Origin of the sequence: Streptomyces sp. NPDC020983 (assembly GCF_044333485.1) — a bacterium.
Lineage (GTDB): Bacteria > Actinomycetota > Actinomycetes > Streptomycetales > Streptomycetaceae > Actinacidiphila.
The window spans coordinates 1-114318 of the sequence record NZ_JBIRRA010000008.1; the positions used below are offsets into that span (position 1 = coordinate 1).

The window sequence follows — 114318 nt, forward strand, 5'->3', positions numbered from 1 at the left end:
TCGGCAACCTCGCCGCCAAGGTCAAATCCGTCTTCCACGCCGTCGCCAAACCCGTCAACCGCGTCATCGACAAGATCGTCGGCTTCATCATCAAGGCGGGCAAGAAGATCTGGGCGAAGCTCAAGTCGACGTTCGGCGGGAAGAACAAGCCCGGAAGTAAGAAGGATGCGGAAGATGATAAGAAAGATAATCCGAAGAGTAGGGATGTAAAGCGCAAGGCCCATGAGTTGCTTGTCGGCCGCACCTCATCTCCGGTAGCCTCCGTCGAGGCGCTCGAGTCGACCGTGCACCAGGTGTTCACGCAATTGCGGCCCGAGGGCCTGAAGTCCCTGCGGCTGAAGCCCGTCGAGGGGGGTGGGCGACGGTATTCCGTACTGGCCACGGCCAGCCCCGAGGAATCGGTTCTGGAAACGTCCGTGGTGTATTCCGGGGAGGATTACCGGGACATCATGAGGTCGGCGATCCCCCGAGGCGGCATCATATCCTTCCTCCACGGCGTGGCGAGCGGCGAACCCAAGACCGTCAAGTTCAAGGGCGCCGAGGTCAAGGTCGACTTCGCCTTCTTCGAAGAGGCGTGGAATGCGACCCAACTGGTCGTCGACCTGGTCAAGGACCGCTTCCGTGCGGCCATGAACGCCCATCACGAGTGGATCCCCAGCAACTTCATCCTTGAGGTGATGAAGCGCGCCCGGCAGGCCGCCGCCGACGGCGAGGCCTGGATCGACCTCCAGCACGAGCTGCGTAACGAGACGTTCCGGGTCGTGTTCGCGCCGGGGAAGTCGCGCAAGGTGGAAAAGGACTCGGTCAACGGTTCCCCGGAGAAGGACTACACGGTACTCCAAGGACACTCGGGGGCGGTCTACTGGAAGAAGGAGGAGCAGACCGTCGGCCAGGCGGATTTCCACAACGCCCTGCGGGACGCATTCACCGCTTCGACCACTCCCTCCGGTGCGGTCGCCGGGGCGCTGAAGGTGGCGAAGGAATGGGTCTGGGACGGCGGGGGCATGACTCCTGGGATGCACCCCGACCTCTTCAACAAGAAGAACGGCGGGACGCGGATAACGGCGGAGTACCAAAGAGGCAATCTTGCCAAGATCATGGAGCGCTTCGAGTCCCTCGCAAGGAGAGTGAGTTGAGCAACTTCGCGGCGGAGGCCACAGGTAGTTCCGGAGAGGCGGAGGGCTGGGTCCGCGATTCCCCTCTCGACGGCGCCGAAAAGGAACTGCTTCTCGCGTTCGTCCGGCGGTTTCCCGGACTCGGTTTCACCAGGGACGCCGGTGCGCGCGCGGGGAGGGCGGCCGAGCAGAAGGAGGGCGTGCGCCTGCCGCCCTGGCTCCACGGGATCCGGCAGGTCCTGTGTTCCGCTGCCCCGGACGTGCAGGTCCGCTTCGACGACTTCGACTCGTACACGCCGAGGGCGGACTACCTGGAGGAGATCTGGTACTCGATCGGGCTGGTCTCGATGGGCGAGGAGCAGCGGCATCTCTTCGTCGAGGAGGCAGGCGTCTTCCCCGTCGGGGAGTGGGAGGAGTCGAACCGCTCGTTCCTGGCCGTGAATCTCAGGGATGTCGGCGACACCCAGGTGCTCGAGTTCTCCGCTCCCGATCTGATGGACAACATCTCCGAGGGCAAGCCCGCGAACGTGTCGGTCCATCCCGCTTTCCGCTCGTACGCCTCCATGCTGTCGCACGTGACCGCCTGCCGGACCGCGGACGGGGCAGTCGTCGAGGCGCAGTAGGCAGGCCGCTCCGCTACGCCGTGAGCAGGTGGGCGTATTCGCCGAATTCGGAGGGCAGGGTCAGGCGGCCGAGCTTCTGGTATTCGCGCTGCACCGCGTGGATGAGCATCGGCATCGTCAGCTCCGTGCCGGCCTCCGCCGCGAGGTAGGCCGCGGTCACGGCGATGGAGCGGATGTTGCCGCCGGCCAGTTCGAAGGACTCCGCGCAGAAGTCGAGGTCGAGGGTGGACGGGGCGGGGAGGACGGGGCGGAGGGCGCGGCGCCAGAGGAGGCGGCGCTGCTCCGGGTCGGGGAGCGGGAAGTCGACGACGAGGTCGAGGCGGCGGGTGAAGGCGTCGTCGAGGTTGGCGCGGAGGTTGGTGGCGAGGACGGCCAGGCCGTCGAAGGTCTCCATGCGCTGGAGCAGATACGCGCTCTCGACGTTGGCGTAGCGGTCGTGCGCGTCCTTGACCTCCGAGCGCTTGCCGAAGATCGCGTCGGCCTCGTCGAAGAGCAGGACGCCGTTGACGCCGGCGGCCTCGCTGAAGATGCGTTCGAGGTTCTTCTCGGTCTCGCCGATGTACTTGTCGATGACGGTGGCCAGGTCGACCGTGTAGAGGTCGAGCCCGAGGTCCTTCGCGACGACCTCGGCGGACATCGTCTTGCCCGTGCCGGAGTCGCCCGCGAAGAGGGCGGTCACGCCGCGGCCGCGCCCGCCGCCCGGGCGCATGCCCCATGTGCCGAGGACGAGGTCGCGGTGCCGGGCGCGGGCGGCGAGCTCGTGGAGCTGGGCGAGCGGGTCGGCGGGGAGCACGAGGTCGTCCCAGCCCACCGCGGGCTCGACGCGCCGGGCCAGCCGGTCCAGGCCCGCGGCGTTCTGGGCGCGCGCACCGGCCCGTACGTGGTCGGCGTCCAGCGGGGCGTCCGAGAGCAGCGCGGCCTGCGCGGTGCTGCGGGCGGCCCGGGTGATCTGGTCCGGCGTGAGGAGGAAGGGCGCGAGGGTGCGCCGCACGTCGAGGCCGTCCGGCACCGGCGCCTCGTACGTGCGGGCCCACAGCGCCGCGCGGGTCGCCGGGTCGACCCGCGGGGCGTGCAGCAGCAGCGGGGGGCGGGCGGACCAGGCGGCGTCCCAGGGTGTGCGCCCGACGAGGACGGTGAGCGGCGCGGTGTCGGCCAGCAGCCGCAGGGCCTCCGTGCGTTCGGGGGTGAGGGCTTCGAGGGGCGCGCACACCAGGCCCGCGCCGGTGAGCCGCGCCTCGCGGGCCAGGACGCGTACGGCCTCCGCGGGGTGCGGGTCCTGGGCCAGGCGCAGCAGGTCGACGCCGAGGACGCGGTGGCCCGAGCGCAGCAGTGCCGCCGCGGCCAGGGCGGTGCCCGCGCCGCCCTGCTCCTCGCGGAGGTGGGCGAGGCGGACGCCGTGGGACAGGGCGGCGGCGAGGACGTCCGGATCGCCGACACCGGGGACGTCGTGCCAGGACGTGAGCAGGTCGGCGAGCCGCGGGTCGGGGGTGTCGTCGCCCAGCAGGTGGCCGGTGACGCGGTCGGGCACGCGCAACGACCTGCTGAGGAAGGGGCGTTCGGCTTCCTCGACCACGAGCAGCCCGCCGGCCCGCAGCGGTGCCTGCGGTGCGAGCCGGGCCCGTGCGTGCGGATCGGCGGCGGCCCGCCCGCACAGACCGAGCGCGAGTCCGGTGGTCGGGCGGCAGCGCGCGACATGGTCGTTGAGGTAGCCGTAGAACTGCTCGAAGCGGTCGTCGAGGTCGGGCACGAGGGCGATGAGCAGGATCTCGACGTCGAGCGGGGTGAGCCCGAAGGTGCGGGCGAGGTGCCGCAGCCGCGAGGCGCCGCGGGCGGGGGCGGTGCTGCCGCCGGGCAGGGGCCCGGGGGAGGGTCCTGTGCCGGGCGCACCCACCGGGCCTGCGGGGTAAGGGGGGCCGTCCGGAGCGCCGCCGGCCGCGGTGCGCTCCGCGGCGTCCGCCAGCGCCTCGGCCGCGGCGAAGCGTTCGGCGTCGGTCTGGTCGGGACCGGCGAGGGAGCGGCCCTCGTCCAGGAGCCGCCGAACCGTCTCGTCGCTGAGGTAGAGCCCGCGGAAGGCGTCGTCCGGCTGCGGGTCGACCGCCTGCCGCGCGTCCACCGCCCGCCGGACGCGCTCCTCGACGAGCGCGGCCCGTGCGAGCAGGTGCCGCAGGCTCAGGTCGGCGGAGCCGGTACCGGTGCCGTACGGCCCCTCCGCGGCCGCGTACGGTTCCCCGGGCCCCGCGCTCACCGGTCCTCCGCCACGCGGGACGAGATGCCCGACCGGCGGGGTTCGTGCGGCTCGCGCGGCGGCGGTGCGGGTACGTCCGGCCTGAGGCCGTAGACGGGGAGTTCGGCCCCGGACGGCGTCCGGGAGGGCGCGCGCTCCGGCGGGGCGCCGGGCGGCGGCACGCCCTCGGAGAAGCCGAGCTGCAGCCCGTCCTCGCCCACCGGCGGACCGGCGGCGTACACCGGCGACTCCGTCACGGGCACGCTGATCACCAGGTCCAGCGACGGCTTCAACTCCCCGCCGAGCGCGCTCCACACGTCGGCGAACGACCGGTCCTCCGGCGGCGGCAGGGCGACGCTCATCGGCACGGAGAGGCCGAGTCCGGCCAGCGTGCCGCTGAACAGCTCGGGCGACAGCGCTTCGTAGCGCAGCAGGCACAGCAACAGCGAGGACAGCAGGCGGTGTTCGTCCTCCGGCCGGCGCGTCCAGGCGGTGATGAGGTACGAGAGCTTGAAGTAGCGCGGGGGGCGGCGGCGGCCCGTGACGGTGCCGTGCTCGTCGTACTCGTTGAGCAGCCCGCGCTCGCGGCGCCGCATGTCCTCGCGGATGTCGTAGAGGTAGAGGTTCACGGTGGGGGCGTTGACCTTGGCCGCCCAGTCGCGGGTGGGGGCGTCGAAGACGACGGCGACCTGCCCGCCCGCGAGCGGTTCGGCCCGGAGGAGGGCGCGCAGGGCCTCGTCGACCTCGTGGATCATGTGTGCCTGCCTCCTTCCGGCCGGTGCGGGCTCAGTACGGGCTCAGTCGGGGCTCAGCTGCGTGCCGCGAAGTCCGGCGGCTGCACGGTCTGCTGCACGACCAGCACCGGTACCGCCGCCGGGGGGTCGTATCCGGCGGGCGCGGCCCGCAGTTCGCGCACCCCCAGCAGGTCGCGGGCCAGGACGACGACCTGCGCCGTGAAGGTGCCGTCCGGTGCCACGAGCGCGGCGTCGGTCCGCGCGGTGAGCCCGCGGCTCCACGACAGCGGGACGGCGGAGCCGGGCGGGAAGTCCGTACCGCGCACCACGACCACGTCGCCGGGCCGGACCACCGCCGGGCTGAGCGCCAGCTTCGGCTGGAGGACGCGGAGGGGGGCGGTCGCGGTGTTGTCGGACGTCCGCGGGTCGGTGGGCGAGCCGTGCACGCCGACGCGCACGGTGCCGGTCAGCGGCACGTGGTAGACGGCCTGCTGGAGCACGGTGACCCGGCCGCCGGGCGGGATCGTGCACGGCTCCGCGCTCGTGCACGCCGTCAGCGCGCCCACGCTGCTCGTGCCCGCGGCCGTCGCGGGCCACGCCGACGACACGACCACGCCGGTCGCGGCACGCGGGCCCGCGTTGGTGATCGTGACCTGCGCGAGCGTAGAGGCGCCGGTGTACGTCGGGGCGGGCCCCACACCGATGTGGACGGCGAGATCGGCCTGGTTCGGGATCGGCTTCGGGAGCACCGTGAACGTCGCCTCCGCGGTGCCGGTGTTGCCCGCGCTGTCCGTCGCCGTGCAGGTGACGGTGGTGGCGCCGAGCGGGAAGAGCGAGCCGGACACGGGCGTGCAGGCGACGGGGAGCGGGCCGTCGACGCCGTCCACGGCGGTCGCGGTGTAGCTGATGTGCGCGCCTTTCGAGCCCTGTGCCTCGACGGACCGGCTGTCGACGGTCACCACGGGCGCGGTGACGTCGCGGACGGCGATGCCGATGATCTCCTGGTAGTCGTTCGCGGGCTGCGGCAGCGGGGCACGGGTACCGCCGGTGGTGCCGGTGGTGGTGCCGGTCGTCGTTCCGGCGGTGGTGCCCGTGGCCGTTCCGGTGGTGGTGCCCGTGCTGCTCCCGGCCGCGGTGCCCGTCGACGTACCCGTGGATGTGCCGGCCTGCGTACCGGCGTCCGTGGCCGTGCCGCCCGTCACGGCCGCGCAGCCCGCAACGCCGCCGGGCAGGCCCGCCACCGTGTCCGCGAGGAGGCCGTCCGGGCCGGTGAGCAGGCCGCCGGGGTCCGGACCGTCCGGACCGCACGGGGTGTTCCCGGCGCCGGCACCCGCCACGGAGCCCGCCCCGGCAGTGGCGTCGCCCTGGCCGCCCGTCCCCGCCACGGGCGCGGGCGTGCCCGTCACCCCGTCCGTGCCGGGCGAGGCGGCTCCTGGAGGAGGGGCGGTACGCGCGGGGCCCGTCCGGAATCCGCTGCGGACGGGATGCGCGGTCACGACGTCGGGGCCGGAGGTGCCCGGCACCCTGCCGTCGAGCAGGAACTGCACCGCGCAGGTCAGTTCGGTGCCCTGGGGTGCGTCGGGGGAGACCGCGACCGTCTCGTCGAAGGACGCGGTCTCGCCGCTGGTGACCGTCCGGCTGGCCGGAGCGAGGCTCACGGTGAGGGCGGGGTCGCAGCCGAGGGTCTCGTACGTCACGGTGGTGGGCAGGTTGACCAGGCCGTCGCCGATGGCCTGGGCGACGGCGTTCTCGTTGACACCCTTCATCAGTTTGCCGCCGGTGGCCGTGACGACCTTGGTCGCCTCGTCGGGGTCGTGGGTGCCCTCGTGGTTGTTCGGGGTGTCGCCGTTGCCGTCGAGGCCGTCGCCCAGGTCCGTGTCGATGTCGACGGCGAGCACGCGGACTCCCGCGGTCCTGAGCGCGTCGATGGTGTCGTCGAGCGGGTGGCCGAGGCTGGGGTCGTGGCTGGAGGCGTCACCGATCAGGACCACGATCGGGCTCGCCTCGGGCCGGAAGGAGATGCGTCCGCCCGCTCCGCCGGCGATCTGCCAGAGCCCGTTGATCCAGTCCTCGGCGGGGCCGGGGCTGCCGTAGCCGCGTTCGGCCGTGAGGTCGTCGAACCAGCCGCCCATGTCGGAGACGTCCGAGGTGAGCTGGTGCTCCACGGTGAAGGCCTTGGCGCCGTCCGAGACGTCGCCGTACGCGGTGAGGGCGAAGCGCGCGCCGGGCTGCTGCTGCAGGACGCTCGTCGCCACGGTCTTCATGGACGAGGCGACGTTGGCGATGCTGTCCTTCATGCTGCCGGTGTCGTCGATCAGCAGCACCACGTCCGGCCGCGGGGGGATCGTGGGCGTGGCGACCGTCTTCGCCACGTGCGTGGACTCGCCGGGCGCCAGCGCCTGGTCCACCACCTGCGGGTTCACCGGCGGGCCTGCGACGGAAGGGGGACGTCCCGCCGCCATGCCGGGTGCGGCACCGGCGACGAGGAGCAGGCCGGCGACCAGGGCGCCGAGCCGCAGCGCGCGGCGCGCGGACCGGCCGGGCCGCGCCCCCGGGGCACCGGCCGCGGCACCGGCTCTCCCGCCGCCGCTACCGCCGACATGCTGACGCTCGCGCACCGAACCCCCCCAGCCCAGCTTCCAAAAACCGCACCAGCCGACACCGTCGCGTGCGGGGGCCGGAACGGGCAGCGCGGAGCGGGTCAAACCATCGGGTACGAAGGGGCTGCCTCTTCGGACACCGGGCCCCGGCACCCGGGCCGCCGCCCGGTAGCCGGCGCGCTGCCCAACTGGGCGCACCCTCTGGAGCGGACCGGCTCGGCAGCGGACCCCCACCATGCCCTCCCTCCCGGAAGTGCGCGCGGCCGCCGGCGCCGCGTGCGTGGCCGGAACCGCAGGGCTGCTCACCGCGCCCGCGGCCGCCGCGGTGACATCCGGGCCGATCACCGGGCTCGGCGGCAGGTGCGTGGACGTCGCCGGCCTCGGGGACCATCGGTACGGCGGCGAAGAAGGGGGCCGCGCGGTGTCTCCAGGGATGCCGCCCGGCCCCGCGAGGTCGCCGGGTACGCTTTGCGTGGGTCAGGGCTCGATGCGCAGGTCCTCGATGAGGCCGTCGCCGAGGCTGAAGCGGAAGTGCAGGTCGACCACGCCGCCCGGGAAGTCGCCCTCCAGGTGGTGGGTGGCGACGTAGTGGTCCGCATCGGCCTTCTGCGCGCCGATGAGTTCGATCGTGTACGTGTACTCGCCGGCAGCACGGGTCATCCAGGCTTCGATCGCCGGGGCTCCCTGATGGGTCCTGCCCTCGTCGGTCACGGTGGCGTCCGGGTGGAGGAAGCTGAGTGCCGTGGCGGCGTCGTGGGCGCGGTGGGCCTTCAGGAAGCCGGTGACGGCCTCGGGCAGAGCCTCGGGAGCGATGGTCTGGGGCTGGTCGGTGGACATGAGGACTCCTGGGGGTTCGGGGATCAGACGGTGGGGACGGTGCCGCCGTCGATGACGTGCTCGGCGCCGACGATGGCGGAGGCGCGGTCGGACACGAGGAAGGCAACGAGCTCGGCAACTTCCTCGGGGCGGGCGGGGCGGCCCAGCGGGATTCCGCCGAGGGAGTCCATGAGCTGCTTCAGTGCCGCTTCGTGGGTGGTGCCGGCGTTCTCCGCGATGCGGGCGACGAGCCCGTCGGCGGCGGTGGTCCGGACGAAACCGGGACTGACGGAGTTGACCCGGATGCCGAGCGGAGCGACCTCGTTGGCCAGGCCCTTGCTGTACGTGGTCAGCGCGGCCTTGGCGGCGGCGTAGGCGAGGGTGCCGTCCCACAGCGGCATGCGGCGCTGGATCGAGGAGACGTGCACGATGGCGCCACGCCCGGCTTCGGTCATGGCGGGCAGCAGGCCGCGGTCCAGGCGGACGGCGGCGAGGAGGCTGACGCTGAGCTCGTTGGAGCGGCCAGGTCCGCGGTGACGATGTCCGGGGCGGCTGTGCCGTCCGGGCGGCTGCGCGCGGTGACCAGCACGGTGGCGCCGGCCTGGGACTGGCGCCGGGCGACCGCCGCACCGACGCCTTTCGTGCCGCCGGTGACCAGGGCGCGTCGACCCTTCAGGGAGTCGCCGGTTTCGCCGAGGGGGGTGGCCATGATGTGTTCCGTTCCCAAGTGCGGACCGAAGAGGGGGCGCACCCGTCGTTACTGCTAAAATAGAAGCCAGTAGCTTCGACTTTAGCAGTAACTCTGCGGAGGTGGTCAACTTGGCAAGCCGGATCAGGGCGGAGGACTTCGAATGCCCGCTGTCCACGACCGTGCAGCACGTCGGCGAATGGTGGACGCTGCTGCTCCTCCATGACGCCTTCGACGGGTACACCCGCTTCGACCAGTTCCAGGAGAACCTCAGCATCTCCACCAGCATGCTCACCGCGCGCCTCAAGACGCTGGTCGCGGACGGCCTGCTGGAGCGCCGTCCCTACCAGACCAATCCCGTCCGCAACGAGTACGTCCTGACCGACCTGGGACGCTCCCTGCGCCCCGTGATCATCACCTTGGCGGCGTGGGGCAACTCCCGCCTCACCCCCGAGCAGCGCAGCATGATCCTGATCGACACCACAAGCGGCGAAGAGGTCGAACCCGTGGTCGTCGACGCCACAACGGGCCGCCGCCTCGACGACAGCCATGCCTACGTCTTCGCCGCCGGCCCCGCCGCCAGCCCCGCCATGCGGGCCCGCTATCCCCGCAGCGGCGGGACCACCGCTGACGAACCCGCCCGCACCAGCTGACGCAACGCCACCCCCGGCGGGTCGAGCTGCACCCGCTCGCCCCGCCCTTCCCCGGAGGATCCGTGCCCACCGCCGACGAACTGATCAGCCCCGACAGCATCCGCGGCCTGACGGCCGTCCTGCGCAGCACGTCCCCCACCGCCTCCCGCTGGCGCACCGTGGCCGGCAGCGCGGCCACCCTCGGCCCGCTCTCCCTCAGCCGGCGGGCCCGTGCGGTCGGCGAGGCCCTCCTGGCCGACACCGGTCACCACTACGCCCAGCTCGCCCACGCGACGCGCGCGGCCCTCACCAGCGACGACCTCACCGGCTGGATGGTCTGGCCGCTCACCGAGGCCGTCGCCTCCGCGGCCACCGCATCCTCCTCCGATGCAGACTTCGACGACGGACTCGACCTCCTCGCCCAGCTCACGCCCCGTCTCACCGCCGAGTTCGCGCTGCGGGCCTTCCTCAACGCCGACCTGCCCAGAACGCTGGCCGCCGCAGCAGCCTGGACCGCCTCCCCCGACCCCGCGGTGCGTCGGCTGGCCAGCGAGGGCACCCGCCCCAAACTGCCCTGGGCCCGCCAGGTCCCCGAGCTGACCCGCAACCCCGCCGCCACCCTCCCCCTGCTGGACCGGCTGCACACCGACACCTCCGCCACCGTGCGCCGCTCGGTCGCCAACCACCTCAACGACATCTCCCGCCTCGACCCCGATCTCGCCACCGCCCAGGCCACCCGCTGGGCGAACGGCGCCGCACCGACCAGCCCCGCGCTGATCCGCCACGCCATGCGCACCCTCGTCAAACAGGGCAACCCCACCGCGCTGGAACTCGTCGGCTTCCACGGCGACCGCACCGACCTCACGGTGGAAGGCCCCCTCCTGAAGCGAACCGGCATCCCCCTGGGCGGCACACTCGACTTCACCGCCCGCATCACCAACAACTCGGACAAGCCGGTCACCCTGGCCGTCGACTACGTCGTCCACCATCGAAAGGCCAACGGCAAACAGGCCCCCAAGGTCTTCACACTCGCCAAACGCGCCCTGTCCCCCGGCGAGACGACCGAACTGGGGCGCAGCCACTCCTTCCGTCCCCTCAGCACACGCCGCTACTACCCCGGCGCCCACGCCATCCAGCTCCAGGTCAACGGACACCCCTACGACAAGGTGTCCTTCACACTCGTCTCCGCCGGATAGCCCCCGCGTCCGTCAGGGGGCCGGAGCTGCCGACCCGCGGCCTGCCCGAATCGGACCGGGAACGCCGTCCTGTCCGCAGCTCCGCGGATCCGTCGTGCTCGGCGGAGTGGCCGGCCGCCAGCGGCACGGCCGTGCGGCTCCACGACCGCAACGGCCCGCAGCTGACGGGAGCGGCACACCGGCGGGCCGGGACCGCGCAACGGCCCCGGCCCGCCGGGCGGTTCAGGAGGCGTTCGCCGCGGGCGCGGCGCTGCCGAAGACGTCCACCGCGTGGTAGTACGTCCACGCCGTGGAGTCGCACGCGGATTTGGTCACCCCGGAGTAGGCGGCGCAGACCCGCTTGAGGTCGGCGTAGAGCATGCTGTCCAGCCGGGCCTTGTTGGCGGCGAAGGTGCCCGCCTTCTTGTAGTTGCGGTAGCCGAAGTCGTGGCGCGCGCAGGAGAGTTTGAAGGGGAAGCCGAGCGGGTTGTCGGGGGAGTCGGAGCAGTAGTCCGTCGACCAGTCGAAGCCGTACGCCGACCAGGCGGCCTGGTTGTTGCGGGCGGCGAGCCAGGCGTTGTAGCTGGCGGCGCTGGTCTGCGTCCAGCTGCTGAGCACCTGCGGCTTGTCGGCGGGGGCAGCCGCGGCGGGGGTGGCCGCGGTGAGGACGGCGGGCAGGGCGAGGGCGGCGGCGGCCAGCGGAAGGGCCGGACTGCGGAAGCGGCGCATGTGAACCTCCGGGCGGTGGTGGGGCACTGACGGGACGTCCGGTTCTTCGCGCGGGACCGCGGGTCGGGGCGTGCGGGGGGCGACGCCGGGGTCTACGCGCGAAGAGCCGCGCCGAGATGGTTCCCGCCATCCGTGCACCGGTAACCGCCGGGAGGGGTGAACCCGCGGTGAATTGACGTGACGTCAGGAGCGCGTGCACCGTCGTGCACGCGCCGGCCCGGCGTGGTGTGCGCCGGGTCCTCCGGAGGCGAAGGGCGCCTACTGCTCCCGGTGGACCTTGTAGTTGGACGCCTGCGCGCGCGGGCGCAGCACCAGCAGGTCCACGTTGACGTGGGAGGGACGGGTGACGGCCCAGCAGATGGTGTCGGCGACGTCGTCGGCGGTCAGCGGCTCCGCGACGCCCGCGTAGACGGCCTCGGCGCGGGCGGTGTCGCCGCGGAAGCGGGTGAGGGCGAACTCCTCGGTCCTGACCATGCCGGGCGCGATCTCGATGACGCGGACCGGGCGGCCGTTCAGTTCCAGCCGCAGCGTCTCGGCGATCACGTGCGCGCCGTGCTTGGCGGCCACGTAGCCGCCGCCGCCCTCGTACGTCGCCAGGCCCGCGGTCGAGGAGAGCACCACGACCGTGCCGTCGCCGGAGGCGTCGAGGGCGGGCAGGAGGGCCTGCGTGACGTTCAGCACGCCCAGGACGTTGACCTCGTACATCGCGCGCCAGTCGGCGGGGTCGGCGGTCGCGACGGGATCCGTGCCGAGCGCGCCGCCCGCGTTGTTGACCAGGACGTGCACGGGCGGCAGCTCCGCCAGATCCGCCGCGAAGGCGTCGACGGCGGCCCGGTCCGTCACGTCCAGGGCGTGCACGGAGGCGCTGTGGCCCGCGGCCTCCAGCTCCTTGGCGAGCGCGCCGAGGCGGTCGGTGCGGCGTGCGGTGAGCACCACGTGGAAGCCGGCCTCCGCCAGCCTGCGGGCCGTCGCGGCACCGATCCCGCTGCTCGCGCCGGTGACCACTGCGGTACGGGTGCTCATGCTGCCGCCTTTTCCGTAAGGGGACGAGTGTGGGTTCGTACGGGTGGTGCGTGCGTCCCCCGGGGAGTTTATGCGGCGCTCCCGGCTGGCCGGGGTGCGGCCCCGGCGATCACCGGCCGGCAGCCGCGGCCTGCTCGGCGCACAGGGCCCGCAGCATCACGCGCTGGTCGAAGGCCAGGAGCCCCACCGTGGCGGCGCACATCCCCGCGGCGAAGGCCAGGTGCGCCCAGCCGGAGGTGGCCTGCATCCCGATCGCGCCTAGCACGGCGTGCACGCCGAGCCGCAGCGCGATCAGCCCCGCCGCGATCTTGCGGGTGCGCCTGCCCTTGAGCATGGCCTTGGCCATCTTCAGCCGGCCGCGCAGCACGGTGGCGGCCAGCACCAGGTTCACGGCGGCGCACCCGGCGAGGACCATCCACCCGTCCGGGTGCGCCTTGAGGACGTCGAAGGCCCCGCCCATGAGGCCTTCGAAGGCGAAGAACCACACGGGGACCGGCCGGAAGTCCGCGGGGGCGCGGTACTGCCCGGCGGCCGGCGCGGCGGCGGTGGCGGCCGGCAGGACGTCAGGAGCGGTGTGCGCCGCGGGAAGTGCCTCGGTGATCGTCATGGCACGAGCATCGCCGCCGGCGGGGGGCCGGCGGCAGAGCCGTCCGTCCGGGCCCGGCCATGACAGATGTCACGGCCGGGCGGTGACCTGCTGCGCCGTCTGCGCGGCCAGTGCGGTGTGCCGCAGCAGCAGCGCGGTGGTGACCGGGCCGACCCCTCCGGGCACGGGGGAGAGCGCCGCGGCGACGCCCCGCACGGACTGCGCGTCCACGTCGCCCGTCAGGCCGCCGTCCTCGGTCGGGTTGGTGCCGACGTCGACCACGACCGCGCCCGGCGCCAGGTGCTCGGCGGTGATGAGCCCGGCGCGTCCGGCCGCGGCCACCACGATGTCCGCGCCGCGCGTCACGGCGGCCAGGTCGGCGGTCCTGGAGTGGCAGACGGTCACGGTCGCGTCGCGGTCCAGCAGCAGGTGCGCGAGCGGCTTGCCGACGACGGTGGAGCGGCCGACGACCGCGACCGTGCGCCCCGCCAGCGCGAGCCCGTGCGCGTCCAGCAGCCGTACGACGGCCTCGGCGGTGGCCGGCGCGAAGGCGGGCAGCCCCGCGGCGAGGCGGCCCAGACTCAGCGGGTTGGCGCCGTCCACGTCCTTGGCCGGCGCGATGGCCCCGGCCAGGTCCGCGGCGGACGCGCCGGGCGGCAGCGGCGTCTGGAGGATGATCCCGTGCACCCCGGCGTCGCCGCTCAGCGCCGCCAGCTGGGCGCGGATGGCGTCCGGTTCGGCGTCCGGCGGCAGGGTGACGGTGTCGCAGACGATGCCGATCTTCGCGGCCGCGCGTGTGATGGAGCGGACGTACCACGCGGTGCTCTCGTCCTGCGTCGCCACGACGACCACCAGCCGCGGCGCGGCTCCGCCGCCGCCCACCAGCCGCTCGGCGATCTCCTGCGCCTCCGCGCGCAGGCCGGCCGCGCACTCGGCGCCGGTGAGGGATGCGGTGCTGTCGCTCATGGCTGACGACTCCTCGGTACGGGGGGGAGCAGGGGTTCGCGCGCAGCGCCAGCGTAGGCGCTCCGGACGCCTGCGCCGCGGCGGCCGCCACCCGGGCCCGCGCCGGGCACGCGGCTCGGCGGTGGGGCGTGGCCGTGCTGCAGGTGCGGTGTGGGTGCCGGTGGTCGTTCGTCTGGCGGTTTGTGCCGGGGGCGGGGGCGGGCCCGCGCTGGGCAGGCGGTTCGGCGGCGGGGCGTGTCCGTGCTGCGGGTGCGGTGCGGTGCGGTGTGGGTGCCGGTGGCCGTTCGTCTGACGGTTGTGCCGTGGCCGGGGGTGGGGTCTGCGGTGGGGCGTGGCCGAGCTGCCGGTGCGGTGTGGGTGCCGGTGGTCGTTCGTCTGACGGTTGTGCCGGGGGCGGGGGCGGGCCGACGCGCCTGCGGGGCCCCACGGGCGGCGGGCGGGAGGGGTGCGCGTCGTCCGCGACCCGCCGCGCGAGGGGGGTCAGGCCAGTGACGCGCGGACGGACTCCGTGACCGCCGCGGCGCGGGCCGCGAGGGCGTCGACGTCGGTGACGGTCGCGGCCAGGGCGGCCCGGGTGTCGGGGTCCCTGACACCGCCGAGGTTGACCTCGACGTTGACGCGGGCGGTCGTCGCGGCGGCGCGCGCGGCCTCCGCGGCGGCGGCGACGTCGGTGACGACGTTGCGGTTGCCGATCGGGAGCAGTTCCTCGGCGAGGGCGACGAGCCGGCGGGCGACGGCGACGACCGCCCCCGGCGGCTCGGCCGCGCCCACGAGGGCGCGCGCGATGGCCGCCGACCGCGCGGCCTTCTGCGCGTCGTCGCCGCGCGGCAGCGCGTAGGCGTCCGTGACGGCCGTGAAGGCGGCCGCGTCGGCAGCGGCCAGTTCGAGGGCGGTGGCACGCAGTTCGTCGCTCTCGGCGGTGATCCGCGCGATCGCCCCGGCATGGGCGGCGTACTTCTCGCCGGTCGAGTAGCGGGCGACCATGGCCAGCAGCGCGGCGCCCTGCGCGGCGTGCAGCGCCGCGGCCGCGCCGCCGCCGGGGGCCGGTACGCGGGCGGCGAGCCGCTCCAGGTAGCCGCCCACCGTGTCGTCCTGGATCCGCGCCGTCCCGCCTGCCGTGTCCACCGCGCCGTCCTCCCCTGCCGCCTTCCGGCGGCATGCCCTCCGATTGCCTGCGAGCCTATCGTGCGCGGCGAATGCGCTGGTGGCGGCGCATTGTCGGACCCGCACGGCACAATCCGGGACAGGAGTATCCGGATACCGGAAGTACGAACACCCGGACGGAACGGCGGGCTCGTACCCGGAGGCGAAGGCGGGAAGGAGAGTGCGGGCGCGATGGGGAAAATCGTGTGCGCGATGTCGGTTTCCCTCGACGGTTTCATGGAGGGACCGGAGCGGGAGATCGACTGGCATCTCGTCGATGACGAGCTGCACGCCCACTTCAATGATCAGCTGCGTGACATGGCCGCATTTCTCGACGGGCGCGTCACGTACGAACTCATGGCCGAATACTGGCCCACCGCCGACGAGGACCCGCAGGCCCCCGCGCCGGTCCGGGAATTCGCCCGGATCTGGCGGGAGATGCCCAAGATCGTGTATTCCCGAACGCTGGAGAGCGCCGCGTGGAATGCGTCGGTGGTGCGCGAGGTGGTGCCCGCCGAGGTCGAGGCGCTCAAGGCGCGGGCGGGCGGTGATCTCGCGGTGGGGGGCGCCGGTCTGGCCGCCTCCTTCGCCGCGCACGACCTGATCGACGAATACGCCGTCTACGTCCACCCGGTGCTCCTGGGCTCCGGCAAGCGGCTCTTCCCGCCGGCCGCCGGCCGTACGCGGCTGCGGCTGGCCGAGAGCCGCACGTTCGGGAACGGGGTGGTGCTGCTGCGCTATGCGCGTGAGCGCGGTTGACGGTGACTTCGCCGGAATTGCGCGGGGGATCTTTTCGAAAGCCTCACAACTGCCCCGCAGGGCCTTGCGGTGCCGCTGTTAGCGTTTCGTGGTCACCCCGGGCAGACCGGAAAGCCATGGCAGGAAACAGGACGATGGACTACTGCTACCAATGCCGTCGCAACCTCAACGGGGCGCTGGTGTGCCCGGGTTGCGGTGCTTATGCGCCCGATATCGCGCCGCCCGCATCCGCCTACCGGGCGCCGGTTTCCGCGGCCGGTCCGGCACCGGAATCCGGTGCGCAGACCGCGGGGTACACGACTCCGGCCAGGTCGGCGCTGTCCGCGATACGGACGCAGGCGCCGGTGGAGGAAGTCCCGCCGTCCCCGCCCGCTCACGGCTCCCCGGCGCCCGAACCGCCGCCGTACGACCGCCCCGGTCCCGACGGCGGTGGGGACGGCGGTGGCGGGGCCGCGTGCGAGCCCCTCGCGGCGCTGCCCGCGGCCGGCGGCCGGGCCGCACGGCGGCACGCGCAGGCGCGCTGGCGGCGGAACCGCCGCCGGGCGGCCGCGGCGACCGCGGTCGCGCTGGCCGGGGGCGGCCTGACCGTCGCCGCGATGCCGACCGGCGGCTCCGGCGGGGCCACGAATGCCGCGACGTCCCCCGACACCCCCGTCGGCGACACCCTGCCCACTGCCCCGCAGGCCGCCACCGCGCCGCCCGGCAGCACCACGGCCCCGTCCCGCACGGGCACCCCGGCGCCCCCGGACCCGGCGGCCACGACCCCGCCCGGACGCACCCGCTCCGTCCCGCTCGTGCCGCGCGCGCAGGCCCCGCACCGGCCGGCGGACCGTACGCAGCAGCCGCAGCCGGTCCCGTCGGCGTCCGCGGCCCGGCCGGCCCCCACCACCGCGGCCCCGCAGCCCCCGCAGACGACGCCCCCGCCGGCGGCGAGCACGCCGGCTCCCGCCACGACCCCGCCGGCCGCCACCGACCCGGTGGACCCGCCGCACGGGATCTGCGTCCTGGTCCTGTGCCTGTGAGGGCACCGGCCCGCGGATTGCGCGGTCCGGGTGGAGTACGCGACACGCTGCGGTTATGTGCGCCACGTATCTCGTACAAGCGTTCGAACGTGTGGTTGAATCCCCGGCATGCACCACCACACCTTCCCCGCGGACCTCGTCCAGGCCCAGCGCGAGTGGTACGTCACCTATCGCCGGCTCGCGGCTTCCGCGGGCGCGCAGACCACGGTGCTGCGCCGCCGTCTGGTGCGGTTGTCCGTCCTGGTCGCCGCGCACCCGTTCTGGGCGACCGTGCCCGACTGCGGACCTGCCGCCCGTATGCAGCTCAAGGCGCTCGCCTGGGACGCGGCGGAGGACGCGCCGGACACGGCGGCGGGCGCCGGCGGGCGGTGAGCGGGGGGCTGGGCCCTGCGGCGGGCCGGGGCGGCTCGCTGGTCATGTCGTGGCCTCGGCCGGGAAGGGCGGGAGGTCAGCTGGGCATGCTGACGTACATGGAGCCGGCCCACGCCTGGGCCGCGTCGCACTTGTCCTCCTCCTCGGACGGGTCGACGTCGGCGTAGGCGAAGGCGGATCCGTAGGAGGTGGGCCAGCTCACCATGCAGATCCCGGCGTCGTTGATCAGCGCGCTGCTCGTGGGCGCACCGGGGACGTCCGTGGCGATCGGCCCCTTCTTGTACGGATTGGTCGTGTATCCGATGCCGAACAGATCGACGCCGGCACCGTTCCAGAGGCATTCCTGGTGGAGCGCGGTGTTGTAGTTGCTGTCGGTTCCCGGCAGCTGCAGGTTGAAGTCCCTCACGCTGGCCCGGCTCGGCAGGTCGCACGGTTCGGGGAAGTCCACGTCCGCTGCGGCATTCGCCGGGGTCTCGGACGCCTCCGTGGTGTGCGGGGTGGCCGGGGGAGTCGTGGTGGGGGTGGTCCCGGCCGGGGCCGGGCTGCTGGTGGTCGGGTGCACCGGCGCGGCCGGCCCGGTGGTGTGCGGCTCGCTCACGGAGGACTCGCTCTGCCCCGGCGCGGCGGCGCCGTGGTCCTTCCCGCGGTGGCCGAGGTCGGCCGCGATCACCCCGGCGGCGGTCGCGGTCCCGACGACGGCAACGCAGCCCACGGCGATCGCGGCGACCCGGGCGCTGCTGCGCCGCCGCGCGTTCGGGGCGGTACGGGGACGCGGCCCCGGCGCCGCGGCGTCACGGCCGGTGTCCGCCCCCGTCCCTTCGGCCGACGCCCGGGCGTTGCGGGCCAGGACGAACCGGTCGGCGTCATGCCGTACGGAACGGGTGGGCGCCGGGAGCCGGTCCCGTGACAGCGCCTCCGCCGTCGCCGTGAACACCGCACCGAGAGACAGCCCCTGCGGATGGCCCGGCAGTCCCGCCTCGACGGTGTCGACCAGGTATTTGGTGAAGTAGGTCTGCGGGGTGGCTGTCCGCGCGGCGGGCTCGTACCACGCGGTCCGGTAGGCGCCGCTCGCCGCCATGGTGAACGCGCCGGTGCCGAGCGTCCTGTCGATGAGGCTCGCGGTCCCCTCGGTGAGGCTGTGCTCGGCCCGCGCGGCCTGGCCGGCGAAGCAGCAGTCCAGGATCACGATCTTGGTGCGCGCGTCGCACTCGTGCAGCGCCCTGCGGACGTCGGCGAACGGAAGGCCGACGGTGGTCCGGCGCGGTCCCCCGGCCGGCGAGTCGCACAGCGCGAGGCAGAGCTCGTCGTCGTGCAACTGCCCGTGCCCGACGAAGTAGAAGAGCGCGACGTCCGTCGCGCCGCTGAACGCCTCCATCAAGCGGTCAGGGAGACTGCCGCGGGACCTCTCGTTGCGTATGACGTCGACGCGCTTGCCCGGCCACGCGCACAGCGGCCCGGTGAGCAGCCCCCTCATGCGCTTGAGGCTGTTCCGCGCGGCGGGTACGGCCGGGAGGGCGGAGTAGTCCCAGGCGCCGATCAGTACGGCCCGTGAACGCGAGTAGTCGGTCGGCAACGGGTTGTCACTCATCCAGCAGCCGCTCCAGCAGCGGGAGCACGTCCTCCACGTTCGTCGCGTCGATGGTGAGGCGCTCCCCCCTCACGGTCGTCTCGATACGGAACGTCGAGCGGCGCGACCTGATGAAGTCGGGCAGCGTCCTGACCACGGCGAGCAGCCCCGTGCTCCCGGCGACCACCGACAGCACGTCGGCCGCGCCCAGTCTCCCCGCGCCCGGTGTCCCCTCCGCCAGCGACGTGCGGACACCGGGCTGCTGCCTGACCCAGGCGCGCAGGGCCGCCATCTGCGCGGGGTCCGACACCTCCAGCCCGATTCCACGCCCCTCGGGCGTGCTCTGGCCACGAGCCACGACGCGCACCTCCGATCCTCCTGCAGCGCACAGCGGTTGACATCATGTCAGGAGCAGCCGGAGCGCGCCCCCGAAAGAGAGGCGTCCCGTCGGGTGGTGCGGCCGGTCACACCGGCGCATTCCCGGGGCCACGGGCGGGCCGGGTGGCTGCGGGCCGGCCGCCCGGCGGGAGAAGCCACAGGTCAGGGCCAGGCGAGGCAGGAGAGCTGGTGGCCGGACTCCTGGCAGCGGCGGCGAAGTCCTGCCGTTCGTGGAGCAAGTGGTGCACACTGGCCGCTGACCTGCGGCTTCCCGGCAAGACGCCTGGTGAGCAGGCGGCACGACCCTCAGCGTTTTCCGCCGGTCACCGGCGTTTTTCGGGGTTCATGTGCCCTGAATGCGGTCTGGGGTTTCAGGCCGAGGAGATCCGGCCCGGGCCTCACGGTCCCCGACGCTCAGAAGGGCTCGAAGCTCGGCTGGACGGGGCCGATCTCCCCGGCGGCAGCCATCTCCTCCAGGTCCTCCGGCTCGAGGAACTCCAGCGCCTCCGGGTCGATGCCGTGGTACCGGTCGACATCGAGCAGTCGCCGCACAAACCCGAGGACGAAGCGGGAGAACGGGCCGTCGAACGTCTCGCAACCCTCTTCGTGGGCCATCGTGACGATCTTCCATCGATCCGGGTCCCGGTCGCAGGGGAGGAAGAAGTGCTCGTCGCCGCTGTAGTCGTATCCCCACGAGATCAGCCCGCCGACCTCGGGGTGGAAGGGGTACGGGTAATGCTCGACGTCGTTTCTGTCGAGACTCCCGGCGCGGCGCTCAGCGAAGCACTCGTGGGTCCTGAGCATGCGCTCCAGCAACGGGCTCGACCCGCGCGGGTGGAAGACCACGAGTTCGCCGGAGACAACCCCGCTGCCGTAGGCGTCCAGGAACGCTTTGAAGTCACCAGGCAGAGCGGAGCCTATGTGCTGCTCGACTTCGTCCCAGTCGTCCGGAGCGTGCCGGCGGCCGCCGGGCGCGCCAAGCAGGGCCTGCAACTCATGCAACGAGGACACGCACTGCTCCCGGACTCCGGCATCTCGACCTTCGGCGACGCGAACCTAGCGGCCCTCGACCTCCCCTGCCAACGCCCGGCCGCGGCCGCCGATCACCACCGGCCACCCCGACGGCTACCTGTGGAAGCGCGACCACGTCGACCCCTGGGTCGGCGGCGCACCGTACCCCGAGGCACCTCCCGGTTTATGACCGCCGCCTTTCCGCCGCTTCTCCGTGACCCCGGCCGGAAGGCGCAGCGCTCGGCGGCCGGGGTGCGTGAGGCGAGGCCGGCAAGGACCGGCCCTGCGGCCTGCTGGTAAGCCGTCCGCAGGCGGGTGGGGGCCTGGCGGGCTGTCCGGCGCGGTTTGCGGAGCGGTTCGCGCGGCCGAACGCCGCGGCGGCTGCCTGCATTTCGGGCCGCAGAGGGCCGGGCGCGGTGCGTTCCGGGCAGTGCCACACGTGCTCGGGCACCTCCCTGCCCAGCCGCTGCTCGCGGACGCGGACGGGCTTGCCCGCCGGCGGCGCGCGGACGAGGCGGGCCATCGACCAGGCTTTTCGCCGGGAACGACGAAGCCCCTTCCGGGGCCGTGTGCCCTCAATGTGCCCTGGCGGCCTGACGGGCCCCGGACCCCGCGCCCGGACCGGAAGGCCGGTACGCCAGCCGTTGGCGGAGAAGCCGCAGGTCAGGGCCAGACGAGGCAGTAGAGCTGGTGGCCGGACTCCTGGCAGCGGCGGGCGAAGTCCTGCCATTCGTGGAGCATCTGGTAGATGACGAACGCGTCGCGCGGGCCGCGCCGGTCGGGGACCGTGGACCATATGAAGGCTGCGGCGCCGAGGGACTCCTCGTTGGCGTTGCGCAGCGGCTCGACGACGGAGGCGGGGAGCCGGACCACGGCGTAGTCGGGGTGCAGCACGACGAGTTCGAGCGGCGGGACCTTGTTCGGGGGTATGCCCTCGATGCCGGTGAGGACCATCGCGGCCATCGTCTCCGGCTTGACCTTGGTGTACATGCCCTGGCCGAGTTCGTCGCCGCCCAGCTCCTCGGGGCGCATGGAGATCGGCACGCGTGCCGCGGTCGCGCCGTCGGGCGCGCCGAAGTACTTGTAGGTCACCCCCACTCGGCCACCCCTGCTCCTGCCCTCTGCGGTCGTTCGGCGTCCGCGCCCGCGCCGGTCTGGCTCGTCGCGCGGCTCGCGGTGTTGCTGTTGCTCGTGGTGTTCTGGATCGCGTGGTGCTGGACTGCTCGGCTCTGCTGCGTGTCGGTTCTGCGGATTCTGCGCGTTCTGCGGGCTTTGCGGGTTCTGTGCGTTCTGCCGGTTCTGCGGGGTGCGGCGGCGTTTGCCGGTGGGGCCGGCGCCCTCGGATTCGGGTACGTGTTCTCCCGGTCCTTCGCCCGGACCGCCACCCCGCTGCTGCATTCCACTACCCGACCATCTGCCGCCCCAACCATGCAACCCGATCATCGTGTCAGATGCACGGTTGAGACGTTGTCGCGCAACGCCCGGCGTTTGAGAGCATGTATCCGTGAGCTACCCGTACGAAGCACCAGTGTCCCAGGAACTGTTCGACCGCGCGGCGGCCGTGACCCCAGGAGGCGTGAACTCCCCCGTCCGCGCCTTCCGCGCCGTGGGCGGTACGCCCCGTTTCATGGTGTCCGGTACGGGTCCGTACCTGACCGACGCGGACGGCCGCGAGTACGTCGACCTGGTCTGCTCGTGGGGCCCGATGATCCTGGGCCACGCGCACCCCGAGGTCGTCGCCGCCGTGCGGGACGCCGTGACCCGCGGCACGTCCTTCGGCACCCCCGGCGAGGGCGAGGTCGCGCTCGCCGAGGCGATGGTGGCGCGGGTCGAGCCGCTGGAGCAGGTGCGGCTGGTGTCGTCCGGCACCGAGGCGACGATGTCCGCGATCCGGCTCGCGCGCGGGTTCACCGGACGCGCGAAGGTGGTGAAGTTCGCCGGGTGCTACCACGGCCACGTCGATGCGCTGCTGGCCGCCGCCGGCTCGGGCGTGGCGACCTTCGGGCTGCCCGACACCCCCGGTGTGACCGGCGCGCAGACCGGCGACACGATCGTGCTGCCCTACAACGACCTGGACGCCGTACGGGCCGCCTTCGCCGCGAACCCGGGCGGGATCGCCTGCGTCATCACCGAGGCCTCGCCCGGCAACATGGGCGTCGTCCCGCCGCGCGACGGCTTCAACGCCGCCCTCAAGGAGATCTGCGCCGCCGACGGCGCCCTCTACGTCTCCGACGAGGTCATGACCGGCTTCCGCGTCAGCCGCGCCGGCTGGTACGGCCTGGACGGGGTGCGCCCGGACCTCATGACCTTCGGCAAGGTCATGGGCGGCGGCTTCCCCGCGGCGGCCTTCGGCGGCCGCGCCGACGTCATGGCCCTGCTCGCCCCGGCCGGCCCCGTGTACCAGGCCGGCACGCTGTCCGGTAACCCGGTGGCCACCGCCGCCGGCCTCGCCCAGCTGCGGCTGCTCGACGACGCCGCCTACGCGCGGCTCGACGCCGTCTCGGCCGGGATCCAGGCGCTGGTCACCGAGGCGCTGTCCAAGGAGGGGGTCGCGCACCGGATCCAGACGGCGGGCAATATGTTCTCCGTCTTCTTCACGGACGAGGACGTCCGTGACTTCGAGGCGGCCAAGCGGCAGGCGGCGTACCGCTTCACCCCGTTCTTCCACTCGATGCTGGCGCAGGGCGTCTACCTGCCCCCGTCCGCCTTCGAGTCCTGGTTCGTGTCCACGACGCACGACGAGCGGGCCGTGGAGCGCATCGCCGCGGCGCTGCCGGCCGCCGCACGAGCCGCAGCGGAGGCGCGCGCATGAGTTCCGGGACCGACCGGGCCGCAGGGTCCGACGAGCTGACCGTGGTGCACCTGGTGCGCCACGGCGAGGTCCACAACCCCGGCGGCGTGCTGTACGGCCGCGCCCCCGGCTACCACCTGTCCGAGCTGGGCCGGAAGATGGCCGACCGGGTCGCCGAGCACCTCGCGGACCGCGACATCACGTACGTCGTCGCCTCGCCGCTGGAGCGCGCGCAGGAGACGGCGACGCCGGTCGCCGCCGCGCACGGCCTGGAGCTCGCGACGGACGGCCGCCTCATCGAGGCGGAGAACATCTTCGAGGGCAAGACCTTCGGCATCGGCGACGGGGCGCTGCGCCGCCCGGCGAACTGGAAGTACCTGACCAACCCCTTCCGCCCCAGCTGGGGCGAGCCGTACGTCGACCAGGTCGTCCGCATGAGCGCGGCGCTGGCCGCCGCGCGGGACGCGGCGCGGGGGCACGAGGCGGTGGCCGTCAGCCACCAGCTGCCGATCTGGGTCGTGCGCTCGTGGGCCGAGCGCCGGCGTCTGTGGCACGACCCGAGGCGCCGGCAGTGCACGCTGGCGAGCCTGACGAGCTTCACGTACCGGGGGGACGAGATCGTGTCCGTGGGCTATTCCGAGCCCGCGATCGACCTCGTGCCCGCGCACCTGCGCGGCGGCGGGGCCAAGGCCCCCAAGGGGGCCGGCAAGGCGTTCGGGGCGTAGGCCCCCGAGAGCCCCCTTTGTGCAGGGCGGTGCGGTGCGTCCGCATGGGGCGCGGGGAACCGCGCGAGCCACCCGCCGCCGGCCGGTGGTCCTGGGGGCACCTCCCGGGCGAAGCCTGGGGGGAGGACCGTACTGCCCCTCGGGCGGTGACGGCCCGCGCCCCGGTGGGGGCCTGTCGCGCATTCCCCGCGTCCCTGAGAGCGTGTGCCCCGCGCCCGTGAGAACGCGTGCCCCGCGCCCCTGAGAACGCGTGCCCCCGCGGTGCGGCTGCAAGCCGTCCCGGGGGCCGGGGTGTCCCCCGGGAGGGGGGAAGGGGGCCCGCCGTATGGGCGTAATTAATGTGATTTGACCACAATCGTATAAAGCGTGAGGAACGTGTGGACGGCAAGGCGGGCGTCCACGCGGAGACCCGCCCGAGCCGCACGGCAAGTGCATCGGCCGAGAGACGGGACCGCGCATGAGTGGAATGAGCCGAAGGAGTCTGCTGGCGACGACAGCGGGGGCGGCGGCCGGGCTGGCCGTCGCGGGGTGCGGGGCCGGGAAGGGCGGCAGGGGGACCGACGCGCGGCGGACGGGTGAGCCGTCGGGAGCCAGTGGCGCGCACGCCCCGACGCGGACGGTGACCCTCATCGGGGACGGCTCGACCGCCCACACCGGGGCCCAGCCGAACCAGCCGGCGGTCGACCGGCTGGAGCCGGGGCAGACCCCGCCGCAGTTCGTGGTCTTCTCGTGGGACGGCGCGGGCGAGGTCGGCAACGGGCTCTTCCCGCGGTTCCGCAAGCTCGCCTCGGACCACGGCGTGTCCATGACGTTCTTCCTGAGCGGGCTCTACCTGCTCCCGGAGGCCAAGAAGCTGAACTACGCCCCGCCCAACAGCCCGCTGGGGGCCTCGGACATCGGCTACCTCGCCGACGACCACCTGCGGATGACGCTCGACAACATCCGGCAGGCGTGGCTGGAGGGCCACGAGATCGGCACCCACTTCAACGGCCACTTCTGCACCGGCAGCGGGAGCGTCGGGCGCTGGACCCCCGCGGACTGGAAGAGCGAGATCGACCAGGCCAAGACGTTCGTCACGACCTGGAAGACGCAGACCGGCTGGCACGGCGAGGAGCCGCTGCCCTTCGACTACGAGAAGGAGCTGGTCGGCGGCCGCACCCCGTGCCTGCTCGGGCAGGACAGCCTGCTCCCGACGGCGGCGGCACTGGGCTGGCGCTACGACGCCAGCTCGCCGGGCGGCAACCAGGTGTGGCCGTCGAAGAAACTGGGCCTGTGGGACTTCCCGCTCCAGCTCATCCCCTTCCCCGGGCACACCTTCGAGGTGCTGTCGATGGACTACAACATGCTGGCCAACCAGTCGCACGCGGCGACGCGGTCCGACCCGCGCAACTACCCGTACTGGCGCGAGCAGGCCGCACAGTCGTACATCGCGGGCTTCGAGCGGGCCTACCAGACGAACCGGGCGCCCTTCTTCGTCGGCAACCACTTCGAGGAGTGGAACGGCGGGATCTACATGGACGCGGTCGAGGAGGCGTTCACGTACATCGCGGCCGCCGGGCACGACGACGTGCGGATGGTGTCCTTCCGGCAGCTCGCGGACTGGCTGGACGCCCAGGACCCGGCGGTGCTGGAACGGCTGCGCCGGCTGGAGGTCGGGCAGAAACCCACGGAGGGCTGGAAGGAGTTCATGACACTGCCCGCCCCCAAGCCCGCGGGCACCACCGCGTCACCGCCCGCGCCCGTCGCCTGAGGCCCGGCCGCGGCGCGGCGCGGTCATCACCTGGTCCTTACTTGGGGCGATTGCCGCTTTTGGTGCCGGTGTCGGGGGTGTGGAAGATCGCCCCGGGGCACATGCGAAACTTTTCACATGAGTCCTACCCGCGCCTTCCGGCGCCGTACGCCGCGCCGTGCCGCGGCGCTCGCCTGTGTCGCGGCCGTGGCGTCGCTGCTGAGTGCGTGCTCGTCGTCGAGCGGGTCCGCCACGTCCAGTGGCGCGAACTTCGTCGGCGGCGCCGGCACGATCACGTACGTCAAGGCCGCCGAGCGCCAGGAGGCGCCCGAACTGGCGGGCGGGACCGTGGACGGCGGGCACGCGGATCTGGCGGCGTACAGGGGCAAGGTCGTCGTCATCAACATCTGGGGCTCGTGGTGCTCGCCCTGCCGCGCGGAGGCGCCGCACCTGGCGTCGGTGGCGCAGGCCGACGCGTCCAAGGGCGTGCAGTTCCTCGGCATCAACACCCGCGACCTGGAGCGTTCGCCGGCGCAGCAGTTCGTGAAGCGCTTCAAGATCACCTACCCGAGCCTGTACGACCCGGCCGGCAACCTGATCCTGAAGTTCCCCAAGGGCAACGTCAACCCGGCGTCGCTGCCCGCCACGCTGGTCGTCGACCGGCACGGGAAGATCGCCGCACGGGTCCTCGGCGCCCTCACCGAGGACGGCCTCAACGAGATGATCGACAAGATCGTCGCGGAGAAGTGACATGTCCGGGAACGGCGCGCTGACCGCCCTGGCGTTCGACCAGACGCACACGGTCCTGACCGGTGCGCTGCTCGCCGCCATACCCGTCGCGATGTTCGCCGGCCTCATCTCCTTCTTCTCGCCCTGCGTGCTGCCGCTCGTCCCCGGCTACCTGTCGTACGTGACCGGCGTCACCGGCACCGACCTCGGCGAGGCGCGGCGCGGGCGGACGCTCGCGGGCGCGGCGCTGTTCGTGCTCGGCTTCAGCGCGGTCTTCGTGTCCGGCGGGGCGCTGTTCGGCAACTTCGGGCAGACGCTGCTGGTCCACAAGGACGTCCTGACGAAGATCTTCGGCTCGCTGACCATAGTGCTGGGCCTGGCCTTCATGGGCATGGTCGGCGGCGTGACGCAGCGCGAGTTCCGCTTCCACGTCCGGCCCACGATGGGGCTGGCGGGCGCGCCGCTGCTCGGCGTGCTGTTCGGACTCGGCTGGACGCCCTGCGTCGGGCCGACCCTGACCGCCGTCAACACGCTGGCCTTCAGTGACGCGAGCGCGCTGCGCGGCGCGGTGCTGATGGCCTTCTACTGCGCCGGGCTCGGCGTGCCGTTCATCGTGGCGGCCATAGCTTTCCGCCGTACGCTGGGCGCCTTCGCCTGGGTCAAGCGGCATTACGCGTGGGTCATCAGGACCGGCGGAGTCATGCTCGTGGCGGTCGGCGTCCTGCTGGTCACCGGAGTGTGGGACCACATCACCTACCAGATGCAGATCTGGTCGAGCGGCTTCACTTCAGGGGTCTGAACCCATGAGCATCACGGAGAAAACCGGCGACGCCGGGACGGGCGGTGCCGCGCCCGGCGGCGGGCAGCCCGAGCGCGACGACCTGGGCGCGGCGGGCGCGCAGCTGAGCACCGCCCCCGCCGACAGCCTGAACGACATGCCGGGGCTCGGGGTGCTGGGCTGGCTGCGCTGGATGTGGCGGCAGCTGACCTCGATGCGGATCGCGCTGATCCTGCTCTTCCTGCTGTCGCTCGCGGCGATCCCCGGCTCGCTCATCCCGCAGCACAACGACCAGCTCAAGGTCGAGGCCTTCAAGTCGCGGCACACCACGCTGGCGCCGCTGTACGAGCGGCTCGGCCTCTTCCACGTCTACAGCTCGCCGTGGTTCTCGGCGATCTACATCCTGCTGTTCGTGTCGCTCGCGGGCTGCATCGTGCCGCGCACCTGGCAGTTCGTCGGCCAGCTGCGCGCCCGCCCGCCGGCCGCGCCGCGCAACCTGACCCGGCTGCCGGCGTACAGCACCTGGCGCACCGACGCGAGCCCGGAGCAGGTCGCCGAGGCGGCCCGCAGGGTGCTGCGCGGGCGCCGCTTCCGCACGAGCGTGACGGGCACCTCGGTCGCGGCCGAGAAGGGCTACCTGCGGGAGTTCGGCAACCTGCTCTTCCACGTCTCGCTGTTCGGCCTGCTGGTCGCCTTCGCGCTGACGTCGCTGGAGAAGGCCGAGGGCGGCAAGCTGGTCGTCGAGGGCGACGGCTTCGTCAACAACCTGACGCAGTACGACGACTTCAGCGGCGGCACCTGGTACGGCGCCGACGATCTCCAGCCCTTCGGCTTCAAGCTCGACAGCTTCGACTCGCAGTACGCCACGAGCGGCCCGGAGAAGGGCACCGCCCTCAAGTTCCAGGCGAACATCCGCTACTACACCGGCACCGACGACTCGAAGACGACCAAGGGCACGATCTCGGTCAACCACCCGCTGAGCATCGGCGGCGAGAAGGTCTACCTCATCTCGCACGGCTACGCGGTCAAGGTCACCGTGACCGACGGCCAGGGCAACGCCGTGCAGACCACCGTGCCGTTCCTGCCGCAGGACTCGGCGCTCACCTCGCTCGGCGTCATCAAGGTCCCGGACGCGATCGGCAAGGACGGCAAGCCCGACCAGCTGGGCTTCCGCGGCGTCTTCGCCCCGACCTTCGCCGCGAACACCACGGTCGGCATGTACTCGACCTTCCCGACGCTGCAGAACCCGCGGCTGGCCGTCAACGCCTTCCACGGCGACCTCGGCCTGGACGCGGGGGTCCAGCAGAACGTCTACCAGCTCGACGACACCCACCTGACGCAGTTCAGGAAGCCGGACGGCTCGCCGCTGTCCGACCTGCTCGGCGTGGGCGACACCATGACACTGCCCGACGGCGCGGGCAGCCTGCGGCTGGACGGCATCGAGACCTGGGCCAGCTTCACCATCTCCCACCAGTCCGGCAACCTCGGCGCCCTGGTCAGCGGGGTCGGCGCGATCCTGGGCCTGGCCGGCTCGCTGTTCATCCAGCGCCGCCGGATCTGGGTGCGGGCGAGCGCCGGGAAGGACGGCGGGACGGTCGTCGAGCTCGGCGGCCTGGGCCGCAGCGAATCCGCGCGGATCGCCGACGAGCTGGGCGACGTGGCCGTCCACATGCTGCCCGACGCGCCCGTCACGCCCGAACCGGAGGGCGGCGGCGCCGCACCACCCGAGTCCGGGTCAGGACCCGACACCCCAGCGACCGACGACGAAGGAGCGCGCGCGTGAACATCGCTGCCGCGGTCAACGAGAACTTCGCGAACTACAGCAACTACCTGATCCGCTCGGCGATGTTCGTGTACACGCTCGCCTTCCTCGCGCACCTCGCCGAGTGGGTCTTCGGCGGGCGCAGCAAGATCGCCGTGCAGTCCGCCGCGCTCACCGAGGAGGGGCGCGCCCAGCAGGCCGCCGCCGAGGAGGCCGAGGCGGCCCGCAGGAGGGCGGCGCAGCAGGTCACGGTGAAGACCGCGGGCGGCGGCACCGTCACCCTGGAGCGCCCGGCCGTCGTGACCCGCGCCTCGGCGAGCGACCGTGGCATGGAGGACGGGCCCGGCGCCGCGGGAGGCAACGAGAAGGGCGACCTGTACGGCCGGATCGCCGTCTCCTTCACGGTGCTCGCGTGGCTGCTGCACGCCGGCGGCGTCGCCTTCCGCGCCGCCTCGGTGGAGCGCGCCCCGTGGGGCAACATGTACGAGTTCTCCACCACCTTCGGCGCGGTCGCGGTGGGCACGTACCTGGTGCTGCTCGCGCTGCGCAAGAACGTCCGCTGGATCGGCCTGTTCCTGACCACCACCGTGCTGCTGGACCTCGGCCTGGCGCTGAGCGTCCTCTACACCAGCAGCGAGCAGCTGGTCCCGGCGCTGCACTCGTACTGGCTGTGGATCCACGTGTCGTGCGCGATCATCTCCGGCGCGGTCTTCTACCTCGCCGCCGTCGGCACGCTGCTGTTCCTCTTCCGCGACCACTACGAGGTCGCGGTCGCCGCGGGCAGGGCGGACGACGGGCGCTGGGGCGACATCATGCGGCGGCTGCCGGCCGCGGCGACCCTGGACAAGTTCGCGTACCGGATGAACGCCCTGGTCTTCCCGCTGTGGACGTTCACCATCATCGCCGGGGCGATCTGGGCGCAGGCCGCCTGGGGCCGCTACTGGGGCTGGGACCCCAAGGAGACCTGGGCGTTCATCACCTGGGTCGCCTACGCCTGCTACCTGCACGCGCGCGCCACGGCGGGCTGGAAGGGCCGCAAGGCCGCCTACCTGGCCCTCATCGCCTTCGCGTGCTTCCTGTTCAACTACTACGGCGTCAACATCTTCGTCGGCGGCAAGCACTCCTACGCCGGGGTCTGACCCGGCGCCGCCGGGCGGGATGCGAGACTGGGGCCCATGGCTTACGACGATCTCCGCTCGTTCCTCCGGGCACTGGAGAAGGAGGGCGACCTGCGGCGGATCACCGCCGAGGTCGACCCGTACCTGGAGGTCGGCGAGATCACCGACCGGGTCAACAAGGCCGGCGGCCCCGCACTGCTCTTCGAGAACGTGCGGGGCTCGGCCGCGCCGCTCGCGATGAACGTCTACGGCACCGACCGGCGGCTGCTCAAGGCGCTCGGCCTGAAGTCCTACGCCGAGATCAGCGACAAGATCGCCGGGCTGCTCAAGCCCGAGCTGCCGCACGGCTTCGTCGGTGTGCGGGAGGCCTTCGGCAAGCTGTCCGGGATGCTGCACGTGCCGCCGAAGAAGGTCAAGGACGGGCCCGTCCAGGAGGTCGTGCTGACCGGCGACGACGTCGACCTCGACGCGCTCCCGGCGCTCTTCACGTGGCCGCAGGACGGCGGCTCCTTCTTCAACCTGGGCCTGACCCACACCAAGGACCCCGAGACCGGCGTGCGCAACCTCGGGCTCTACCGCCTCCAGCGGCACGACCGGCGCACCATCGGCATGCACTGGCAGATCCACAAGGACAGCCGCAACCACTACCAGGCCGCCCAGCGGCGCGGCGAGCGGCTGCCCGTCGCGATCGCCTTCGGCTGCCCGCCCGCCGTCACCTACGCGGCGACCGCCCCGCTGCCCGGTGACATCGACGAGTACCTCTTCGCGGGCTTCGTGCAGGGCAAGCGGATCGAGCTGGTCGACTGCAAAACGGTGCCGCTCCAGGTGCCCGCGCAGGCGGAGGTCGTCATCGAGGGCTGGCTGGAGCCGGGGAAGACGCTGCCGGAGGGGCCGTTCGGCGACCACACCGGCTTCTACACCCCGCAGGAGCCCTTCCCCGCCCTCACCATCGACTGTGTGACGATGCGCCGGCGGCCGGTCCTCCAGTCGATCGTGGTCGGCCGGCCGCCGACCGAGGACGGGCCGCTCGGGCGTGCCACCGAGCGCTTCTTCCTGCCGCTGCTGAAGGTCATCGTCCCGGACATCGTCGACTACCACCTGCCGGAGGCGGGCGGCTTCCACAATTGCGCGATCGTCTCGATCGACAAGAAGTACCCGAAGCACGCCCAGAAGGTCATGCACGCCGTGTGGGGCGCCCACATGATGTCGCTGACCAAGCTGATCATCGTGGTCGACGCCGACTGCGACGTCCACGACCTGCACGAGGTCGCCTGGCGGGCGCTCGGCAACACCGACTACTCCCGCGACCTCACCGTCGTGGAAGGACCCGTCGACCATCTGGACCACGCCTCCTACCAGCAGTTCTGGGGTGGCAAGGCCGGGATCGACGCGACCCGCAAGCTGCCCGAGGAGGGCTACACGCGGGACGGGGGCTGGCCGGAGATGGTGCTCTCCGACCCGGAGACGGCGGCGAAGGTCGACCGCCGATGGAGGGAGTACGGCCTGTGAGCGCGGACACCGCGACCCCGGACCTGATCGGCCCCAGCCACCGGCCCGACGGCCGCGTGCGGGCCTTCCTGCGGCTGGTGATGATCGAGCACTCGGTCTTCGCGCTGCCCTTCGCCTACATCGCGGCCCTCACCGCGATGTTCCGCACGGACGGGCACGTGCACTGGGGCGACCTGCTGCTGGTCACCGTGGCGATGGTGGGCCTGCGGACCTTCGCGATGGCCTGCAACCGGATCATCGACCGGGAGATCGACGCCCGCAACCCGCGCACGGCGACCCGCGAACTCGTCACCGGGGCGCTGTCGGTACGCACCGCGTGGACGGGCGCGCTGGTCGCCCTCGTGGTCTTCCTGGGCGCGGCCGCGCTGCTCAACCCGCTGTGCCTGGCGCTCGCGCCGGTCGCGGTGGTGCCGATGGTCGTCTACCCGTACGGCAAGCGCTTCACGAACTTCCCGCACGCCATCCTGGGGCTGGCGCAGGCCATGGGCCCGATCGGGGCGTGGCTGGCGGTGACCGGCTCGTGGTCCTGGCCCGCGGTCGTGCTGGGCCTCGCGGTCGGGGTGTGGATCGGCGGCTTCGACCTCATCTTCGCCTGCCAGGACGTGGCCGCGGACCGCGCGCACGGCGTGAGGTCCGTCCCCGCCCGCTTCGGCATCCCGGCGGCCCTGCACGGCGCCCGCGGCAGCCACGTCGTGACCACCGCGCTGCTCGTCTGGTACGGCGTCCTGACGGACGCGGGCGGCTTCTGGTGGACGGGCCTGGCGATCGTCGCCGGGGCCTTCCTCTACGAGCACTCCATCGTCCGGCCGCACGACCTGAGCCGGCTCAACCGGGCCTTCTTCACCGTCAACGGCGTCATCGGCATCACGCTCTTCGCCTTCGCGCTGTGCGACCTGCTCGCGCGCGGCCTCGGCGGCTGAGCCACCGGGGCCGCGCGCGGGGCCGTCAGTAGTCGCTCGCGTCGAAGTCGAGGTCGTCCAGCGCGCCGCTGAGGTCCTCGGTGTCCGAGGTGTCGGAGGCGCTGGAGTCGCCGGAGCCGTCGTCGGAGCCGCCGAGCTGCGACATGACCAGGCCCATCAGGTCCTGCGGGTTGAGCTGCTGGGCGCCGGAGGGCGCGCTGACCGGGGCGGCCTCGTCGTCGATCGACACGTCCAGCGGCAGCGTGCCGTGGATGGTGTCGTCGAACTGGGCGAGGTCGACGGTGATGTGGGTGAACTTCCCGTCCTTGATGGCCAGGTCCAGCTTGACCGTCTTGTCCGGGACGTCGTTCAGGCCCTTCGTCACGTCGCCGGGCAGCGACTTGGAGAGCGAGCCGAGGCCGCTCTGCAGGTCCTTGGCGAGGGCGCGGGCCGGGATGGACGCCTGGATGTGGTCCGCCCCGTCCTTCGTGCCGAGGTCGGTGAGCTTGGCGTCGCGGGTGAGCGACTCCCGCAGCGGGGTGATGAGCTGCGTGAGGCTCTTGTTCGCCAGGTCGGTGGGCAGGCCGGTGGGCAGGCCGGTCGGCAGGCCGAGGCCGGCCAGCGGGTCGTCGCCGGAGCTGTCGGAGTCACCGGAGGCGTCGTCGCCCTGCGAGCCGAGGGACTTGAAGAAGTCCGTGAAGCTCTTGGGGTCCAGCGACACCCAGCCGCCCTTGACGAGCGTCTTCACCGAGGCGAAGGAGGAGGGCATCTGGTCGGCCGAGTCGGCGGCGCTGCCGAGCTCCTGGAGGTCCTTGTCGGACGGGTCGAGCCCGGCGATGGCCTTGAGGTCCACCTTCAGGTAGACCTTCTTGTCCACCGACCGCAGGCCGACGAGCGTGGTGCCGTCCTTGCCGTCCGAGGCGCCGGAGGCGACGGTGAAGCCGACGCTGCCGCCCTCGTCGCCCTGCTTGAGCTGGGCGAAGGGCTTCGGGGAGCTGAGCGCGGCGCTGATCCTCAGACCGGCGAGCATCTTGGCGTCGGACTGGTCGAAGTCGTCCTGGTCCTTCATCGCCGCGTAGATCTGCTGCGCAGAGCCGTCGAAGGACAGTCCGACGGTGACGGACTTCTGGTCGCCGAGGTGGGTGAACGCGTTGGAGACCTTGCCCTGAGGGGTGCTGGGCTCGTCGTCGCCGCAGGCGGCGGCGCCCGCGGTTATCAGTGCCACGACTGCGGCGGCGGCAAGACCCTTGCGGATGCTGTTGATGTCGAACTCCTCGTTCGCCGCCGGGCACTTCCGTGCCGACGGACTTTGCGCAAACTTGACTGAAGGTTACCTGTGCCGACGCTGCGCTTTCGACGGGACATGTCAGCCGGTGCGCGGCCTCCTGGTTGCCGGGTTACGGCAGCGGAGGCCGCCGCTCCGTCAGGAGGCCCGCGCCTGCGAGCGGTCGCGGAAGAGGAACGCCGCCACGACGCCGCCGGCCAGACCGAAGAGATGCGCCTGCCAGGACACCCCGGTGGCCGTCGGCAGCACCCCCCACAGGATCGACCCGTAGAGGACGCCGACGACCATGCCCACGATGACGTCCAGCGCCCGGTGGTCCACGAAGCCGCGCACCACCAGGTAGCCGAACAGGCCGAACACGAGCCCGGACGCCCCGAGTGTGACACTGTGCGCGGGCGCGGTCAGCCACACGCCGAGCCCGCTGACCACCACGACGGTCAGGGCCACCGCGAGGTAGCGGGCTATGCCGCCGAGCGCCGCGATGAAGCCCAGGACGAGCAGCGGCAGGCTGTTGGACGCCAGATGGGAGAAGCCGACGTGCAGGAAGGCGGCCGGCACGACGTCCAGCAGTTCGCCGCCCTGCCGCGGGGTGATGCCGTAGGTGTCCAGCCGCTGACCGCTCAGCGCGTTGACCACCTCGATGCCCCACAGCAGCGCGAGCCAGCCCCCCATGAGCGCGCCCGCCGCGGCCACCCGGCCGCCGGCCCGTACGGGGGCGAGCAGCGCGCCCGGGACGCTCATGACCGCCTCCCGCCGTCCGCGGTGTGTCCGTACGCCACGGCCAACCCCCCTGACTCCCGGCCGCCTCGCGGCGGCGAGCGGGCCCGCCACTCCCGGTACTCCTTACTCCTGGAGGACGCCGGCGGCGCCCGACGGGTTCCCCGCGGCGGCCCCCGGCCCGGCCGGTTACCCTCGTCCGCGTGGACGACGCACAGCAGGAGGACGGGAAACCGCAGGCCGGACCGTTCCGCACCCCGTGGGTGGTGGGCATCTCCGGTGCCTCGGGCACCCCGTACGCCGCCGCGGTGCTGCGCGCACTGCTGGCCGCGGGAGAGGACGTCGACCTCGTCGTGAGCCGCGCCGCCCGGCTCACCCTGCTGGACGAGACCGGCGGGCCCTTCCGCGACGCCCACTGGCGTGCCGACCTCGCCCGGCTGCTCGCCCGCGGGGCCGACGGCGACCCGGCCGCCCACCCCGTACCGGACCTGGACCGCGTACGCCACTGGCCGGCCGGCGACCTGGCCGCCGGGCCGTCCTCCGGGTCGTACCCGGCCAGGGGCATGCTCATCGTGCCGGCCAGCACCGCGTGCGTGGCCGGGGTGGCGCTCGGGCTGTCCAAGGACCTGCTCCAGCGCGCCGCGAGCGTCACCCTCAAGGAGCGCCGCCCGCTGGTCGTGGCGGTGCGCGAGACGCCGCTGAACGGCCAGACGCTGCGCCACCTGGTCGCCCTCGACGACGCCGGGGCCGCGGTCCTGCCCGCCTCGCCGGCCTTCTACACCGGCGCCACGCACATCCAGGACCTCGTCGACTTCGTCGCCGGCCGCGCCCTGGACGCGGCCGGGGTGCCGCACACCCTCTACCGCCGCTGGCAGGGCGGCCTCGCACGGGCAGATGCGCAGGGCGCAGGCCCCGCCATGCCTTAGATTCGTGTCCAGACAGCGCAGTCGCGGCACGAACAGGAGGGTCCCCCCTGATGGACGCGGTGGACAGACAGCTCATCCAGGCGTTGCGTGAGAACGGCCGGGCGTCGTACGCCGAACTGGGCCGGCTGGTGGGCCTGTCCGGCCCCAGCGTCACCGACCGCATCAACCGCCTGGAGCAGGCCGGGGTGATCACCGGCTACCGCGCCACGGTGGCCCCCGCCGCGCTCGGCCTCGGCGTGACCGCGCTCGTCGGCCTCCAGCTCAGCGACGCCGCCGACCACGAGGACGTCGCCGAGCGGCTGCGCGACCTCGACGAGATCGAGGACTGCTGGTTCATCGCGGGGGACGACTCCTACATGCTCAAGGTCCGGGTCAACGACGTGGACGGCCTGGAGGCCACCATCCGCCGGCTGTCCGGTACCAAGGGCGTGGCCCGCACCCGTACCACGATCGTGCTGTCCACGAAGTGGGAGAACCGGGTCGGCGCTCTGCCCGAGGAAGCCTGAGCGTATGGTCGGACGCCGGGGCGGTCGATCCCGGCAGGAGGAGAAGCACATGGACGCGGGGCTCAAGCGGGAGCTGGAAGAGAAGGTCTACGCAGGCGAGCGGCTGACGCGTGAGGACGGCATCGCCCTCTACGAGTCCGACGACCTCGCGTGGCTCGGCGGGCTCGCGCACCACGTGCGCACCCAGAAGAACGGCGACGTCGTCCACTTCAACGTCAACCGCCATCTCAACATGACGAACGTGTGCACCGCCTCGTGCGCGTACTGCTCCTTCCAGCGCAAGCCGGGCGAGAAGGACGCGTACACGATGCGCATCGAGGAGGCCGTCCGGCTGGCCAAGGCCATGGAGGGCGAGAACCTCACCGAGCTGCACATCGTCAACGGCCTGCACCCCACCCTGCCCTGGCGCTACTACCCGCGGTCGCTCAAGGCCCTCAAGGAGGCGCTGCCGCAGGTCTCGCTGAAGGCCTTCACCGCCACCGAGATCCACCACTTCGAGACCATCTCCGGGATGTCCGCCTCCGACATCCTCGACGAGCTGATCGACGCGGGTCTGGAGTCCCTCACCGGCGGTGGCGCGGAGATCTTCGACTGGGAGGTGCGCCAGCACATCGTGGACCACCGCACCCACTGGGAGGACTGGTCCCGCATCCACCGGCTGGCGCACTCCAAGGGACTCAAGACCCCGTGCACCATGCTCTACGGCCACATCGAGGAGCCCCGGCACCGCGTCGACCACGTGCTGCGGCTGCGCGAGCTGCAGGACGAGACCGGCGGCTTCCAGGTCTTCATCCCGCTGCGCTACCAGCACGACTTCGTGGACATGAAGGACGGCAAGGTCCGCAACACCCTGCAGGCCCGCACCACGATGGCCACCGGCGCGGAGGCGCTCAAGACCTTCGCCGTCTCCCGGCTGCTCTTCGACAACGTGCCGCACGTCAAGGTCTTCTGGGTCATGCACGGCCTGTCCACCGCGCAGCTCGCCCTCAACCACGGCGCCGACGACATGGACGGCTCGGTCGTCGAGTACAAGATCACGCACGACGCGGACGACTACGGAACCCCCAACAAGCTCACCCGCGACGACATCCTCGACCTCATCCGCGACGCGGGCTTCCGCCCGGTCGAGCGCAACACGCGCTACGAGATCATCCGCGAGTACCCGGGCCCGGACGGCTCCCGGCGCGACTCCCCGCAGCCCATGCGGGTGTGACCCGCTTCACGGGGACCCGGCTCCACGTAATGGCTACTCTGGATCTATGACCCTTACGTGCGAGCTGGACCCCGTGCTGGACGACGAGTTGCGCGAGGGCATCCTCACGCTCTGGGCCGACGTGACGAACGCGGGCGGGGCGGTCGGCTTCGTCCCGCCCGTCACCCCCGACGACATCCGCCCCACCCTCGACGCCTCCCTCGCCGCGGTCGCGCGGGGCGGCCGCCGGCTGCTCGTCGGCCGCGACGAGGACGGCCGCGTGGCCGGCACGGTCTTCCTCGCCTTCAACGAGCACCGCCTCATGCGGCACTGGCTCTGGCTCTACACGGTCATGATCCACCCCCGCCACCAGGGCCGCGGCTACGGCCGCGTCCTGATGTCCGCGGCGGAGTCCGCCGCCCGCGCCCTCCCCGGCATCGAGGCGATCCGCCTCACGTGCCGGGGCGGCACCGGTGTCGACTCCTTCTACGCGGCGTGCGGCTACAAGGAGGTCGGCCGCGTCCCCGACGCGATACGCGTCGCCCCGGGCGACGACCGCGACGACATCATGATGCTCCTGACCCTCTGACCCTCTGATCCTTTGGCTCTCCGGCCCCCTCGGCCCGCGGCCACGGGCCGGGCGGCTTCGGGGGGCCGCTCCCGGCGGAGGGGGAGCGGCGTGCTTCACTGGGAGCATGCTTAGGTACACCGCCATGCGCTTCGGCCTCATCGTCGCGAGCTTCGGTGTCATCTGGGGGCTGGTCCGGCTGCGTGTCCTGCCGGCCGGGCTCGGTGACTCGAACTACCTGTGGGTCGCCCTGCTGGCCCTCATCGTGTCCGCCCCGCTGAGCTTCGTCCTGCTGCGCAACGTGCGCGAGCAGGCCGCGACCCAGGTCTCGGACAGGGTCGAGCGCACCCGGCGGAACCTGGCCGCCAACCAGCAGCAGGAGGACGCGGCGGACGACGCCGCGCGGGACGGCGCCGCGCACACCGCCTGATGCCCGCGGCGGGGGGCAAGCGGGTCCCGCGGGCCGAGCGCGAGCGGCAGATGCTCGACGCGGCCGTCGCGGTCTTCGCGCGCCGCGGTTTCCGTGCCGCGTCGATGGACGAGATCGCGGAGGCGGCGGGCGTCAGCAAGCCGCTGGTGTACCTGTACCTGGAGTCCAAGGACGCGCTGTTCACCGCGTGCATCCGGCGGGAGGCCGACGCCCTGGCCGCGGCCGTGCGCGACGCCGTCGAGGCGGACGCGCCGCCGGAGCGGCAGCTGCGCAGCGGGCTGCTCGGCTTCTTCGGGCACACCGCGGCGCACCCCGACGGCTGGACGGTGCTCTACACGCAGGCCCGCACGGTGGGCGAGCCGTTCGCCGCGGAGGTGGCCGGGCTGCGGGCGCGGATCGTCGACTTCGCCGCGGGGCTCATCGCGGCCGCGTGCGGCGCCCCCGACACCCGGGCCGTCGCGCCGTACGCCCACGCCCTGGTGGGGGCCGCGGAGTCGCTCGCCGCGTGGGCGTCGACCGCCCCCGAGCCGCCGCCCGCCCGTGAGCTGGCCGGCTCCCTCATGACCTTCGCCTGGACGGGTCTGGCCCAGGCGATCTAGACGGCGGGACGGTGGAGCTGCCTCACGGGCGCGGGGCGCGGCCCAGCCGGGTGAGGACGCGGGTCAGCGCGTCGGCGTCCGCGGCCGCGGGCAGCGCCCCGGCGAAGGCCGGCGAGCTGTCGGGTACGGCCAGGGCGATCGGGAGCGCGGCCTCGGCGAGGTCGGCGTCCGGGGTGAAGGGCACGCCGAGCGCCACAGCGACGTCCCACGCGTGGACCAGGTAGTCCAGGAAGTGGAAGCCCATCGCCAGGCGGGCGGGGAAGTCCGGGCCGGTGCTGAACTCCGGCAGGGTGAAGGGCTGTTCGGGGTCGCCCACGGATGCGAAGGCCGCGGTGACGTCCGCGGCGGCGGCCGCGTACGCCGCCGCCGGGTCCGCGTGCTCCACGACGGCCCAGGCCGCGGTCCCGCCGCCGGCCCCCCGTGCGGCGGCGGCGAAACCGCGGTGCTGGGCCGTCATGTGCCCGAGCAGATCCGCGAGGTCCCAGCCCTCGCAGGGGGTGGGGCGGTGCAGATCGGCTACGGTCGACTGCCGGACGAGCCCGGTGCTCAGCCGCACCGCGCGTGCGTCGAGGTCGCGGAGCCGTTCGATATCGGTAGGCATGTGCTTATCGTCTGCGAGAGCTTATCGTCTGTCAAGGGAGTTCCTGCGATGTCCGCCGCCCGCCGCCCGCCCCGCAAGGACCTCGCCGCGATGATCGTCCCCCTCGGCCGCGCCCTCACCGCGGCGGAGCTGCCGCTGCTGCGCGAGCACGGCCTCACCATGTGGGCCTACTCCGTGCTCCTCGGGCTCGATCCCGAGCCCCTGCGCAGCCAGGCCGCGCTCGCGGAGGCCATCGGCGCCGACAAGACCCGCATCATCGGGGTCCTCGCCGACCTCGAGGCCCGCGGGCTCATCACCCGCACGCCCGACCCCGCCGACCGCCGTGTCCGCCTCCTCGCGCTCACCCCGGAAGGCATCCGGCTCCGCGACGCCGCGCAGAACGCGATCCAGTCCCGCGAGGACGCCCTGCTGGCCCGCCATCTGACGCCCGAGCAGTCCGCCGCCCTGCTGGCCGCGCTGGCCACCCTCTCCGCCCTCCCCGCGGAGGTCCTCGCGGCGCGGTGACCCCGCGCGGCGCCGCCTCGGCAGGCGTCAGCCCAGCGTGCCCACCACGTGCACGCCGGCGCGTGACCGTACGGCGAAGTCGGCGCCGGCGGAGGCGAACTCGACGGTCGAGGGGAGGAGGACGGGCCGGCGGAACTCGGCCTCCAGGGCGTCCGCCCCGGCGGCGAGCGCGGCGCAGCGGGCCACCGTCCACATGCCGTGGACGATCGCGCGGGGGAAGCCGAAGGGGCGGGCGGTGAGGGCGGTGAGGTGGATGGGGTTGTAGTCGCCGCTCACCCGGGCGTGCCGGCGGCCGAGGTCGCCGGCGAGATCCCACGTCGCGACGGCGGGCAGGCCGGGGGGCCCGCCGGGGGCGGCGGCCGCCGGGGTCTCCCGGTCCGGCACGCGGTGCCTGGCCAGGTACGTGCTGGCGTCCTGCCAGACGAGCTCGCCGGCGAGGTGCGCCTCGGTCACGACGACGACCTCCGTACCGCGCCGGTGCGGCCGCAGCTCCTCCGTGCGGACGGTGAGGTCGGGGCGGTCGGTGACCGCCAGGGGGTGCAGGCGGCGCAGGGCGATGGACGTGTGGACGAGCCCCAGCAGCGGCAGCGGGAAGGCGCGGGCGGCCATGAGCCGCGCCGCGAGCGGGAAGCCGAGGACGTGCGGGTAGGTCAGGGGGAGGAGGGGCCCGGGCTCGTACCCGCACACGCGGGCGTACGCGGCGGCCCGCGCGGGGTCGACGCGTACGGCCTCCCGGGTGAGCCGGGCGGGGGTGAGGCGGGAGGCGGCGGAGGGGCGCTTGGCCAGCCCGGTGAGGGCGCCGCGGCCGAGCGTCAGCATGAGCGGCGCCACGTCAGGCGCCCAGCAGCGACTGGCCGCAGACGCGGACGACCTGGCCGTTGATCCCGCCGGAGCCGCGCGCCGCGAGCCAGCTGACGGTCTCGGCGACGTCGACGGGCCGGCCGCCCTGGCCGAGGGAGTTCATCCGGCGGCCCGCCTCGCGGATGACCAGCGGTACGGCCGCGGTCATCGCGGTCTCGATGAAGCCGGGCGCGACGGCGTTGGCGGTGATGCCGCGCCCGCGCAGCTCCGCGTCGGCGGCGAGGGCGCGGACCCAGCCGATGATCCCGGCCTTGGAGGCGGCGTAGTTGGTCTGGCCGACGTTCCCGGCGATGCCCGCGATGGAGGCGGTGCCGACGATCCGGGCGTGGTCGGCGACCGCTCCGGCGTCGAGGAGCGCGGCGGTGGTGCGCAGGACGCTGCCGAGGTTGACGTCGATGACGGCGTCCCAGCGGTCGGCGGCCATGTTGGCGAGCTTGCGGTCGCGGGTGATGCCCGCGTTGTGGACGAGGACGTCCAGGCCCGCGGGCAGGGCCGCGGCGATGCGCTCGCCCGCGTCGGGCGCGGTGATGTCGAGGGTGAGCGCCGTGCCGCCGAGGCGCGCGGCGAGCCGGGCGAGCGCCTCGCCCGCCTGCGGCACGTCGAGGAGGACGACGGACGCCCCGCCGTGGGCCAGCGTCTCGGCGACGGCGGCGCCGATGCCGCGTGCGGCGCCGGTGACCAGCGCGGTCCGCGGTCCCTCGGCGGCGGGCGCGGCGGGCGCCGCCGCCACCTCGACGACCTGCCCGCTGACGTACGCCGAGCGCGGCGAGAGCAGGAAGTCCAGCGCCGGGCCGGGCTCGGCGTCCGGGGCGAGCCGTACGAGGTTGACGGTGCAGCCCCGCCCGATCTCCTTGCCGAACGACCGGACGAAGCCCTCCAGCGCCTGCTGCGCGGCGGCCCGCGCGAAGCCGCCGTCCTGCGGCCGCCCGCCGAGCACGACGACCCGCCCGCAGGGGGCCAGCGAGCGGGCGAGCGGGTGCAGGCTGCGGTGCAGCCCGGCGAGGGCGCCGGGCCCGTCGACCCCGGTGGCGTCGACGACGATCCCGCCGTACGGCGCGCCGCCGGCCGGGCGCGGGCCGCTCGCGGGGTCCGGCGCCGCGGGCGGGGTCCCGCCCGCGGTGAGGCGGAGGACGGGCCCGGGCAGCTCGGGCGTCTCCGCGGAGTGGCGGCGCAGCGGGACGGGCAGGGGAAGGCCCAGGCGGCGGGCGAGGAAGCGGCCGGGTGCGGTGCCGGTGGCGCGGAGATAGCGGTCGGCCATTGGCCTTCTCCTTACTCTGGAGTAAGTTTACCGGCGGTAAGGCTACTGGTGAGTCACGCAGATCGGAAGATCGGGAGACCGCATGCACACCGTCCGCCGCGTCGCCGTCATCGCCGGCAACCGCATCCCCTTCGCCCGCGCTGACGGCCCCTACGCCACCGCGTCCAACCAGGACATGCTCACGGCGGCGCTGAACGGCCTCGCCGAGCGCACCGGCCTCGCGGGCGAGCGGGTGGGGGAGTTCGCCGCAGGCGCCGTCCTCAAGCACAGCCGGGACTTCAACCTCGCCCGCGAGACCGTCCTCGGCTCCGTCCTCGCCCCGGACACCCCGGCCTACGACGTCCAGCAGGCCTGCGGCACCGGCCTCCAGGCCGTTTTCGCCGTCGCCGCGAAGATCGCGCTCGGCGTCGTCGACAGCGGCATCGCCGGCGGCGCCGACACCACCAGCGACGCGCCGCTCGGCGTCAACGACCAGCTGCGCCGCACCCTCCTCGCCGCCCGCCGCGCCAGGACCCTCGGCGGCCGCGCCCGCGCGCTCGCCGCCGTACGCCCCCGGCACCTCGTCCCCGACATCCCGCGCAACGCCGAGCCGCGCACCGGCCTGTCCATGGGCGAGCACGCCGCCCTCACCGCCGCGCAGTGGGGCATCACCCGCGCGGCCCAGGACGAACTGGCCGCCACCAGCCACCAGCGGCTCGCCGCCGCCTACGACCGGGGCTTCTTCGAGCCCCTGCTCACCCCCTTCCGCGGCCTCACCCGCGACCAGAACCTCCGCCCCGACTCCACGCCCGAGAAACTCGCCCGGCTGCGCCCCGTCTACGGCGGCCCCGACGGCACGATGACCGCGGGCAACTCCACGCCGCTCACCGACGGCGCCGCCGTCGTCCTGCTCGCCTCCGAGGAGTGGGCCGCCGCCCGCGGCCTCGAACCCCTCGCCTACCTCACCGCCTACGAGACGGCCGCGGTCGACTTCGTCTCCGGCGCCGAGGGCCTGCTCATGGCCCCCGCCTACGCGGTCCCGCGCATGCTCTCCCGCGCCGGGCTCGGGCTGGGCGACTTCGACTACTACGAGGTGCACGAGGCCTTCGCCTCGCAGGTGCTGGCCACGCTGGCCGCATGGGAGGACAAGGACTACTGCGTGTCCCGGCTGGGGCTGGACTCCGCGCTGGGCCCCGTCGACCGCACCCGGCTCAACGTCGCCGGGTCCTCCCTCGCGACCGGGCACCCTTTCGCCGCGACGGGAGCGCGGATCGTCGCCACGCTGGCCCACCACCTCGCCGCGCACGGCGGCCCCGCGCAGGGCCTCATCTCCATCTGCGCCGCGGGCGGCCAGGGCGTGACCGCCGTCCTGACACGTCCCTGAGCCCACCGCCGCGCGCGGCGGTGGGCACGCGGGGGGCGGGGAACCGCGCGCCGCCCGGCCGTCCGCGGGGCGCGGGTCGTCACCGGGCCGAGGCGGCGGTTCGGTCCTCCCCCGGAGCTCCGCCCGGGCGGCGCCCGCGGGACCACCGCCCGGTGGACGGCCGCCCGCGCAGCTCCCCGCGCCCCTGCGGGGCACGACGCACACTCACCCTCAAGGAGCCGTACGTATGGCCATACGCAGAACGCTCCCCCCGCCGGGGGCGAAGCCCGAGACGACCGCGGCCGGCGGAAAGGTCGTGACGGCCGCCGTCAGGCCGCTGGTGGAACCGCCGAAGCGGGGCTCGCTGGCCGACATCCCGTTCACCAACGCCGACGAGGCCCCCGGCGACGTCGTCCTCAGCCGCAAGGGCCCGGACGGCGTGTGGCGCGACGTCACGGCGGAGGCGTTCCGCCACGAGGTGCTGGGCCTCGCGAAAGGCCTGATCGCCGCCGGGCTGAAGCCGGGCGACCGGGTCGCCGTCATGGCCCGGACCTCGTACGCGTGGACGCTGCTGGACTTCGCGGCATGGGCCGCGGGCCTGGTCACCGTGCCGGTCTACCCGACGTCCTCCGCGTCGCAGACGGAGTGGATCCTCGCCGACTCGGGCGCCGCGGCCTGCGTGGTGGAGAGCGTCGAGCAGGCACGTATGGTGAGCGCCGCCCGCGTGCGGCTGCCGGAGCTGCGCGAGTTGTGGCAGCTCGACACCGGCGCGCTGGACCAGATCGCGGCGGACGGCCGTACGCTGCCGGACGCCCTCGTCACCTCGCGGCGGCAGTCGATGGCGCCGGACACGGTCGCGACGCTCATCTACACCTCGGGCACGACCGGCCGGCCCAAGGGCTGCATCCTCACGCACGGCAACTTCTTCGCCGAGGTCGACAACGCGATCGAGCTGCTGCACCCGGTCTTCAGGTCGGTGAGCAGCGAGCCCGCGTCCACGCTGCTCTTCCTGCCGCTGTCGCACGTCTTCGGGCGGATGGTCGCGGTGGGCTGCCTGCGGGCCCGGGTGCGGCTGGGGCACGCGCCGAGCATCGCGACCGAGGACCTGCTCGCCGACCTCGCGGGCTTCAGGCCGACCTTCCTGCTGGCGATCCCGTACGTGCTGGAGAAGGTCTACAACACCGGCCGCGCCACCGCCGAGAAGCTCGGCCGGGCGGCGTCCTTCGACCGGGCCGCGCGCGTCGCCCAGGCGTACGGGCGGGCGCAGGTCGCCCGGCAGACCGGTACCGGACCGGGGCCGGGCCTGGGACTGCGGCTCGCGCACGCCCTGTACGACCCGCTGGTCTACCGGCGGATCCGGGCGGCGCTGGGCGGCAAGGTGCGGTACGCGATCTGCGGCGGCTCCCCGCTGGGCGCGCGGCTCGCGGCCTTCTACGCGGGCGCCGGGGTGATGGTCTACGAGGGTTACGGCCTGACGGAGACGACCGCCGCCGCGACCGTCACGCCGCCGCTGCAGCCGCGGCTCGGCACGGTCGGCTGGCCGCTGCCGGGCACGGCGGTGAAGATCGGCGCGGACGGCGAGGTGCTGCTGCGCGGCGGGCAGGTCTTCGCCGGCTACTGGAACGACGAGGGGCCGTTCCCGGCGGTGGAGGGGTGGTTCCCGACCGGGGACGTGGGCGAGCTGGACGCCGAGGGCTATCTGACGATCACCGGGCGGAAGAAGGAGATCATCATCACGGCGGGCGGCAAGAACGTCGCCCCGGCCCCGCTGGAGGACCGGCTGCGGGCCCACCCGCTGGTCGGCCAGTGCATGGTGGTGGGCGACAACCGCCCGTACGTCGGCGCGCTGATCACGCTGGAGGCGGACGGCCTCGCGCACTGGAGGCGGATGCGGCACAAGGAGGGCCTGGGCCCGGCGGAGCTGGCCGGGGACCCGGAGCTGCTGGCCGAGCTGCAGAAGGCGGTGGACGAGGCGAACGCGACGGTCTCGCGCGCCGAGTCCATCCGCCGCTTCCGGGTGCTGGCGGTGGACTTCACCGAGGAGGGCGGGCACCTCACGCCGTCGCTGAAGATCCGCCGGGCGGCGGTCGCGAGGGACTTCGCCGCGGACATCGAGGCGCTGTACGCGCGCCGTGACGGATGAGGCAGGGGCCGCCTCACCGGAAGTGAGGCGGCCCCTTGGTACTACAGGTTCTGGGCGCTGGTCTGCGCCGCCGGACTGACTAGGAGGTCAGGTGACCGACTAGTTGGGGGTGACGTTCTCCGCCTGGGGACCCTTCGGGCCCTGCGTGACGTCGAAGGTCACCGCCTGGTTCTCCTCGAGGGAGCGGAAGCCGGAGGCGTTGATCGCGGAGTAGTGAACGAAGACATCCGGGCCGCCGCCGTCCTGGGCGATGAAGCCGAAGCCCTTTTCAGCGTTGAACCACTTGACGGTTCCGGTAGCCATTTAAAGCCCTCCTTGGGCCAAAGGGTCGCCCTGCTCCAGAACCTGCAACTGCGAAGCCTGAATACGACAAAAGCCTGCGGGTTACATGCTCCGCAGGCTCTGTACTGCAAGGGAAACCAAACTGCAACTTGCGTCGAGCCTAGCATGACCCCTCGCGGCGGCGGAAGAGATTCATGATCGGTTCTCCGGCACACGCGGGGGGCCCTGCACGAGGCGCGGCGAACCGAGGAGTAGCGTCCACCAGGTGGACACTTCAGCGCGCACCGACGGCCCCGGCGCCGTCCGCCCCCGGGTCGGGCACATCCAGTTCCTCAACTGCGTCCCCCTCTACTGGGGCCTGGCCAGAACCGGCGCGCTGCTGGACCTCCAGCTCACCAAGGACACCCCGGAGAAGCTGAGCGCCCAGCTCGTCGCCGGCGACCTGGACATCGCCCCGGTCACGCTCATGGAGTACCTGCGTCACGCCGACGAGCTGGTCGCCCTCCCCGACATCGCGGTGGGCTGCGACGGCCCGGTCATGTCGTGCGTCATCGTCAGCCAGCTCCCGCTGGACCGCCTCGACGGCGAGCGGGTGGCCCTCGGCTCCACCAGCCGCACGTCCGTACGCCTGGCCGAGCTGCTGCTCACCGAGCGCTACGGGGTCCGGCCGGACTACTACCGCTGCCCGCCCGACCTGTCGCTGATGATGCAGGAGGCGCAGGCCGCCGTCCTCATCGGCGACGCCGCCCTGCGCGCCTCGCTGCACGACGCGCCCCGGCTCGGGCTGGACGTCCACGACCTTGGGCAGATGTGGAAGGACTGGACCGGCCTGCCCTTCGTCTTCGCGATCTGGGCCGCCCGCCGCGACTACCTGGCCGCGCACCCCGCGACCGTCCGCGACGTCCACCGCGCCTTCCTCGAGTCGCGCAACCTGTCGCTGGAGGAGGTCGAGAAGGTCGCCGAGCAGGCCGCCCACTGGGAGGCCTTCGACGCCGACCTGCTGCGCCGCTACTTCACGACCCTCGACTTCTCCCTGGGTGCCGAGCAGTTGGCGGGCATCGCCGAATTCGCCCGCCGGGTCGGCTTCCCCCGGGAGGCGGAGGTCACCCTCCTGCCCCCGAACTGACCGCGCGGGCGGCGTACGCTGGCCCGTGTCGTGCCGTCCGCGGCCCCGCCTGCACCTTTCCGGAAGGGACTCCCTGGTGAGCGACCACGCAGCCGTCCTCGAACGCGCCGCCGCCGGCGGCCGCATCACCCCCGGGGAGGCGCTCGCGCTCTACCGCGACGCCCCCCTGCACGCGCTCGGCGCGGCCGCCGACGCCGTGCGCCGCCGCCGCTACGCGGGCACCGAGCACATCGCGACGTACATCATCGAGCGCAACATCAACTACACGAACGTGTGCGTCACCGCGTGCAAGTTCTGCGCCTTCTACGCGGCCCCCAAGGACACCGCGAAGGGCTGGAGCCGCGGCCTCGACGACATCCTGCGCCGGTGCGCCGAGACCGTCGAGCTGGGCGGCACGCAGATCATGTTCCAGGGCGGCCACCACCCCGACTACGGCGTCGAGTACTACGAGGAGCACTTCGCCGCGATCAAGCGGGAGTTCCCGCAGCTGGTGATCCACTCGCTGGGCGCGTCCGAGGTCGAGCACATGGCCCGCATCTCCGGCGTGACCGCCGAGGAGGCCATCCGCCGCATCCACGCCGCGGGCCTCGACTCCTTCGCCGGCGCGGGCGCCGAACTCCTCCCCGAGCGCCCCCGCAAGGCCATCGCGCCGCTCAAGGAGTCCGGCGAGCGCTGGCTGGAGATCATGGAGACCGCGCACCGCCTCGGCGTCGAGTCGACCACCACGATGCTCATGGGCACCGGCGAGACCAACGCCGAGCGCATCGAGCACCTGCGGATGATCCGTGACGTCCAGGACCGCACCGGCGGCTTCCGCGCCTTCATCCCCTACACCTACCAGCCCGAGAACAACCACCTGAAGGGTCAGACGCAGGCCACCCTCTTCGAGTACCTGCGGATGATCGCCATCGCCCGCCTCTTCCTCGACAACGTCGCCCACATCCAGGGCTCCTGGCTCACCACCGGCAAGGAGGTCGGCCAGCTCTCCCTGCACTACGGCGCGGACGACCTCGGCTCGGTCATGCTGGAGGAGAACGTCGTGTCCTCGGCGGGCGCGAAGCACCGCTCCAACCGCATGGAGCTGATCCACCTCATCCGTGCCGCCGGCCGCGTCCCCGCCCAGCGCGCGACGACCTACGAGCACCTCGTCGTCCACGACGACCCGGCGAACGACCCGGTGGACGACCACGTGGTCTCCCACCTGTCCTCCACGGCCATCCCCGGCGGCACGGCCCACCCCGAGCTCCAGATCACCCCCGCGTGAGCCCCGCGCCCCGAACGAGCCCGCCCGGCACGGCGGTTAAGGTGGAAACGTGACGCGTGCATCGCTGGAGAAGCAGCCGCAGGACGTCGCCGGGATGTTCGACGACGTCGCGGCGCGGTACGACCTGACGAACGACGTGCTGTCGCTGGGGCAGAGCAGGCTGTGGCGGAAGGCCGTGGCACAGGCGCTGGACGTCGTGCCGGGGGAGCGGGTGCTCGACCTCGGGGCGGGGACGGGGACGTCGTCGCTGCCCTTCGCCGCCGCCGGGGGGACGGTCGTGCCGTGCGACTTCTCGCTGGGGATGCTGCGCGAGGGGAAGAAGCGGCACCCCGAGCTGCCGCTCACCGCCGGGGACGCGACGCGGCTGCCGTTCGCGGACGGGGTGTTCGACGCCGTCACGATCTCCTTCGCGCTGCGCAACGTGCAGGACACGGACGCCGCGCTGCGCGAGATGCTGCGGGTCGTCAGGCCCGGCGGGCGGCTGGTGATCTGCGAGTTCAGCCAGCCGACCTTCCGGCCCTTCGCGACCGTCTACACCGAGTACCTGATGCGGGCGCTGCCGCCCGTCGCGAAGGCCGTGAGCAGCAACCCGGACGCCTACGTCTACCTCGCCGAGTCCATCCGCGAGTGGCCCGCCCAGCGGGCGCTGGCGGGGCGGCTGCAGAAGGCGGGCTGGGGCCGGGTCGCGTGGCGGAACCTGACCGGCGGCATCGTGGCGCTGCACCGCGGGACACGTCCGGAGGGCTGAGCCGCCCGGGGCCCGGTGGAGTGGGCCAATCCGGTGTGCGGGAAGGGAACTGACCCCTAGGCTGCGGTGTCTGTGCTGGGGAGCGCGTATCCCCCCGACCGACGGAGTAGCCCCCGATGTCGTACTGCCCCACGTGTGGGAACCCTGTCTCGGACGCCTCCGCCCGCTTCTGCATGAAGTGCGGCCGTGAGCTCCCCGCGGCCGCGCCTCCCGCGGCCGGTCCGGCGCCCGCGACCCCGCCTCCGGTGCCGCCGACCCCCACACAGGTCTCACCCGTGACACCGCCCCCGCCCCCGCCACCGCCGCACGCCGCGCCCACCGCGACCTTCCCGGGGGCCGGCGGACCGCCGCCGGGGGCGCCGGGGGTGCCGGTGCCGCCGTCGCCGGCGGCGCTGTTCGTCCGGCGGGTCTTCTCCGGCGGCTGGAACGGCGCGGTGACCGCCGCGGTCGTCCCGGCGGTGGTGCTGCTGGTCCTCGCGGGTGTGCTCGCCACCTGGTCGCAGCACGCGATGAAGAACGACGACGTCAGCTGGCAGACCCGCGGCCGGATAGCCCTCGCGCTGTCCGTCCAGGGCCTCGGCGGCCACGCCAGTGTCCCGAGCCCCTACGGCTCCCGGTTCGGCGACGCGTGCTCCTCCGGCAGCGACGACTCCGGCTTCTCGGACGGCGGCGACGACGGCGACGACTACAGCAGCGGTGGCAGCGACTTCGGCGACAGCAGTGGCGACGGGGGCGACGACTACTACGGCGACAGCAGCGGTGACAGCGGGGACGACTACTTCGGCGACAGCAGCGGTGACAGCAGCGGTGACAGCGGGGACGACTACTTCGGCGACAGCAGTGGCAGCGACTTCGGCGACAGCAGCGGCGACAGCAGTGGCAGTGACTTCGGCGACAGCTACTTCGGCGACGGCAGCAACGTCAGCACGTACAGCGGATACCGCACCGACGGCTCCTTCCGCTACTCGGACCACCTGCAGGCCGACGACTGCGCCACGATGACCCGCGGCGTCCACGCCTCCGTCGTCCCGCTCGGCTTCACCCTCGTCTGGCTGCTCGCGCTGATCCTCACCCTGCGCTCGGTGCGCGCGCGCACCGCCGGGCCCGAGGCGGCCGTGCGGGTCGCGCTGCTCACCGGCGTCCTGTCGACGGCCCTGGCCTTCTACGCGCAGCCCTCCCTCAACGGTGTCGAGCTGCACTCCGGCCCCTGGCGCGTCCTGCTGTGGTCCTTCCTGCTCAGCCTGGTGACCTCGCTCGTGGTCCTCAACGGCCCCGCGCTGCGGACCCGGTTCGGCGCCGTCTACCGCGTCCTGAGCACCGCGCTGCTCGCGCTCGTCGTCACCGTGCTGTTCGCCGGTGTCGTCGTCTACGCGATCGGCGTCGGCTACCACGACGAGCTGGAGACCCCCGGCCTGATCGCCGCGGCCATCCTGCTGCCGAACCTCGGGCTGTCCGGCCTCGGCCTCGGCTGGGGCGCCCCCTTCAAGATCACCCAGAGCTACAGCGGGAGGTCGCACAGTGTGTCGCTCGGCCTGAGCAAGCTCAACGACTTCTGGGACGGCTCGGCGACCCCGCTCGCCGTGCTCGGCGGGGTGCTGTGCGCGCTGGCGATCGGCCTGATCGCGGCGAGCCGGGTGCGGGACCGGGCCCAGCAGTTCGCCGTCGCGGGAGCCTTCACCCTCATGTTCTGGCTGATGACCGTGATCGGCGGGGCGGGTGTGAGCGGTCTGTACACGTTCACCCTCTCCGAGGGCACCAACGGCCACGAGCACGTCGGCACCGACGCGGGGCAGGCGCTGCTGTTCGCCCTGCTGTGGTCCTTCGGCGGCGTCCTGGTGGCGCCGTTCCTCCGGCGGGTCTTCGGCCGCGGGGACGGGCCGGGCACCCCGGCGTACGCGGGACCCTCGCCCTACGCGCCGCAGCCGCCGGCCGGCTCCGCCTTCGGCGCTCCGCAAGGCTACGGGCAGCCGCAGGGCGGGGCGTACGTGCCGGCGCAGCCCTCCTCCGGCGCGGCTGCCCAGCCGGCCCCCGCGCCGCAGCCGCCCGCGCAGGAGGTGCACGACCTCGGGGTGGTCCAGCCCGACCGGCTGACCAAGCGCGAGGCCGCCGGGCGTGACGAGCCGGAGGACGCGCCGCCGCAGCCGTGAGGACGCGGATCCGGCGGATCGGTGGATCCGGTGGCCGGATCCCCTGATTGCGGACCGAAGCTGTCCGCAAGGGTTCCTAGAGTGGGTGTCGCAGCCCAAGGAGAGCCCTTGCGGACAGCGGAAGGCGGACGACCATGACCGGGACCGGCACTCTCGACCAGCAGCAGACCGGCGCCACGGCGGCGCCCGGCGCACCCGCGCCCGTACTGACCGGCGAGCGCGCCGACCTGCTGGAAGTGCTCGGCAAGCACCGCCACTTCCTGCGTTTCACCGCACGCGACCTGACCGACGAGCAGGCCGGGCAGCGGTCGACGGTGAGCGAGCTGTGCATCGGCGGCCTCATCAAGCACGTGACCTCGGTCGAGCGCGCCTGGGCGAACTTCGTCGTCGAGGGCACGTCCGCGATGCCCGACTTCACGGCCATGACGGAGGCCGACTTCGCCGCGCGCACCGCCGAGTTCGCCATGCAGCCCGGCGAGACGCTCGCCGGTGTGCTGGCCGCGTACGACGAGGTCGCCCGCCGCACGGACGAACTGGTCGCGACGCTGCCGGACCTCGACGCCTCCCACCCGCTGCCGAAGGCCCCGTGGTTCGAGGCCGACGCCCGGTGGAGCGCGCGCCGCACCTTCCTGCACATCATCGCCGAGACCGCCCAGCACGCCGGGCACGCCGACATCGTCCGCGAGGCCCTGGACGGCGCCAAGTCCATGGGCTGAGCGCCCCCGTTCACCTCACCCGGTCCGGTACGGGGCACCCGCCCCCGTACCGGACCGGTGCCGTACCGGGACCCGGGAAAGGTGCCGGAACAGCGGACTCGCCCGGCCCGTACGCCCCCGCCGCCGCCCGGCGGCCGCGCAGGCTCATAGACTCGGGGGCAACCGGGCCCGCGGCCCGGCGCCGTCATGCCGTCCTTCGCCGCACTACGGGAGAGCCACCGTGCCCGACACCGCCCTGTCCGAGCGCACCGCCGACGTCATCGTCGTCGGCGCCGGCCCCGCCGGTTCGACGACCGCGTACTACCTGGCGAAGGCCGGGCTCGACGTCCTGCTGCTGGAGAAGACGTCCTTCCCGCGCGAGAAGGTGTGCGGCGACGGCCTCACCCCGCGCGCCACCAAGCAGCTGGTGTCGATGGGCATCGACATCTCCGAGGAGGCCGGCTGGCTGCGCAACAAGGGCCTGCGCATCATCAGCGGCGGCCTGCGCCTGGAGATGGACTGGCCGGACCTGGCCGCGTACCCCGACTACGGGCTCGTGCGCCGCCGCGAGGACTTCGACGAACTCCTCGCCCAGCAGGCCGTGAAGGCGGGCGCGCGGCTGTACGAGCGCTGCAACGTCTCCGGGCCGCTCGTCGACGAGCGCACCGGCCGCATCACCGGGGTGACGGCCAAACTCGGCGTCGAGAAGACCCCGCTGGCCTTCAACGCCCCGCTCGTCGTCGCCGCCGACGGGAACTCCACCCGGCTCTCCCTCGCGATGGGCCTGCACCGCCGCGAGGACCGCCCCATGGGCGTCGCCGTGCGCACCTACTTCACCTCCCCGCGGCACGAGGACGACTACCTCGAGTCCTGGCTGGAGCTGTGGGACCGGCGCGGCTCCGTCCCGCGCCAGCTGCCCGGCTACGGCTGGATCTTCGGCCTCGGCGACGGCACCTCCAACGTCGGCCTGGGCATCCTCAACTCCTCCGCCGCCTTCCGCGAGCTGGACTGGCGCGAGGTCCTCAAGGCGTGGGTCGCCGGCATGCCCGAGGACTGGGGCTACACCGAGGAGAACATGACGCAGCCCATCCGCGGCGCCGCCCTCCCGATGGCCTTCAACCGCCAGCCGCACTACACCCGCGGCCTGCTGCTCGTCGGTGACGCGGGCGGCCTCGTCAACCCGTTCAACGGCGAGGGCATCGCCTACGCGATGGAATCCGGCCAGCTCGCCGCCGACGTCATCACCCAGGCCCACGCCCGCACCACCCCGGCGCAGCGCGAACTCGCCCTCCAGCGCTACCCGAAGATCCTCAAGGACACCTACGGCGGCTACTACACGCTCGGCCGCGCCTTCGTGAAGCTCATCGGCAACCCGAAGGTCCTCCAGCTGTGCACCGAACGCGGCCTGACCCACCCGGTGCTGATGCGCTTCGCGCTCAAGCTGCTCGCCAACCTCACCGACCCGACGGGCGGCGACGCGATGGACCGCATCATCAACGGCCTGACGAAGATCACCCCGCGCGCCTGACCCGCCCCCGGGCCCGGGCCGTTCCTGGGCCGGAGCCGCCCCCGGGCCCGAGCCGTTTCCGCGCACGGACGACGAAGCGCCCCGCCCCCGCAGTCACCTGCGGGGCCGGGGCGCTTCGCGTGGCTCAGCTCTCTTCCTGCGGCGGGAGCGCGTTGCGCCACAGCGTGATGTCCAGCACCACGTACGTGCTCGTCTCGGAGGCCTTCGACGCGCTCTTGTAGGTGATCAGCGCGACCGTGCCCTCGGGGGTGCGCGCGCAGATCTGGCTGCCGGGGGACACCCGGGCCACGCTGATCTCCTGGGTGAAGCGGGTGTCGTGCAGGCACGTGGCGAGCGAGCCCTCCTCGCCGGTGTCGAGCAGCACGAGCTTGGTGTCGTAGGCCTTCAGACTGCACGGGTCGTTCGCGCAGCTGTAGGAGAAGTCGTCGTCCGTGTCGTTCTGCGGGGTCAGCTCACTGTCGGCGAAGCTCAGGTGGTAACCGGCGGGCAGCTGGATGCCGTTGTGCGGCTCCGGCTGCGGGTTGGGGTCGGCCTGGCTGGACGGCTGGTCGGACGGGGTGCCCGAGTCGCCGCTGCTGTCCGTCGCGCCGGTCGGCTCCGGCTCGGTCGTCGGCGCGGCGGTGGTGGCGGGCGCGGAGGTGTGCGAGGTGGGCTTGTCGGCCTCGTCGTCGCTCTTCCCGCCGCCGTTCAGGGCGACGGCGGCGCCGACCGCGCCCGCGATGACGACGACCGCGACGCTGACCGCGATGGCCACCCGCTTGCCGCGTCCCATGCGCTTGGGCGGCGGGGCGCCTGCGCCGCTGCCGGTCGTGGTCGGGACGCTCGGGCCGTTCGGAGCGCCGAACTGGCCCTGGGGCGCGTACGGCGAGCCGCCCTGCGGGTAGCCGTACGCCGGGGCGCCGCCGGGACCGGCGGGGTGCGTGGCCGGGTAGGCGTAGGCCGCCGGGACACCCTGCTCGCCGCCCGGCTGGGCCTGCGGCTGCGGGGAGGCGTAGGCGGCGGGCTGCGCGGGCTGGACCGGCTGCGCGGGCTCGACCGGGGGCTGCGCGGCCGGAGCCGGGGCCTGCGGCTGGGCCTGGACCGGGGGCGGGGTCGGGGCCACGTCAGGGCGGGTGGGCGTGGGCGGGGCGGCGTCCGCGGGGGCCGGGGGCCGGGCCGCGGGCGGCACCGGGGCCGCGGCGGGCGGCGGGGGAGTGGCCGGGGCGGGCGGGGCGGCGGGCGCGGCCGGTGCCGGGGTGGCCGGGGCCGCCGCCGGAGCGGAGGCGGGCGGGGCCGGGGGAGCCGCGGGCGTGCCGGGCGAGTCGGGCGCGACGTGCCGCGCCGGGATCTCCGCGGCCAGCGCGACCGGCAGCCACTGCTCGGGGCGGCGCAGTTCCGTCTGCTGCGAGGCCGCCCGGCACATCCCCACGACCTCGGCCAGCGACGGCCGTTCGGCCGGGTTCTTCGCCAGGCAGCGGTGCACCAGCGGGCGCAGTTCCTCCGGCAGCGTCGCGAGGTCCGGCTCCTCGTGCACGATCCGGTAGAGCACGGCGTGCGAGGGGCCGTCCCCGTACGCGGGCGCGCCGAGCGCCGCGTAGGCGGCGACCTGGCCGAGCGCGAAGATGTCCGTCGCGGGCGTGATCTCCCGCCCGGAGGCCTGCTCGGGCGCCATGAAGGCGGGCGTGCCGATGGTGACGCCGCTGCCGGTCAGCGCGGTGGCGTCGGCGGCGCGGGCGATCCCGAAGTCGATGACGCGCGGGCCGTCCGAGGCCAGCAGTACGTTCGACGGCTTGAGGTCCCGGTGGACGAGCCCGGCGCCGTGCACGGCCTCCAGCGCCTCCGCGATCCCGGCGACCAGGAGCAGCACCGTGTGCACGGGCAGCGGGCCGTGCCCGGCGACCGCGGAGGCCAGCGTCGGGCCCGGCACGAAGGCGGTGGCCAGCCACGGCCGTGTGCCGTCCGCGTCGCTGTCGATGACCGGCGCGGTGTAGAGGCCCTGCACGCGCTGTGCGGCCTGCACCTCCTGCTTGAACCGGCGGCGGAATTCCGCGTCCTCCGCGAACTCCGGCCGGATCACCTTGACCGCGACGGGCCGCCCGGCGGGCGTGTGGGACAGGTAGACCTTGCCCATCCCGCCCGCGCCGAGCCGCGCCGCCAGCCGATACGCCCCCACCGACGCCGGATCGTCCGCCTCGAGTGGCTGGAAAACCTCGCCGGACCCTCCGGCCCCGCCCGCCCCGCTCATCCTCTGACCGCCTCGTCCCCGAAGTTGCTGCTGGCGGCATGGAGACTACCGGCCACGGGGCCAGAAGCCGTGCTCCGTCTCCCAGTTGTGCCCTGACAGGCACCCAGCGGTGACGGTCCGTCGGCCGCCGCGTCCCCCGGCACGCTCCCGTACCGTCCGTACCGCGGCGGACGCGGTCCGTACCCCCGGCTCCCGCCACCGCCCGCGCAGCGGAGCCAGGGCGGCCGCCCGAACGCGGCGACCTCCGTGTCCCGCTCGTGTAGCAGTGCCGACCTCTACGATGCCGAAGGGCCGGTTGCTGTCGAACCGCGTGGCGCCCGGTTTCGAGGACTCCGCTGTTCACACCGCTGCTGACCAGCACCCTCTGCCGGCACAGGAACGCTTCCACGCAGAGGCGGCCGGTGACGGCGGATCAGGGCTGTGCGCCGCAAGCGGCTGCCGCTGCGAACGTCCCGCTTCTGTCACGCGACGGTCCGTTCGCGGTTTCACCAGGAACCACATCCGTCACCGAGCGGTCCTTCCCAGGGCAGCAACGGAGCGGTCCCGCGTGGGCCATGAAGAACAGGAAACCTCGTGGCGGCGAACAAGATCCGGCGGAACGCCCTGGCCGCGTGTGCGGCCCTTGCCATCGGCACTCTGACCCTCACGGCTTGCGACAGCGGCGACACGGCGGGCTCACTGACGGACGGCACGAGTGCGAAGCCAGCGACGGACGGGGACCTGACCAATCTCTCGGCCCCCGGGACGCAAGGTCTCAACTACGTCGCGCTGGGGAGTTCGTTCGCCGCCGGCCCGAGCATCCCGCCGATCCAGTCCAGCAGCGGGGCAGCGGAGTGCCAGCGGTCGGGCAACAACTACGCCAGCATCGTGGCCCGGGACATCGGCGCCAAGCTGACCGATGTCACATGCAGCGGCGCCACGACCGCCAACATCCTCACCACCAACCAGGGTTCGCGACCGCCCCAGATCAACGCCGTGAACAGCGCGACCGACCTGGTCACGATCACCATCGGCGGCAACGACATCAACTACCTGGGCAGCATGAACACCTACTCCTGCCAGAACACCGGCGGCAAGAACTGCGGCACCGTGGACCAGAACGCGATGAACAGCGCCATCGGCGGCATCCGCCAGCGGCTCGAGAACGTCCTGAACGCCGTTCACGCCAGGGCCCCGCGGGCACGCGTCCTCCTGGTGAGTTACTCCTCCATCCTGCCCGACACCGGCGGCTGCACCGGTGTACCGCTCAACCAGGACCAGCGGATTTTCGAACGTACCGTGTCCGCCCGCCTGGCACAGGCGAACATCGACGCGACGAACAACACCCACTCGACCCTGGTCCGCTTCCGTACCGGCAGCCACGGCCACGACGCCTGCTCCGCCAGCCCGTGGGTGGAGAAGTACCAGCCGGCCTCCGGAAGGGCCTCGTACCACCCGAACGAGGCCGGCATGAAGGGAGCGGCTTCCCTGGTGGAAGCCGCGCTGCGGTGAAGCCCTCTTCGGCAGGGGGATGCCGATGCCAGGTGGCGTGACCGGGCAGGTCGCCGTGCTGGGCGACACGTTCCGGTGAGGCGGGTGGGCGTGGGCCGGTGCTGGTGACGGTGCGGTCCACCAGTCCGGTTGGTCGGATTCACGCCGGTGGACTTCCAGGAGCCTGTGCGTGGGTTCTTCGGCCGCAAGCGTGTCTTGAACGCGCACCCGTGGGCGCCTGAACGACCGCTCCATCAGCCCCGCCCGCGGGGTCAGCCCCGGCGGTCGGGGGCGACGCAGAACTCGTTGCCCTCCGGATCCCCCAGCACGCAGTGGTCCTCGTCGCGCCAGACCACCCGCGCCCCGGCCGCGATCAGCCGGGCCGCCTCCGCCTCGACGCCGGCCTGGCCGCCCTGCACCCGTATGTCCATGTGCAGCCGGTTCTTCGCCGTCTTCGGCTCCGGCACGCGCAGGATCGACAGCCGCGGTCCCACCCCGGCCGGGTCGCACAGCCACTCCCCGTCGTTCGCGGACTCCTCCGGGTCGAGACCGAACGAGGCCAGCCACTCGTCCCGCGTCGCGAACGGCGCGGGCGGCGGCTCGTCCACGTAACCGAGCGCGGTCTTCCAGAACGCGGTGAGGACGGCGACGTCGTTCGCGTCGAGCGTGAGATCGATGTGAGCACCCATGCCGGCGACGCTACGCGCCACCACTGACAACGCGCCGTCTCCGCCTTCCGCCCGCCCCCGCCCCGCGTGTCCCCGCGGAGGTCAGCGCTCCTCCCGGGTGTCGCGCAACTGCCAGCTGTGCGCCCCCGGATGCGCGGCGAATTCGCAGCACGGCTCGCACCAGGGCGGCGGGCCCGTGCCCGTGCAGTCGGGCAGGACGAAGACGGTCGCGGGCCGCCGCCCGCGGATCCAGCGCGTCCACACCGCGCCGTGCGCGCGGCCGGGCAGCTCCATGACGAAGGCGTGGTGGTCGCCCAGCGCGTGCCGCTCCAGGGTGCAGCGCAGCTGCCTCTCGACGTCCTCCGGCACCGTGCCGGCGAGGGGCGCGAGCCGCCGGGCGGCGCCCACCAGGGCGGCGGGCAGTCCGACCCGCTCCCCGCAGATGACGCGGACTTCGGTCGAGGTCATGCGGCGCCGCCCTCCTCGCGTGCTCCCCCCGCCGCCTCCCGCGGGGACGCCGGCCGCGCGCGGTCGCGGCCGTCACCCTCCCAAACGATCACGCCCCGCCCGGGGGTACCGTCCCTCGCCCCGATGGCCGGTTGCCGCCCGTCCGCCGTGCGCGGCCCGCGCCTTCGGTACGGAGCGCGGAGGACGCAGAGCGCCGCCCGGCGGGTCTCAGGGGGCGTCACCGTGGAGGCGGAAGGGGTGGCCCGCCGGGGGGAGGGGGACGCGGACGTCCTTCCGGGCGGCGGTCAGGCCGTGCTCAGGTCCGCCGCATTCAGCAGGGCGTGGAGGCGGATGCCCTCCGCCGCGAGCGCCTCGGTGCCGCCCTGGGCGCGGTCGATGACGCAGAGGGCGGCGTCCACGCGGGCGCCCAGCGCGCGGAGTTCGGCGGTGGACAGGACGATCTGGCCGCCGCTCGTCACCACGTCCTCGACGACGAGCACCCGGCGGCCGGTGACGTCGGCTCCCTCGGCGAGCCGGCACGTGCCGTACGCCTTGGCCTGCTTGCGCACGAACGCGCAGGGCAGGCCCGTGTGGCGGCCGAGCGCGGTGACGACGGGGATGCCGCCCATCTCCAGTCCGGCGAGCACCTGTGTGCCGTCCGGGACGAGCGGGGCCATGCGGCGGGCGATCTCGTCCAGCAGGACGGGATCGGCCTCGAAGCGGTACTTGTCGAAGTACTCGGTCGCGGTGCGGCCGGAGCGGAGGGTGAACCGCCCCGTCAGCAGGGCGGCTTCGCGGATGCGGCGGGCGAGGTCGGGGTGGGTCGCGGGGGTGGTCACGGCCCCTCACCTTTCCAGGTCGCCCGTGGCCGCGCCATGCCGTACGCCCACGTCCGGCGAGGCCGTCGCCGCCGTCCCGCGGGACGATAGCCCCCGACCCGCCCCCGCGCGGGATATTGACGTGTGCCTGCCATTGGTCGACACTCCACGGCAACCGGGAGTCTGAGAGCGCTCTCAGGGACCCGGCGTCCCCCCACCGCCCGGCAGAGAGGTCACACGCCCATGAGCCAGCGCACCCCAGATCACGCACCACCGTCTCCGCACACGCACGCCCGGGCGCGGGTCCGGGCCCGGCGGCGCGGGCTCGGCGCCGGGCTCGGCGCGCTCCTGCTGGGCGTCGGCGCCCTGCTCGGGGTGTCGCTGGGCGGCGGGACCGCCGCGGCGGCGGTGCCGGCTCCTCCGTCCGGCTGGACCACCGTCTTCAGCGACGACTTCAACGGCGCGGCCGGCACCGGCCTGAACCGCGCGAACTGGCTCTACGACACCGGTACCGGCTACAACTACCCGGGCGCCGCCGGGAACTGGGGCACGGGCGAGATCGAGACGGCCACCGACTCGACCGCCAACGTCTACCAGGACGGCTCCGGGCACCTGGTCATCAAACCGCTCAAGGACGCGTCCGGGCACTGGACCTCGGGCCGGGTCGAGACGCAGCGCACGGACTTCGCCGCGCCCGCGGGCGGCCAACTGCAGATCAGCGCCTCGCTGAAGCAGCCCGCACCGGCCGCCGGGCTGGGCTACTGGCCCGCCTTCTGGGCGATGGGCGCCGACGCCCGCCCGGTCGGGGCGACGAACTGGCCCGGCATCGGCGAGCTGGACATCATGGAGGACGTCAACGCGCTGAGCCAGCACTCGACGACCTTCCACTGCGGGGTGTGGGCGGGCGAGTGCCACGACCCGGACGGCATCAGCAGCGGCCTCCAGCCGTGCGGCGGCTGCCAGTCGGGCTTCCACACGTACTCCGTGGTCGTCGACCGCACCAACACCTCCGCCGAGCAGCTGCGCTTCTCCCTCGACGGCCAGGTGACGTACACGGTCAACGAGAACCAGGTCTCGACGGCGACCTGGCAGGCGGCCGTCGACCACGGCTTCTTCGCCATCTTCGACGTCGCGATCGGCGGCTCCTACCCGAACAAGGTGTGCGGCTGCACCTCCCCCTCGGCCGACATCAGCTCGGGCGCGGCCATGACGGTCGACTGGATCGCCGTCAACCGCACGACGGGCGGCAGCGGCACCGGCGGTACGTCCACGGGCACGAGCACCGGCACCACCACCGGTACGTCGACGGGTACGAGCACCGGCACCAGCACCGGCAGCACCGGCGGTGGCACCACCGCGCCCGACTACACCGCCGGGGCGGCGACCACCGGTTCCGGCCAGGTGCGCATCACCTTCACACCGACCACACCCGCCGCCTACGTCGACGTCCACTACCTCGTGAACGGCGCGGGCCAGCAGAACTTCCGGATGGCCAACAGCGGCGGCACATGGACGCAGACGGTCGGCGGCCTGTCGTCCGGCGCCGTGCTCACCTACTGGTTCACGTACGAGAAGGGCGGCCCGCAGTACGACACCCCGCACTTCACGTACACCTACACCGGGTAGCGGGGGAGGGGAGGGGTGTACGGCGGCGGCCACCCCGGGGGCCGGGCGCCGTGCACCCGCTGTTCGGGCGGCGGCCCCGTCACGTCCCGCGTGCGTCCAGGCCGGGGCCGAGCGGACGAGGGTGGGGCCGCGCACGGGGACCGCCAGGGCCCAGGGGGTGCCCGTGGCGGTGGCGGGGCGTACGCCCGGGGACCGATGCGCCCGGCGGGCGGCACGGCTAGCGTCGTGCCGTATGACGACGAACGACACGACGAACGACACGACGAACGACACGACGAACGACACGACGAACGGCACCGCGAACGACACGGCGGCCCCGGCCCCCGGCAGCGGTCCGCGCACCCGCGCCGCGCGCAAGGCGAACGCGCTGCGGATCCTGGCGGAGGAACTGGACGTGTGGGTCGCGACGGCCGACCCGGCGGGCGGCGGTCCGACGCTGATGCCGCTCACGTTCTGGTGGGACGGCGAGGCCGTGTGGCTCGCGACGCGGCCGACCAACCCCACGGGCGCGAACCTCGCGGCGACCGGCACCGTCCGGCTGTGCTTCGGGACGACGCGGGACGTCGTGCACGTCGAGGGCGACGTCACCGCCTTCACCGCGGACGCGCTCCCGCCCGGCGTCGGCGACTCCTTCGCCGCCAAGGACGGGTGGGACCCCCGCAAGGACCCCGAGCCGTACGACTTCTACCGTGTCGCCCCGCGGCAGCTGCGGGCCTGGGGGACGGTCCCCGAGCTGAGGGACCGCCTCCTCATGAAGGCCGGCCGCTGGCTCGTCTGAACGCCCCCCCCCGCCCGCGCCGGACGTGGAGATCTGGTGGACGCGGCGCCGGCCCCGCCCCGATGTCGGACCCTTGACCTAGAGTGAGACACCGTCAGATTCCGGATCCGGTGATCGGAGCAGGGAGCAGACATGGACCCGCAGCTCGCCGCACTGTCGGCCGGTGCAAGCAGCACCCTGGTCACGCTCATGGTCACCGACGGGTGGCAGCGGACACGCGACGGAGCGGTGCGGCTGTGGCGGCAGTTCCGGCCCGAGGGTGCCGAGGCCGTCGCGGCGGATCTCGACACGGCGCAAGCCGCCGTCGTACGGGGCCGGGCCGCGGGGGCGCCGGTCGACGAGGCGGCGCTGCGCGGGGAATGGGCCTACCGGATAGCGGAGTTGCTTGCGGCGCGGCCCGACGCCGAGGCGGTGCTGCGGGCGGCCCTCGCGGAGTGGCAGGCCGCGGCCGGCGGGCAGGCGGTGCGCGGCGGCATCCACCAGGAGGCGCGGGCGACCGGCAGCGGCCGCGTCTACCAGGCCGGCCGCGACCAGCACATCACCGAGCGGTGACCACCGCGGAGGGCCCCGGCCTGCCCGGTGGGGAGCCGCGCGGTTTCCAGGGGCGTTCCGGGGAGCCGGACGGCCCGCCGTTCTTCCCGCAGGCGCGCGCCTCGGACGAGGCGCGCGTCTACCAGGCGGGCCGCGACCAGTACATCGTCGAGGTACGCGACCTGCGGGCCACCTTCGTCCTGGCCGAGGGCCGCCTCCACCGGGTCGGCCGCCCCGCGCAGGACGACGCGTGCCCGTATCCCGGCCTGGAGCCGTTCGGACTCGACCAGGCCGACTGGTACTTCGGACGCGAGGGGCTGGTCGCCGACCTGGTCGCGCGGCTGGACGGCGCGGTCGCCGACTGCGCCCCGCTGGTGGTCGTCGCGCCGTCGGGCGCGGGCAAGTCCTCGCTGCTGCGGGCCGGTCTGCTGCCCGCGATCGGGCGCGGCGACCTGCCCGCGGCGGGCTCGCGGCACTGGCGGCGGCTGGTGTTCACCCCCGCCCACAGCCCGATGGACGCCCTCGCCGCCCACTTCGCCGCGCTGACCGGCGAGTACACCGCGCCGGGGGAGTGGCGGGCGGCGGACCGCGGCGCCCGCCGCGCCGCCCTGCGCGGGGCCCTGGGCCGCACGGAGCCGCGTACCGGATCCGGTACGGGCAAGCGCGTCATCGTCGTCGTCGACCAGTTCGAAGAGATCTTCACGCTGTGCGAGGACGAGGCGGAGCGGCGGGCCTTCGTCGAGGAGCTGGCCTGGCTCGCGGACCCGCGGGACGGTCAGGAACCACTCGGCCTCGTCGTCCTGGGCCTGCGGGCCGACTTCTACGCCCAGTGCGCCGCCTACCCGTGGCTGCGCGGCGCGGTGCAGGGCAACCAGGTCTTCCTGGGGCCGATGTCCCGCGCCGAACTGCGTGACGCCGTCGTGCTGCCCGCCCAGCGCGCGGGCCTGCAGGTCGAGGCGGGCCTGCCCGAGGTGCTGCTCCGCGACCTGGGCGCGTCCGGCGCCGGGCCGGGCGGGCGGGGCGGGAGTGCCGAGAGCCCCGGGGACTACGAGGCGGGCCGGCTGCCGCTGCTGGCCCACGCGCTGCGTACCACCTGGACGCGGCGCGACGGCGGGGTCCTCACCGTGCGCGGCTACCAGGAGACCGGCGGCATCGAGCACGCGGTGGCCGACACCGCGGAGCGCGCCTTCGCCCGGCTCGGCAGGGAGGCCGAGGGCGACGGAGGCCCCGGGGGCGGGTGGAACTCCGAGGGTCCCGGGGGCGGCAGGAACTCCGAGGGCCACGGGGACCCCGCGGCCGCCGCTGCCCACCGTGACGCCGCGCGCAGCGTCTTCCTGCGGCTGGTGACCGTGACGGAGGGCGCCGAGCCCGCCCGGCGCCGCGTCCCGCGCGCCGACCTGCTGCGGTTCGAGGCCGACCCGCGGGCCGCGCGGACCGTCCTCGACACCTTCACCGCGGCCCGGCTGCTGACCCAGGACCGGGACACCGTCGCCATCACCCACGAGGTGCTGCTGCGGGCCTGGCCGCGGCTCAAGGGCTGGCTCGACGACGACCGGGTCGGCAGCGCCGTACGGCAGGAGCTGCGCGAGGCCGCCTTCGCGTGGGAGCGGGCCGGCCGTCCGAACGACCTGCTCCACCCGGCGAGCCGGCTGGAGGCGGCCAGGAGCGCGGTCGCCGCCGTCACCACCTCCGGCCGCACCACCGTTCCGGGCGCCGACCGGACGACCGAGGCGTTCGTCGCCGCCTCCACCGCCCGCGTCAAGCGCACCGCCCGCGTCCGCCGTGCCGTCACCGCCGTCCTGGTGACCCTCGCCCTGCTGGCCAGTGGCGCCGCCGCCCTCGCGTTCGAGCAGCGCGGCAAGGCCCTGGACGAGCGGAACACCGCGATCTTCAGCCAGATCACCGCGGAGGCCGACCGGCTGCGCACCACCGACACCTCGCTCGCGGCGCAACTCGACCTCGTCGCGTACCGGATGCGCCCGAACGACGACCTGCGCGCGCACCTGGTCTCCGGCGCCGGGCAGCCGCTGTCCACGCCGCTCGCCTCCGGCATCGGCGGCATCGTGTCGGTCGCGGTCGCACCGGACGGGCGCACGATGGCGACGGGCAGCAGCCACAACGCGATCCAGCTGTGGAACATCGCCGACCCGGTGCACCCGGCGAAGCTGGGCCCGCCGGTCAAGGTGCTCGCCGACATCGTCGAGTCCGTCGCCTTCAGCCCCGACGGCCGTACGCTCGCGGCAGGGGGCAACGACGCGACGGCCCGGCTGTGGGACGTCACCTCCCCGGCCCACCCGGTCGCGCTGGGCACGCCGCTGACCGGCTGCTTCGACACCGTCGGAGCAGTGGCGTTCAGCCCCGACGGGCACGTGCTCGCCGGCGGCTGCCACAACGCGACGATCCGGCTGTGGAACGTGGCCGACCCCGTCCACCCCGCGCTGCTGGGCGGGCCGCTGACCGGTCACACCGACGCGGTCGACTCCGTGGCCTTCCGCCCGGACGGCCGCACGCTGGCCAGCGCCGGCTTCGACAGCTCGGTGCGCTTCTGGAACGTGCGCGACCCGGCGCACGCGGCCGCGCTGGGCAAGCCCCTCTACGGGCACGGTGCCGACTTCGTGGCGTCGGTGGCCTTCAGCCCGGACGGGCACACCCTGGCCAGCGGCGGCGCCGACAGCCGGGTGCGGATGTGGAACACGACCGACCCGGCCCATGTCGTCATGCTCGGCGAACTCCTCGGCCAGACCGGGACCATCACGTCGGTGGCCTTCAGCCCGAGCGGGCAGACCCTGGCCAGTGCCAGCCACGACGGCTCGGTCAACCTGTGGAACGTCGCCTACCCCGACAACCCCGTCTCGCGCGGCGCGGCCCTCGTCGGCCACACCGGACCGGTCCTCGGGGTGGCCTTCACCCAGGGCGGCGGCACCCTGGTGAGCGGCGGCGCCGACAGCACGGTGCGGGTGTGGATCTTCCCCCAGCGGCTCGTCACGTCGTACAGCCGCTCCCTGGACGGCCTCGCGTTGAGCCCCGACGGCCACACCATGGCCACCGCCGGGACCGACGGCAAGGTCCGGCTGTGGGACCTGGGCGACCCTGACCGTACGACCGGCCTCGGTGTGCTCCCGGCCGTCGCCGCCCCCGCGTCGGTGCGGTCGCTGGCGTTCAGCGCCGACGGGAAGGTGCTGGCCGGCGGCAGTTTCACCGACGGGGACGTGGAGTTGTGGGACACCGCGAACCCGTCCCGCCCCACCCTGCTGGGCCGCAAACTGCAGACCAGGATGGGCCACGTGGCGTCGGTGGCCTTCAGCCCGAGCGGCCGGACGCTGGCTGTCGGCGGCATGGACTCGCGTATCGAGCTGTGGGATCTGACCGACGCCGCCGACCCGGTGTACCTGCGCACGCCGCTGACCGGCTTCGACAACGGCACCGCCAAGGTGGCCTTCAGCCCGGACGGGCGGACGCTCGCGAGCGCGAACGGGGACAGGAAGGTCCGGCTGTGGGACGTCGGCGACCCGGCCCACCCGCGCGCCCTCGGCCGGCCGCTCACCGGCCACACCGGGCTCGTCCTGTCGGTGGCCTTCAGCCCGGACGGGCGCACGCTGGCCAGCGGCGGCTACGACAGCACCGTCCGGCTGTGGGACGTCAGCGACCCGGCCCGCGCCCGTGCCCTCGGCACGCCGCTGACCGGCCACACCACCCCCGTGGGCGCGGTGGCGTTCAGCCCGGACGGCCGCACGCTGGCCAGCGGCGGCAACAGCGACGGCACGATCCGGCTGTGGGACGTGAGCGACCCGGCCCGCGCCCGTGCCCGGGGCGGGCCGCTCACCGGGACGCACGGCACGGTCGGCTCGGTCGCGTTCCACCGCGACGGCCGCCTGGTCACCGTCGGGGAGGACGGCGTGATCCGGCTGTGGGACCTGGACACCGAGCACGCCGCGCGGTGGATCTGCTCCACCACGCGCGACGTCCTCACCGCGCAGCAGTGGAAGAAGTACATCCCGCAGCTGCCGTACGACCCGCCCTGCGGGTGAGCGTCACAGGACGCGGACGGCCCAGTCCGGCTCGGAGTACGTCAGCGGCTTGATGCCCACCGGGGTCGACGGGTTGGCCGCGTCCAGGTACTGGCCGCCGCCGATGTAGACGCCCACGTGGTAGGCGCTGCCCTCGCCGCCCCAGAAGACGAGGTCGCCGGCGCGCAGGGAGCCGAGCGAGACGGGGGTGCCCACCGTCGACTGCTCCTGCGAGGTGCGCGGCAGCGAGATGCCGACGGTGGCGTACGCGGTCTGGGTCAGGCCCGAGCAGTCGTACGACGAGGGGCCCGTGGCGCCGTAGACGTACGGCTTGCCGATCTGCGCCTTCAGGAAGGCGATGAGCTTGTCGACCTTCGAGGCGGACGGCGCGGCGGCGCCCGCCGAGGAGGAAGAAGGGGACGAAGAGGACGAAGTGGTGAGCTTCGCGCGCTTGGCGCTGCGCGAGGCGGCCAGCGCGGCCGCGGTGGCCCGTGCCTTGGCGGCCTTCGCGGCGACGGCGGCCCGGTGCTTCGCCGAGGCGCCGGCGGCCGCGGCGGCCGCCGCGTGTTCGCGGGCGGCGGCGAGCGAGTGGGCGAGCGCGTTCTGCGCGAGGGCGTCGGCGGCCTGGCGGGCGGTCACCGCGGTGCTGAGCGGGGTGGCCACGGAGGCGTCGAGGGCGGCCGGCGCCGGGGTGTCGTGGTGCCCGTGGTTGTCGGCGAGGGCGGGGGCGCCCGCGCCGCCGAGTGCGATGGCGCTGACGACTCCGCCGACGAGTCCGGCCCTGCGCGTCCAGTTGGGGCGCGCAGGGACGGCGTGCCGCCGGCGGCCGCTATGGGACGGCGGGGCCGGGGCCGCGGATATCTGCGGTCTGTTCTGGGACATGCGTCTCTGGCTATCAGGAACGAATGGTTCCGTTCAAGAAAGGTGGGATGCGCCACAGTTGACGTGCTCACGGCTCAATTGCCCGTTTCGCGATCTTGGTCTTCGGACGGTTTGACGCACTTTCACATGAGCGGTCCGTTTTGCGCTCGTGCACGCTTTCACGCGGCCGGTTCCCCGTCGCCGGGCGGCCGGAGGGCATGCCTCCGGAGGTCCGCCCGCGCGCTATCACGTGGTCGCGTCCAACTCCAATTTGCCCGGCCTGCCCCTGACTTGATAATGAACCCACCCCTCTGACCAGCGAGAATCAACAGGGATGTGACATGAAGTGATCGTTTGGGAGTGATCCGCCTCAAGATCACCGCTCATCCAACTTCATGATCATTGGCCGGGTGGTGGAGATCACAAAGGTGAGCCGGTACCCCGTGTCGCAGATCACAGACCGGGAGGCATAGGATGCAGGCGACTTGGGCTTGTGAACTGCCTCACATAGACGCGATCTTGGTCGCCGGGTGAGGCGTCTCACACCGCGAGTCGGTCCGTACATGTCAGTCACTGCCGACTGGAAGGAGCGGGGGACGGTGAACGCCTACGCGCCCATTCTCGTGCTGGGGGGCATCGCGGCCGGCTTCGCGATCTTCTCCGTTTTCATGGCCTCGATCATCGGGCCGAAACGGTACAACCGGGCCAAGTTGGAAGCGTACGAGTGCGGCATCGAGCCCACCCCGCATCCGGCCGGCGGCGGGCGCTTCCCGATCAAGTACTACCTGACGGCGATGCTCTTCATCGTCTTCGACATCGAGATCGTCTTCCTCTACCCCTGGGCCGTCACCTTCGACCGCCTGGGGATGTTCGGGCTCGTGGAGATGCTCCTCTTCGTGCTCACCGTCTTCGTCGCCTACGCCTACGTGTGGCGGCGCGGCGGCCTGGAATGGGACTAGGGACCGAGGGGACAAGGGGAGCCAACCCATGGGTATCGAAGAGAAACTGCCGAGCGGATTCCTGCTCACGACGGTGGAGCAGGCGGCCGGCTGGGTACGCAAGGCGTCGGTCTTCCCGGCCACCTTCGGCCTGGCCTGCTGCGCCATCGAGATGATGACCACCGGCGCGGGCCGCTACGACATGGCCCGCTTCGGCATGGAGGTCTTCCGCGGCTCGCCGCGGCAGGCCGACCTGATGATCGTCGCGGGCCGGGTGAGCCAGAAGATGGCGCCGGTGCTGCGGCAGGTCTACGACCAGATGCCGAACCCCAAGTGGGTCATCTCGATGGGCGTGTGCGCGTCCAGCGGCGGGATGTTCAACAACTACGCGATCGTGCAGGGCGTCGACCACGTGGTGCCGGTCGACATCTACCTGCCCGGCTGCCCGCCGCGCCCCGAGATGCTGCTCGACGCGATCCTCAAGCTCCACGAGAAGATCCAGGGCGGCAAGCTCGGCGTGAACCGCGAGGAGGCGGCCCGCGAGGCCGAGGAAGCCGCCCGCAAGGCGCTCCCCACCATCGAGATGAAGGGGCTCCTGCGATGAGCGACACCGGCAACGCGCCCGTCCCGGCCCCCCGCGAGCAGCAGCCCGGCGAGGTCATCGGGGTGCGCCGCGGCATGTTCGGCGCCGACAACGGCGGCGACACGTCCGGCTACGGCGGCCTGGTCCGCACCGTCCGGCTGCCCGGCGCGACCGCGCGCCCCTACGGCGGCAAGGACGGCGTCTTCGACGAGATCGCCGACGAGCTGGAAGGCGCGCTGGAGGAGACAGGGCTGCCGCCGGCCGAGGCGATCGAGAAGGTCGTCGTCGACCGCGGCGAGATGACGCTGCACATCGCCCGCGAGCACCTAGTGCGCGTGGCGCAGACGCTGCGCGACGACCCGGCGCTGCGCTTCGAGCTGTGCACCGGCGTCAGCGGTGTGCACTACCCCGGCGACGAGGGCCGCGAGCTGCACGCCGTCTACCACCTGCGGTCGATCACCCACGGGCGGCTGATCCGGCTGGAGGTGGGGGTGCCCGACGCCGACCCGCACATCCCCTCGCTCGTCGGCGTCTACCCGACGAACGACTGGCACGAGCGCGAGACGTACGACTTCTTCGGCATCGTCTTCGACGGCCACCCCGCGCTCACCCGGATCATGATGCCGGACGACTGGCCCGGCCACCCGCAGCGCAAGGACTACCCGCTCGGCGGCATCCCCGTCGAGTACAAGGGTGCCCAGATCCCGGCTCCCGACCAGCGGAGGTCGTACTCATGACGAACGGATACGCGGCGCCGCAGCAGGCGGAGGAGCGCGAGACCACCGAGGGCCGGGTCTTCACCGTCACCGGCGGCGACTGGGACGAGCTGGCCGAGCAGGTCACCGGCACCGACGACGAGCGCATCATCGTCAACATGGGCCCGCAGCACCCGTCCACCCACGGGGTGCTGCGGCTGATCCTGGAGATCGACGGCGAGACCGTCACCGAGGCGCGCTCGGGCATCGGCTACCTCCACACCGGCATCGAGAAGAACATGGAGTACCGGACCTGGGTCCAGGGCTCCACCTTCGTGACGCGGATGGACTACCTGACGCCGCTGTTCAACGAGACCGCCTACTGCCTCGCCGTCGAGAAGCTGCTCGGCATCGAGGACCAGGTCCCGGACCGCGCCACGGTGCTGCGCGTGCTGCTCATGGAGCTCAACCGGATCTCCTCCCACCTGGTGTGCATCGCCACCGGCGGCATGGAGCTGGGCGCCACCACGATCATGATCTATGGCTTCCGGGACCGCGAGATGATCCTGGACATCCTGGAGCTGATCACCGGCCTGCGGATGAACCACGCGTACGTCCGCGTCGGCGGGCTCGCGCAGGACCTGCCGCCCGGCGCGGTGGACCAGATCCGCGAGTTCGTGAAGAAGTTCCGCAAGAACCTCCCGGAGTACGACAAGCTCGCGACCGGCAACCCCATCTTCAAGGGCCGCATGCAGGACGTCGGCTACCTCGACCTCACCGGCTGCATGGCGCTCGGCGCGACCGGCCCGGTCCTGCGTGCCGCCGGCCTGCCGCACGACCTGCGCAAGTCCGACCCGTACTGCGGCTACGAGAACTACGACTTCGAGATCCCGACGGCCGACTCCTGCGACTCCTACGGGCGCTTCCTCGTCCGGCTCGCGGAGATGCACGAGAGCCTGAAGATCGTCGAGCAGTGCCTGGACCGGCTCGCGCCCGGCCCGGTCATGGTCGAGGACAAGAAGATCGCCTGGCCCGCGCAGCTCGCCCTGGGCCCGGACGGCATGGGCAACAGCCTCGACCACATCAAGAAGATCATGGGCACCTCCATGGAGGCCCTGATCCACCACTTCAAGCTGGTCACCGAGGGCTTCCGGGTGCCGCCGGGGCAGGCCTACGCGGCGGTCGAGTCCGCGAAGGGCGAGCTGGGCGTGCACGCGGTCAGCGACGGCGGGACGCGCCCCTACCGGGTGCACTTCCGCGACCCGTCCTTCACCAACCTGCAGTCCATGGCGGCGATGTGCGAGGGCGGCCAGGTGGCCGACGTCATCGTGGCCGTGGCGTCCATCGACCCCGTGATGGGAGGCGTCGACCGATGACCGACGTGTCACTGGGCATCCCCGAGATGCCCGCGCCCGACTACCCGGCCGACGTGCGCGCCCGGCTGGAGAGCGACGCGAAGGAGGTGATCGCCCGCTACCCCGGCTCGCGCAGCGCGCTGCTGCCGCTGCTGCACCTGGTGCAGTCCGAGGACGGCCACGTCACGCGCACCGGCATCCGGTTCTGCGCCGAGATGCTGCACCTGACGACGGCCGAGGTCACCGCGGTCGCGACCTTCTACACCATGTACCGCCGCAAGCCGAGCGGCGACTACCAGGTGGGCGTCTGCACCAACACGCTGTGCGCGGTCATGGGCGGCGACGCGATCTTCGACGAGCTCAAGCAGCACCTCGGCGTCGGCAACAACGAGACCACCGCCGACGGCAAGGTCACGCTGGAGCACATCGAGTGCAACGCGGCCTGCGACTACGCGCCCGTGGTGATGGTCAACTGGGAGTTCTTCGACAACCAGACGCCCGAATCCGCCAAGGCCCTCGTCGACGACCTGATCGCCGGCCGCGAGGTGCGGCCCACCCGCGGCGCGCCGATCTGCACGTACAAGGAGACCGCGCGGATCCTGGCCGGCTTCCCCGACCAGCGCGAGGGCGCGGTCGAGGCGAGCGGCGGCGCGGGCCCCGCGTCGCTCGCGGGCCTGCGGCTGCACCGCGGTGAGGCGCCCGCGCACACCGTGCCGCAGCAGGCCGAGCCGCACCGCACCGAGAGCGGCGCCTACGACACGCCGACCTCGCCCTCGCCCGCCGCGCACCCCAGCTCGCACGACGCCCCCCAGCAGTCCGCGGTCTCCGACCCGGACAACCCGGCGGGACCGGCGGGCGGAACGACCGAATCGACCCGCGGGGAGGGCGAGTGATGACCGTGGAATCGGCCGAGAAGCTGCTCGCGCCCGTCCTGTCGGCCTTCTGGGACGACCCGAGGTCATGGACGCTGGACACCTACCGCCGGCACGACGGCTACGAGGGGCTGGCCAAGGCCCTCGCGATGCCGCAGGACGACGTCATCGCGTACGTCAAGGACTCGGGGCTGCGCGGCCGCGGCGGCGCGGGCTTCCCCACCGGCATGAAGTGGCAGTTCATCCCGCAGGGCGACGGCAAGCCGCACTACCTCGTCGTCAACGCCGACGAGTCGGAGCCGGGCACCTGCAAGGACATCCCGCTGCTCTTCGCCAACCCGCACTCCCTCATCGAGGGCATGATCATCGCGTGCTACGCGATCCGCTCGCATCACGCCTTCATCTACCTCCGCGGTGAGACCGTTCCCGTCCTGCGCCGGCTGCACGAGGCCGTCCGCGAGGCCTACGCGGCCGGCTACCTCGGCAGCGACATCCTCGGCAGCGGCTTCGACCTCGACATCACCGTGCACGCCGGCGCCGGCGCGTACATCTGCGGCGAGGAGACCGCGCTGCTGGACTCGCTGGAGGGGCGCCGCGGCCAGCCGAGGCTGCGCCCGCCCTTCCCTGCCGTCGAGGGGCTCTACGCCTGCCCCACTGTGGTGAACAACGTCGAATCCATCGCGTCGGTTCCCGCGATCATGCTGCGCGGCAAGGAGTGGTTCCGCTCCATGGGCAGCGAGAAGTCCCCGGGCTTCACGCTCTACTCGCTGTCCGGCCACGTCGCCCGCCCCGGGCAGTACGAGGCGCCGCTCGGCATCACGCTGCGCCAGCTGCTGGACATGGGCGGCGGCATCCGGCCCGGCCACCGGCTCAAGTTCTGGACGCCGGGCGGCTCGTCGACCCCGATGTTCACCGAGGAGCACCTCGACGTGCCCCTCGACTACGAGGGCGTGGGCGCCGCCGGGTCGATGCTCGGCACCAAGGCGCTCCAGTGCTTCGACGAGACCACGTGCGTGGTGCGCGCGGTCACCCGCTGGACGGAGTTCTACGCCCACGAGTCGTGCGGCAAGTGCACGCCCTGCCGCGAAGGCACCTACTGGCTGGTGCAGTTGCTGCGGGACATCGAGGCAGGCAAGGGCTCGCCCGGCGACCTCGACAAGCTGAACGACATCGCCGACAACATCAACGGCAAGTCCTTCTGCGCGCTCGGCGACGGCGCCGCCGCGCCGATCTTCTCCTCGCTCAAGTACTTCCGCGCGGAGTACGAGGAGCACCTCGAGCGCAAGGGCTGCCCCTTCGACCCGGCCCGCTCCACCGCCTGGGCCGACAAGTACCGTACGGAGGCCCACGCGTGACCGTCACCACAAGCAGTGCGTCCTCCGGCGCGGGGCAGCCCGCGGTGCCGCCGGAGGACCTGGTCTCGCTGACCGTCGACGGCATCCCGGTGTCGGTGCCCAAGGGCACCCTGGTCATCCGGGCCGCGGAGATGGTCGGCGTCGAGATCCCGCGCTTCTGCGACCACCCGCTGCTGGACCCGGTCGGGGCCTGCCGGCAGTGCATCGTCGAGATCGAGGGGCAGCGCAAGCCCGTCGCGTCCTGCACGATCACCTGCACCGACGGCATGGTGGTGACCACCCAGCTCACCTCGCCGGTCGCCGAGAAGGCGCAGCGCGGTGTGATGGAGCTGCTGCTCATCAACCACCCGCTGGACTGCCCGGTGTGCGACAAGGGCGGCGAGTGCCCGCTGCAGAACCAGTCCATGAGCCACGGCGACTCCGAGTCGCGCTTCGAGGGGAAGAAGCGCACGTACGAGAAGCCGGTCCCGATCTCGGCGCAGGTGCTGCTGGACCGCGAGCGCTGCGTGCTGTGCGCGCGCTGCACGCGCTTCAGCAACCAGGTCGCGGGCGACCCGATGATCGAGCTGCTGGAGCGCGGGGCGCTGCAGCAGGTCGGCATCGGCGCGGGCGACCCCTTCGAGTCGTACTTCTCCGGCAACACCATCCAGATCTGCCCGGTGGGCGCGCTCACCTCGGCGGCCTACCGCTTCCGGTCGCGGCCCTTCGACCTGGTGTCGTCGCCGTCGGTGTGCGAGCACTGCGCGGGCGGCTGCGCGACGCGCACCGACCACCGGCGGGGCAAGGTGCTGCGGCGCCTGGCCTCCAACGACCCGGAGGTCAACGAGGAGTGGCTGTGCGACAAGGGCCGCTTCGGCTTCCGCTACGCGCAGCGTCCCGAGCGGCTCACCCACCCGCTGGTGCGCAACGCCGCCGGTGAACTCGTCGCGGCCTCCTGGCCGGAGGCGCTGGCCGCCGCCGCCGCCGGGCTCGGCGCGGCGCACGGCCGGGCGGCGGTGCTGCCGGGCGGGCGGCTCACGGTCGAGGACGCGTACGCCTACGCCAAGTTCGCCCGGGTCGTACTCGGCACCAACGACGTGGACTTCCGGGCCCGCCCGCACTCCTCCGAGGAGGCCTACTTCCTGGCCTCCGCGGTCGCCGGGCGCGGACTGGACCTCGACGCGAGCGGGGTGACCAACCGCGCGCTGGAGGCGGCCCCCGCCGTCCTGCTCGCCGGCCTGGAGGCCGAGGAGGAGGCTCCCGGCGTCTTCCTGCGGCTGCGCAAGGCGCACCGCAAGCGCGGCCAGCAGGCGTACGCGCTCGCCACCCACGCCACCCGCGGTCTGGAGAAGGCCGGCGGCATCCTGCTGCCCGCCGCCCCCGGCACCGAACCGGAGTGGATGGACGCGCTGGCCGGCGGTGTCGGCCTCGACGAGGCCGGGCGGGAGGCGGCCGACGCGCTCCGCAAGGAGGGCGCGGTCATCCTGGTCGGCGAGCGGCTCGCGGCCGTCGCCGGCGGCTACACCGCCGTCATCCGGCTCGCCGCCGCCACCGGCGCGGCCCTGGCGTGGATCCCGCGCCGGGCGGGCGAGCGCGGCGCGGTCGAGGCCGGCGCGCTCCCCGGGCTGCTGCCCGGCGGCCGCCCGGTGAGCGACCCGCGGGCGCGCGACGAGGTCGCCCGGGTCTGGGGCCTGCCGACGCTGTCCGGCCGCTACGGCCGCGACACCGGCGAGATCCTGCGGGCCACCGCGAGCGGCGAGCTGGGCGCGCTGCTCGTCGGCGGCGTCGAGCTCGCCGACCTGCCCGACCCGGCGGCCGCCCGCGCGGCACTGGACGCGGCCGGCTTCGTGGTGAGCCTGGAGCAGCGGCCCAGCGAGGTCACCGAGCGCGCGGACGTGGTGCTGCCGGTGGCCGCGGTCGCCGAGAAGGCCGGCACCTTCCTCAACTGGGAGGGCCGGGCGCGGATGTTCGAGACCGCGATCAAGCCCGACCAGGCGACCGCCCGCCACCAGCTCTCCGACGGCCGCGTCCTGACGATGCTCGCCGACCGGATGGACGTGGCGCTCGGCCTGGCCGACGTGCGCTCGGCGCGGATCGAGCTGGACCGGCTCGCCGGCTGGTCCGGCCCCTACGCCCCCGCGCCGCTGGACTCCTCGGTGCCGCTGCCCCGCCCCGAACAGGGCCAGGCGGTGCTCGCCGGGCACCGGCTGCTGCTCGACCAGGGCCGCCTCCAGGACGGCGACGACGCGCTCGCCGCCACCCGGCACGCAGCGGTGGCCCGGCTGTCCGCCGCGACGGCCGCCGAACTGGGCCTCGCCGCCGGTGACCTGCTGACGGTGACCGGGCCGGCGGGGGCCACCACGCTGCCGCTGGCCGTCACCCCGATGCCCGACCGCGTGGTCTGGCTGCCGCTCAACTCGACGGGCGCCGGAGTCGCTTCCGACGTGGGCGCCCTCCCCGGACAGGTCGTCGCGATCGCCGCCGCCGCGCAGGGCCAGGAGGTCACGTCATGAGCAGCCAACTGGCCGCCACCGCTGAGAATCTGTCGTTCTTCGGCAACGACGTGTGGTGGCTGATCCTCCTCAAGGCGGTGTTCTGCTTCGCCTTCGCGATGCTGACCGTGCTGTTCTCCATCGTGTGGGAGCGCAAGGTCGTCGCGTGGATGCAGCTGCGCATCGGCCCCAACCGGCACGGCCCCTGGGGCATGCTCCAGTCGCTCGCCGACGGCGTGAAGCTCATGCTCAAGGAGGACATCACCGTCAAGCGGGCCGACAAGGTGGTGTTCATCCTCGCGCCGATCGTGGCCGCGATCCCCGCCTTCATGTCCTTCGCGGTGATCCCCTTCGGCCCCGCCGACAACGAGGTGTCGATCTTCGGCCAGCGCACCGCGCTCCAGCTGACCGACCTGCCGATCGGCATCCTCTACATCCTGGCCACGGCCTCGGTCGGCATCTACGGCATCGTGCTCGCCGGCTGGTCGTCCGGCTCGACCTACCCGCTGCTCGGCGGCCTGCGCGCGTCGGCCCAGATGATCTCCTACGAGATCGCGATGGGCCTGTCCTTCGCCGCGGTCTTCCTCTACTCCGGCTCGATGTCGACCTCGACGATCGTCAGCGCCCAGCACGACCGCTGGTACGTGGCGCTGCTGCCGGTGTCCTTCCTCGTCTACATCTGCACGATGATCGGCGAGACCAACCGCGCACCGTTCGACATGCCCGAGTCCGAGGGCGACCTCGTCGGCGGCTTCAACACCGAGTACAGCTCGATCAAGTTCGCGCTGTTCATGCTCGCCGAGTACGTCAACATGGTGACGGTCTCCGCGGTCGCCACGACCCTCTTCCTCGGCGGCTGGCGCGCCCCCTGGCCGATCAGCACCTTCTGGGAGGGCGCCAACCACGGCTGGTGGCCCATGCTGTGGTTCGTCGTCAAGGTGCAGCTGCTGCTGTTCTTCTTCATCTGGCTGCGCGGCACGCTCCCCCGGGTGCGCTACGACCAGCTGATGAAGGTCGGCTGGAAGATCCTCATCCCGGTCTCGATGGTGTGGCTGATGCTGGTCGCCGCGGTCCGCGCGATGCGCAACGAGGACTACAGCTCCACCAAGATCGTGCTGTACGTCGGCGGCGCCGTCCTCGTCCTGCTGCTGGTCTCGCTGCTCGCCGACCTCTTCCGCGAGCGCGAGGAGCAGAGGAAGCCGGCCGAGGGCGGGCGGCTCGCCCCGCCGGAGCGGTTCGACCCGATGGCCGGCGGCTACCCCGTACCGCCGCTGCCCGGACAGCAGGTGCAGCGGGTGCCGCGGCGGCCCAGCCGCGCGGAGCCCCAACTCGTCGGAGCATCCGGTCAGGACGCCCCGGAGCAGGAGAAGCAGGAGGACGGCGATGCCTGAGTTCCTCGGCCCGGTCGCAGGCTTCGGCGTGACCTTCAAGGCCATGTTCAAGAAGCGTCTGACCGAGCAGTACCCGGAGTACAAGAAGCCCACGGCGCCCCGCTTCCACGGGCGCCACCAGCTCAACCGGCACCCGGACGGGCTGGAGAAGTGCGTCGGCTGCGAGCTGTGCGCGTGGGCGTGCCCGGCGGACGCGATCTACGTGGAGGGCGCGGACAACACCGACGAGGAGCGCTACTCGCCCGGCGAGCGCTACGGCCGCGTCTACCAGATCAACTACGCCCGCTGCATCCTGTGCGGGCTGTGCATCGAGGCGTGCCCGACCCGCGCGCTGACGATGACCAACGAGTACGAACTCGCCGACCGCACCCGCGAGTCGCTGATCTTCACCAAGGAGCAGCTGCTCGCGGGCCTCACCGAGGGCATGGTCGACGCGCCGCACGCCATCTACCCCGGCATGGACGAGGGCGACTACTACCGCGGCCTGGTCACCGAGGCCGCGCCCGGCACCGAGCGGCAGGTCGCGGTCTCCAAGGGCGAGAAGCCGGACGAGAACGTCGCCGACGTGCAGGGCGCCGAGATCACCGCCCCCGGCGGTGCGGCCCCGGCGGGGACGGGGGCCGAGGCATGAGCGCCGCTTCCACTGCCGCCGGCACCCTGACGCTGGCCGCGGACGCCGCGTCGAAGACCTCCACCGGGGAGGCCGTGCAGTTCTGGATCCTGGGCACGGTCGCCGTGCTCGGGGCCCTGGCCACCGTGCTGATGAAGAAGTCGATCCACAGCGCCCTGTCGCTGGCGGGCACGATGATCGTGCTCGCCGTCTTCTACCTGGCGCAGGGCGCGTACTTCCTCGGCATCGTGCAGATCGTCGTCTACACCGGCGCGATCATGATGCTCTTCCTCTTCGTCGTCATGCTCGTCGGCATCACCGCGGCCGACTCGCTGAAGGAGACGCTCAAGGGGCAGCGCTGGATGGCCGCGCTGTGCGGGATCGGCTTCGGCATCCTGCTCATCGCCGGTATCGCCAACGCCTCCCTCGACACCTTCAAGGGCACGGGCGCGGCGAGCGCCGCGGACGGCGGCAACGTCCAGGGCCTCGCGCACCTGCTGTTCTCCCAGTACGTGTGGGCCTTCGAGCTCACCGGCGCGCTGCTCATCACCGCGGCGGTCGGCGCGATGGTGCTCACCCACCGCGAGCGCACCGAGGAGCGCCGCACCCAGCGGGAGCTGGCCGAGGCCCGCTTCCGCGAGGGCGGCCACGTCACCCCGCTGCCGGCGCCCGGCACGTACGCCCGGCACAACGCGGTCGACATCCCGGCGCTGCTGCCGGACGGCTCGATCTCCGAGCTGTCGGTCAGCGCGACGCTGCGCGAGCGCGGCCAGATCCGCGACGTGTCCGGTGACGCGATGGAGCGGCTCGCGGCCCTCGACCAGAGCGCGGCCCGCTGGCTGGAGCGCGGCGAGGGCCGCCCCGCGCGGCCCGCGGTCACCTCCGCCGCCAAGGCGGCCGGCAGCGACACGGCAGAGAACGACCAGGCCGAGGAGGGTGCCAAGTGAATCCGGCCAACTACCTGTACCTGGCCGCGCTGCTGTTCACCATCGGCGCCGCCGGGGTCCTGATCCGGCGCAACGCGATCGTGGTCTTCATGTGCGTGGAGCTGATGCTGAACGCCTGCAACCTGGCGTTCGTCACCTTCTCCCGGCTGCACGGCAACCTCGACGGGCAGGTCATCGCCTTCTTCACGATGGTGGTCGCCGCGGCCGAGGTCGTGGTCGGGCTCGCGATCATCGTGTCGATCTTCCGTTCGCGCCACTCGGCCTCGGTCGACGACGCCAACCTGATGAAGCTGTAGAGGGGCTGCGACAGTGGAAACCCTGATCGGACTGCTCGTCGCGGCGCCGCTGCTCGGCGCGGGCGTGCTGCTGACCGGAGGCCGGCGGCTGGACCGCACCGGCCACCTGCTCGGCACGCTGCTCGCCCTGCTGTCCTTCGTCCTCGGTGCGGTCCTGTTCGTCAACATGCTGGGCAAGAGCGCGGACGACCGCGCTCTGCACTCCCACCTGTTCACCTGGGTGCCGGTCGGCGGCTTCCAGGCCGACGTCGGCTTCCAGCTCGACCAGCTGTCGATGACGTTCGTGCTGCTGATCACCGGCGTGGGCACGCTCATCCACGTCTACTCGATCGGCTACATGGCGCACGACGAGCGCCGCCGCCGCTTCTTCGGCTACCTCAACCTCTTCCTCGCGGCGATGCTGCTGCTGGTCCTCGCCGACAACTACTTCCTGCTGTACGCCGGCTGGGAGGGCGTGGGCCTCGCCTCGTACCTGCTGATCGGCTTCTGGCAGCACAAGCCGAGCGCGGCGACGGCGGCGAAGAAGGCCTTCATCGTCAACCGCGTCGGCGACATCGGCCTGTCGGTCGCGATCATGCTGATGTTCACCACCTTCGGGTCGTTCGCCTTCAACGAGGTGCTGCCCAGGGCGCAGGACGCCTCGGCCACCCAGCACGCGACGATCACCGGGATCGGCTTCATGCTGCTGCTCGCCGCGTGCGGCAAGTCGGCGCAGGTGCCGCTCCAGTCCTGGCTCGGGGACGCGATGGAGGGCCCGACCCCGGTCTCGGCCCTCATCCACGCCGCGACCATGGTGACCGCGGGCGTGTACCTCATCACCCGCTCCGGCGCGATCTTCAACGCCGCGCCGGACGCGCAGACCGCGGTCGTCACCGTGGGCGCGGTCACGCTGCTGTTCGGTGCGATCGTCGGTTGCGCGAAGGACGACATCAAGAAGGCGCTGGCCGGCTCGACGATGTCGCAGATCGGCTACATGGTCATGGCGGCCGGGCTCGGCCCGATCGGCTACGTCTTCGCGATCATGCACCTGGTCACGCACGGCTTCTTCAAGGCCGGCCTCTTCCTCGGCGCCGGCTCGGTCATGCACGGCATGAACGACGAGGTCGACATGCGCCGCTACGGCGGCCTGCGCAAGTACATGCCGATCACCTTCGTGACCTTCGGCCTCGGCTACCTCGCGATCATCGGCTTCCCGGGCCTGTCGGGCTTCTTCTCCAAGGACAAGATCATCGAGGCCGCGTACGCCAAGGGCGGCACCGAGGGCTGGATCCTGGGCAGCGCGGCCCTGCTGGGCGCGGCCGTCACCGCGTTCTACATGACGCGCGTGATGCTCATGACCTTCTTCGGCGAGGAGCGCTGGAAGGAGGCGGGCGCCCACGAGGCCACCCCGTCGCCGGACCGGCCGTCCGTCGAGCCGGCCGCGTCCACGCACGGCGAGCACGGTGCCCCGCACCCGCACGAGTCGCCGTCGTCGATGACGATCCCGATGATCATCCTGGCCTTCGGCTCGGTCTTCGCCGGTGCGGTCTTCAGCATCAACGACCGCTTCCTGAAGTGGCTGGAGCCCGTCACCGGCCACAGCGAGGGCGACTCCCCGCTCAGCGCCGGCACCGTCACCGCCTGCACCATGGTGTGCCTGGTCGTGGGTGTCGGCATCGCCTGGCTGATGTACGGGCGCCGGCCCGTCCCGGCGGTCGCGCCGCGCGGCTCGCTGCTCACCCGGGCGGCCCGCCGCGACCTGCTCCAGGACGACTTCAACCACGTCGTGCTGGTCCGCGGCGGCGAGCACCTCACCCGCTCGCTCGTCTACCTCGACCACTCGCTGGTCGACGGCGTCGTCAACGGCACGGCCGCCTCCGTGGGCGGCCTGTCGGGGCGGCTGCGCAAGCTGCAGAACGGCTACGTCCGCTCGTACGCCGTCTCGATGCTCGGCGGCACCGCGGTGCTGGTGGCCGCGACTCTTCTCATGAGGGCGGTCTGACATGTCCTTTCCTCTCCTCACCGCGGCCGCCGTGGTCCCCGCGGCCGGTGCCGTCGTCACCGCCGCGGTGCCGGCGGCGCAGAAGACCGCCGCCAAGTACACGGCGCTGCTCTTCGCCCTCGCGACGCTCGTGCTCGCGGCCGTCGTCCTGGTCCGCTTCGACCCGGACGGCGCCCGCTACCAGCTGACCGAGTCGCACGCCTGGATCAAGGACTTCGGGCTGCGCTACGACCTCGGCGTCGACGGCATCGGGGCGGTGATGGTCGCGCTCACCGCGCTGCTCATCCCGTTCGTGATGCTGGCCGGCTGGCACGACGCCGACCCGATGGAGCAGACCAGCCGGCGCTGGCGGCCCACACAGGGCTTCTTCGCGCTGATCCTGCTGGTCGAGGCCATGGTGGTGCTGTCCTTCGAGGCCACCGACGTCTTCCTCTTCTACATCTTCTTCGAAGCCATGCTCATCCCGATGTACTTCCTCATCGGCGGCTTCGGCGACCGGGCGCACGCCGGCGGCGAGGAGGAGGCGGCCCGGCAGCGGTCGTACGCGGCGGTGAAGTTCCTGCTCTACAACCTCGCGGGCGGCCTCATCATGCTCGCCGCGGTCATCGGCCTCTACACCGTCACCGCGCACCAGCTCGGCACCGGCACCTTCTCCCTCCAGGAGATCCTCCAGGCCCGCGCCGCGGGCAAGCTCGACATCGCGACGTCCACCGAGCGCTGGCTCTTCCTGGGCTTCTTCTTCGCCTTCGCAGTGAAGGCGCCGCTGTGGCCGCTGCACACCTGGCTGCCCAACGCGATGGGCGAGTCGACCGCGCCGGTCGCCGTCCTCATCACCGCGGTCGTCGACAAGGTCGGCACCTTCGCGATGCTGCGCTTCTGCCTCCAGCTCTTCCCGGAGGCGTCCAAGTGGGCCACGCCGGTGATCCTGGTGCTCGCGCTCATCAGCATCATCTACGGCGCCCTGCTCGCCGTGGGCCAGCGCGACATCAAGCGGCTGATCGCCTACGCGTCCGTGTCGCACTTCGGCTTCATCATCCTGGGCATCTTCGCGATGACCAGCCAGGGCCAGTCCGGCGCGACGCTCTACATGGTCAACCACGGCATCTCCACGGCCGCGCTGATGCTCGTCGCGGGCTTCCTCATCACCCGGCGCGGCTCGCGCCTCATCGCCGACTTCGGCGGGGTGCAGAAGGTCGCCCCGGTCCTCGCGGGCACCTTCCTGATCGGCGGGCTCGCCACCCTGTCGCTGCCGGGGCTCGCGCCGTTCGTGAGCGAGTTCCTGGTGCTGGTCGGCACGTTCACCCGCTACCCGGCGATGGGCATCGTCGCCACCCTCGGCATCGTCCTCGCCGCGCTGTACGTGCTGGTGCTCTACCAGCGCACGATGACCGGCCCGGTCAAGGCCGGCATCGAGGGCATGGCCGACCTCAGGGCACGGGAACTGCTGGTGGTCGCACCGCTGATCGCGCTGCTGCTCTTCCTCGGCGTCTACCCGAAGCCGGTCACCGACATCGTCAACCCGTCGGTGCACCACACGCTCTCCGACGTGCACAAGACCGACCCCAAGCCCGCGCTGGAGGCGAAGAAGTGAGCGCAAGTGCCACGGGCCCCGCTGTCCACAGCCTGTGGACAGCGGCGGCATCCACCGACAAGTTCCCCTCGCCGCACATCGAGTACGCCCAGCTCTCGCCGGTCCTGATCATCTTCGGGGTCGCGGCGCTCGGCGTGCTGGTCGAGGCCTTCGTGCCGCGCCGCACCCGCTACGCCGCGCAGGTCGCGCTGGCCGCTGTCGGCCTCGCCGCGTCCTTCGCGGCGGTGGTGGCGCTCGCCGAGAAGGGCTACGGCACGACGAAGGCGCACATCGCGGCGATGGGCGCGGTCGCCGTCGACGGCCCCGCGCTCTTCCTCCAGGGCACGATCCTGCTGGTCGGCCTGGTCGCCGTCTTCACCTTCGCCGAGCGCCGCCTCGACCCCCGGGCGCACGGCAACCGCGTCGACTCCTTCGCCGCGCAGGCCTCCGCCGTCCCCGGCAGCGACCAGGAGAAGGCCGCTGTCCGGGCCGGTTTCACCAGCACCGAGGTCTTCCCGCTGCTGATGTTCGCGGTCGGCGGCATGCTCGTCTTCCCGGCCGCGAACGACCTGCTGACGCTCTTCGTCGCGCTGGAGGTCTTCTCGCTGCCGCTGTACATCCTGTGCGCGCTGGCCCGCCGCAACCGCCTGATGTCGCAGGAAGCCGCCGTCAAGTACTTCCTGCTGGGCGCCTTCTCGTCGGCCTTCCTGCTCTTCGGCATCGCGCTGCTCTACGGCTACTCCGGCACCGTCACCTACGGCGGCATCTCGTCGGTCGTGGACGGCACCGCCCCGATGACCGCGGCGCTCGCCGACACCACCGGCAACGACGCGCTGCTGCTCATCGGCCTCGCCATGGTCGCGATGGGCCTGCTCTTCAAGGTCGGCGCGGTGCCCTTCCACATGTGGACGCCGGACGTCTACCAGGGCGCCCCGACCCCGGTGACCGGCTTCATGGCCTCCGCCACCAAGGTCGCCGCCTTCGGCGCGCTGCTCCGGCTGCTCTACGTCGTCCTGCCCGGCATGCGCTGGGACTGGCGCCCGGTCATGTGGGGCGTGGCGATCCTCACGATGCTCGCCGGTGCGGTCATCGCGGTGACCCAGACCGACGTCAAGCGCCTGCTGGCCTACTCGTCGATCGCCCACGCGGGCTTCATCCTGGCGGGCGTCATCGCGACCACCCCGTCCGGCATCTCGTCCGTCCTGTTCTACCTCGCCGCCTACTCCTTCGTGACGCTCGGCGCCTTCGCCGTCGTCACCCTGGTCCGCGACGCGGGCGGCGAGGCCACCCACCTCTCCCGCTGGGCCGGCCTCGGCCGCCGCTCGCCGCTCGTGGCGGCGGTCTTCGCGGTCTTCCTGCTCGCCTTCGCCGGCATCCCGCTGACGTCCGGCTTCGCGGGGAAGTTCGCGGTCTTCAAGGCCGCCTCCGAGGGCGGCGCGATGCCGCTGGTCGTCGTGGGTGTGATCTCCTCCGCGATCGCGGCGTTCTTCTACATCCGCGTGATCGTCCTGATGTTCTTCAGCGAGCCGAAGCCGGACGGCCCCACGGTCGCCGTCCCCTCGCCCCTGACGTCCACGGCGATCGCCGTGGGTGTGGCGGTGACGCTGGTGCTGGGCCTGGCGCCCCAGTACTTCCTCGACCTGGCCGACAAGGCCGGGGTGTTCGTGCGGTAGCGGTCGCTCCTCGTACGCGCGGGGCGCGCCTCCTCCCGGGGGCGCGCCCCGCGGGCGTTCCGGGGGTCAGTCCGGGGTGCCGGGTCCTCCGGTGTCGCGCTGCCGCCAGTAGGCGGCGTTCCGGCGGGCGCTGCGGGCGTGGGGGTGGTCCGGGCCGAGGACGCGCGTGATGTCGTCGAGCAGCCCGGCGAAGGCGGCGGCGGCTCCCCGCGGGTCGCCCGCGGCCCCCTGCCAGTGCGCCAGGTGCCCGCGGACCAGGAGCGTGTCGGGGTGCTCGGGGCCCAGGACGCGCAGCGTGTCCCCGGCCAGCCGGGCGTAGGCGTCCGCGGCGGCCGCCGGGTCCCCTGCCTCGCCCTGCCGGGTGGCGAGGTGGCCGCGGGCGGCGAGGGTGTGCGGATGGTCGGGGCCGAGGACGCGCGTCATGTCGGCGAGCAGCTCGGCGTAGGCGGCGGCCGCCGCGGTCACGTCCCCTGCCCGGCCCTGCCGGCCGGCGAGGTGGCCGCGGGTGGTCAGGACGCTGGGGTGGTCCGGCCCGAGCACCCGGACGACGTCCGGCAGCAGCCCGGCGAATCCGGTGGCGGCCGCGGTGGCGTCGCCTGCCTCGCCCTGCCACTTGGCGAGGTTGCCGCGGATGATGAGGGTGGTGGGGTGCTCGGGCCCCAGGACCCGGGTGACGTCGGCGAGCAGGCCGGCGTGCGCGGCGGCGGCCGCGGCCGCATCGCCGGCGTCGCCCAGGCATCGGGCGAGGTTGCCGCGGGCGGTGAGGGTCTGGGGGTGGTCCGGGCCGAGCGTCCGCGTCATGGTGCGGAGCAGGTCCCGGTAGCTGTCCGCTGCCGCGGCCGGGTTTCCCGCCTCGGCCTGGAAGTAGGCGAGGTTGCCGCGTGTGGCGAGGGTGTGGCGGTGGTCCGGGCCCAGGACGCGGGTGACGTCCGCCAGCAGCCGCGCGGTGGACCTGAGGGCTGTGGTGACGTCGCCTGCCGCGCCCTGCGCCTGGGCGAGGTTGTGGCGGGCGGCGAGCGTGTCGACGTGGTCGGGACCGAGGTACGCGGTGGCCGAGTCCACCATCACGCGGAGTCTCGCCGCGGCCGCGGCGGCCTGTCCCGAGTCGCCCAGGCTCTGGCTCGCCAGGTAGAGCACCGTGTGCGCCTCGGGGCGGTAGAGGCTGCCGGTGTGCCCGGCATGCGCCTCCAGAGCGCCGGTGCAGTCGCGCAGCGCGCGGACGAGGACGGTGTCGCGCTCGATCTCCGGCCACACGTCGAGCAGGGCGTCGGCGGCCGTGCGTGCGGCCTCGTCGAAGCGCTCGGCCGGGAGCGCGTCCCGGGTGGCGCGCTGCACGAGCTGGTGCACGCGGACCGCCGGGTGCTCCCCGCCCTCCCCGGGCTCCGGGGCCCGGACGAGGCTCAGCCGGTGCAGTGCGCGCAGGGCTCGCGCGGCTTCCGCCGGGGAGACCGCCTCCCGGTCTCCGCGGTCCGCGAGGTACGCGCGGGCGGGCGTGCTCGTCAGGACCTCGACGGGGATGCCGTTGGCGTCCAGGAACGCGGCGAGCTCCAGCATCGGCCGGGCGAGCCCGGCGGGGCGGAGGCGGTCGGCGTACTCCACCGACAGCTCCCAGGCGGCGGCCACCGTGCGGGTCTGCCCGTCCGGCAGGACGTCGGGGCTCAACTCGTCGAGCCGCGCCGCCCGTTCGGCCAGCAGCTCGCGATACGCGGCGACGGGCAGCCCGGCGTCCACGACGTAGGCGGTGGCCTGCGAGAGGGCGAGCGGGAGGTGGCCCAGTCCGGCGGCCAGGGCCTTCAGCTCGGAGCCGGGCTCCGTACGGCCGTGTGCGGCGAGCGCGGCGGCGAGGTAGGCGGTGGACTCCCGCGGGGTGAAGACGCCGACGTCGATACGGCGGCGGCCCGCGCCGGTCAGGGCCGCGTCCCGGCGGCGGGTCGTGACGACGGTCCGCCCGTTCGGGACGGCGGGCGGCCACAGCCCCGTGAGGTCCGCGGGGTCGGCGACGTCGTCCAGGACGACGAGCCAGCGCCGCCCCTGCGTCTGGAGCCACGTGAGGAAGCGCCCGGCGGCAAGGTCCGGCTGCCCCGGGTCCGCCCCGCAGACGGCGGCGGCGGCCTCCGCGAAGCCCGCGACGACCGCGCTGCGGCTGCCCGCGCCGACCCACACCAGCAGATCCACCCCGCCCGCGGCCCACACCTCGTGGGCGTATTCCGCGGCGAGCTGCGTCTTGCCGACCCCGCCCATGCCGGAGAGCACCTGGCACAGCACGGCGGTGCCCCCGCCGTCCACCGCGGCGCGCAGCCGCGCCCGCTCGGCCCGGTCCTGGAAGGCCCCGGCCCGTTCGGGTACGAGCCCGAACTGCCACGGGGCGGCGGCGTGGTGGCCGCCCGCCCCAGCGGGTGATCTCCCCTCGGCGGCTTGTGCGCCGGGCCCGCTCAGGGAGTGGGCTGCGGGCCCAGCGGGGGAGGGTTTCCCGTCGTCACGGCACCCGTCCTCAGGGCGGCGACCGAGCCCGCGCCCTCCACGTGGACGATGACGTCGCCGGCGATCGCGATCCCGTCGCCGGACGCGACGGCAAAACCGCGGTACTCCGCCAGGGCCGCGGCCACCGCGTCCTTGAGGGCCCGGGCGAAGGCGGTGTCGCCGTCGGCCGCGTCCTTCAGGGCCTGCTCCAGGGACCGGCCCGCCTGCGGGGAGGGTTCCGCGGCCCCCGCGGCCGCCGCCTCCTCGACGGCGGCCAGCGCCTGCTCCCCGCGCAGGCGTTCCTCCACGATCCGGTGGACCCGCTCCAGGCCCGCGTCGAGGGCCGCGTCCACCGTCCGGTCGGGCCCGTCCCTCCCCGTGGCGGTCCTGCGCGCCGCCCAGGCGTGCAGCAGCGCCACCACCGCATCGACTCCGGCCATTCCGGCCCCCTCCGACGCCCGCTGTTCCCCGCCGAGTTGAACGGTAGCGCCGTACGGCCGCCCGGCGTGCCCGGAACGTGCGCACGGGGCCCGCGGGCCCGCCGTCCGGCTACTCGGGGCGGTCGCGCAGGCTCGCGAGGAAGTGGTCTGCGGCGTCCTGGACCCTGGCCCGGTCGCCGGTGGCCAGGAGGTCGAGGAGCAGGCCGCGGATCGTCGCGATGACGAGGGTGGCCTCGCGGGCGGCCGCCGCCGGGTCGGCGTCCGGTCCCTGCGCGGCCTCCAGGGACGCCTTCCAGTCGGCGACGACGTGCTCCAGGAAGCCGGGGAAGCGCCCGGGTTCCTGGAGCGCGCGGCCGTAGGCGGCGAAGAACAGCCGGAACTCGGCCTCCTGCTCCGGGGCGGACGTCCGCTCCCAGACCGCCCGCGCGGCGGCGGCCGTCCCGGTCTCCCGGCCGGTCGCCGGGCCGGTGGCGTCGAAGGTGCGCTCCCGCAGGCGCTCCAGGACGGCCTGGAGCATCTGGTCCTTCGAGCCGAAGTGGTGCACCAGCGTGGTGGGCGACACGTCCAGGGCGGCGGCGACGGGCCGCCACGAGATGTCGTTGAAGCCGTGCTCGACCGTGAAGTCCACGACGCGGTCGAGCAGTGCGGCACGCCGCTCGTGGTCCACGGGCCGCCCCGTCATCGCTGCCTCCTGAGGGATCCGGTTGACTTCCTAGAACGACCGTACAAAGAATGGGGGCAGTGGGCAAGCGGCGTTCCCGGGCGGGATCGCGCCGCCCCCGGTGAGAGGAGTCATGCCATGGCGCGTGTTGTCGTGTTCGACGAGACCGGCGGTCCCGAGGTGCTGCGTCTGGTCGACGAGCCGGTCCCGGACCCGGGCCCGGGGGAGGTGCGGATCAGGATCGAGGCGGCCGGGGTGAACCGGCTGGACGAGCTGACGCGTTCCGGCGCCTCTCCCCTTCCGGTCCGGCTGCCCCACGCGCGGCTGGGCTGCGAGGGCGCGGGGGTCGTCGACGCGGTGGGGCCCGGGGTCGAGGGGCTCGCCGCCGGTGACCCGGTCCTGATCGCCGCCGTGCCCGACATGGTGTCCCACGGCACCTACGCCGACTGCACGGTGCTCCCCGCCTCCCGCGTCGTCAGGCGCCCGGAGGGGCTGGATCCGGTGCGGGCGGCCGCGCTGTGGGTCGCGTACTCCACGGCCTACGGCGCACTCGTGGAGAAGGCCGGGATGCGGCCAGGCGACACCGTCCTGATCACCGCGGCCTCCGGGGGCGTCGGCCGCGCGGCGATCCAGATCGCGCGTCAGATCGGTGCCGTCCCCATCGCCGTGACCCGGCACTCGGCGAAGGAGAAGGAGCTGCTCGCGGCGGGCGCCGAAGCGGTCGTCGCCACCGACCGCGAGGACGTGGCGGAAGCCACCGCCCGGCACACGGGCGGCGCCGGAGCCGACATCGTCCTCGACTCCGTCATGGGCCCCGGCCTCGACGGCCTGGCCCGGGCGGCCCGGCGCTTCACCGGCACCCTCGTCACCGTGGGGTGGCTCGACCCGCGGCCGGCGCCGTACCCGTCGAACGCGATCACCACCCACCGCTACATGAGCTTCGAGCACACGCTCGACCCCGCGGCCGTGCGGCGGATCGCGGCCTTCCTCTTCGCGGGCCTGCGCACCGGTGTCCTGGATCCGGCCGTCGGCCGGGTCTTCGCGCTGGAGGACGCCGTCCAGGCCCACCGGTACCTCGCGGACGACGGGCGCGATCACGGCAAGGTCGTCCTTGCCTGCGCCCCGTCCGCCGGGCCGGTCGCGGCGTAGAGGTCGCGCAGCAGCGCCGCCTCCGCGGTGTGGTGGATCAGCTCGTCCGCGATGTGGAGGGCGAAGGAGCGGCGGGTGGAGGCGGCGTAGGGGCCGGCCGCGGGGCCGACGGGTGCGGCGAGGGCCCCCTCGGGCAGGGCGGCGAGCAGGCCGCGCCAGGCCGCGTACGCCTCCTCGGCGCGGAGGAGCGCGTCCGCGGCGTCCGCGGCCTCGGCTCCGGGTGGGGCGGATCCGGCGGGCAGCCCCAGCCACGGCCCGTTCCGCTCCTCCCGCAGCAATGCGGCGATGTGCCGCAGCCGCCAGCGCAGCGTGAGGTGTTCGTCGGGTGTGGGCTGCCAGGCCCATTCGGCGTCGCCGAGGCCGTCCATCCGCGCGCGGAAGCGCCGCCAGGCGTGGTCGAAGAGGTCGAGGAGGTCGAGGAGGCCGTCACGGGAGGACTTCACCTACTCAGCGTGCACCAGGTGCCGGCGTCCCGGGCCGCTCTCGCCGGGGCGCGGCCGGCCCCGGGGGGAGGATGTCCCGCCCCGCGGGCCCGCAGGCGGCGCCGGGCGTGCGGAGCCTACGGCCGGTGCTCGCGCGCGGAGAGGCGGGCGTGCGCCTTGGTCAGCGCGGGGACGAGGACGTACGCGGCGACGGGTACGACGATGCCGGTCAGGATCAGCGTGCGCAGCAGCAGTGGCAGGCTCGCGATCCTCGGTCCGAGCAGGCCCAGGACCAGGGTGATCACGGGGTAGACGGCGCACCAGGTGATGAGCGCGCGCCGGTGCACGGACGGGGCGGGGGCGGGGGCGGCGGAAGCGTTCGCGGGCATGGCGGGTCTCTCCTCGCGGTCGTGGCCGGATCCATCTCCAACCGGACGGTTGGAACTCTGGCACAGTCGCGCCCAGAACTCCAACCACTTGGTTGGACTTCGGGTAGAGTGGCCGTATGGCCTGGGACACAGCACGGACGAAGCAGCTGCTGCTCGACGCCGCCGTGGCGGAGTTCGCGGAGCACGGCCCCGAGGGCGCGCGGGTCGCGCGGATCGCCGAGCGGGCGGGCGTCAACAAGGAGCGGATCTACCCCTACTTCGGCGACAAGCAGAAGCTGCTCGAAGCCGTGCTCGCGGCGGAGCTGGAGAAGATCGCCGCGGCCGTCCCCCTGACCCCCGCCCACGCCGCCGACCTCGGCGACTACGCGGGCCGCTGCTACGACTACCACCGCGCCCACCCGCACTTCGTCCGCCTCCTGGCCTGGGAGGGCCTCCAGGCCACCTCCCACGTCCCCGCGGAGCCCGCCCGCACGGCCCACTACGCGGAGAAGATCGCCGCCGTGGCCGCCGCCCAGCGGTCCGGCGCCCTCGCCACCGACCTGCCCGCGGGCCAGCTCGTGCACGCGGTGATCGCCCTGACGGCGTCCTGGTTCACCCTTCCCCAGCTCGCCCGCATGCTCCTCCCCGAGGTCACCACCGGCGGCCCGCAGTCCGAACGCGACTGCCTCGTCGCCTTCGTCCGCCGCCTCACCGCGCGCTGAGGCGCGGCCGGGTACGGCCCCGGGAGAGCCGGCGCCGCCACCGGGCACGGTGGGGGCGAGTCACGCGAAGAGCGGCATCCCGATGGCCTCGCTGACGCGGCGGACGCGAGCGGTGGAGACCTTGGCGAGCCGCTTGCCGATCACGCCGGGAAGGGCCTGGTGGCGGACCCACTCGGGGGCGTCGCGCCCGACGTCGACGAGGGTGTCGGCGGCGGCGTCGTAGAGCTTGCACTCGACCTGGGCGAGGGCGACGTCGAGCTTGTAGCGGTTGCGGGCGAGCTTGGGCATGGTGCGGGGGAGTTCCGTGCGGGACGCGAGCCTGAGGGCCTGGCCGTGGTTGCCGAGGGCCACGGCGATACCGACGGCCTCCGTGCTGGCGAAGGTCGGGCCGAAATGTGTGCCGTAGAGGTCGGTGTCGTGGCCGAGGCGGGCGGCGGACGCGTGCGCCTGGGAGAGGTAGTCGTCGGCCATGGTGGCGTTGCCGCCCCGGGAGGCCGCCACCGCGGCCGAGATCATCAACCGTCCATAGGCGACGAGTTGCGCTGTCGTGGGCCGGCTGAACGACGGTTCGATACGGGCGGCCGCGCGCTCGGCGACGGCGGTGGCCCGGGCGGCGCGCGCACTGCGCAGGTGGATCCAGGACAGCGTGGACTCCACGAGCGCGCTCACGTACGGGTCGCCTGCGTCGTTGGCCAGGTTGCGCGCCGACGTCAGCGCGGCGAGGGCGAGGTCGCGTTGGCCGAGCAGCACCGCGCTGGAAGCCGCGTACTGGTAGGTGGTGGCGAGGACGAGCCCGATCTGCTGCCGCTCGTACCCCTGCGCGGATTCGTGGCGCGCCCGGCCCTCCAGCAGCACCTTGGCGCCCAGGGCCGTGAACTTCGGGGTGTCCCCGCGCCAGTACGCCTCGCCCGCCGCGTCCCGCGCCTCCGTGAGGACGGCCAGGTCGCTGGGGTCCGTGAGGCCGTCCCAGTCGCCGAGGGCGCTCGCGTGCACGGAGTCGGAGAGCTGGCGGAGCGCCGCGCGGGTGTCGTGGCTCATGCCGCGCCGGGGGGCCTGCTGGCCGAGGATGACGGCGGTGTCGGTGCGGAGGGCGGCGGCGATCTTGAGGAGCGAGGAGAGGGAGAGCTCGCCGCGGTCCTGCTCGGCCTTCTGGATGAGGCTGAGGGAGAGGTCGGCGGCCTCGGCGAGTTGGGTCTGGGTGAGGTCGGTGCCGCGCAGGTGCTTGATGCGCGCGCCGGTGGTCAGGTCTGCCCAGTTGCTCACGGTCACCTCAGGTGAGGGTCGGTGCACGAACGGCTCGTGCTGTCGATGGTACGGCCGTCGTGACCGGTGCTTCCTTCGTCGCGGGGCGCGTACGGGCGGGCGTACGGCCCCGCGGTGCCGGTGAGCGGGCTGGGGTCAGGCGGTACGGGACGCGGGGCGGCAGGCCGCGGGGTCCGCGCACCAGCGGACGACGGCGACGCGCGACATCTGCTCGATGACGTATTCGACGAGGTCCGCGGTGAGGCGGCCGCAGCGGTCGCAGCGGCGCGGCGGGGGGTCAGTCACCGGTGGCGGCGGTGGCCGACGTCATGGCGACGAGGAAGCCGCCCGCCTTCTCCAACTGCGCGGCCACCTCGTGGTATTCGGCCGGGCGCGGGGAGATCATCGAGCGGCAGGGGGTGAGCAGGGCGCCCGCCTCGCGCCGGCGGACTCCGTCGACGGCGCGGGTCAGGCCCTCGCGGCCCTGCGGGGGAGGAGCCCGGCGCGGTCCTCGATCACGTCGGCGACCGTCCAGCCGTACGTGGCCGCGTAGTCCTCGCACTGCGCCCGTAACGGCGCGCAGTCCGCGCCGGGCGCGGTGCACAGGTAGACGATGACGCGGAAGCGCTCCACGCCGGTGGCGGCGTCGCTGATGTTCCGCCGCCGCTGCTGCTCCTGCGGCGTGCGGGGGGTGTCGTTTCTGACCATGCGTCAATCGTGCCGAACTCGTCACCGTACGTGAAACGACGTGGGGTGCCGCCCGCGGGGCTTGCGCGGGGCGCGGTCGTACGTTCCGTAGGACCTACGCGTCCAGCACCGCGGAGAGGACGCGCTCCAGGTCCGCGAGGGTGCGGTAGTGGAGGCCGATCATGCCGAGGGCGGCGGCCGCGGTGACGTTCTCCTCGCGGTCGTCGACGAACAGGCAGCGGTGGGGCGGGACTCCGGCGCGGTCGGCGGCGATCTCGTAGATCCCGGGGGAGGGTTTGGCCACGCCGACGCGGGCGCTGCTCACGACGTGGTGGGGGAGGTCGGCCAGGCCCAGGGTGCGGAGGTCGGCTTCGAGGCTGAGATCGGCGTTGGTGACGAGCACCAGCGGCATGTGGTGGCGTATCCGGCGCAGGAGGGCGACCACCGCGGGGTCGGCGCGGAAGGGGGCGCGGGTCATGGCGGCGGCCAGCTCGGCCGCCTGGGCGGCGGACACGCGGTCGGTGAGGCCCGCGGCGATGGCGGCCGCCCACTGCGCCTTGGTGATCCGGCCGAGCAGCAGCGGGCCGTCCACCTCGGGGGCGAAGGCGACCGCGGCGGTGGTGCCCGCCGGGAGGCCCGCCGCGCGTTCGAGGGCGGCGAGCGCGGAGGTGTCGAAGAAGCGGATGACGTTGTCGAGGTCGCACAGGACCGCGTCGAAGGGCCTGGCCGGGCCTGCTGCGCCGTGGGTCGTCACGAGGCATGCATAGCACGGCCCGGGGCCGTTGCGGCGGTCGAGGGCCTGCCACTGCCGCCCGGGGGGGAGGCCCCGGGCGGCACCGCCTCCGGGCCGGGCCCCGCCTCGTCCTTGTGCGTGGGCCGCGCCGCGCACAGGTGGTGCCGGCCGGCAGCGGTCGCGCGGCGCGGCAGGCGGCGGTCACGCCGTGGGGGCCGCCGTGGCCGGGCGTGACCGCATCCCCCCGTCCCTCACCGGCCGCACATGACGTGGCGGGGACCGGCCGCCGCCGGACGCTCGCCCTCCCCGCCCCGCCCTTGCCCGAACTCGGGCCCTGGACTGGGGACTTCTGGCACAGTGGGCTCATGGGGGAGTACCCGGCCTCGGGCCACGGCGAGCACCACCGCCACCCGTACGCCCAGGGCCACGCCCCCGCCGAACCGCCGGAGCCGCCCGAGGACTGCGGGCCGCTCCCCCCGGCGGGAGAGAGGCCCGTACGGCCCGCGCCGCCGCCGTCGGCCCCGAAGCGGTACGGGCGGCCGCAGCCGTCCGGGCCGTCCGCGCCCCCGGACGCCTGGCCCGCGGGCGGCGCGCCGCCCCCGGCGCCCGGGCCGTACGGCACCGCGCCCCTGCGCCCCGCGGCGGAGCCGCCCCAGGTGCCGGGGCCCTTCGCTCACGGGGCCGCCGCGTCCTCCGCCCCCGCGGCGCCCCCCGTGGCGCCCCTCGCGGGTCCGGGCCCGCTGGAGTGGGCCGCGCCCGTGGCCTCGGGCGGCGCCGCCGGGCAGCACTGGCCGGGCCCGGTCTCCGCGCCGGACGACGGCGTTGCCGACCCGGACGCCCCCGTGCGGGCGGCCTGGGTGGCGGTGTGCTCGGCCGCGGACGGCACGCTCGCCGGTGCCGGGGTGGTCGTCGCCGACGGAGTCGTCCTGACCTGCGCGCACGTCGTGAACGCGGCGCTCGGGCGGGACCGGCTGGCCGCCGCGGAGCCCGGGGACGCCGAACTCGGCGCTGTCGCGCTCGTGCTCCCCGCGGCAGGGCCCGGCCGTCACCGGCCCACCCTCGTCCGGTGGGACGCCCCGCGGGCCGCCGCCCGGTCCGGCGTGTGGGACGGCGACCTCGCGCTGCTGCGGCTGCCCGCGGACGCGCCCGCCGTCCCGCCCGTGCGGCTCGGCGAGGTGCCGTTCGGCGGCAAGGCGTGGGCCTGGTACGCGACGGGCGACGGGCGCACCGCCGTCGACGTGCACGTGCAGAAGACGCTCGGCCCGTGGCTGCTGCTGGACCCGGGCAGCGCCCAACTCGCCGTGCGGCCCGGCTACAGCGGCGGTCCGCTGTGGGATTCCGCGGCGGGCGCGCTCGTCGGCGTCATGGTCGGCGTCGAGCACGAATTCCGCCGGTACTACGCGATCGGGCCCGCGGCCGTCCGCACGCTGCTCGCCGGTGCGGGACTCGCCCCCGCGGGCCCGCGCAGCCCGCACGACGCCTGGCTGCACGCCCGGCTGACCGGCGCCCTGGGCGCACTGCCCCCCGAACGCCACTCACGGGGAGCGGAGTTGCTCGCGTGGGCGCTGCGGCTGCCCGGCGGCCCGCCGCGCACCGCGCACGAGGCCGCCGACGCGGCGCTGGCCCACCCGCGCGGCCTGCCCGCGCTGCGGGACGCCTTCGCCGATCCGGCGGCTCCCGAAGCAGGCCCCGTCGAACGGGAGCTGGCGGAGGCCGTCGCGGGCGCCTCGCCCGTGCGGCTGCTCGGCCCCGACGACCACGCGCGTCTGAGCGCCCTGCTCGCCGCCGTGCCGCTGCCGGGCCTGCTCGCCGCGGCGCGTGCGGCCGTACCGTACCTGCCGCTGTACGCCGGCCGGGTGCCGGACACGGCAGCGCTGCTGGACCAGCTGGAGGACCGTGCCGCAGAGCCCGGCGTGATGCCGCCGCTGCTCCAGGTCGTGGAGGAGACGGCGGCGCTGCGGGCGGACCTGCGCGCCGGGCTGCACGAGTGGAGCGGCCGCGTCGCCGCGCGGCTGCGCGTACGGCCCGGCGCGCTGGAGCAGGTCAGGGCGGACGCCAGGGCCCGCGCCCGGACCCGCGCCCGCGCCCTGCCCGTGCTGCGGGTGTGGCTGTGGGAACGCGGCCGGGACGCCTTCAGCTACGTCATCCGCCTCTACGACGGTGACGACCGGCCCCTGCACACCTGGTCCGCGGAGGACACCCCGCGCCGCCACACCGACCTGTGCGCCGAACTCGCCGACGCCGTGCGGACACTGGCCGACCAGGGCCAGAACGCGGGCGTCGAGTTCCTGCTGGAGCACGGCTCCTTCGGGCTGCCCTTCGACCGCTGGCCCATCCCCGTACCGGAAGTGGGGCCGCGCATGCTCGGCACCGACCACGTGGTCGTGCTGCGCGGTCAGCGCCGGCCGTCCCGCGGCCCCTGGGAGCGCCGCTGGGGCAGTCTCGGCTCGGCCGCGAGCGTCGTCGGGGACGCGGAGTCCGCGGACGAGCTGCTGGGCGAGGACCTGGACGCCGCCCTCGTCCTGGCCGCCTGCGCGCCGTCCGAGATCGACCGTGTCCTGGGGCTGTGCCGGCACTACGGAGTGCCCGTGGTGCTGTGGCACCGGCAGGGCGAGGGCGACGCGGGCGCGCTGCTCGAACTCGTCGGCGACGACTGGCGGCGCTCCCTGCGCGAGGAGGTGCGGCGGCGCCGCGTCAAGGCCCGCAACGACGAGCGCAAGCTCGGCGCCCACCTCGCCCTCCTGTGGGAGGACCCCCGCTGGGACCCGCGCCGCGCCGGCCTCGCCGAGCCCGTCCCCCTCGACTGACCGCCCCGGCTCCCGTTCCCACCCGACGACACCACGAAAGGCGGCCCCCGTGACCGGCGCCCCCGGCACCCCCGCAGGACCCGACGAGCCCGCCGCCCCCGCGCCCGGCGCCGGGGCGGCCGCGCCCGGGTCCGGTGCGGGGCCCGGAGGAGGCCCGGGTGCGCCGGTGTGGGGCGCGCCGCCCGCGGGCGAGGGCACCCCGGCGGGCGCGGGGCGGCCGGGCGAATCCGGCGGCCCGGGCCCGCGGGAGACCGGGACACCGTACGGTTCCGCTCCCGGCGGCCCCGCCCCGCGGCCGCGGGAGCGGCTCTTCCGCGGGACCGGCGAGCGGTACGCCGACGACGTGCCGCTGCCCGAGCCGCCCCCCTGGCGGCAGGCGCGGGCGGCCGGTGGCGCCCGCACCTCCCGGCCGTACCTGATCGGCCCCGAGCAGGTGGAGGTCGTCAACGCGGCGCTGCGACTGCGCCGTCCCCTGCTCGTCACGGGCAACCCGGGCACGGGAAAGTCCTCGCTGGCCTACGCCGTCGCCGACGAACTCGGCCTCGGGCCCGTCCTGGTGTGGCCCGTCAACACCCGCTCCACCCTCACCGACGCCCTCTACCGCTACGACGCGATCGGCCGCCTGCGCGGCGACGGCGGCCCGCCGGACGCCGGGGCGGGGACCGGCAGCGCGGCCGGCGTGGGCAGTTACGTGCGGCTCGGCCCCCTCGGCACCGCGCTCGCCACCCGCCACGAGGGCCGCCCCCGGCTCCTGCTCATCGACGAGCTCGACAAGAGCGACGTCGACCTCCCCAACGACCTCCTCCACGTCCTGGAGGAGGGCGAGTTCACGATTCCCGAGCTGGCCCGGCTGCCGGAGAGCCCCGAGGGCGTCCCCGTCTTCACCGAGGGCTCGCACGAGCGCGTCACCGTCCACCGCGGCAGCGTGCGCTGCGCCGACTTCCCGCTCGTCGTCATGACCAGCAACGGCGAGCGCGAGTTCCCGCCCGCCTTCCTGCGCCGCTGCGTCCGGCTGGAGCTGCCCGACCCGGGCCCGCGCCAGCTCCAGGACATCGTCCGGGCGCACTTCGCCGAAGCCGGGCCCGGTGCGCTCGCGGCGCACTGGCCCGCGATCGAGGTGCTGATCGAGAACTTCGTCGCGCGCCGCGACCTCGGCGGCCTGGCCACGGACCAGCTCCTGCACGCCGTCCACCTGCTGCGGCAGGGCGTCCAGCCCGGCGAGCGCCACCTGCGGGAGGCGGTGCTGCGTGAACTCCACGACCGGGGAGGGCGATGAGCCCCCCGGCCGCCCGCCCGCACAGGGACTGGTGCGGGACGCCCGCGGGGCCGCCGGTCCAGGCCCCGGGCCCGAGGGCGCCCAAGGCGCCGGGCCCGGGGAGACCGGCTCCGCGGGCCACGCCGGCGGGACCGAGCCGGAGTCCGCGCCCGGGCGCGTCCAGCAGCTCCACGCCGTCCTCGCGGGCGCCGGCGTCGACCTGACGCCGGGCGAGCTGGCCGACGTGCTGTGGCTCGCCCTCGCACAGGGCAGCCCCGGCCCGCCGGCGGGGCCCGACGTGCGCGTGACGCACGCCGGGCTCGGGCGGCTCCACGCGTCGCGCGGGGACGCCCTCCTCGAACCCCGGGCCGGTCTCGCGCACGAGCCGCGCAGGCGGCAGCGTCCCTCGCCGCGGTCCGGGCGGGGGTCCTCGCACGAACCGGCCCCCGCCACCCCGCCCCCGCCGGAGCGGGACCCGGGAGCACCCGTACCCGCCGCGGACCGGCAGCCCGGCCCCGCCCCCCGCCGCCCCGTCTACGCCCTCGCCGGCACCCGTCCCGGCAGCGACGCCGCGCCCGTCCGCGTCCCCGGCGTGCCGGGCCTGCCCAACCCCCTCGACGTCGTCCGGGCGCTGCGCCCGCTCAAACGGCGCGTCTCCTCCCTGCACCGCTACGAGCTGGACGAGGCCGCGACCGCCGAGGCCATCGCCGACAGCGGCGGCCCCGGCGTCGTCCTGCGCCCCGAACGCGCCCGCTGGCTCGACCTCGTCCTCGCCGTCGACGACGGGACCGGGCTGCGCGTCTGGCAGGACACCCTCGCCGAACTCACCCGCGTGCTCGGCACGTCCGGCATCTTCCGCACCGTCCGCCGCGTGGGCTTCGCGACCACGCCCGTCAACTCCGCCGTGGTGGACGGCGACCGCACCGCCGTGCTCGCCGTCACGGACGGCGTCGGTCCCGCGTGGCGCTCCGGCGCCGCCCACCGCACCCTCGCCGCCTGGGCCCGCAAGGCGCCCACCGCCGTCCTGCACCCCCTCCCGCTGCGCCTCTGGCAGAGCACCGCGCTCCCCGCCGAGCGCCGCCGCGTCCGCAGCGGCCGCCCCGCCCCCGCGAACCACCTGCTGCGCGCGTACGACCCCTGGCTCCCGCCGCACCTCGCCGCGCCCCTCGAACTCCCCGTGCCCGTCCTCGAACTGGGCGACTGGTCGCTCGGCCCGTGGGCGTCCCTGATCGCCTCGCACGGCGGCAGCGCGGATCTCCACGTCGTGGACGCCGCGGCTCCGGCCCCGCCCCCGCCCCGGCCCGCATCCGCCGCCGCCCCCGCCGAGCGCCTGCTCGCCTTCCAGGAGACCGTCAGCCCCGAGGCGTACGAACTCGCCGCCCACCTCGCCTCCGTGGACCCCCTCACGCTGCCCGTCATGCGTGTCGTCCAGTCGGCGGCGCTGCCCGGTACGAGCCCGTCCTGCCTCGCGGAGGTGCTGCTCAGCGGTCTCATGCGGGTGGACGCCCCGCTCGCGGGCTCCGACGTCTTCACCTTCGACCCCGACGTGCGCGCCCTGCTCCGCACGGCCGTCCCCGCGACCGACGCCCGCCGCACGGTCGGCGCCGTGACCGCCTATGTCGCCGAACGCCTGGGCCGCGCCCCGGACTTCCCCGCGCTGATCGCCACCCGCACGGGCACACTCGCGCTGCCGGGGGAGGCCGCCCCCTTCGCGGAACTCCCCGCCCCCGCGGAGCGGGCCGCACCGGCGCGGGAGCCGGATCCCCACGCGGGCCTGGAGCCGCACCCGTCGGAGCGGTACGTGGTGGGGGTGTGGGACCAGGGCCAGGAGGTGCCCAGGTCCGGCTACCTGGTCGCCGAGGGCCTCGTCCTCACCGCGGTCGACAGGCGGCAGGGGCAGCGGCATCAGACCGCCCAGGTCGGGATCGAGCACGCGGGCGGCCACGGTGCCGAGCCCGCCTGGCTGGTGGCCGTGTCCGGCGAGGCCCTGCTGTACCGGCTCGACCGTGCGGGCGCGCTCCCGGTCCAGGTGCCGCCGCTGCTGTGGGGCCACATGGAAGGGCCGGGAGGGCCCTACGGCGTCACGGTGGCGTGCGCCGCCTACGCCACACACACCGACCCGGTGCAGGGAGAGCTGCAGTTCAGCCTCGACCGGAGCGCCGTCCGTGCGGAGGCCGGCGGGCAGCAGGGTGACGCCCCGCCCGCGGGCGGCGTTCCGCCGGTCGCGTACCACCTCGACCCGCCCCGGCTCAGGATGCTCAATCTGGGCCTCGGCGGGGCCGGCGCGACCGTCTTCGCGCCCGCCGCGACCGGTGCGGCGGTCTTCGACGGGGACGCACTGTGCGGCGTCGTCGTGGGCCCCGGGGGAGAGCCGGGCGCGGGCGGCGGTCTCCTGATGCTCCCGACGCCGGGCTTCGCCCTGCGGGAGTACTTCAACCAGGTTCTCGGCTCCCCGCGGATGGATCTGCACCGCACGGGCACACCCCCCTCGGAGCCGCCGCCCCCGCGTCCGCGCACGGAGCGCCCCCCGCCTCCCGGCGCGCCCGGGGCGCCGCGGAGCGTGGACACCGCCGCGTCCTGGCCCCCGGTCCCGAGGGCGTACCCGTACCAGCCGCCCGGCCCGTCGTCCGCCCCGCCCCCGGCGGCACCGTCCGGCGGCATGCCCGCGGCCCGGGGCCAGGACGGCTTCCCCCCGGCGGACCCGTCCCCCCTGGCCGGGTCGACGCCGTACCGTCCCGGCGGCCCCGTCCCGCCGCCCGGCGCTGCCGCACCGGCCGGCGACGGGACGCCCGGCCTCACCCCGCCCCCGCCCCCGGGCGGGACGACCCCCGACGAAGCCGATGCGCTGGATGAGCTGGAAAGGGCGGCGCTGCCGGAGGGCGCCAGGGCCACGGGCGTGCTCGTGCTGCGCGGGCCCGCCCCCGCGCGCTGGGCCGTCGCGACGACCTTCGCGGCCGAGCACGCGCGGGACTTCTCCGGCGTGCTGTGGTACCGCCGGACGGCCCATCCGCTGCCCTCCGTCCTGCCCGGCCGGGACGAGGCGCCGCTCCTCGTCGTCCTGGCCGACGGCGAGGACGAGATCCTGCTGCCGCAGGGCGACGGCCTGCTGGTGCTGGCGCTGGGCGACGGGCTCGCGGGACGCGGCTACCAGGAGATCAGGATCGGTCCCGGCCCGGCAGCGGAGCGCGCGGAACACCCGCTCCGCCTCACCCCGGCACCGCCACCCGGCCGGTCCGGCGGGCAGGGCGCGCCGCCGCAGCCGCCCGCGAGCGTCGCGGGGGACCTGCCCGGGCAGATCCTCGACGACCTGCCCCGGCTGCTGCCGTGCCTCGCGCCCGGGGTGCCTTTCGACATCCTCGAATTCCTGTGGCCCCCCGGCCCGCTGACCGCCGCGCTGGGCGCGCCGCCGGGCGAGCAGCGCCCCCTGGAGATCAGCTGGGGCAGCCGTCAGGTGAGCCTGCCGGCGGGGCAGGCCGGCCGCGGTGACCCCCGGGGCCGGGAGCTGGCGCTGCGGATGCTGCTGCGCGCCTACGGTGAGGAGGCGCCGCCGCACCGCCCCCGCCGCCCCGTGGGGCCGGCCGAACTCGCCCGGCACGTCGTCGCCTTCGCCGCCGCTGTCCCGCCCGGGGAGGACGACGAGTACGGTGTCCGGCTCTTCGCCCGCGCCGCGCGCCACCTGTTCCGGTACGGCGACGCCCGCACGGCCGTCCGCCTCGGGGAGCGCGTGCTCTCGTACCTCGAACGGAGCCCGTCGGGCGGCGCGCGGAATCCGCCGGTGCTGGAGTCCCGCGCCGAACTCGCCCGACTGGCCGTCGACTCGGGCCTGGACGCCTTCCTGGCCCTGTCCGGGGAGACGGCGGCCGCGTACGCGTTCGGCTACGCGGAGTCCCAGCTGGTGGACGTGCACCGCCGGCTCGCCGCCGCGCTGGAGGCGTACGGGTCCGGCCGCGGAAGCGCCCTTCCGGCCTTCGAGCAGGCCATCGAATGGGCCGTCGACACCTTCGGCCGCTTCGACCCGCTGACGCAGGCCATCCAGTCCACGGCGTCCGGCCTGGCCCTGTAGACCCCGCGGCCGGGGGCCCGGTACGGGACCGGGCCCCCGGCCGGGGGCGGCGTGCGGCGTCGTCCTGCCCGGCCGCGCGGCTGCCCGCACCTCCCGGCTAGGCGCCGCGCGCGGTCAGTTCGGCACCGCCAGCAGCAGTGCGAACCGCTCGTCCGGGTCCGTCCACCACTGCCGTACGGTGAAGCCCCCTTGGTGCAGCTCCGCCGTGAGCGATTCGCGGCGGAATTTGCACGACAGCTCCGTCCGCACCTCCTCGCCCGCGGCCAGCGACAGTCCCAGGTCCACTCCCGGGATCTTCACCGACTGCGCCGTGCGCGAGCGCAACCGCATCTCGATGCGTTCCTCCTCCGCGTTCCACAGCGCGACGTGCTCGAAGGCGTCGGGGTCGAAGTCGGCGCCCAGCTCACGGTTGAGCACGTGCAGCACGTTCTTGTTGAACTCCGCGGTGACGCCCTGCGCGTCGTCGTAGGCACGGACGAGGACGTCCGGGTCCTTGACCAGGTCCGCCCCCAGCAGCAACACGTCGTCGCTGGTGAGGGAGAGCGCGAGGGTGCGGTAGAAGGCCTGGCGCTGGGCGGGGTCGAAGTTGCCGATCGTGCTGCCGAGGAAGGCCAGCAGGCGCGGGCCGGGCTCGTCCGAGAGGGGCAGGCCGGCCTCGAAGTCGGCGACGGTCGCGGTGACGGTGAGGCCGGGGTAGTCGCGGCAGACGGCCTCGCCCGCCTCGGCGAGAGCGGCTGCGCTGACGTCCAGCGGCGCGTAACGCACCAGCGTGCCCCCGGCGGTGAGGGCGTCGAGCAGCAGCCGGGTCTTGCGGGAGGAGCCCGAGCCGAGTTCGACGAGGGTGGCCGCGCGGGTGACGGCGGCGATCTCGGGGGCCCGCCGGACGAGGATCTCCTGTTCGGCGCGGGTCGGGTAGTACTCCGGCAGCCGGGTGATCTCCTCGAAGAGGTCGCTGCCGCGCTTGTCGTAGAACCACTTGGGGGGCAGCGTGCGCGGCGCGTCGGTGAGGCCCTTGCGGACGTCGGCGTGCAGCGATTCGGTGAAGTAGTCGGCGGGCAGCCGGTCGTCGAGGGTGAAGCGGCTGTCGGGGGCGGCCGTCACCTGAGTGGGCCTCTTCTGCTCGGGCATGGTGCGGTGCTCCTTGCGGTCGGCAGCGGTCCTGGGGGGACGCAGCGGGACGATCCGTACTCCTGCGGTGGTGGCCAGCAGCAGCGAACGGTCGGGGACCTCCCGCCACTCGCCGAAGCCGCCCCCGGCGCCGTACGCGTTGGCGTACGGGCCGGCGGGCTCGTCGTCGGGCTCGGAGGCGACCAGCACCGCGCCCGGGCCGGTGCGGTACCAGAGGGTGTCGCCCCACGTGGTGGCCGCGATCGTGCGGCCCTCGGTGGCCAGGAGGTTGAGCCGCGCGCCGGGCCGGGCGGCGGCGACGGCACGCACGACGGACGCGAGCGCGCCGCCCGGCGGCTGGCCCTGCCGCAGCCGGGCGGCGGTCATCGCCCACAGCACCCCGGAGTCGCTGCGGGTCTCCAGGCCGAGGAGTTCGGCCTCGCTGAGCCCGGTCGGCAGCCGCGTCCAGTCGGCGACGGCCCCGTTGTGGCTGAAGAGCCAGTGCCGGTCGCGGAAGGGCGCGGCCGCCGTCTCCTCCTGCGTGGTGCCCTCCGTGGCCGAGCGCACCGCGGCGAGGACGGCCCCGCTGCGGACGGCGCCCGCCAGCTCGGCGAAGTTGGCGTCCGCCCACACGGGAACGGCCCGCCGGTAGCGCGCGGGCTGCACGAAGCCGTCGCCGTCCTCCGCGTCGAGGGGGTACCAGCCCACCCCGAAGCCGTCGGCGTTGACGGTGCCGTGCAGCTGCCGGCGCGGCCGCCACGACTGCTCGTACAGCCCGGCGGCGGGCCGCAGCAGCAGCCGGGCCAGCGGCAGCGGCGGCCCGACGTATGCCAGGTGACGGCACATCAGGCCTGCCCCGCAGCCGGCTTCGTGGGCTCCTCGTCGCGGGCCGTGCGGAAGCCGGAGAAGATCTGCCGGCGGATCGGGTAGTCCCAGTTGCGGAAGGTGCCCCGGGCCACGACCGGCGAGACGCCGAACGCGCCGCCGCGCAGCACCTTGTAGTCGGGGCCGAAGAAGACCTCGGAGTACTCCTTGTAGGGGAAGGCCGCGAAGCCGGGGTAGGGCGCGAAGTCCGAGGACGTCCACTCCCACACGTCGCCCATGAGCTGCCGGGCGCCGCTGGGCGCCGCGCCCTGCGGGTAGCTTCCGGCGGGGGCGGGGCGCAGGTGGCGCTGGCCGAGGTTGGCGTGCCCCGGGCCCGGGTCGGCGTCGCCCCACGGGTAGCGGCGGGAGCGGCCGGTGGCCGGGTCGTGCCGTGCCGCCTTCTCCCACTCGGCCTCGGTCGGCAGCCGCCGGCCGGCCCAGCGGGCGTAGGCGTCGGCCTCGTACCAGCACACGTGCACCACGGGCTCGTCGGCGGCGACGGGTTCGGTACGGCCGAAGACCCGGCGCGTCCAGCCCTCGCCGTCCCGCTCCCAGAACAGCGGCGCGACGAGGTTCGCCTCGCGGACGTGCCGCCAGCCCTCGGGCGTCCACCACACGGGGTCGTCGTAGCCGCCCGCGGCGATGAACTCGGCGTAGGCGCCGTTGGTGACGGGCACGGTGTCGAGCCAGAAGCCCGGCACGTCCACCTGGTGCGCGGGCAGCTCGTTGTCCAGGGCCCAGGGCTCGGTGCTGGTGCCCATGGTGAAGGGGCCGCCGGGTATGTGCACCTCGGACGGCAGCAGGGCGGCGTCGTCGGGCGCGGGCGGCGGCGCGGGCGCGTCCAGCACGGGCGGGCCGCTGCGCAGCTGGTGGGTGGCGAGCATCGTCTCGTCGTGCTGCTGCTCGTGCTGCGCGAGCATGCCGAAGACGAACGCGCCGGCGAGGAGGCGTTCCGGCTGGTCGGGTGAGGTGTCGACGGTCGCGAGGACGTCGGCGGTCTGCTCGCGTACGGCCGCGATGTACGCGCGCGCCGCGTCCGGGCCGAGCAGCGGCAGCGCGGGGCGGTCGGCGCGCGGTGTCCTGAACGCGTCGTAGACGTGGTCGAGGTCGGGGCGCAGCCCGGGACGCCCGCCGGCCTCGCGGACCAGCCACAGGTCTTCCTGGTTGCCGATGTGCGCGAGGTCCCAGACGAGGGGGGACATCAGCGGGGAGTGCTGGGCGGCCAGGTCCGCCTCGTCGACGCTGTCGGTCAGCAGCCGGGTGCGGCGGCGCGCCGTCTCCAGGGCGTCGAGGGCCCGTGCGGCCGGGGTCTGCGCGGCGGCCGGGGCGGGAGTTCCAGAAGTGACGGGAGTTGCCTCGGTCGAGGCCGTACCGGTGGTGCGGGGGTTTGTCACGACATACCTTCCGGAAGGTTCAGACGCGGGACAGCGCGTCCAGCTGGTCGTGTGCGGGACATCGGCCGCGCTCGGCGTAGCGCTCGGCGAAGTCGGACACCGCCGTGCGCAGCGCCGGGGGCGCGGCGGAGCGCGCGAGGGCGCTCTCCGCGGCCGAGAAGCAGGCGCGGACGGCTTTGCCGATCTCCGGGTCGGCCGGGCCGACCCGGGCGGCACGCCGCCAGATCTCGTCGGGGGGCAGCGGCTGTGCGGGGTCCTGGCACAGCGCCTCGGTGGCCGCGAAGGCGGCGTCGGCGGCGACGGGGTCGTCCAGCAGGGTCGCCGCGAGCGCGGTGGCGACCACCCAGTCGTCGCCGCCCTGGGCGTCGGTCATCCGCAGCTCCAGCCAGCCGCGCGGTCTGACCGGGGGGAAGAGGGTGCTGAGGTGGTAGTCGAGGTCGGCGAGTGTCGGCCGGCGCAGCCGCGGGGCCGCACCGCGCAGCCACCCGCGGAAGGTCAGGCCGGGGGGAGCGGTCCAGTCGGCGGCCTTCCCGCCCGCGGTGCCCGTGTCGCGGACGCACAGCACGCGCGCGTCCAGCGCGTAGCGGGACCAGGCGGCCCGCGGGTCGGCGTCGTGGGCGGGCTGGCGGGTGCGGCCCGGGTCCATCGCGGCCCAGTTCGCCTGCCGGGCGGAGACCCAGCCGGTGGGGCGGCCGTCGCGGAGCGGGGAGTTGGCGAAGGCGGCGACCATGACCGGGCCGATCCGGTGCGCCAGCTCCCAGCGCCGCCGGTAGCCGGTGATGCCGTGCGTGTCCTCGCCGGCGTCCAGGTTGACCTGGAGCGAGGCCGTACGGCGCATCATGGCCCGGCCGTGCGGGCCGTCGCGGTCGAAGAATCGTTCCATCGCCGCGTAACGGGGTTCGTCCAGGATCCTGGGCGGGTCCCGGTAGGGGTCGAGGCCGCGGCCGACGAGAACCAGTCCCGTACGGTCCATCGCCCGGCGCAGGGCCGCGACGTCCGCGGCCATCGCCTCGACACAGGCGCTGAGCGAGTCGGCGGGCCGGGAGCTGAGCTCCACCTGCCCGCCCGGTTCGCGGGTGATCCTGCTGCCCCGCGGCATGCCGCCCGGCACGTCGACCGGCGCGAGCGCGGCCCGCAGCCTGCCGGGGGGTATCAGCAGGTGCGGATCGGAGCCGTCATGGACCAGCCACTCGAGCTCCACCCCGGTCCGCGCGGGCGGCCCGGTCTTGAAGCAGACGCCCTGGACGTGTGCTTCCGCTTCGTCCTCGTCTTCCAGTTCCAGCAGATCCAGCACTTCGGCTGCCATCGATCCACCTCCTCATCGGCGATTCGTGGGTGATTCCGGCGGGATCGGATCCCGGCGGGGGACCGCCGTGATTTTTTCCCGTTGGGGTCTACCCAGATGCGAGGACATGTCACATGGTGCTGCCGTGATTTTAGGTCGTTGTATGACGAGCCGGTCTTACGGGACAGTGAACGTTCGCCACGGCGCGGTACCAGGGGACGCGCGGCCGCCGGCGCCCGGCGGCGTCGCCGCGACCGCCGGTGGCTGCCGGACGTACACGGTGAACGCCGCAATCGTGATGATATGTCGCGCCACTCCCAGGAGGTCGCGCTACGTGCCGCCACCCGGGTGTACGGCGGCCTCGCCGCCCGGGCGTACGGCGGGCGGACCGCCCGCGGGTCCGAGCGGGCCCTGCCCGTACGGAGGTTCGGGCAGGCGGGCGTACGCGCGTACGGTGCGCGGCCGGGCCCGTACTCGCGCGGTGCCCGGATAAGGCCATGCCCCGGCGTTGATCCACAGCCGACCGGCTAGGCTGCCCGTGTAAGGAAGACCAGCCGAGCACCACGTCAGCGCCAGCGGAGCCGCCCGCGAAGCGCCCCTCAGGACCGGGCCGCAAGCCAGATCAGCGACAGGAGCACCCCTCGTGAACGTCGTCGGGCCACCCTTCGGGCTGAGCGTGTGGGACGCCGCTCTCGATGCCGACCTCAGGGCCGGCCTCGCGGCGGTCGAGGAGGGACTGCTCGAAGCCACCAAGAGCGACGTCCCCTTCATCACGGACGCCGCCCGGCACCTGCTCCAGGCGGGCGGTAAGCGCTTCCGGCCACTCCTGGTCATGCTCGGCGCCCAGTTCGGCGACCCGCACGCGCCCGGCGTCGTGCCGGCCGCGGTCGTCGTCGAGCTGACGCACCTGGCCACCCTCTACCACGACGACGTCATGGACGAGGCCGACGCCCGCCGCGGGGTGCGCAGCGCCAACGCCCGCTGGGGCAACTCGGTCGCCGTCCTGACCGGCGACTTCCTCTTCTCCCGCGCCTCGCACATCCTCGCCGACCTCGGGCCCGAGGCCGTCCGGGTGCAGGCGGAGGCCTTCGAACGGCTCGTGACCGGCCAGATCCTGGAGACGGTCGGCCCGCGTGACGGCCGCGACCCGCTGGACCACTACATGGAGGTGCTGGCCGGCAAGACCAGCTCCCTCATGGCGGTATCCGGCCGCTTCGGGGCGATGATGTCCGGCGCCGACGAGTCGGTGGTGCACACGCTGACCCAGTTCGGCGAGCGCATCGGCATCGCCTTCCAGCTCGCCGACGACGTCCTCGACATCGCCAGCGACCACCACGAGTCCGGCAAGACGCCGGGGACGGACCTGCGCGAGGGCGTCCCGACGCTGCCCGTGCTGCACGTCCGGAAGATGTACGCCCAGGCGCTCGCCGCCGGCCAGCACATCTCCGCCGAGGACCGGCGGCTCAACGAGCTCCTCGACGGCGACCTCTCCGAGGACGCCCCGCACGCCGAGGCCCTCGCCCTGCTGCGCGCCCACCCCGCCCTCGACCAGGCCCGCGCCGACTCCCGGCGGTACGCCGCCGAGGCGCTCGCCGCGCTGTCGCCGCTGGCGGAGGGCCCGGCGAAGCAGGCGCTCGCGGGGCTGTGCGACGCGGCGGTGGACCGCGCGGGCTGAGGGCGGGTCAGGGCTGCGGTACTCCTGGGTGCGTATGCCGAAGGGCCCGCGTCATCCCGCTGATGTAGGCGGAGTTGGCCCCGGGGGCTGATGTGGCGGGACGGCCGGTTTGGTGGGATGGGTACACACCACTTCGGGGCGGACCGGGCGACAATGGCCGGGGGAGTGGAGGAGTGCGACCTGCAAAACCGCCGCTGACAACGGAGGTAGAGACGTCATGGCACTGATCCAGCCGGCACAGCCCGAGCAGCCGGAGGAGTACGGGTACGGGGGAGGCCGGCGCAGCCGCAAGGCGCTGCGCTACGCCGTTCCGGCCGCGCTCGTGGGCGTGACGGCGGCCACGGTGAGCCTCGTCCCGGCGCTCGCGGACAGCGGCGACCCGTCCCTGCCGAAGCTCACGGCGGAGCAGGTCCTCACCAAGATCGCCGCGTCCGACACCCAGACGGTGGACGGGACGGTCACGTTCACCACCGACCTGGGTCTGCCCTCGGCGCTGTCCGCGACGACGGGCAGCAGCCTGTTCGGCGGGGCCGCCGCACCGCCGTCACTGGGCTCGCCCGACGCCTCGCGCGCCGAGCCGCAGCGCCAGTTCGTGCAGCTGCTGGTCGGCAGCCACACGCTGCACGTCTCGGCGGACGGCCCGGACCGCCAGAAGGTCTCGATCATCCAGCCCGCCGCCGAGTACAGCGTGATCCACAACGGCACGCAGGTGTGGGCGTACGACAGCTCGTCCAACGAGGCCTACCACGCGACTATGCCCGCGCACGAGGCGCCTGCGGCGAAGGACCGCACGCTCCCCGAGGACTTCCCGGCCACCCCGCAGGATGCCGCGCGGCAGATCCTCCAGGCCGCCCGGGGCAAGGCCACGATCACCACGGACGGCACGGCCCGCGTCGCCGGCCACAGCGCGTACGTGCTGGTGGTCCGCCCGCAGCACGCCTCCGGCACGACGATCGGCGCCGCCCGCATCGCGGTCGACGCGAAGACGGGCGTACCGCTCAGGTTCTCCCTGGACGCGGCATCGGGGGGCAAGCCGATAGTCGAGGTCGGCTACACCCGGGTGAGCTTCGCCAGGCCCGCGGCCGGTACGTTCGACTTCACGCCCGGCAAGGGCGTGAAGGTGACGGAGGGCGGCACCGCGACCGGCGGCGAGCACGCACCCGGGCTGAGCCCGGGCATGGCCTCCGGCGCGCCGACGTTCGTGGGCTCGGGCTGGGACACGGTGGCCGTCTTCCGGACGAAGGGCGCGCTGCCGCCGGGCGCTCCGCACAACGAGGCCGGGACGGCCGGGAAAGCATGGAAGGGCGCCGAGGGCAGGGACAGCAGGAAGGGCGGCCACGACGGCGGCCCGGCGGACGTCGGCTCCCTCCTCAGCGGCTTCGGCAAGCACGTGACCGGCTCCTTCGGCTCCGGCACCCTCTTCCACACCCGCCTGGTCAACGTCCTGCTCACCGACGACGGCACGGTCTACGCCGGCGCGGTCACCCAGTCCGCCCTGGAGGCGGCGGCCAACGCGGCCGCGGGCTGAGGCAGATCCCTGGGGGGCGGGCCGTACCCCCCGCGGGGCCGGCCCGGGGGGCGGCCCCGCGGCTGCCCGCCGTGGGGGCAGGGCCCGGCGGGCTGCCGTGCCGTCCCGGCCGGGAGGTGCCCCCCGCCCCCGCCGGGCCCGGCCTGCCCGGCGCAACGCCCCGCCAGAGGGCGCCGATCACCGAGGACGAAGCGAGGAGTGCGATGGGAGAGCCGCCCGCCGCGAAGGTGCCGGCGCCGCAGGGTGACCCCGCGGCCGGCGGGCCCGGCGACGACACGGGCCCGACGGCCCCGGCACGGCAGCCGGCCGCCCCGGCGGGAGGCCGGACGGACACGCCCGGCGACGTGGTGATCGAGACCCGCGGCCTGGCCAAGCAGTACCGCGGCACCCTGGCCGTGGACGGCCTGGACCTCCGGGTGCCGCGCGGCAGCATCTTCGGCTTCCTCGGGCCCAACGGCTCGGGGAAGACGACGACGATCCGGATGCTCATGGGACTCGTCGAGCCGACCGCCGGCAGTGCGCACGTGCTGGGGCGGCCGATGCCGCGGGCCACCCGCAGCGTGCTGCCGAAGGTCGGCGCCCTCATCGAGGGCCCCGCGCTCTACGGCTTCCTGTCCGGCCGGGACAATCTGCTGCGCCTCGACGCCGCGGACCCGACCGCCGACCCGCGCACCCGCAGGGCCCGGGTCGCCTCGGCGCTGGACCGGGTGGGCCTGACCGCGGCCGCGGGCAAGAAGGCGAAGGCCTATTCGCTGGGCATGAAGCAGCGGCTCGGGCTCGCGTCCGCGCTGCTCCAGCAGCGCGAGCTGCTGGTGCTGGACGAGCCGACCAACGGCCTCGACCCGCAGGGCATGCGGGAGATCCGCGGCCTGGTCCGGGAGCTGGCCGACGACGGCACGACCGTCTTCCTGTCCTCGCACCTGCTGGACGAGATCGAGCAGGTCTGCACGCACGCCGCCGTGATGGCCCGCGGCCGGCTCGTCACCCAGGGGCCGGTGGCGGAGCTGGCCGCCGGGACCCGCGGCCGCCTCGCCGTCACCACGCCGGACCGGGCCGAGGCGGTGCGGGTCCTGACCGAGCACGGCGTGACGGGCGTCCTGGCCGATCCGCACACCGCCGAGGTGACGGGCGAACTGCCCGCCGATCCGCCCGACCTGGCGGAGCTGAACGCCGCCCTGGTGGCGGCGGGTGTCCGGGTCCGCGGCTTCGGCCTGCGCCGCCCGTCGCTGGAGGACGCTTTCGTGGCACTGACGGGGGAGGGCTTCGATGTCGCAGGCTGAGACGTCGGCAGGGCCGGCGGACGCACAGGGCGCGGCCGCGCCGCAGGTACCGGCCCCGGCCGCCGGGAGCCCCGGCCCGCGGGAAGCAGCCGTCCCCGCCGGGGAGAAGGCGGCCCGCGGGCCCGCCGCCGGCGCCGCGGCGCCCGTACCCGCCGGGCGTGCCCCGCGCGCGGCCTGGTCGCTCGGCCTCTTCCGGTCCGAGCTGGTGACCGTCTTCCGCCGGGCGCGGACGATGGCGCTGCTCGGCGTGCTGGCCGGTGTCCCCCTCCTGGTGGGCATCGCCATCCGGATCGAGACCCGCGACGGCGGCTCCGTCGCGGGCAACGACGGCGGCGGTCCCGCCTTCCTGGAGCAGGTCAGCAACAACGGCCTCTTCCTCGCCTTCGCCTCCCTCGCCGCCACGCTCCCCTTCTTCCTCCCGATGGCCATCGGCGTGGTCGGCGGCGACGCCGTCGCGGGAGAGGCCGCCACCGGCACCCTGCGCTATCTGCTGGTCGCCCCGGCCGGCCGCACGCGCCTGCTGCTGGCCAAATACGCCTCGGTGCTGGTCTTCTGCGTCGCCGCGACGCTCACGGTCGTCCTCTCCGCGGTGATCGTGGGCTTCAGCCTCTTCCCGGTCGGCGACGTGACGCTGCTGTCCGGCGACACGGTCTCCCTGTCCGACGGCATCCTGCGCGGGCTGCTCATCGCCCTGCTGGTGGCGGCCTCCCTGATCGGCCTGGCCGCGCTGGGCCTGTTCATCTCCACCCTGACCGACAGCGGCATCGGCGCGATGGCGGCGACGGTCGGCCTGCTCATCACCGTCCAGATCGTCAACAGCATCCCCCAGCTGCACGTCCTGCAGCCCTATCTGTTCCCCCACTACTGGCTGAGCTTCGCCGACGTGATGCGCGCCCCCGTCATATGGACCGGCATCCTGAAGAACCTGGCCCTCCAGGCCCTCTACGCAGCGGTCTTCGGCTCCGCGGCATGGGCCCGCTTCACCACCCGCGACATCACGGCGTAGGCCCGGGCCCCCCAACCCCGCGGCCTCTTCCCGGCTGCGGGGACGGAGTGCCTCCCGTTCGTGCAAGAGGCAACAACTTCGCACGTCCGCTGATCGGGCTGTTTACATGCTCATGATCTGCTGTTAGCTTCACGTCAGTGGGAGCGCTCCCATAGGCGCGTCCACATCACAGTTTCTCCCCCCACTCCGCCCCTGAGGACCCGGCTGCGGTGGACCACGGCCTCGGGGACGTCGCCGGAAAGGTCACCACTGTGAACAAGAAGAGGCAGCTCTCTTTACTCGCCGTCCTGGCGACGCTGCTCTCGGCCCTCGGCATCGTCTTCCTGACGCAGGGCCAGGCCCAGGCGCACGGCGTCGCGATGATGCCCGGCTCCAGAACGTATCTGTGCTACCAGGACGCGAAGACGGCCTCGGGCGCGCTCCAGCCGACCAACCCGGCGTGTGCCGCGGCGGTCGCGCAGAGCGGCACGACGCCGCTCTACAACTGGTTCGCCGTCCTGGACTCCAACGCGGGCGGCAGGAACGTGGGCTACGTGCCCGACGGCACGATCTGCAGCGCGGGCAACAAGTCGCCGTACGACTTCTCCGCGTACAGCGCCGCCCGTGACGACTGGCCCAAGACGCACCTGACCTCGGGCTCGTCGATCCAGCTCCAGTACAGCAACTGGGCGCAGCACCCGGGCACCTTCCACGTCTACCTCACCAAGCAGGGCTGGTCCCCGACCACCCCGCTGGCGTGGGCGGACATGACCGAGATCAGCTCCACCACCAACCCGCCCGCCGTGGGCTCGCCCGGCACGGACGGCGGCCACTACTACTGGGACCAGGCGCTGCCCGCGGGCCGCTCCGGTTCCGCCATGCTGTTCATCCAGTGGGTCCGCTCGGACAGCAACGAGAACTTCTTCTCCTGCTCCGACATCGTCTTCGACGGCGGCCACGGTGAGGTGACGGGTATCCACAACGGCACCAGCACGACCGGTGGCACGACCGGTGGTACCACGACCCCGCCCACCTCCCCGTCCACGACGCCCCCCACGAGCCCGTCGACCACGCCGCCCACCTCCACGCCGCCGACCAGCATGCCGCCGGTGGACGGCGCCTGCATGGCGATGTACTCGGTGACGAGCTCCTGGAGCGGCGGTTTCCAGGGCTCGGTCGAGGTCATGAACCACGGCACGTCGCCGTCCGGCCACTGGACGGTGAACTGGACGCTGGGCAACGGCACCACGATCAACCAGTTGTGGAACGGAGCCCTGACCACCAGCGGCACCAAGGTGACGGTGAAGGACGCCGGCTACAACGGAACGATCGCGCCGGACGGCAACACGACGTTCGGCTTCACGGCGAATTCGTCCCAGGGCATCAACACCCCGAACGGCTCCATCACCTGCTCCTTCTCCTGACCGGAGCGTCATGAGCGGCCCCGCGGGTACGGCGTACCCGCGGGGCCGCGGCACGTCCGGGGTCCCCGCGGATACGCCGCCTAGCGGCCCCCCGCGGCCCGGTCGGCCTGCGCCCTCGCGTCGTCCGCGAGGCCTGCGAGCCGCGTGACGATGTCCCGCCCGCTCTCCACGACCGGTCCCAGCCGGGCGACGATCTCGCGGCTCGCGACGCTGTCGGGCGCCTCGATCCGCCGGTCGATCTCGGCCAGGGTGCGCTCCAGCCGCAGCTTGTGCTGCGCGAGGTAGGCCGCGACCGCGTCGAGGAGCGTGTTCCCCTGCTCCCTGGCGGCGTCCACGAAGGCGTCCCTGATCTGGTCGGCCTGCCCGTCGATGAGCTGCTTGCGCTGGGTCCGCGCCTTCTGGAGGGTGGACTCCCGCTCCCGCACCATGTCCGTGACCTTCGCCAGTGCGATGGCGGCGGCGACCGTCGCGGTGACGGGGAAGGCCACCACGGCCAGGCTCGCGCCCGCCAGGCCCATCGCGACCCCGCCCACGACGGGGCTCGCCACGGTGATGGTGGTGGCCGCCGCCTTCACGAGGCCGTAGGCGCCCAGCGGCCGCCGCCCCTCGTCGGAGAGCAGGACGGCCCGGCTGTCGAACGCCTCCCAGACGACCAGCTCCGATTCGGTGGCGCTCTCGCCCTGGACGCCGTGCAGCCCCACGGCGGCACGCTCGTTGAGATCGGCCAGCTGCTGCTGCCACAGCAGGTCGGGTCCGCCCGCGGCGGCGATCCACTCGGAGTAGATCTCCACCTGGCGGACGTTGATCTCGCTGACGTGCTCGGCCTTGAGGTCGCCCTCGTCGATCAGGCGGTCCAGCCCCGCGTGCAGTTCCGCCGCCAGATCGCCGAACGAGCGCTGCACGACGCGCAGGGCGCGGGCCAGGTCGTGGCCCAGGTCGGACAGCACCTTCTCCGTGGCCCGTGCCACGCGGTCGAGCCGCTCGCTCACGCCGGCCCGCCGGTTCTCCAGATCGGCCACCGACACCTGGTGGGTGGCGAGGGTGTCCGCGAGCGGCCGGCGCAGCAGCCGGACGAGTCCCACCGCCTCGTCGGCGACCTGCGCCAGGTGGCGCTGCCCCACCCCGCCCTCGATCACGTCGGTGAGCTTGCGGCGCAGGTCGTCCATCCGGCTGTTGCGGCCGACCGAGTTCCCGCCGGTGCCGGTGGCCGCGCCCGCGGCGTCGGCGAACGCGGCCTGCGCCTCCCAGGCGGGCGACACGGGGAAGAAGCCCTCGCCGACGAAGTCGTGCGGGGAGCCGGGCGAGCCGCCGAAGCGCTCGCGCAGGTAGGCGTTGCTGCGTTCCCTGGCGTTCTTCCAGGCGGAGCGGCCGTCCTCCACCTGTGTCGCGCGGTCGATTCCGGTGAGCACCCAGATGACCTGCCGGCCGGTGCGCAGCCGGTAGCCGTACAGCTCCCGCATCAGGTCGAGGTGGTGGGCGTCGGGGCCGGACGTCGCGTGGCTGACATAGAGGAAGCAGTCCGCCTGGTCCCACGCCTCCTTCATGATGAGGTCCAGCTCGTCGTCGTCGGCCGATCCCGCGCCCGGCAGGTCGTACAGCTTGGCGGGCAGCCGGTAGTCGGAGACGAGGAGTTCGATCTGCACCACCCGGCGGCCCCGGTGCTCCGGCAGCCGGCTCGAACGGTCCCCGTCCACCGCCCCGTAGGCGGCCATGACCTCGGGGGACGGATCCGGGCCGATGTCCGTCCAGGGCGCGTGCGAGGGCGAGTCGGCGAACTGCACCCGCAGGAAGCCGCGCCCGGAGGCGAAGCCCGTCCCGTCGTCCTCGACGGGGACCACGGTCGTCGGGCAGGCCGTGGTGGCGTTGACGCCGATGGGCAGGATGCCGGTGTAGCTGTCCTGGATGTCACCCTCGTCGTCGGTCATCAGGTCGTACGACAGGCGCCCCTGGAGACCGCTGATCAGGAAGCTCTTCCCGGACGACTGCCGGCCGACGAGCCCGACGTTGAGCCGGCTGGACAGGGCGCGGTTGCGCAGCCCGCGTAACCGCCCGACCTCGGCGTCGACCAGTGCGGCCGGCGGGGCGAGCTCGCCCAGCGTCCCGAGCGAGCGGGCCCAGATCTCGGCCTTGACGAGGTTCCCGGTCAGTTCGTCACGAAGCTCGTCAATCGACGTCATGCCCACCCTTTTAGCGCACTGCGGACCGCCGGGGCGGCGGATTGCCGCAAGTGGCGGCGGGGGCCGGTCCGCGCCCGCGGGCTCACGCCGTGAAGAACGTCTTCGCCCGCAGCGCCGCGTCCTCGTCCGCCGTGACCTGGCCGGGGCGGGTCGCGCTGGCCAGGAGGGTGCCGCGGAAGTCCATGCGCATGTAGTCGGCCGTCCTGGCGAGGGTGCCGATCAGGGGGTCGGCGTCGGAGTGGTCGGCGCCGGCCAGGGCGGTGACGGCCCAGAGGCGGCGCCCGGCCATCCGGGAGCGGAAGTCGAGGCCGGGGACGCGCATCCACCCGGACCAGTGGTCGAGGTACTGCTTCGTCGGCGTCGAGAGGGAGTACCAGTAGAGGGGGGAGGCGATGACCAGGTCCGTCGCGTCGAGGGTCGCGTCCAGGAGGGTGCGGGCGTTGCCGGTGGGCTCGGGGTAGGTGCCGTCGCCGGAGTGGCGGACGTCGGTGAACGCCG

98 protein-coding genes and 3 pseudogenes (1 of these 101 only partly in view) are annotated in these 114318 nt (G+C 73.8%); 61 read left to right on the forward strand and 40 right to left on the reverse strand.

What is annotated here, in order from left to right:
* Positions 1-1136: hypothetical protein (locus ACH4SE_RS18990; protein ID WP_398544566.1), on the forward strand; the 1136-nt coding region annotated here is incomplete at its 5' end.
* Positions 1133-1738 (forward strand): hypothetical protein, encoded by a 606-nt coding sequence (locus tag ACH4SE_RS18995; protein WP_398544567.1) that lies wholly within the window; start codon positions 1133-1135, stop codon positions 1736-1738. The genes ACH4SE_RS18990 and ACH4SE_RS18995, both read left to right, overlap by 4 nt.
* A gap of 13 nt (positions 1739-1751) precedes the next feature.
* Here the strand turns inward: ACH4SE_RS18995 and ACH4SE_RS19000 are convergent, their stop codons facing one another.
* From ACH4SE_RS19000 to ACH4SE_RS19020, 5 genes and pseudogenes are all read right to left on the reverse strand, one after another.
* Complete coding sequence (locus tag ACH4SE_RS19000; protein WP_398544568.1) at positions 1752-3983, reverse strand: AAA family ATPase; 2232 nt, start codon at positions 3981-3983, stop codon at positions 1752-1754.
* Complete coding sequence (locus ACH4SE_RS19005; RefSeq protein WP_398544569.1) at positions 3980-4717, reverse strand: DUF4255 domain-containing protein; 738 nt, start codon at positions 4715-4717, stop codon at positions 3980-3982. The genes ACH4SE_RS19000 and ACH4SE_RS19005 overlap by 4 nt, the downstream gene beginning before the upstream one ends.
* A gap of 53 nt (positions 4718-4770) precedes the next feature.
* Positions 4771-7314, reverse strand: coding sequence for an HYR domain-containing protein (locus tag ACH4SE_RS19010; protein ID WP_398544570.1), 2544 nt, complete (start codon positions 7312-7314; stop codon positions 4771-4773).
* A 459-nt stretch (positions 7315-7773) separates the two neighbouring features.
* Positions 7774-8133 carry a nuclear transport factor 2 family protein gene (locus ACH4SE_RS19015; protein WP_398544571.1) on the reverse strand — a complete coding sequence of 120 codons (360 nt, stop codon included), beginning with the start codon at positions 8131-8133 and terminating at the stop codon, positions 7774-7776.
* Positions 8134-8156: 23 nt separating this feature from the next.
* Positions 8157-8821, reverse strand: a pseudogene (locus ACH4SE_RS19020) (oxidoreductase).
* 110 nt (positions 8822-8931) lie between these two features.
* Between ACH4SE_RS19020 and ACH4SE_RS19025 the strand changes: the two are divergent.
* Positions 8932-9453 (forward strand): winged helix-turn-helix transcriptional regulator, encoded by a 522-nt coding sequence (locus tag ACH4SE_RS19025; RefSeq protein ID WP_398544572.1) that lies wholly within the window; start codon positions 8932-8934, stop codon positions 9451-9453.
* Positions 9454-9515: 62 nt separating this feature from the next.
* The gene (locus tag ACH4SE_RS19030; protein WP_398544573.1) at positions 9516-10628 is read left to right on the forward strand and encodes a DNA alkylation repair protein; all 1113 of its coding nucleotides are present in this window, start codon (positions 9516-9518) and stop codon (positions 10626-10628) included.
* A 222-nt stretch (positions 10629-10850) separates the two neighbouring features.
* Here the strand turns inward: ACH4SE_RS19030 and ACH4SE_RS19035 are convergent, their stop codons facing one another.
* From ACH4SE_RS19035 to ACH4SE_RS19055, 5 genes are all read right to left on the reverse strand, one after another.
* Positions 10851-11336, reverse strand: a complete 486-nt coding sequence (locus ACH4SE_RS19035) for a phospholipase (RefSeq protein ID WP_398544574.1) — start codon at positions 11334-11336, stop codon at positions 10851-10853.
* Between the two features lie 258 nt (positions 11337-11594).
* Positions 11595-12359, reverse strand: a complete 765-nt coding sequence (locus ACH4SE_RS19040; protein ID WP_398544575.1) for an SDR family NAD(P)-dependent oxidoreductase — start codon at positions 12357-12359, stop codon at positions 11595-11597.
* Positions 12360-12468: 109 nt separating this feature from the next.
* Positions 12469-12966, reverse strand: a complete 498-nt coding sequence (locus ACH4SE_RS19045; protein WP_398544576.1) for a hypothetical protein — start codon at positions 12964-12966, stop codon at positions 12469-12471.
* A 69-nt stretch (positions 12967-13035) separates the two neighbouring features.
* The gene (locus ACH4SE_RS19050) at positions 13036-13911 is read right to left on the reverse strand and encodes a bifunctional 5,10-methylenetetrahydrofolate dehydrogenase/5,10-methenyltetrahydrofolate cyclohydrolase (RefSeq protein WP_398544577.1); all 876 of its coding nucleotides are present in this window, start codon (positions 13909-13911) and stop codon (positions 13036-13038) included.
* Positions 13912-14391: 480 nt separating this feature from the next.
* On the reverse strand, positions 14392-15036 hold the full coding sequence (locus ACH4SE_RS19055; RefSeq protein WP_398544578.1) for a cyclodeaminase/cyclohydrolase family protein: 645 nt from the start codon (positions 15034-15036) through the stop codon (positions 14392-14394).
* A 210-nt stretch (positions 15037-15246) separates the two neighbouring features.
* Here ACH4SE_RS19055 and ACH4SE_RS19060 point away from each other — a divergent pair, with 210 nt between their 5' ends.
* The 3 genes from ACH4SE_RS19060 (at position 15247) to ACH4SE_RS19070 (ending at position 17207) form a co-directional block, all read left to right on the forward strand.
* Complete coding sequence (locus tag ACH4SE_RS19060; RefSeq protein ID WP_398544579.1) at positions 15247-15813, forward strand: dihydrofolate reductase family protein; 567 nt, start codon at positions 15247-15249, stop codon at positions 15811-15813.
* A 344-nt stretch (positions 15814-16157) separates the two neighbouring features.
* Positions 16158-16835, forward strand: a complete 678-nt coding sequence (locus tag ACH4SE_RS19065) for a hypothetical protein (protein ID WP_398544580.1) — start codon at positions 16158-16160, stop codon at positions 16833-16835.
* Between the two features lie 108 nt (positions 16836-16943).
* Positions 16944-17207 (forward strand): hypothetical protein, encoded by a 264-nt coding sequence (locus ACH4SE_RS19070; protein WP_398544581.1) that lies wholly within the window; start codon positions 16944-16946, stop codon positions 17205-17207.
* A 76-nt stretch (positions 17208-17283) separates the two neighbouring features.
* Here ACH4SE_RS19070 and ACH4SE_RS19075 read toward each other — a convergent pair whose 3' ends face one another.
* The 4 genes from ACH4SE_RS19075 to ACH4SE_RS19090 all read right to left on the reverse strand — a co-directional run bounded on the left by ACH4SE_RS19075 (position 17284) and on the right by ACH4SE_RS19090 (position 21255).
* Positions 17284-18795, reverse strand: a complete 1512-nt coding sequence (locus ACH4SE_RS19075) for a caspase domain-containing protein (protein ID WP_398544582.1) — start codon at positions 18793-18795, stop codon at positions 17284-17286.
* Complete coding sequence (locus ACH4SE_RS19080; RefSeq protein ID WP_398544583.1) at positions 18788-19132, reverse strand: hypothetical protein; 345 nt, start codon at positions 19130-19132, stop codon at positions 18788-18790. The genes ACH4SE_RS19075 and ACH4SE_RS19080 overlap by 8 nt, the downstream gene beginning before the upstream one ends.
* Positions 19133-19566: 434 nt before the next feature.
* Positions 19567-20163: a hypothetical protein gene (locus tag ACH4SE_RS19085; RefSeq protein ID WP_398544584.1), complete on the reverse strand. Its 597-nt coding sequence runs from the start codon at positions 20161-20163 to the stop codon at positions 19567-19569.
* A 663-nt stretch (positions 20164-20826) separates the two neighbouring features.
* Positions 20827-21255 (reverse strand): hypothetical protein, encoded by a 429-nt coding sequence (locus ACH4SE_RS19090; RefSeq protein WP_167987017.1) that lies wholly within the window; start codon positions 21253-21255, stop codon positions 20827-20829.
* 412 nt (positions 21256-21667) lie between these two features.
* Here ACH4SE_RS19090 and hemL point away from each other — a divergent pair, with 412 nt between their 5' ends.
* From hemL to mqnP, 9 genes are all read left to right on the forward strand, one after another.
* Positions 21668-22975 carry a glutamate-1-semialdehyde 2,1-aminomutase gene (hemL, locus tag ACH4SE_RS19095; protein WP_398544585.1) on the forward strand — a complete coding sequence of 436 codons (1308 nt, stop codon included), beginning with the start codon at positions 21668-21670 and terminating at the stop codon, positions 22973-22975.
* A complete protein-coding gene (locus ACH4SE_RS19100) occupies positions 22972-23679 on the forward strand; it encodes a histidine phosphatase family protein (protein ID WP_398544586.1) in 708 nt (235 codons plus the stop codon). Before hemL ends, ACH4SE_RS19100 begins: the two co-directional genes overlap by 4 nt.
* 457 nt (positions 23680-24136) lie before the next feature.
* Positions 24137-25429, forward strand: coding sequence for a hypothetical protein (locus ACH4SE_RS19105; protein ID WP_398544587.1), 1293 nt, complete (start codon positions 24137-24139; stop codon positions 25427-25429).
* A gap of 117 nt (positions 25430-25546) precedes the next feature.
* Entirely contained in the window at positions 25547-26158 is a 612-nt protein-coding gene (locus ACH4SE_RS19110) for a TlpA family protein disulfide reductase (protein WP_398544588.1), read from the forward strand.
* A gap of 1 nt (position 26159) precedes the next feature.
* Positions 26160-26936, forward strand: coding sequence for a cytochrome c biogenesis CcdA family protein (locus ACH4SE_RS19115; protein ID WP_398544589.1), 777 nt, complete (start codon positions 26160-26162; stop codon positions 26934-26936).
* Between the two features lie 4 nt (positions 26937-26940).
* Positions 26941-28698, forward strand: a complete 1758-nt coding sequence (locus tag ACH4SE_RS19120; protein WP_398544590.1) for a cytochrome c biogenesis protein ResB — start codon at positions 26941-26943, stop codon at positions 28696-28698.
* Entirely contained in the window at positions 28695-29816 is a 1122-nt protein-coding gene (gene ccsB / locus ACH4SE_RS19125; RefSeq protein WP_398544591.1) for a c-type cytochrome biogenesis protein CcsB, read from the forward strand. Before ACH4SE_RS19120 ends, ccsB begins: the two co-directional genes overlap by 4 nt.
* A gap of 36 nt (positions 29817-29852) precedes the next feature.
* Positions 29853-31304, forward strand: coding sequence for a menaquinone biosynthesis decarboxylase (locus ACH4SE_RS19130; protein ID WP_398544592.1), 1452 nt, complete (start codon positions 29853-29855; stop codon positions 31302-31304).
* A complete protein-coding gene (gene mqnP, locus ACH4SE_RS19135; RefSeq protein WP_398544593.1) occupies positions 31301-32224 on the forward strand; it encodes a menaquinone biosynthesis prenyltransferase MqnP in 924 nt (307 codons plus the stop codon). Before ACH4SE_RS19130 ends, mqnP begins: the two co-directional genes overlap by 4 nt.
* Positions 32225-32249: 25 nt before the next feature.
* Here mqnP and ACH4SE_RS19140 read toward each other — a convergent pair whose 3' ends face one another.
* Complete coding sequence (locus tag ACH4SE_RS19140; RefSeq protein WP_398544594.1) at positions 32250-33428, reverse strand: hypothetical protein; 1179 nt, start codon at positions 33426-33428, stop codon at positions 32250-32252.
* A gap of 198 nt (positions 33429-33626) precedes the next feature.
* Positions 33627-34229 (reverse strand): rhomboid family intramembrane serine protease, encoded by a 603-nt coding sequence (locus tag ACH4SE_RS19145; RefSeq protein ID WP_398544595.1) that lies wholly within the window; start codon positions 34227-34229, stop codon positions 33627-33629.
* Between the two features lie 179 nt (positions 34230-34408).
* On the opposite strand from ACH4SE_RS19145, the gene ACH4SE_RS19150 reads away from it, so the two are divergent.
* The 6 genes from ACH4SE_RS19150 to ACH4SE_RS19175 all read left to right on the forward strand — a co-directional run bounded on the left by ACH4SE_RS19150 (position 34409) and on the right by ACH4SE_RS19175 (position 38426).
* Positions 34409-35131 (forward strand): UbiX family flavin prenyltransferase, encoded by a 723-nt coding sequence (locus tag ACH4SE_RS19150; RefSeq protein WP_398544596.1) that lies wholly within the window; start codon positions 34409-34411, stop codon positions 35129-35131.
* A gap of 50 nt (positions 35132-35181) precedes the next feature.
* Positions 35182-35637: an Lrp/AsnC family transcriptional regulator gene (locus tag ACH4SE_RS19155; RefSeq protein WP_398544597.1), complete on the forward strand. Its 456-nt coding sequence runs from the start codon at positions 35182-35184 to the stop codon at positions 35635-35637.
* 49 nt (positions 35638-35686) lie between these two features.
* A complete protein-coding gene (gene mqnE, locus ACH4SE_RS19160; RefSeq protein ID WP_398544598.1) occupies positions 35687-36850 on the forward strand; it encodes an aminofutalosine synthase MqnE in 1164 nt (387 codons plus the stop codon).
* A 46-nt stretch (positions 36851-36896) separates the two neighbouring features.
* Complete coding sequence (locus tag ACH4SE_RS19165; RefSeq protein ID WP_398544599.1) at positions 36897-37418, forward strand: GNAT family N-acetyltransferase; 522 nt, start codon at positions 36897-36899, stop codon at positions 37416-37418.
* 106 nt (positions 37419-37524) lie between these two features.
* Entirely contained in the window at positions 37525-37827 is a 303-nt protein-coding gene (locus tag ACH4SE_RS19170; RefSeq protein ID WP_398544600.1) for a DUF4229 domain-containing protein, read from the forward strand.
* Positions 37827-38426 (forward strand): TetR/AcrR family transcriptional regulator, encoded by a 600-nt coding sequence (locus tag ACH4SE_RS19175; RefSeq protein WP_398544601.1) that lies wholly within the window; start codon positions 37827-37829, stop codon positions 38424-38426. The genes ACH4SE_RS19170 and ACH4SE_RS19175 overlap by 1 nt, the downstream gene beginning before the upstream one ends.
* 22 nt (positions 38427-38448) lie before the next feature.
* On the opposite strand, the gene ACH4SE_RS19180 is transcribed toward ACH4SE_RS19175, so the two are convergent.
* Positions 38449-39027: a TIGR03086 family metal-binding protein gene (locus ACH4SE_RS19180; RefSeq protein WP_398544602.1), complete on the reverse strand. Its 579-nt coding sequence runs from the start codon at positions 39025-39027 to the stop codon at positions 38449-38451.
* Positions 39028-39075: 48 nt separating this feature from the next.
* On the opposite strand from ACH4SE_RS19180, the gene ACH4SE_RS19185 reads away from it, so the two are divergent.
* Complete coding sequence (locus ACH4SE_RS19185) at positions 39076-39531, forward strand: MarR family winged helix-turn-helix transcriptional regulator (protein ID WP_398544603.1); 456 nt, start codon at positions 39076-39078, stop codon at positions 39529-39531.
* A 27-nt stretch (positions 39532-39558) separates the two neighbouring features.
* Here the strand turns inward: ACH4SE_RS19185 and ACH4SE_RS19190 are convergent, their stop codons facing one another.
* Both ACH4SE_RS19190 and ACH4SE_RS19195 read right to left on the reverse strand, forming a co-directional pair.
* Positions 39559-40350, reverse strand: a complete 792-nt coding sequence (locus tag ACH4SE_RS19190) for a MaoC/PaaZ C-terminal domain-containing protein (RefSeq protein ID WP_398544604.1) — start codon at positions 40348-40350, stop codon at positions 39559-39561.
* Between the two features lie 13 nt (positions 40351-40363).
* Complete coding sequence (locus tag ACH4SE_RS19195; protein WP_398544605.1) at positions 40364-41650, reverse strand: 3-oxoacyl-ACP reductase; 1287 nt, start codon at positions 41648-41650, stop codon at positions 40364-40366.
* An 82-nt stretch (positions 41651-41732) separates the two neighbouring features.
* Here ACH4SE_RS19195 and ACH4SE_RS19200 point away from each other — a divergent pair, with 82 nt between their 5' ends.
* Positions 41733-43013 carry an acetyl-CoA C-acetyltransferase gene (locus tag ACH4SE_RS19200; RefSeq protein WP_398544606.1) on the forward strand — a complete coding sequence of 427 codons (1281 nt, stop codon included), beginning with the start codon at positions 41733-41735 and terminating at the stop codon, positions 43011-43013.
* A 226-nt stretch (positions 43014-43239) separates the two neighbouring features.
* A complete protein-coding gene (locus tag ACH4SE_RS19205; protein ID WP_398544607.1) occupies positions 43240-45135 on the forward strand; it encodes an AMP-dependent synthetase/ligase in 1896 nt (631 codons plus the stop codon).
* A gap of 99 nt (positions 45136-45234) precedes the next feature.
* On the opposite strand, the gene ACH4SE_RS19210 is transcribed toward ACH4SE_RS19205, so the two are convergent.
* Positions 45235-45438 carry a cold-shock protein gene (locus ACH4SE_RS19210; RefSeq protein WP_167986541.1) on the reverse strand — a complete coding sequence of 68 codons (204 nt, stop codon included), beginning with the start codon at positions 45436-45438 and terminating at the stop codon, positions 45235-45237.
* Positions 45439-45682: 244 nt separating this feature from the next.
* Here ACH4SE_RS19210 and ACH4SE_RS19215 point away from each other — a divergent pair, with 244 nt between their 5' ends.
* The 7 genes and pseudogenes from ACH4SE_RS19215 (at position 45683) to ACH4SE_RS19245 (ending at position 52925) form a co-directional block, all read left to right on the forward strand.
* On the forward strand, positions 45683-46543 hold the full coding sequence (locus tag ACH4SE_RS19215) for a menaquinone biosynthetic enzyme MqnA/MqnD family protein (RefSeq protein WP_398544608.1): 861 nt from the start codon (positions 45683-45685) through the stop codon (positions 46541-46543).
* Between the two features lie 73 nt (positions 46544-46616).
* Positions 46617-47807 (forward strand): cyclic dehypoxanthinyl futalosine synthase, encoded by a 1191-nt coding sequence (gene mqnC / locus ACH4SE_RS19220; RefSeq protein ID WP_398544924.1) that lies wholly within the window; start codon positions 46617-46619, stop codon positions 47805-47807.
* 49 nt (positions 47808-47856) lie between these two features.
* Positions 47857-48555, forward strand: a complete 699-nt coding sequence (locus ACH4SE_RS19225) for a demethylmenaquinone methyltransferase (RefSeq protein WP_398544609.1) — start codon at positions 47857-47859, stop codon at positions 48553-48555.
* A 116-nt stretch (positions 48556-48671) separates the two neighbouring features.
* Positions 48672-48743 (forward strand): annotated as a pseudogene (locus ACH4SE_RS19230) (zinc-ribbon domain-containing protein); the annotation flags it as partial.
* Between the two features lie 87 nt (positions 48744-48830).
* On the forward strand, positions 48831-50702 hold the full coding sequence (locus ACH4SE_RS19235) for a hypothetical protein (RefSeq protein WP_398544942.1): 1872 nt from the start codon (positions 48831-48833) through the stop codon (positions 50700-50702).
* 134 nt (positions 50703-50836) lie between these two features.
* Positions 50837-51418 carry a DinB family protein gene (locus tag ACH4SE_RS19240; RefSeq protein WP_398544610.1) on the forward strand — a complete coding sequence of 194 codons (582 nt, stop codon included), beginning with the start codon at positions 50837-50839 and terminating at the stop codon, positions 51416-51418.
* Positions 51419-51638: 220 nt separating this feature from the next.
* Positions 51639-52925, forward strand: coding sequence for a geranylgeranyl reductase family protein (locus ACH4SE_RS19245; protein ID WP_398544611.1), 1287 nt, complete (start codon positions 51639-51641; stop codon positions 52923-52925).
* 124 nt (positions 52926-53049) lie between these two features.
* Here ACH4SE_RS19245 and ACH4SE_RS19250 read toward each other — a convergent pair whose 3' ends face one another.
* Entirely contained in the window at positions 53050-55149 is a 2100-nt protein-coding gene (locus ACH4SE_RS19250) for a serine/threonine-protein kinase (protein ID WP_398544612.1), read from the reverse strand.
* Between the two features lie 573 nt (positions 55150-55722).
* Here ACH4SE_RS19250 and ACH4SE_RS19255 point away from each other — a divergent pair.
* Entirely contained in the window at positions 55723-56640 is a 918-nt protein-coding gene (locus ACH4SE_RS19255; RefSeq protein WP_398544613.1) for an SGNH/GDSL hydrolase family protein, read from the forward strand.
* 251 nt (positions 56641-56891) lie between these two features.
* Here ACH4SE_RS19255 and ACH4SE_RS19260 read toward each other — a convergent pair whose 3' ends face one another.
* The 3 genes from ACH4SE_RS19260 to pyrE all read right to left on the reverse strand — a co-directional run bounded on the left by ACH4SE_RS19260 (position 56892) and on the right by pyrE (position 58573).
* The gene (locus tag ACH4SE_RS19260) at positions 56892-57308 is read right to left on the reverse strand and encodes a VOC family protein (RefSeq protein WP_398544614.1); all 417 of its coding nucleotides are present in this window, start codon (positions 57306-57308) and stop codon (positions 56892-56894) included.
* 81 nt (positions 57309-57389) lie between these two features.
* Complete coding sequence (locus tag ACH4SE_RS19265) at positions 57390-57755, reverse strand: hypothetical protein (RefSeq protein WP_398544615.1); 366 nt, start codon at positions 57753-57755, stop codon at positions 57390-57392.
* Positions 57756-58039: 284 nt separating this feature from the next.
* The gene (gene pyrE / locus ACH4SE_RS19270; RefSeq protein ID WP_398544616.1) at positions 58040-58573 is read right to left on the reverse strand and encodes an orotate phosphoribosyltransferase; all 534 of its coding nucleotides are present in this window, start codon (positions 58571-58573) and stop codon (positions 58040-58042) included.
* 222 nt (positions 58574-58795) lie between these two features.
* On the opposite strand from pyrE, the gene ACH4SE_RS19275 reads away from it, so the two are divergent.
* The 4 genes from ACH4SE_RS19275 (at position 58796) to ACH4SE_RS19290 (ending at position 65515) form a co-directional block, all read left to right on the forward strand.
* The gene (locus ACH4SE_RS19275) at positions 58796-60178 is read left to right on the forward strand and encodes a glycoside hydrolase family 16 protein (RefSeq protein WP_398544617.1); all 1383 of its coding nucleotides are present in this window, start codon (positions 58796-58798) and stop codon (positions 60176-60178) included.
* Between the two features lie 232 nt (positions 60179-60410).
* Positions 60411-60956: a pyridoxamine 5'-phosphate oxidase family protein gene (locus ACH4SE_RS19280; protein WP_398544618.1), complete on the forward strand. Its 546-nt coding sequence runs from the start codon at positions 60411-60413 to the stop codon at positions 60954-60956.
* 132 nt (positions 60957-61088) lie between these two features.
* Positions 61089-61508, forward strand: a complete 420-nt coding sequence (locus ACH4SE_RS19285) for a hypothetical protein (protein WP_398544619.1) — start codon at positions 61089-61091, stop codon at positions 61506-61508.
* Positions 61505-65515 carry a hypothetical protein gene (locus ACH4SE_RS19290; RefSeq protein ID WP_398544620.1) on the forward strand — a complete coding sequence of 1337 codons (4011 nt, stop codon included), beginning with the start codon at positions 61505-61507 and terminating at the stop codon, positions 65513-65515. Before ACH4SE_RS19285 ends, ACH4SE_RS19290 begins: the two co-directional genes overlap by 4 nt.
* Positions 65516-65518: 3 nt before the next feature.
* Here ACH4SE_RS19290 and ACH4SE_RS19295 read toward each other — a convergent pair whose 3' ends face one another.
* Complete coding sequence (locus tag ACH4SE_RS19295; RefSeq protein ID WP_398544621.1) at positions 65519-66376, reverse strand: C40 family peptidase; 858 nt, start codon at positions 66374-66376, stop codon at positions 65519-65521.
* A gap of 578 nt (positions 66377-66954) precedes the next feature.
* Here ACH4SE_RS19295 and ACH4SE_RS19300 point away from each other — a divergent pair.
* Genes ACH4SE_RS19300 through nuoN form a run of 14 tightly spaced genes read left to right on the forward strand, consistent with a single transcriptional unit; the run spans position 66955 to position 83092 of the window.
* Entirely contained in the window at positions 66955-67314 is a 360-nt protein-coding gene (locus ACH4SE_RS19300; protein WP_167986559.1) for an NADH-quinone oxidoreductase subunit A, read from the forward strand.
* A 28-nt stretch (positions 67315-67342) separates the two neighbouring features.
* The gene (locus ACH4SE_RS19305; protein WP_398544622.1) at positions 67343-67897 is read left to right on the forward strand and encodes a NuoB/complex I 20 kDa subunit family protein; all 555 of its coding nucleotides are present in this window, start codon (positions 67343-67345) and stop codon (positions 67895-67897) included.
* On the forward strand, positions 67894-68613 hold the full coding sequence (locus ACH4SE_RS19310) for an NADH-quinone oxidoreductase subunit C (RefSeq protein ID WP_398544623.1): 720 nt from the start codon (positions 67894-67896) through the stop codon (positions 68611-68613). The genes ACH4SE_RS19305 and ACH4SE_RS19310 overlap by 4 nt, the downstream gene beginning before the upstream one ends.
* Positions 68610-69947, forward strand: a complete 1338-nt coding sequence (locus ACH4SE_RS19315; protein WP_398544624.1) for an NADH-quinone oxidoreductase subunit D — start codon at positions 68610-68612, stop codon at positions 69945-69947. Before ACH4SE_RS19310 ends, ACH4SE_RS19315 begins: the two co-directional genes overlap by 4 nt.
* Positions 69944-70819 (forward strand): NADH-quinone oxidoreductase subunit NuoE, encoded by an 876-nt coding sequence (gene nuoE / locus ACH4SE_RS19320; protein ID WP_398544625.1) that lies wholly within the window; start codon positions 69944-69946, stop codon positions 70817-70819. The genes ACH4SE_RS19315 and nuoE overlap by 4 nt, the downstream gene beginning before the upstream one ends.
* On the forward strand, positions 70819-72153 hold the full coding sequence (gene nuoF, locus ACH4SE_RS19325) for an NADH-quinone oxidoreductase subunit NuoF (RefSeq protein ID WP_398544626.1): 1335 nt from the start codon (positions 70819-70821) through the stop codon (positions 72151-72153). Before nuoE ends, nuoF begins: the two co-directional genes overlap by 1 nt.
* Positions 72150-74645, forward strand: coding sequence for an NADH-quinone oxidoreductase subunit G (locus ACH4SE_RS19330; protein ID WP_398544627.1), 2496 nt, complete (start codon positions 72150-72152; stop codon positions 74643-74645). The genes nuoF and ACH4SE_RS19330 overlap by 4 nt, the downstream gene beginning before the upstream one ends.
* Entirely contained in the window at positions 74642-76015 is a 1374-nt protein-coding gene (gene nuoH, locus ACH4SE_RS19335; RefSeq protein WP_398544628.1) for an NADH-quinone oxidoreductase subunit NuoH, read from the forward strand. The genes ACH4SE_RS19330 and nuoH overlap by 4 nt, the downstream gene beginning before the upstream one ends.
* Complete coding sequence (gene nuoI, locus ACH4SE_RS19340) at positions 76008-76646, forward strand: NADH-quinone oxidoreductase subunit NuoI (protein WP_398544629.1); 639 nt, start codon at positions 76008-76010, stop codon at positions 76644-76646. Before nuoH ends, nuoI begins: the two co-directional genes overlap by 8 nt.
* The gene (locus ACH4SE_RS19345) at positions 76643-77572 is read left to right on the forward strand and encodes an NADH-quinone oxidoreductase subunit J (protein WP_398544630.1); all 930 of its coding nucleotides are present in this window, start codon (positions 76643-76645) and stop codon (positions 77570-77572) included. The genes nuoI and ACH4SE_RS19345 overlap by 4 nt, the downstream gene beginning before the upstream one ends.
* Positions 77569-77868 carry an NADH-quinone oxidoreductase subunit NuoK gene (gene nuoK, locus ACH4SE_RS19350; protein WP_031518880.1) on the forward strand — a complete coding sequence of 100 codons (300 nt, stop codon included), beginning with the start codon at positions 77569-77571 and terminating at the stop codon, positions 77866-77868. Before ACH4SE_RS19345 ends, nuoK begins: the two co-directional genes overlap by 4 nt.
* A gap of 13 nt (positions 77869-77881) precedes the next feature.
* Positions 77882-79849, forward strand: coding sequence for an NADH-quinone oxidoreductase subunit L (gene nuoL / locus ACH4SE_RS19355; protein ID WP_398544631.1), 1968 nt, complete (start codon positions 77882-77884; stop codon positions 79847-79849).
* 1 nt (position 79850) lies between these two features.
* Positions 79851-81440, forward strand: a complete 1590-nt coding sequence (locus tag ACH4SE_RS19360) for an NADH-quinone oxidoreductase subunit M (RefSeq protein WP_398544632.1) — start codon at positions 79851-79853, stop codon at positions 81438-81440.
* The gene (gene nuoN / locus ACH4SE_RS19365) at positions 81437-83092 is read left to right on the forward strand and encodes an NADH-quinone oxidoreductase subunit NuoN (RefSeq protein ID WP_398544633.1); all 1656 of its coding nucleotides are present in this window, start codon (positions 81437-81439) and stop codon (positions 83090-83092) included. Before ACH4SE_RS19360 ends, nuoN begins: the two co-directional genes overlap by 4 nt.
* Positions 83093-83158: 66 nt before the next feature.
* Here nuoN and fxsT read toward each other — a convergent pair whose 3' ends face one another.
* From fxsT to ACH4SE_RS19380, 3 genes are all read right to left on the reverse strand, one after another.
* On the reverse strand, positions 83159-85378 hold the full coding sequence (gene fxsT, locus ACH4SE_RS19370) for an FxSxx-COOH system tetratricopeptide repeat protein (RefSeq protein WP_398544634.1): 2220 nt from the start codon (positions 85376-85378) through the stop codon (positions 83159-83161).
* 146 nt (positions 85379-85524) lie between these two features.
* Complete coding sequence (locus ACH4SE_RS19375; RefSeq protein WP_398544635.1) at positions 85525-85992, reverse strand: hypothetical protein; 468 nt, start codon at positions 85990-85992, stop codon at positions 85525-85527.
* Positions 85993-86101: 109 nt separating this feature from the next.
* Positions 86102-86674 carry a TetR/AcrR family transcriptional regulator gene (locus ACH4SE_RS19380; protein WP_398544636.1) on the reverse strand — a complete coding sequence of 191 codons (573 nt, stop codon included), beginning with the start codon at positions 86672-86674 and terminating at the stop codon, positions 86102-86104.
* Between the two features lie 117 nt (positions 86675-86791).
* On the opposite strand from ACH4SE_RS19380, the gene ACH4SE_RS19385 reads away from it, so the two are divergent.
* A complete protein-coding gene (locus ACH4SE_RS19385) occupies positions 86792-87802 on the forward strand; it encodes a zinc-dependent alcohol dehydrogenase family protein (RefSeq protein WP_398544637.1) in 1011 nt (336 codons plus the stop codon).
* Here ACH4SE_RS19385 and ACH4SE_RS19390 read toward each other — a convergent pair.
* Positions 87748-88245: a DinB family protein gene (locus tag ACH4SE_RS19390; RefSeq protein ID WP_398544638.1), complete on the reverse strand. Its 498-nt coding sequence runs from the start codon at positions 88243-88245 to the stop codon at positions 87748-87750. The two genes, ACH4SE_RS19385 and ACH4SE_RS19390, sit on opposite strands and share 55 nt — an antisense overlap.
* Before the next feature lie 116 nt (positions 88246-88361).
* Positions 88362-88613, reverse strand: coding sequence for a hypothetical protein (locus ACH4SE_RS19395; protein WP_398544639.1), 252 nt, complete (start codon positions 88611-88613; stop codon positions 88362-88364).
* 116 nt (positions 88614-88729) lie between these two features.
* On the opposite strand from ACH4SE_RS19395, the gene ACH4SE_RS19400 reads away from it, so the two are divergent.
* A complete protein-coding gene (locus ACH4SE_RS19400; protein ID WP_398544640.1) occupies positions 88730-89314 on the forward strand; it encodes a TetR family transcriptional regulator in 585 nt (194 codons plus the stop codon).
* Positions 89315-89374: 60 nt separating this feature from the next.
* Here ACH4SE_RS19400 and ACH4SE_RS19405 read toward each other — a convergent pair whose 3' ends face one another.
* The 4 genes from ACH4SE_RS19405 to ACH4SE_RS19420 form a co-directional block, all read right to left on the reverse strand.
* A complete protein-coding gene (locus ACH4SE_RS19405; protein WP_398544641.1) occupies positions 89375-90577 on the reverse strand; it encodes a helix-turn-helix domain-containing protein in 1203 nt (400 codons plus the stop codon).
* Between the two features lie 135 nt (positions 90578-90712).
* Positions 90713-90862, reverse strand: coding sequence for a hypothetical protein (locus ACH4SE_RS19410; RefSeq protein WP_398544642.1), 150 nt, complete (start codon positions 90860-90862; stop codon positions 90713-90715).
* Positions 90863-91024: 162 nt separating this feature from the next.
* Entirely contained in the window at positions 91025-91264 is a 240-nt protein-coding gene (locus ACH4SE_RS19415) for a hypothetical protein (RefSeq protein WP_398544643.1), read from the reverse strand.
* Between the two features lie 94 nt (positions 91265-91358).
* Complete coding sequence (locus ACH4SE_RS19420; RefSeq protein ID WP_398544644.1) at positions 91359-91997, reverse strand: HAD family hydrolase; 639 nt, start codon at positions 91995-91997, stop codon at positions 91359-91361.
* Positions 91998-92341: 344 nt separating this feature from the next.
* On the opposite strand from ACH4SE_RS19420, the gene ACH4SE_RS19425 reads away from it, so the two are divergent.
* From ACH4SE_RS19425 to ACH4SE_RS19435, 3 genes are all read left to right on the forward strand, one after another.
* A complete protein-coding gene (locus tag ACH4SE_RS19425; RefSeq protein WP_398544645.1) occupies positions 92342-94783 on the forward strand; it encodes a trypsin-like peptidase domain-containing protein in 2442 nt (813 codons plus the stop codon).
* 343 nt (positions 94784-95126) lie between these two features.
* Positions 95127-96059 (forward strand): AAA family ATPase, encoded by a 933-nt coding sequence (locus tag ACH4SE_RS19430; RefSeq protein WP_398544925.1) that lies wholly within the window; start codon positions 95127-95129, stop codon positions 96057-96059.
* Complete coding sequence (locus ACH4SE_RS19435; protein WP_398544646.1) at positions 96031-100101, forward strand: SAV_2336 N-terminal domain-related protein; 4071 nt, start codon at positions 96031-96033, stop codon at positions 100099-100101. Before ACH4SE_RS19430 ends, ACH4SE_RS19435 begins: the two co-directional genes overlap by 29 nt.
* A 114-nt stretch (positions 100102-100215) precedes the next feature.
* Here the strand turns inward: ACH4SE_RS19435 and egtD are convergent, their stop codons facing one another.
* The 4 genes and pseudogenes from egtD to egtA form a co-directional block, all read right to left on the reverse strand.
* Complete coding sequence (gene egtD / locus ACH4SE_RS19440) at positions 100216-101229, reverse strand: L-histidine N(alpha)-methyltransferase (protein WP_398544926.1); 1014 nt, start codon at positions 101227-101229, stop codon at positions 100216-100218.
* A 102-nt stretch (positions 101230-101331) separates the two neighbouring features.
* Positions 101332-102054, reverse strand: a pseudogene (egtC, locus tag ACH4SE_RS19445) (ergothioneine biosynthesis protein EgtC); the annotation flags it as partial.
* Positions 102054-103466: an ergothioneine biosynthesis protein EgtB gene (gene egtB, locus ACH4SE_RS19450; protein WP_398544647.1), complete on the reverse strand. Its 1413-nt coding sequence runs from the start codon at positions 103464-103466 to the stop codon at positions 102054-102056. The gene egtB and the pseudogene egtC, both read right to left, overlap by 1 nt.
* 19 nt (positions 103467-103485) lie before the next feature.
* The gene (gene egtA / locus ACH4SE_RS19455) at positions 103486-104772 is read right to left on the reverse strand and encodes an ergothioneine biosynthesis glutamate--cysteine ligase EgtA (protein WP_398544648.1); all 1287 of its coding nucleotides are present in this window, start codon (positions 104770-104772) and stop codon (positions 103486-103488) included.
* Between the two features lie 622 nt (positions 104773-105394).
* Here egtA and ACH4SE_RS19460 point away from each other — a divergent pair.
* The 5 genes from ACH4SE_RS19460 to ACH4SE_RS19480 all read left to right on the forward strand — a co-directional run bounded on the left by ACH4SE_RS19460 (position 105395) and on the right by ACH4SE_RS19480 (position 111643).
* Positions 105395-106426, forward strand: coding sequence for a polyprenyl synthetase family protein (locus ACH4SE_RS19460; RefSeq protein WP_398544649.1), 1032 nt, complete (start codon positions 105395-105397; stop codon positions 106424-106426).
* Positions 106427-106643: 217 nt separating this feature from the next.
* Positions 106644-107954, forward strand: a complete 1311-nt coding sequence (locus ACH4SE_RS19465) for an outer membrane lipoprotein carrier protein LolA (protein ID WP_398544650.1) — start codon at positions 106644-106646, stop codon at positions 107952-107954.
* Positions 107955-108157: 203 nt separating this feature from the next.
* Positions 108158-109234, forward strand: a complete 1077-nt coding sequence (locus ACH4SE_RS19470) for an ATP-binding cassette domain-containing protein (RefSeq protein WP_398544651.1) — start codon at positions 108158-108160, stop codon at positions 109232-109234.
* A complete protein-coding gene (locus ACH4SE_RS19475; RefSeq protein WP_398544652.1) occupies positions 109221-110240 on the forward strand; it encodes an ABC transporter permease in 1020 nt (339 codons plus the stop codon). Before ACH4SE_RS19470 ends, ACH4SE_RS19475 begins: the two co-directional genes overlap by 14 nt.
* Positions 110241-110449: 209 nt before the next feature.
* On the forward strand, positions 110450-111643 hold the full coding sequence (locus tag ACH4SE_RS19480; RefSeq protein ID WP_398544653.1) for a lytic polysaccharide monooxygenase: 1194 nt from the start codon (positions 110450-110452) through the stop codon (positions 111641-111643).
* Between the two features lie 80 nt (positions 111644-111723).
* Here the strand turns inward: ACH4SE_RS19480 and ACH4SE_RS19485 are convergent, their stop codons facing one another.
* Entirely contained in the window at positions 111724-113820 is a 2097-nt protein-coding gene (locus ACH4SE_RS19485) for a hypothetical protein (RefSeq protein ID WP_398544654.1), read from the reverse strand.
* Positions 113821-113902: 82 nt separating this feature from the next.
* Positions 113903-114318 carry the 3' portion of a flavodoxin family protein gene (locus tag ACH4SE_RS19490; protein WP_398544655.1) on the reverse strand. It continues 148 nt past the right edge of the window, so only the last 416 of its 564 coding nucleotides appear in the window; its start codon lies beyond the right edge, outside the window; its stop codon occupies positions 113903-113905.

What these genes read in the sequence shown, in the direction of transcription:
- ACH4SE_RS19005 (WP_398544569.1), bottom strand. Translation starts at nt 4,717, where the DNA reads ATGATCCACGAGGTCGACGAGGCCCTGCGCGCCCTCCTCCGGGCCGAA.
- ACH4SE_RS19015 (WP_398544571.1), bottom strand. Translation starts at nt 8,133, where the DNA reads ATGTCCACCGACCAGCCCCAGACCATCGCTCCCGAGGCTCTGCCCGAG.
- ACH4SE_RS19035 (WP_398544574.1), bottom strand. Translation starts at nt 11,336, where the DNA reads ATGCGCCGCTTCCGCAGTCCGGCCCTTCCGCTGGCCGCCGCCGCCCTC.
- ACH4SE_RS19040 (WP_398544575.1), bottom strand. Translation starts at nt 12,359, where the DNA reads ATGAGCACCCGTACCGCAGTGGTCACCGGCGCGAGCAGCGGGATCGGT.
- ACH4SE_RS19045 (WP_398544576.1), bottom strand. Translation starts at nt 12,966, where the DNA reads ATGACGATCACCGAGGCACTTCCCGCGGCGCACACCGCTCCTGACGTC.
- ACH4SE_RS19050 (WP_398544577.1), bottom strand. Translation starts at nt 13,911, where the DNA reads ATGAGCGACAGCACCGCATCCCTCACCGGCGCCGAGTGCGCGGCCGGC.
- ACH4SE_RS19060 (WP_398544579.1), top strand. Translation starts at nt 15,247, where the DNA reads ATGGGGAAAATCGTGTGCGCGATGTCGGTTTCCCTCGACGGTTTCATG.
- ACH4SE_RS19070 (WP_398544581.1), top strand. Translation starts at nt 16,944, where the DNA reads ATGCACCACCACACCTTCCCCGCGGACCTCGTCCAGGCCCAGCGCGAG.
- ACH4SE_RS19075 (WP_398544582.1), bottom strand. Translation starts at nt 18,795, where the DNA reads ATGAGTGACAACCCGTTGCCGACCGACTACTCGCGTTCACGGGCCGTA.
- ACH4SE_RS19100 (WP_398544586.1), top strand. Translation starts at nt 22,972, where the DNA reads ATGAGTTCCGGGACCGACCGGGCCGCAGGGTCCGACGAGCTGACCGTG.
- ACH4SE_RS19105 (WP_398544587.1), top strand. Translation starts at nt 24,137, where the DNA reads ATGAGTGGAATGAGCCGAAGGAGTCTGCTGGCGACGACAGCGGGGGCG.
- ACH4SE_RS19110 (WP_398544588.1), top strand. Translation starts at nt 25,547, where the DNA reads ATGAGTCCTACCCGCGCCTTCCGGCGCCGTACGCCGCGCCGTGCCGCG.
- ACH4SE_RS19115 (WP_398544589.1), top strand. Translation starts at nt 26,160, where the DNA reads ATGTCCGGGAACGGCGCGCTGACCGCCCTGGCGTTCGACCAGACGCAC.
- ACH4SE_RS19120 (WP_398544590.1), top strand. Translation starts at nt 26,941, where the DNA reads ATGAGCATCACGGAGAAAACCGGCGACGCCGGGACGGGCGGTGCCGCG.
- ACH4SE_RS19130 (WP_398544592.1), top strand. Translation starts at nt 29,853, where the DNA reads ATGGCTTACGACGATCTCCGCTCGTTCCTCCGGGCACTGGAGAAGGAG.
- ACH4SE_RS19145 (WP_398544595.1), bottom strand. Translation starts at nt 34,229, where the DNA reads ATGAGCGTCCCGGGCGCGCTGCTCGCCCCCGTACGGGCCGGCGGCCGG.
- ACH4SE_RS19155 (WP_398544597.1), top strand. Translation starts at nt 35,182, where the DNA reads ATGGACGCGGTGGACAGACAGCTCATCCAGGCGTTGCGTGAGAACGGC.
- mqnE (WP_398544598.1), top strand. Translation starts at nt 35,687, where the DNA reads ATGGACGCGGGGCTCAAGCGGGAGCTGGAAGAGAAGGTCTACGCAGGC.
- ACH4SE_RS19165 (WP_398544599.1), top strand. Translation starts at nt 36,897, where the DNA reads ATGACCCTTACGTGCGAGCTGGACCCCGTGCTGGACGACGAGTTGCGC.
- ACH4SE_RS19170 (WP_398544600.1), top strand. Translation starts at nt 37,525, where the DNA reads ATGCTTAGGTACACCGCCATGCGCTTCGGCCTCATCGTCGCGAGCTTC.
- ACH4SE_RS19175 (WP_398544601.1), top strand. Translation starts at nt 37,827, where the DNA reads ATGCCCGCGGCGGGGGGCAAGCGGGTCCCGCGGGCCGAGCGCGAGCGG.
- ACH4SE_RS19180 (WP_398544602.1), bottom strand. Translation starts at nt 39,027, where the DNA reads ATGCCTACCGATATCGAACGGCTCCGCGACCTCGACGCACGCGCGGTG.
- ACH4SE_RS19185 (WP_398544603.1), top strand. Translation starts at nt 39,076, where the DNA reads ATGTCCGCCGCCCGCCGCCCGCCCCGCAAGGACCTCGCCGCGATGATC.
- ACH4SE_RS19190 (WP_398544604.1), bottom strand. Translation starts at nt 40,350, where the DNA reads ATGCTGACGCTCGGCCGCGGCGCCCTCACCGGGCTGGCCAAGCGCCCC.
- ACH4SE_RS19195 (WP_398544605.1), bottom strand. Translation starts at nt 41,650, where the DNA reads ATGGCCGACCGCTATCTCCGCGCCACCGGCACCGCACCCGGCCGCTTC.
- ACH4SE_RS19200 (WP_398544606.1), top strand. Translation starts at nt 41,733, where the DNA reads ATGCACACCGTCCGCCGCGTCGCCGTCATCGCCGGCAACCGCATCCCC.
- ACH4SE_RS19205 (WP_398544607.1), top strand. Translation starts at nt 43,240, where the DNA reads ATGGCCATACGCAGAACGCTCCCCCCGCCGGGGGCGAAGCCCGAGACG.
- ACH4SE_RS19210 (WP_167986541.1), bottom strand. Translation starts at nt 45,438, where the DNA reads ATGGCTACCGGAACCGTCAAGTGGTTCAACGCTGAAAAGGGCTTCGGC.
- ACH4SE_RS19240 (WP_398544610.1), top strand. Translation starts at nt 50,837, where the DNA reads ATGACCGGGACCGGCACTCTCGACCAGCAGCAGACCGGCGCCACGGCG.
- ACH4SE_RS19250 (WP_398544612.1), bottom strand. Translation starts at nt 55,149, where the DNA reads ATGAGCGGGGCGGGCGGGGCCGGAGGGTCCGGCGAGGTTTTCCAGCCA.
- ACH4SE_RS19260 (WP_398544614.1), bottom strand. Translation starts at nt 57,308, where the DNA reads ATGGGTGCTCACATCGATCTCACGCTCGACGCGAACGACGTCGCCGTC.
- ACH4SE_RS19265 (WP_398544615.1), bottom strand. Translation starts at nt 57,755, where the DNA reads ATGACCTCGACCGAAGTCCGCGTCATCTGCGGGGAGCGGGTCGGACTG.
- ACH4SE_RS19275 (WP_398544617.1), top strand. Translation starts at nt 58,796, where the DNA reads ATGAGCCAGCGCACCCCAGATCACGCACCACCGTCTCCGCACACGCAC.
- ACH4SE_RS19280 (WP_398544618.1), top strand. Translation starts at nt 60,411, where the DNA reads ATGACGACGAACGACACGACGAACGACACGACGAACGACACGACGAAC.
- ACH4SE_RS19285 (WP_398544619.1), top strand. Translation starts at nt 61,089, where the DNA reads ATGGACCCGCAGCTCGCCGCACTGTCGGCCGGTGCAAGCAGCACCCTG.
- ACH4SE_RS19295 (WP_398544621.1), bottom strand. Translation starts at nt 66,376, where the DNA reads ATGTCCCAGAACAGACCGCAGATATCCGCGGCCCCGGCCCCGCCGTCC.
- ACH4SE_RS19305 (WP_398544622.1), top strand. Translation starts at nt 67,343, where the DNA reads ATGGGTATCGAAGAGAAACTGCCGAGCGGATTCCTGCTCACGACGGTG.
- ACH4SE_RS19310 (WP_398544623.1), top strand. Translation starts at nt 67,894, where the DNA reads ATGAGCGACACCGGCAACGCGCCCGTCCCGGCCCCCCGCGAGCAGCAG.
- ACH4SE_RS19315 (WP_398544624.1), top strand. Translation starts at nt 68,610, where the DNA reads ATGACGAACGGATACGCGGCGCCGCAGCAGGCGGAGGAGCGCGAGACC.
- nuoE (WP_398544625.1), top strand. Translation starts at nt 69,944, where the DNA reads ATGACCGACGTGTCACTGGGCATCCCCGAGATGCCCGCGCCCGACTAC.
- nuoF (WP_398544626.1), top strand. Translation starts at nt 70,819, where the DNA reads ATGACCGTGGAATCGGCCGAGAAGCTGCTCGCGCCCGTCCTGTCGGCC.
- nuoH (WP_398544628.1), top strand. Translation starts at nt 74,642, where the DNA reads ATGAGCAGCCAACTGGCCGCCACCGCTGAGAATCTGTCGTTCTTCGGC.
- nuoI (WP_398544629.1), top strand. Translation starts at nt 76,008, where the DNA reads ATGCCTGAGTTCCTCGGCCCGGTCGCAGGCTTCGGCGTGACCTTCAAG.
- ACH4SE_RS19345 (WP_398544630.1), top strand. Translation starts at nt 76,643, where the DNA reads ATGAGCGCCGCTTCCACTGCCGCCGGCACCCTGACGCTGGCCGCGGAC.
- ACH4SE_RS19360 (WP_398544632.1), top strand. Translation starts at nt 79,851, where the DNA reads ATGTCCTTTCCTCTCCTCACCGCGGCCGCCGTGGTCCCCGCGGCCGGT.
- ACH4SE_RS19375 (WP_398544635.1), bottom strand. Translation starts at nt 85,992, where the DNA reads ATGGCCGGAGTCGATGCGGTGGTGGCGCTGCTGCACGCCTGGGCGGCG.
- ACH4SE_RS19380 (WP_398544636.1), bottom strand. Translation starts at nt 86,674, where the DNA reads ATGACGGGGCGGCCCGTGGACCACGAGCGGCGTGCCGCACTGCTCGAC.
- ACH4SE_RS19385 (WP_398544637.1), top strand. Translation starts at nt 86,792, where the DNA reads ATGGCGCGTGTTGTCGTGTTCGACGAGACCGGCGGTCCCGAGGTGCTG.
- ACH4SE_RS19395 (WP_398544639.1), bottom strand. Translation starts at nt 88,613, where the DNA reads ATGCCCGCGAACGCTTCCGCCGCCCCCGCCCCCGCCCCGTCCGTGCAC.
- ACH4SE_RS19400 (WP_398544640.1), top strand. Translation starts at nt 88,730, where the DNA reads ATGGCCTGGGACACAGCACGGACGAAGCAGCTGCTGCTCGACGCCGCC.
- ACH4SE_RS19415 (WP_398544643.1), bottom strand. Translation starts at nt 91,264, where the DNA reads ATGGTCAGAAACGACACCCCCCGCACGCCGCAGGAGCAGCAGCGGCGG.
- ACH4SE_RS19425 (WP_398544645.1), top strand. Translation starts at nt 92,342, where the DNA reads ATGGGGGAGTACCCGGCCTCGGGCCACGGCGAGCACCACCGCCACCCG.
- egtD (WP_398544926.1), bottom strand. Translation starts at nt 101,229, where the DNA reads ATGCCCGAGCAGAAGAGGCCCACTCAGGTGACGGCCGCCCCCGACAGC.
- egtA (WP_398544648.1), bottom strand. Translation starts at nt 104,772, where the DNA reads ATGGCAGCCGAAGTGCTGGATCTGCTGGAACTGGAAGACGAGGACGAA.
- ACH4SE_RS19465 (WP_398544650.1), top strand. Translation starts at nt 106,644, where the DNA reads ATGGCACTGATCCAGCCGGCACAGCCCGAGCAGCCGGAGGAGTACGGG.
- ACH4SE_RS19470 (WP_398544651.1), top strand. Translation starts at nt 108,158, where the DNA reads ATGGGAGAGCCGCCCGCCGCGAAGGTGCCGGCGCCGCAGGGTGACCCC.
- ACH4SE_RS19475 (WP_398544652.1), top strand. Translation starts at nt 109,221, where the DNA reads ATGTCGCAGGCTGAGACGTCGGCAGGGCCGGCGGACGCACAGGGCGCG.
- ACH4SE_RS19485 (WP_398544654.1), bottom strand. Translation starts at nt 113,820, where the DNA reads ATGACGTCGATTGACGAGCTTCGTGACGAACTGACCGGGAACCTCGTC.